This window comes from Bradyrhizobium sp. USDA 4449 (assembly GCF_054056275.1).
The window spans coordinates 1,428,102-1,539,886 of sequence record NZ_JBSRYD010000001.1; the positions used below are offsets into that span (position 1 = coordinate 1,428,102).

Below are 111,785 nucleotides of genomic sequence, written 5' to 3' on the forward strand. Positions count from 1 at the left end.
GCAATGGGTGACGCCGATCTTGCCGGCAACGAAGGCATAGCTCCAGAGCAGGCAAAACAGGCCGATCGCGAGCGGCAGCGTGTTGAAACGGGTGCGGGGCGCGGGAAGCGAAGTGGCGAGGGACATGGCAATCTCCTGAACCCTGGATCTAGGGAGGCGGGTTGCCATTTGGAAATTAAATGATTAACTCCAAATCAGTGGATTTTCGAATGGAGGCTGAGATGCTCGATCTGGAGCTCTTGCGCAGCTTCGTCTCGGTGGTCGAGGCCGGCGGCTTCACCCGCGCCAGCGAGCGCGTTCACCGCACGCAATCGACGGTCAGCCAGCAGATCAAGCGGCTGGAGGAGGATGTCGGCCAGGTTCTGCTGCATCGGGACGGCAAGGATGTGCGCCCGACCGAGGCCGGGGAGCGGCTGCTCTCCTATGCGCGGCGGCTGCTGACGCTGGCCGAAGAGGCCCGCGACGTGCTGCGCGAGCCCGACGGCGGCGCGGTCCGGCTCGGCATTCCCGAGGACTTTGCAGCGTATCGCCTGGCGAAACTGCTGGGCGCCTTCTCGCGCTCGCATCCGAACCTGCGGCTCGATGTGCGCGCCGACCAGAGCAAGAACCTCGCCCGCGATCTCGAACGCGGCGAGCTCGATCTCGCGCTCTACAAGCGCGAGGCCGGTGGCAAGGACGCGATTGCCGTGTGGCCCGAGGAGGTGCACTGGGTCACCAGCAAGAGCCATCCCATCGATGTCAACGCGTCGTCGCTGCCGTTGATCGGATTTCCGCTCGGCTGCCTCTACCGCGCCGGCGCGATCCATGCACTGGAAAGCGCCGGCCGCGCCTGGCACATGTCCTATTCGTCATCGAGCCTCGCCGGCATCCAGGCCGCCGTTGCCGCCGGCATGGGCCTGAGCATTCTGTCGGAGATGTCGATCCAGCCAGATCATCGCGTGCTGACGGCGAAGGATGGATTTGCGCCGATCAACCGCACCGAGGTGGCGCTGATGGCCGCGCCGAATGCGAGCTCGGCGACGCTGCGGCTGGCGGATCGGCTGGCGGAGTTCTGCGAGGACGTGCAGGCGAAGGCGGCGTGAACTCGCGAGATGCGGAGGGTGGGTTAGCCCTGCGATTGCGCAACGCGCAATCGCTCGGCGTAACCCACCTCTTTGGTTTCCGCGGAGATGGACCGTGGTGGGTTACGCTTCGCTAACCCACCCTACGCAGCGTCGCCTCAATAACACCTTGACGCGGCGATCGCGTGGACGCGGCGGTCGCCGAGCAGATGCGCGACAAAGCCGGTCTCCGGAAAGATCCTTGCGAACGCGGCATCGCGGATGCTGAGCAGGCGAAGGCGGCGTGAACTCGCGAGATGCGTAGGGTCGGTTAGCCCTGCGATTGCGCAACGCATCGCTCGGCGTAACCCACCTCTTTGGTTTCCGCGGAGATGGACCGTGGTGGGTTACGCTTCGCTAACCCACCCTACGCAGCGTCGCTTCAATAACACCTTGCCGCGGCGATCGCGTGGACGCGGCGGTCGCCGAGCAGATGCGCGACAAAGCCGGTCTCCGGAAAGATCCTTGCGAACGCGGCATCGCGGATGCTGAGGCCGCCGGCATAGGCGCCGAAGGCGGGCATCACGGCGCGTAGGCCGTCGCTGGCGAAACAACGCCGCTCCATCGAACGGCCGCGCGCGGAGACGCGGGCCTTGGGATGGAGATGCCCGGCGATCTCGCCGGCCGCGCCTGATGGCTCGTGGCGAAAGGTGATCGGTCCAACAGCGACTTCGTCGGCGATGGTGCCGCCGAGATCGCGGGGCAGCATCGGATCGTGATTGCCCGAGATCCAGATCCAGTCGCGACCGCTCTGGAGCGCGGCGACGGCGTCGCGATCGTCCGCGGAAAGCCGCTCATGCGCGGAGCGATCGTGAAAGCTGTCGCCGAGCGCGATGACCGTTTTTGGATTATGGCGGGAGATGACAGCAGCGAGGCGGCTGAGCGTCGCCAGCGTGTCGTAGGGCGGCAGCAGCACGCCGCGCATGGCGAAGCTGGAGCCCTTTTCGAGATGCAGATCGGAGACGACCAGCAGGCCCTGCTCGTCCCAGAACAGCGCGCCGGAGAGATCGGCCGAGAAGGTCACATCGCTGATGGTGACCCTGGAAACGCGCATGTCCTCGTCATCCCCTGAAACCAGCGCGCCCCACGTCACGTCACAACCTGCTTCTATCCCGTCGCCTCTTTGACCAGCTCGTCGGCGGCTTCCGCCAACAGCTCGTCTGCAGCTTCGCCATAAACTGACTCGCGGCCGATTTCCAGCATCACGGGCACCGCGAGCGGGGAGACGTGGTCGAGTTCCCGGTGGGTGATGCGGCCCTGGATACGCATCAGCATGTCGCTCAGCCGGCGCAGGTCGAGCAGGCCGGTGGCGGCGTCGGCACGCGCGGCGCGCAGCAGGACGTGATCGGCCTGATGCTTGCGCAAGACGTCGTAGACGAGGTCGGTCGAGAACAGCACCTGGCGGCGGCTCTTCTCTTCGCCGGTATGGCGTCGCGCGATCAGGCCGGAGATGATCGCGCAATTGCGGAAGGTGCGTTTCATCAACGCGGATTCGGCGAGCCACGCCTCCAAATCGTCACCGAGCATGTCGGGATCGAACAGCGCGTTGAGATCGATGCGGCCATCCCTGATCATGAAGGAGAGATCGCCGAGCGCCCAGATCGCCACGGCGTATTCGTTGGCGACGAAGCCGAGCGGCCGGGCGCGGGCCCGTTCCAGCCGGCGCGTCAGCAGCATGCCCAGGGTCTGGTGCGCGAGGCGGCCTTCGAAGGGGTAGCAGACGATGTAGTGCTTGTTGGCGCGCGGAAAGCTCTCGACGAGCAATTCACGAACCCCAGGCACGCGCGACACATCCTTCTGCAGCGACAGCCAGTCGCGCACCTGTTCCGGCAGAGCCTTCCACGCACGCCCATCGTCAAGGAGGCGGCGGACACGTTCGGCGAGATAGGTCGAGAGCGGGAATTTACCGCCCATATAGGACGGCACTTTCGGATCCTTGTCATTGGCGCGCGAGACATAGACCTGGTCCTCGACCAGGGTTTCGTAGCGCACCACCTCGCCGCTGAAGACGAACGTATCGCCGGGCGAGAGGCCTTCGATGAAGGCCTCCTCGATCTCGCCGAGCAACCGACCACCGCGCGCAATGACGCCGGTCGAGCCGGCACCGCCACCGCGCGAGCGCACCAGCCGCACCTTCAGCATGTCGTCCTCAACGATGGTGCCGACATTCATCCGGTAGCTCTGCCGCACCTTCGGATTGGCGACGCGCCAGCGTCCTTCCTTGTCCTGCTTGATGCGGGCGAAGCGCTCATAGGTCTTCAAGGCGTAGCCGCCGGAGGCGACGAAATCGACGACGTCGTCGAAATCCTGACGCGACAGACCCGCGTAGGGCGCGGCGGTGCGGACCTCGGCATAGAGCTCATCCGAGAGAAACGGCTCGCCGCAAGCGCAGCCGAGCACATGCTGGGCCAGCACGTCGAGCGCACCCAGGCGAAGCGGCGGCGTATCCTGCGCATTCTCGGCGATGGCGTCGATGGCGACGCGGCATTCCAGCACCTCGAAACGGTTCGCCGGCACCAGCACGGCGCGCGAGGCTTCGTCGAGCCGATGGTTGGCGCGGCCGATCCGCTGCATCAGCCGCGACGAGCCCTTGGGCGCGCCGATATTGACGACGAGATCGACGTCGCCCCAATCGACGCCGAGATCGAGCGAGGAGGTGCAGACCACGCCGCGCAATTTGCCTGCCGACATCGCATCCTCGACCTTGCGTCGCTGGGCGACGTCGAGCGAGCCGTGATGCAATGCGATGGCGAGGTTGTCGTCGTTCATGCTCCAGAGATTCTGGAACAGCATCTCGGCCTGGCTGCGAGTGTTGACGAACACAAGCGTCGTCTTGTTCGCCTTGATCAGCTGGTAGATTTCCGGAAGCGCATGCCGCGCGCTATGGCCCGCCCAGGGCAACCGTTCGCGCGTGTCGAGCATCTCGACCTCCGGCGGCGCCGCGCCGCCGGCGACGACGATATCAGCAGCGCGCTCCTTGCCCCCGGGCTGCGGCACCAGAAAGCGCGCGAGCTGATCCGGCTCGGCCACCGTCGCCGACAGACCGATGGCGCGGATCTGCGGCGCCAGCCGCCACAAGCGCGCAAGGCCCAGCGAGAGCAGATCGCCGCGCTTCGACGTCACCAACGCATGCAACTCGTCGAGCACGATGCGCTTGAGCGAGGAGAACAGGAACGGCGCGTCGTCGGACGAGAGCAAAAGCGCAAGCTGCTCCGGCGTCGTCAGCAGAATGTCGGGTGGATAGCGCCGCTGCCGCTGCCGCCGCGACACCGGCGTGTCGCCGGTGCGGGTCTCGACCTTGATCGGCAGCGCCATCTCCGCGATCGGCCGTTCCAGATTGCGCGCGATGTCGACGGCGAGTGCCTTCAGCGGCGAGATATAGAGCGTATGCAAGCCGCCGCTGCGGCGAACATCGCGGCCGGTAGAGACGAGCTTGTTGCTGTTATCTGCCCCCTTGTGGGGGAGGTCGTTGGCCGCAGGCTGCCCGGAGGGGGGTAGCCCCGCGAGCGGTGCTTGTGGCCACCCCCCTCCCCGCCCCTCCCCCACAAGGGGGGAGGGAGAAGACGACAGCTCCACCAGGGTCGGCAAAAATCCCGCCAGCGTCTTGCCGGCGCCGGTCGGCGCGATCAGCAGCGCGCTGGCGTCGTCGCTTGCCTTCTGCAGCAGCGCGAGTTGATGCGCGCGCGGCGCCCAGCCGCGCGCCGCAAACCATTGCTGGAAGCGGTCGGGCAGCAGTGCGGCCGGCTCGGCCGGGATTTTGAGGATGCGGGGCGGCACGGCGTAGAGGTAAGCCGTGGGGATGGGTTCGTCGAGGGGTGGGCCGAGGCTGTGGATGGATGAGCGAGATGGCGCGTCGTTTTACCCTCCCCTGGAGGAGGAGGGTAAGAGACCTCCCTACTCCGACATCGGCTTGTCGGAGATGTCCCAATCCGTGCCGCTGAAGATCGAGATGTAGAGCGTCTTCATCGGCGTGTAGTCGTCGGGCGTGTAGTCGTAGGTGACGCCGTCGAGGAAATAGGGCGAGTGGAAGCCCTTCAGCGTGGAGGCCTGCTTCAGCACGTTGGCGCGGGTGAGATCGTCGCCGCAGCGGCGCAGGATCTCGCCCATGGTCACGGCCTGGCCATAGCCGGCGAAGGCGATTGTGTTGTCGGGATCGATGGTCGGGATGTACGTCTTGCGCAGCGCCTCGAACGCCATCACATCGGGGTCCTTCTCCCATTTCGGCAGGCCGACCTCCTTGTTGTACCTGATCGCGACGATGCCGGCGGCGTTCTCGAGGCCCGCAGCGTTGAGGATCGAGCGGCCGGTCGAGCCGGCCGAGAGCAGCTGCAGCGGCTTCCAGCCGAGCTCGGCGACCTTGCGGATCGACTGCGACGTCGCCTTACCTGTCGTGATGTTGTAGAAAACATCCGCGCCCGATTTCGAGAGATTGATGAGCTGGGAATCGACGGTGGGATCGGTGAGATCGTAGGTCTGCTCCATGATCACCGATGCGGTGCCGCCGGCATCAGCCAGGACCTTCTTGAACGGAGCGAGGAAGTCGCGGCCGAAATCATCGTTCTGGTAGAGGATGCCGATCTTGGCATTCGGCTTCACGGTCACGACGTGCCGCGCCAGGATGCGCGCTTCGGTCGGATAAAGCGGCAGGCCCGCCATCGTCCATTTGAAATCCTTCGGGTTATTCCACTTCGACGCGCCGGTGTTGAGCAGCAGCTGCGGCACGCCCTTGGAATTCAGGTATTTGTGCACGGCGGTCTGCGGCGCGGTGCCGAGCGAGCCGTACAGCGCGAGCACCTCCTCCTGCTCGACCAGGCGCCGCGTCGCCTCGACGCATTTCGGCGCGCTGTAGGCGTCGTCCATCGTGAGGAACTTGATCTTGCGCCCGTTGATGCCGCCCTTCTCGTTCAGCATCTGGAAATAGGCCTCACCAATGCGCCCGAGCACGCCGTAGAGCGAGCCGGGGCCGGAATGCGGCACGGTCTGGCCGATCTTGATCTCGGTGTCGCTGGCGCCGGCATCGTATTTTTTCTCCGCGGCCCAGACGTAAGGCGCGGGCAGAACGGATGCGGCGATTGTGGCGAGCGCGGCGGCGCTGACATCGCGCCGCGATGGATTCTTGGTCATTGTTGTCTCTCTCCCTAATGCGCGCATTGTGCTGGCTACGCAGCGGCTCGCAAGTGGGAAGTCGTCGCTTTGCGACGCAATGACGCCTGGATTGCAGGGGGGTTAGCGCCTGGACTCAAGTTTTCTCGGCGACGACGACGAGACCGCGCACCGGCTCGTTGTTCTCGTTGCGCGGCGAGGCCGGCTCCATCGTCAGCAGCTTGAGCCCTGCCTTCGCGATTGCGCCGCGCACATATTCCGCCGAGTGGGCATAGCGCAGGCCTTCGCCGAGCACGATGCCGTCGCCGTCATGCGTCTCCAGCGTGAAGGCGAGCACACCGCCTGACGCGAGCACGCGCCTCGCCTCGGTGAGAACGGGCGCGAGCTCCGAGAGATAGACGAACGCGTCCGCGGCGACGACGAGGTTCGCGCATCCGTCTGCCCTGGCCCGCAGGCCCTCGATCATGTCGGCGACTTCGAGCTCGGCATAAAGCCCGGTGGCGCGCGCCTCCTTGATCATGCCTGATGACAGGTCGATACCGATGAAATGGTCGACTTGTCGGGCGAAGGCCGCCGCCGCAAGCCCGGTGCCGCAGCCGAGATCGATGGTGCGCTTGAAGAACGCCGGCTTCTTCGCCGCGACGCGGGCAGCCAGCACGGCTTTGAAGATCAGCGCGGGGGCGCGATAGCCGAGATCGTTGATCAGCGCGTGCTCGAAGCGCGGCGCATATTGATCGAACAGCGCCTGGACATAGGCCTTGGGCATCTCCGCCATCTCGGCGTCGCCGAGCCGCATCAGATGCAGGCCGGCGCCGTGCTGATCCTCCGGATCGGACTCGCGCGCTTTCCGGAACGCCGCGATCGCCTTGTCGCGCTCGCCGAGCTGCTGACGGATCTCGCCGAGCGTGAACCAGGCCGAGGTGAAGTTTGGCGCGAGCTCGATCGCCTGCTCGATCAGGTCAGCGGCAGCGGGCAGATCGCCCTTGAGCTGGAGGTCGCGCGCGAACTCGAAACGGCGGTCGGCCATGAGATCGCCGGAGGTCAGGAACAGGCGGAGCGGCATTGGGAACCAGGACGGATGACTCGAAGAATTGGCGGCGCAGCCTATATGATAGAAATGCGCCCGCAAGACATCCTGCTGCCAACTGCTGACGGCCTGTGCTGCAAGCCCGGCGGCTTCCATATCGACCCTGTGCGTCCCGTGGAGCGTGCCGTCATCACCCACGGCCATTCCGACCACGCCCGCGCCGGCCATGGCGCCGTGCTGGCGACGCAGGAAACGCTCGACATGATGCGGCTGCGCTATGGCGAGAACTTTGCCGGATCGACCCAAGTCGTCAGCTATGGCGAGGAGATCAGGCTCGGCGACGTCAAGGTCAAGTTTCATCCGGCGGGGCATGTGCTGGGCTCGGCGCAGATCGCGGTGACCGCCAGGGACACCTGCATCGTCGCCTCCGGCGACTACAAGGACGCGCCCGACCCGACCTGCGTCCCGTTCGAGCTGGTGCAATGCGACGTCTTCATCACCGAGGCGACGTTCGGCCTGCCGGTGTTTCGCCATGGCGATGCCGCGGACCAGGTCAAGAAGCTGCTGGCCTCGGTCGCGCTGTTTCCGGAGCGCGCCCATCTCGTCGGCGCCTATTCGCTCGGCAAGGCGCAACGCGTGATCGCACTGCTGCGACAGGCGGGCTACGACGCGCCGATCTATCTGCATGGCGCGATGGAGACGATCACGCATTACTATCAGGGCCGCGGCATCGACCTCGGCGAACTCAGGCCGGCGATGGGCGTGAAGAAGGCGGCGCTCGCGGGCACCATCACGCTGGCGCCGCCCTCGGCGACTTCAGATGTCTGGACGCGGCGTTTCCCCGATCCCGTCACCGCGTTCGCGTCGGGCTGGATGCGCGTGCGCGCCCGCGCGCGGCAGCGTGGCATCGAGCTGCCGCTGGTCATCTCCGACCATGCCGATTGGGACGGCCTCACCGCGACCATCGCCGCAACCGGCGCCGGCGAGATCTGGGTTACCCACGGCCAGGAGGATGCGCTGGTGCATTGGTGCAAGAGCCGCGGCCTGCGGGCGCGGCCGCTCGATCTCGTCGGCTATGGCGAGGAGGAGGAAGGCGAGCCGCCGCCCACCCAAGAGGCCGAAGCATGAACCGCTTCGCCGAACTTCTCGACCGCCTCGCCTACGAGCCCGGCCGCAACAACAAGCTGCGGCTGCTCACCGGCTATTTCCGCGAGGTCGGCGATCCCGACCGCGGCTACGCGCTGGCCGCCCTCACCGGCGCGCTCAGCTTCAAGCACGCCAAGCCGGCGCTGATCCGCGACCTCATCGCCTCGCGCACGGACGAAGTGCTGTTCGGATTGAGTTACGACTATGTCGGCGATCTCTCGGAGACGGTCGCGCTGATGTGGCCGAAAGCCGCAATGACCGCCCACAACAACCCACCTCCCCCCACCCTCACCGAGGTCGTCACCACCCTCCGCACCCTCGGCAAGACCGAGCTGCCGAAGCAGCTGGAGCGCTGGCTCGATGAGCTCGATGAGACCGGCCGTTGGGCACTCCTCAAACTCGTCACCGGCGCGATGCGCATCGGTATCTCCGCGCGGCTGGCGAAGACCGCGGCCGCCGCGCTCGGCGACAAGGACCCGCATGAGGTGGAGCTGATCTGGCCGGGACTTGCGCCACCCTATCTCGACCTGTTCGCCTGGCTGGAAGGCCGCGGCGAGAAGCCGGTCAATCGCGATCCCGCGCCGTTCCGCCCCGTGATGCTGGCGCATGCGATCGAGGACAGCGATTTCGCGTCGCTCGATCCCGCCGACTACATCGCCGAATGGAAATGGGACGGCATCCGCGTGCAGGCGGTCGCCGGCCGCGACGACCGCGGGCAGATCACCGCGCGGCTTTATTCGCGCACCGGCGAGGACATCACGGGCAGCTTTCCGGACCTGGTCCCGTCGCTGCGCCTGCCCGGCGCGATCGACGGCGAGCTTTTGATCCTGCGCGAAGGCCGCGTGCAGAGTTTCAACGTCCTGCAACAGCGGCTGAACCGCAAGGTCGTGTCGCCGAAGCTGATCAAGGATTTTCCGATCCATTTGCGTGCCTATGATCTGCTCGGCGATATCGAGAACGATCTGCGGGAGCTGCCGTTCGCCGAGCGACGCGAACGGCTCGAGGCGTTCATCGCAAAGCTTGGCGATCCCCGCATCGACCTCTCACCCACCGTTGCCTTCGCAAGCTGGGACGCGCTGGCCGCCGCGCGCGCCGATCCCGCGAGTGCCGGCGCTGGCGAGGATGCCGACGCCGTCGAGGGCGTGATGCTGAAGCGGCGCGATGCGCCCTATCTGCCGGGACGGCCGAAGGGCCAGTGGTGGAAGTGGAAGCGCGATCCGCACATCATCGATGCCGTGCTGATGTATGCGCAGCGCGGCCACGGCAAGCGCTCGTCCTATTATTCGGACTACACGTTTGGCGTCTGGACCGGGACCGATAACGGCGAGGAGCTGGTGCCGGTCGGCAAGGCTTATTTCGGCTTCACCGACGAGGAGCTGCTGCAGATCGACCGCTTCGTCCGCCGCAACACCACTGAAAAGTTCGGCCCCGTCCGCCATGTCGTGCACGAAGCGGACAAGGGGCTGGTGCTGGAGGTTGCGTTCGAGGGATTGCAACGCTCGCCACGGCACAAATCCGGCGTGGCCATGCGCTTTCCGCGCATCAGCCGCCTGCGCTGGGACAAGCCGCCGCGCGAGGCGGATCGGCTGGAAACGCTGGAAAAAATGCTGAAGGAGGAAGCGGCGGAGATCGAGGCGTGAGGCATTCGATCTCGCCGCGACGCCGGTGCGCTCCCTCTCCCGCTTGCGGGAGAGGCCAGGAGCCCGCCGCCCGACCGAACTTCGCTAAATCCAGCTTCCTGTATTGTCCGAATTAAACTCCCGTAACCCGATTGACGCACTCTTCCGGGTTCCCCATGTCCCCCGCCGTGACCTATAATCGGGGCTAGCCCCCCACGAGGAGTTTGAGATGGCCCACGACGTCAGAGATTTGCCGGCCGGCCATGGCGATGGCCTGCACCGCTTTCTCGGCGGCTCGCCGCTGGCGGTCGCGTTTCGCCTGGTGCTGCTCTCGATCCTGGTCGGCGTCGTGCTGGCCGCGATCGGCTTCGATCCCTGGAATATCCTCATCAGCATTCGCCTGCTGTTCCAGCGTCTGTGGGATCTCGGCTTCGATGCCGTGAACTGGCTGTGGCGCTACTTCCTGCTCGGCGCCGTCATCGTGATCCCGATCTGGCTGTTGTCGCGCATCTTCGGCTCGCCGCGCCGCTAGGTTCTTGGCGCGCGGCCGACGCAGACACGTCATGTCGGCCACGGTGGTGCAATCGGGCGGGTGGTCGGGTAGACGCAGCTGATGAACGCACCGCTTCATCCCAAGGTCGGCTCCCGCCAGGTCTTCGCCATCGCAGGTCCTGCGATGATCGCAAACCTCACCACGCCGCTGATCGGCGTGGTCTCGACCACCGCCATCGGCCGGCTCGACGATGCCGCCCTGCTCGGCGGCGTCGCGATGGCGTCGGTGATCTTCGACTGCCTGTTCTGGCTGTTCGGCTTTCTGCGCATGAGCACGCTCGCCTTCACCGCGCAGGCGCTCGGCGCCGGCGAGACGCGCGAAGAGACCGTCATCCTGGTGCGCGGCTTCATCGTCGCCGGCCTGATCGGTGGCGCACTGATTGCGCTGCAGATGCCGCTGGCCGGCGTGCTGTTCGATCTGATGGGCGGCAGCGCAGGTGTGACGCACGCCGCAAAGATCTATTTCATGATCCGGATCTGGTCGTCGCCGTTCGCGTTCGCCAACTACGTCATCCTCGGCTGGCTGGTGGGGCAGGCCCGCGCCAATCCGGCGTTGGCGCTCCAGGTCGTCATCAACCTCATCAACATGGCCGCGACGATTTTGCTGGTGCTGGTCTATGACACCGGCATCGCGGGCGCGGCGATTGCCGCGCTGCTGTCGGAGGGCTTCGGCTTCGGGCTCGGCGTCATCGTCTGCCGGCGCTACGCGCATGGCGGCTTTGCCGTTCCCCGGGAGACGCTGTTCGATCGCGCCAAGCTGATGCGGCTATTGTCCGTCAATTCCGACATCATGATCCGCACTGCGGCGCTGATCGCCGTGTTCCTGTTTTTCACCGCCAAGGGCGCGCGCGCCGGCGACGTGACGCTGGCGGCGAACTCGGTGCTCAACAATTTCCTGCTGGTCAGCGCCTTCTTCCTCGATGGCCTCGCCAACGCGGCCCAGCAGCTCTGCGGCCGCACGTTCGGCGCCCGCGATCCGAGAGGCTTTGCGGATTCGACGCGGCTGGTGCTGCTGTGGGGACTCGGCTTTGCCCTCGTCGTCGCGGTGCTGTTTGCGCTGTTCGGGCCCGAAATCATCAGGTTCATGACCACGAGCGAGGACGTCCGCCACGCCGCGCGCGAGTTCCTGCCGTTCATCGTGCTCGCGCCGATCCCCGGCGTGTTCGCCTTCGGCTTCGACGGCATCTATGTCGGCGCGACCTGGGCCCGCGAGATGCGCAACCTGATGCTGGCCTCGCTCGCGATCTTCTTCGGGATCTGGCTGGCGCTGCAATCTCTCGGCAATGCCGGACTGTGGTGCGCGCTGGTCGGGTTCTACGTCGCGCGTGGAGGACTGCAGGGCGCAAGGTATCCGGCGCTGTACCGGGCGACGTTTCCGAAGCTGCAGCCCCGATGAGCGGCCTCTCTTCTCCCTCGCCCCGCGTGCGCGGGGACGCGAAGAGCCCCTACATCCCCGGCCAGTCTTCCGCGGTGAGGGTGGCCGCATCGGCGCCGACGATTTCGGACAGCGAGTCCCGGCCCGTGCGCAGCAGCGTCGAGGTGAGATCGCGCTTGATCTCGTCGACGAGGCCGAGACCCTTGTAGACCAGCGACGAATAAAGCTGGATCAGGCTCGCGCCGGCGCGGATTTTCGTCAGTGCCGCACCGCCGGAGTCGACGCCACCGACGCCGATCAGAGGGAACGCGCCCTCGACGCGCACATAGGTTTCCGCGACCATGCGCGTCGACAGGCGGAACAGCGGCCGGCCGGACAGGCCGCCCTGCTGCTTCGAGCGCATTGCCTCACGCAGCGTGCTCGGCCGCGCGACGGTCGTGTTCGAAACGATCATGCCGTCGACCCGGCGCGAGCGCGCAACCTGCACGACATCGTCGAGCTGGGCGAGGCTGAGATCGGGGGCAATCTTCAGCAGCACCGGCGTGTCGCCGGCCTTCTGCCTGACACGTTCGCGCGCGTCGATCACGTGCCCCAGCAGATCGTCGAGCAGTGCGCCTTCCTGCAGATTGCGCAGGCCCGGCGTGTTCGGCGAGGAGACGTTGACCGTGAAATAGCTCGCGACCGGCGCGAAGGTCTCGATCAGCTTGACATAGTCGGCGACACGATCAGGCGAATCCTTGTTGGCGCCGACATTGACGCCGACGATGCCGCCGTTCTCGGCGCGCGCGGCAAGCCGGCGCAGCACCACTTCCGCGCCGTCATTGTTGAAGCCCATGCGGTTGATGACGGCCTCGTCGCGCTCCAGGCGAAACAGCCGCGGCCGCGGATTGCCTGCTTGCGGCTTCGGAGTCACCGACCCGATCTCGACAAAGCCGAAGCCGAGCCGCAGCAGGGCATCGGGCACCTCGGCGCTCTTGTCAAAGCCCGCGGCCATGCCGATCGGGTTGGGAAAGTTGAGTCCGAACGCCCGCACTGCGAGCTTGGGATCATCCGGCCGCGGCTTTACCGGCGGCAGGAAGCGCAGCCCCTGGATCGCAAGGCGGTGCGCATCCTCCGGATCGAGCCAGCGCAGCACCGGCAGCGAGAAAGCATCGAAAGCACGGATCACGGGGCAAGCTCCGGGGTGTCGTGGCCGCCATCGGAGCGCATGCTGAGGTTCATCACCGCAAGCACAGCGCCGAGATCGAGCGCGCCGTAGAGATGCGGAAACAGCTCGTCGTTGCGCGAGCGCTCCCAGCGCAGCTCAGCCCCACACGCGTCGCCGTCGACCTCGACCAGGAACAGCGCGCGCTGGCCGAAATAGTGCTTGCGCAGGGTCTCCGGAACCTGGGCAGCCGTCGAGAAATGGATGAATCCGTCGCGGGCGTCGTCCGCGCTGCCGCTGTACACGCCCTGCCGTTCCGCCTCGCGCCAGGCCGAGGCCGGACAGATTTTGTAGATCTTGACCACCGCTTACCGGAGCCCTGTTTTGCTCGCCGAGCCGCTCACCTGAGTCAGCCCATTGAGTCTTCTGGGGTTTTTCGTCTCTTGCGGGTCTTAAAGCCCGGCGCGACCGTAAAGGCGGCCCTCTCCGAACTCAAGAGTGAGGGGCTGCCCCTTGCGCGAAAAACGGAAAACCGGTTCATTTGAGGATAGTTTTCCTGAGTTGCGACGGGCTGGACCTTCCATGGTCAAACAGGCCAAAGCGCAGAGGATGCTGACCCACGACCGGATCTGGGCCGCGCTGGACCGATTGGCCGCGCGCGCCGGACTGTCGCCATCAGGCCTCGCCAAGCGGGCCGGGCTCGACCCCACCACCTTCAACAAATCCAAGCGCGTCACCAGCGATGGCCGCGAGCGCTGGCCCTCGACCGAATCGATCGCGAAGGCCCTGGCGGCTGCGGACTCGTCGATCGAGACCTTTGCCAGGCTGATCGACGACGAGGCCGGCGATGGCCGCGCGGTGCCGCTGCTTGGCCTCGCGCCAGCCAGTTCAAGCGGCGCGTTCGACGAACTGGGCTATCCGTCCGGCAAAGGCTGGAGCGAGATCGCGCTGCCGAGCGCCGAGGACAACCGCGCCTTTGCGCTGGAGATTTCCGGTGATGCCCTGATGCCCGCCTATCCCGATGGCGCTGTCATCCTGGTCTCGCCAACCGCGCCAATCCGCAAAGGCGATCGCGTGGTGGTGAGGACGAAGACGAGCGAGGTGATGGTCGCGATGCTGAAGCGGCGCACGGCGAAGGCGCTGGAACTGCGATCGCTTGATGCGGCGCAGGCCGAACGGACGTTGGCAACGAACGATATCGCGTGGATCGCAAGGATCGTGTGGGCGAGCCAGTGAGACAAACCTACTTCGTCCTGGCGAAGCCAGGACGACAGTAAGGAGGCGCCGCGTTCCGATAACGCCCGCTCACGCACTCCGCGCAAGCGCGCCGTCGATCATGTTGACCGCGTTCTGCACGCCATAGACTGCAACGAACGAGCCGAAGCGCGGGCCTTTCTCCTGGCCGAGCAGCACCTGGTACAGCATGTTGAACCAGTCGAGCGTGACGCCGGGACGGCCGTCCTTGCCCTTCTTGACCTGGTCGAGGAACGGCTCGCGGCGGCCGATCTCGTAGACGACGTTCTGGATGTCTTCGGCCGACGCGTCTGCCGGGAGCTGCGACAGCGCTTCGCGCAGATCCTGCAGCGCGGCGCGCTCGGTTTCCGTGGGAACGCGGAACTGCTTCGTCGGCGCGACGAAGTCGCGGTAATAGTTGATGGCGTAGCCGACCATCGCGTCGAGCTTCGGATGTGTCTGCGGGCTCACGCCGGGACGATAGCGGCCGATGAAGCCCCACAGCGTCTCGGCGTTCTCCGCGTTCGACGACGACACCAGCGTCAGCAGCAGCTGGAACGTGACGGGCATGTCGCCCTGCGGCGGCCGGCCGGCATGGATGTGCCAGACCGGATTGCCGAGCTGCTGCTTGCCATCCTGCCTGGCGAAGCCGTCGATGAACTGCTGGTAGTCGTCGACCTGGCGCGGGATGACGTCGAAGAACAGCCGCTTCGCGGCCTTGGGCTCGCGATACATGAACAGCGACAGCGATTCCGGCGAGGCGTAGCGCAGCCATTCGTCGATGGTGAGGCCGTTGCCCTTCGACTTCGAAATCTTCTGGCCCTTCTCGTCGAGGAAGAGCTCGTAATTGAAGCCCTCGGGCGGCGTGCCGCCGAGCGCCCTGGCGATTGCGCCTGACAGCTTCACGGAGTCGATGAGGTCCTTGCCGGCCATCTCGTAGTCGACGCCGAGCGCGACCCAGCGCATCGCCCAGTCGGCCTTCCACTGACACTTGACGTTGCCGCCGGTCACAGGCGTTTCGACTTCCTCGTTGGTGTCAGGATCGACATAGGTCACCGTGCCGGCCGCGACGTCGCGGCGGATCATCGGCACCTGCAGCACGACACCCGTGGTCTTGCTGATCGGGAGGAACGGCGAATAGGTCGCGCGGCGGTCGGGGCCGAGCGTCGGCAGGATGATCTCCATCACCTTGTCGTAGGCGGCGAGCATCTTCAGCAGGGTCGCGTCGAAACGGCCGGACTTGTAATAGACGGTCGAGCTTGCGAACTCGTAGTCGAAGCCGAAATGATCCAGGAAGGCACGCAGGCGCGCATTGTTGGCGTCGCCAAACGAGGGATGCTCGTTCGAGAACGGGTCGGGGACCGCAGTGAGCGGCCGCCCCAGATATTGCGCCAAGAGATCCCTGTTCGGCACGTTGTCAGGCACCTTGCGGAAGCCGTCCATGTCGTCGGAGAAGGCGAGCAAGCGCGTCTTGATCTTGTCCTCGGTCAGCACGCGGAAGGCATGGCGCACCATCGAGGTGCGCGCGACCTCGCCGAACGTGCCGATATGCGGCAGGCCGGAGGGACCGTAACCGGTCTCGAACAGCACCTCGTCCTTCGGACTCTTCTTCAACCGCGCGACAATGGCCTTCGCCTGCTCGAACGGCCAGGCGTTGGATTGCTCGGCGAGCGCACGCAGATCGCTCGGGGTCATGTTGGGATCGATAACGGACATTCAGAATGGGCCTCCGGGCCGCGGAAAATAGCGATTTCCGGGCAGAATGCAAAATTGCGGGACGACGCAGCCGCCTCCGCCCTCTTTCCGCGGAAACAGTCTGGATTGCATCGTCGCTGCGCTCGTCGCAATGACGATGACGAGGCAGCGAAGGAGAAGCTAAAACGGGCTCACCGAGAAATACTTGAGCCACAGATCGGTGTACCGGCCTTTTTCCCAGACGCGGAACAGGGCCCAGTTCAGGGCCTGGCGCAGCACGTCGTTGCCCTTGCGCACGGCGATGCCGATGCCTTCGCCGAAGAAGCGGCTCTCGACGAAGGGACCGCCGGAGAAGGCGCAGCAATCGCCGGAATCGGTGCCGTTGATCCAGAACGCCAGCGAGATGGCGTCGCCGAAGATGAAATCGACCTCGCCCTTGCGGAGCGCGGCGCGCAGCGCCTCGTCGTTGGGATAGGGGTGCAATTCGGCGTCGGTGAACATCGCTTTCAGATAAGCCTCATGCGCGGAGCCCGCGATGACGCCGACCTTCTTGCCCTCGAGATATTCGGGTCTGATCTCCGGCATCACCGCATCCTTGCGCGAGGCGAAACGCGCCGGCACGCGGTAATAGGGATCGGTGAAGTCGACCCGCGCGCGAAGCTGCGGGCTCACCGCCATCGAGGCAATGATCGCGTCACCGCGGTTCGAGGTGAGCGCATCGACCAGCGTCTCGAAGCGGCGCATCTGCACCGTGCAGGAGACTTTGATCTCCTCGCAGAGGCTGCGTGCGAGATCGACATTGAAGCCGGCCGGATTACCGTCGGCGCCGGTATAGTTGAACGGCGGGTAGTCGGTCTCGGTCAGGAAGCGGATCACGCTGAGCCGCGACAGGTCCGGCCGCTCCGGGCGGCGCCGCGGGTCCCAGAAGCCGGGCACGGCCTGGGGAGCAGCTTGGGGCGCGACTTGCGGCGCGGCCTGAGGTGCGGTGGGGGGCTGCTGGGCGTCGGCCTGCGCGCGGGCGCCTGACAGCCCTGCGAGCAGGCCCGCGGCCAGGGTCAGCCCCGTCAGCAAGCCACGGGCAGATTTGGACGATTTCGCCTGTTGCGATGGAGCCATCGGCCGGGAATGAATGAATTTCATCGGGATCGGAAGGCCTTATAGACCATCCGGCCGGGAACGCGAGCCGAAATGCGGCCAGGGTGAAGGTGCGCTCCCTCCCCCGCTTGCGGCGGAGGGTCGGGGAGAGGGTGTCTCAACAAAGACTCCCCCAGAGGATAGAGCCCCCACCCGCGGCGCTCCGCGCCGACCTCCCCGCAAGCGGGAGAGGTTGCAGCGGAATTCGCGGCGGGTTGAACGACCCTCAGAGATACTTCTTCAGGTCCGCCGCGGCCTCTTCCGGGGTCCGCTTCAAATTGAACGGCGAGACGAAACGGCCGTCGCGGTCCATCAGATAGATCAGCGCAGTGTGGTCCATGGTGTAGTCGCCGTCCTTGGTCGGGACCTTCTTGGCATAGACCCGGTAGGAGGTGATCACCTTGGCGGTCTCGGCCGGATCGCCGGACAGGCCTTCGAGATGCGGATCGAAGCTCGATAGGTAGTCTTTCATGGTCGCCGGCGTGTCGCGCTCGGGATCGACCGAGATGAAGATGGCGTTGACCTTGTCGGCATCCTTGCCCATCGCACGCAGCACTTCCGACATCTCGAACAGCGAGGTCGGGCACACGTCAGGGCAATGGGTGTAGCCGAAGAAGATCAGGGTTGGCTTGCCCTTGAGGTTCTGGTCGGTGACGGTCTTGCCGTTCTGGTCGGTCAGCTGGAACGGCCCGCCGATCGCAGCCGGCTGCGCCACCTTGCTGACCCCGCCCATGGCCCAGAACATCACCAGCAGACCGACGACGAGACTCGAGGCGAAGGCGGTCGCGATCACCAGCGGACGGGCAGGGGAGCTCATGAGCGGAAAACTTCCTGTCGCGGGTCAGAAGCAGGCGGCAAAGCCGGTCCTGATCATTTCGAAGAACACCTGGGAGCCGTAATGGAACCAGAGCGCGAGCGCGCCGATCAGCATCAGCCCGCCGGCACCCGCGCCGGTCCATAGCAGCACGGACGGCGTACGGGCGGCAGTGGGCGAATTGTCCTGTAGCTGGCGTGCCGGATGCAGTGATTGAGCCATGACGACGATCGGGACAACGATCGGGGCGAAGGCCCCGGTTCCCTGCCTCCCAAATAGGCTTTGGCCCGCCGACGGACAAGCGCCGCGGGCGGGCCAAAAATCACATCAAGCTGATAGGCTCAGTGAAGCAGCTGGCCTCGGGCGGACTCCAGCTCTTCCGATTTCGGCGAAGGCCGGGCCGAAACGGGCTTGCTGCTGGAGGCCTGCGCGTCGAGATAGCAGGGCTTGTACATGGCCTGAAGCTGCCTGCCCCTCAGGAACAGCATATGCGGCGTGAGGCCGCCACGCTGCGTGATCCAGCGCTTCACCTGCGAGGGATACATCGCATAGAGCATCTGGGTCGCTTCGGGATTGGTGACGGCGCGGCCGTTGCTGCCGAAATCCCAGGCGGCGTGGAAGCCGAGCGTCGCGTGCGAGGTGACGCAGATGCGGTCGCGCGGGATGGCGCCGAGCACGATGGTGCAGGCCGAGGCGCAGAGACCGTCGATGATGACGGTATCGCCGGATTGCCTGAGGTCCTGGTACTTGTCGACGTAAGTCCCGATCCGGCCGCCGCGGTCATCCGCGATCCGAACGACCGCGTGAGACGCCCCCATGCAGGCGATCAAGCAAACCGCCGCAAGCAACCCCGTCAGAAACTTCATGTCCCCCGCCCCAGTCGTTTTCGAATCTGTGTGTCAGGTGGTGATGCGCGCCCAGCGTCGGTCGAGACCGTGGTTTTGTCTAGGCAGGCCGGCTCGCTCAAAACAAATTCAAATCCAGTGTTGCGTCCGCGCTGCACTCGGCCAGCCGTGATCCCGAAGTGGAACAAGTTAACGCGGTCTTACGCGCCACGCCCTTGATCTCAGTTACGACAGCTGGCTTCAATTCCGGGCAACTACAGGGGGGAACTCATGCCCGGGGATTCGAGCGAGCAGGCTGACGTCATTGTCGTCGGCGCAGGACTATCGGGACTGGTGGCGGCGACCGAGATTGCGGATGCCGGCAAGCGCGTGATCGTGGTCGACCAGGAAGGCGAGCAGTCGCTCGGCGGCCAGGCGTTCTGGTCGTTCGGCGGATTGTTCCTGGTTGATTCGCCGGAGCAGCGCCGGCTCGGCATCAGGGACTCCTTCGAGTTGGCGATGCAGGACTGGCTCGGCACCGCCGGCTTCGACCGCGATGAGGATTTCTGGCCGCGCAAATGGGCCGAGGCCTATGTGGCGTTCGCCGCCGGCGAGAAGCGCGACTGGCTGCGCGCGATGGGGCATCGCATCTTCCCCGTGGTCGGCTGGGCCGAGCGCGGCGGCTACGATGCAATGGGCCACGGCAATTCGGTACCGCGCTTTCACGTCACCTGGGGCACCGGCCCCGGCATCGTCGAGCCCTTCGAGCGCCGCGCGCGCGAGGCCGCGAAGAGCGGGCGCCTCATTTTCAAGTTCCGCCACCGTGTCGATGCGCTCTCGATCACGAACGGTACGGTGGACGGCGTCAGCGGCGCGATCCTCGCCGCCGATCATGTCGAGCGTGGCAAGAGCTCCTCGCGCACTGTCGTCGGCGAGTTTGCGCTGAAGGCGCAGGCCGTGATCGTGGCGTCCGGCGGCATCGGCGGCAACCATGATTTGGTGCGGGCGAACTGGCCGGAGCGGCTCGGCACGCCGCCGAAATTCATGATTTCGGGCGTGCCCGAGCATGTCGACGGGCGCATGATCGGCATCACCGAGCAAACAGGCGCGCGGCTGATCAACCGCGACCGCATGTGGCACTATGTCGAGGGCATCCGGAACTGGTCACCGATCTGGCCGCGCCACGGCATCCGCATTCTGCCCGGCCCGTCCTCGATGTGGTTCGACGCCACGGGCACGCGGCTGCCGGCGCCCTTGTTTCCGGGCTCCGACACGCTCGGCCAGCTCAAATACATCATGTCGTCAGGCTATGATTATTCGTGGTTCATCCTGACCCAGGCCATCATCAAGAAGGAGTTTGCGCTATCGGGCTCGGAGCAAAATCCTGACCTCACGGGAAAAAGCTGGCGCATGACCTTGCGCCGGGCCACCAACAAGGGCGCGCCGGCGCCGGTGGAGGCGTTCAAGCGCCGTGGTGCCGATTTCATCGTGCGCGACAAGCTCGAGGACCTCGTCGCTGCGATGAACCAGCTTGCGGGCAATGATCTGCTCAAGCTCGACCACATCAAGATGCAGATCGAGTCGCGCGACCGCGAGATCGCCAACCCTTACGTCAAGGATGCGCAGGTGATGAACATCCACAACGCCAGGCGCTATATCGGCGACAGACTGATCCGCACGGCGTCACCGCATCGCATTCTCGATCCGGAGAAGGGGCCGCTGATTGCGGTCAAGCTCAACATCCTCACCCGCAAGACGCTGGGCGGCTTCGAGACCGATCTCGACTCGCGCGTGTTCGGCGCCGTGGGGCGAATCATCCCCGGACTCTACGCAGTCGGCGAGGCTGCAGGCTTCGGCGGCGGCGGCGTGCACGGCTACCGCTCGCTGGAGGGCACCTTCCTCGGCGGCTGCCTGTTCTCCGGCCGCAATGCCGGTCGCGCCGCGGCGAAGGCGGTGGGCTGAGCGGAGAGGCGCGCGGCTGCGGGGGCGACGCGAGCAGATTGGTCTGTCCCGCGATCGTGTTGATCAGTTCGACCACGTCGCCGATGCGGGTTGCGGCCTGCGACAGCTTGTTGACCCGATCATTGGTCCGCTGCGCCTGCTGGGCCGCGCGAAATTCGGCCAGCAGCGCCTTGGCGTCTGCCCATTTTGCCTGTTCTCGGGGTTGGTGAATTGTGCCGCCCGCTCGTCGAATGCAGCGGCTGCCTTGTCCATCTCCTTCCACATCTCCATGCGATCGAGCTTGCCTTGCGGATTTCCGCTCAGCAGATAACCGCGCAAGGTCGCGAGCGGGGAATAGAGATTGCCGACGAGCTCGGTGCTCGCCAGCGCGACCGACCTGGTCACGGCGGGCGCCAGCGCGATCCACGAACCTGACTGGCGAACGCGTGGCAACCTGCCATCCGTCCCGCGCGCTGCCGATGCTGATCATGAATGGCACGGAAGGCGGACGCGGGCCGAGCTGTTTTGCCGCCAACGGATCGGTCTGCTCGGGCCGCAGAACAGCGATATCGTCGGCGCCGAGGCGATTTGGGCTTTCTTCAACCGGTTTCCTTGAACCAGCGCATGCGTTGCCGGAAACGCATGCGTGGCCGGGGTGGCTCCGCACGAGGTGCTGCGCTAGACAGGGCCGCCATTCCCACCAGGAGATCCCAATGAGCATTCAGCGTTTTGAAGCCGGCCCGCGCATGAGCCAGGTCGTCGTACACGGCAACACCGTCTATCTCGCCGGCGTCGTCGCCAGCAACGCGGCCGGCGAAAGCGTGACCAAGCAGACCCAGGACATCCTGAAGACCATCGACGGCCATCTCGCCAAGGCCGGCACCGACAAGTCGAAGCTGCTGTCCGCCACGATCTACATCACCGACATGAAGACGTTCCAGGAAATGAACGCCGTGTGGGACAGCTGGGTCTCCCCAGGCAACACTCCGGCCCGCGCCACCGTGGAAGCCAAGCTGGCGGCGCCGCAGTACACCGTCGAGATCATGGTGACCGCGGCGAAGTAATTCCGCGGAGTAAATTCACGCGCGACTGAAGCGCGATGAGAACGTCATCTGGCTTCAACTCGTTTTTTTTGGCGCATGGTCCCGTCGGGAAACCGTTTCACGGACCATGCGCTTGACCTCCGAGGTAATCGATCGGCGCGCGTGAACCTTCGATAGTCGGGTCAGCCGAACGACACGGCGCTATCGAAGGAGAGTCTCATGACCAACCCCGTCACCATCGCCCACCGCTATATCGATCTCTGGAATGAGCGCGGCCAAGGCCGCCGGCGCGAATTGCTCAGCGAGTTCTGGACGGCAGATGCGAGCTACGTCGATCCGCTGATGAAGGGCGACGGGAGAGACGGCATCGACGCGCTGATATCAGGGGTGCAGCAGCGCTTTCCCGACTTCAAGTTCAGCCTGATCGGCGAACCCAATGGTTACGGCGACCATGTCCGCTTCTCATGGGGCCTCGGTCCTGATGGCGCGGACAGTCCGATCAAGGGCACGGATTTCGCCGTGCTGAAGGACGGGCGGATCAGGAGCATCACGGGATTTCTGGATCAGGTGCCGGCGGGCGCATGACCTCCTTATCCTCCCCTTGAGGGGTCCAGGACGAGCGTAGCTCGCCCATGGGTCGGCTCACATGAAGCAAAGCGGAATGTGAGACGGGGTGGGGTGACGCTCTCTCCACCTCGACCAGCGCCCGTTTGGAGAGACCACCCCACTCCGCTCGCGCTGCGCGCGATCCACCCTCCCCTCCGGCGGAGGGTGAGAGGCATCACGCCAGCAGATACGCAGCCTTGGCGTTCACACCGAACGCCTTCTCGCGCACCCGCGTCCCGAGCTTCGCCAGGCACACGTCCAGCGCGCCCTTGATCTCGCCGTAGCTGCCCGCCAGTAGACATACCGGCCAGTCCGAGCCGAAGATCAGGCGATCCTCGCCGAAACAATTGGCGACGTGCTGGACGAATGGAAGCAGCCGCTCGGCGTCCCAATCGGTCCACTTCGCTTCGGTGGCGAGGCCCGAGACCTTGCACCAGACATTGCCGCAGGCCGCCAGCGCCGAGATGCGCTCCGTCCATTCGGCGCTGCCGCCCTCGGCGATCGGCGGTTTCGCAGCGTGGTCGAGCACGAAGCGGGCTTGCGGAAAGGCTTTTGCGGTTGCGATCGCGGCGGGCAATTCGCGGGTGCGGACGAGGAAGTCGTAGGCGAGATCGCGACTGAACAGCGCCGCCAATCCGCGCTGGACCTCGGTGCCCAGCAGCCAGTCAGGATCGGCCTCGTCGTGGACCTGGTGACGAATGCCGACCAGCTTTGCGCCGCCCGGCAGCGCGCGCAGGCGATCGAGCGTGTCGCCGAGCGCGGCATCGGTCAGGTCGGCCCAGCCGACGACGCCGATGACGAAAGGCGTGGCATGCGCGACGCCTAGGAATTCCTCGGTCTCCTCGATCGCAGAGCGGCATTGCACCAAGATGCTCGCATCGATGCCGTTGGCCTTCAGCAGCGGCGCGAGATCGGCGGGGGTGAAAGCGCGGCGGATCGGCGCGAGCTCGGGACCCGCCATCCAGGGGTAGTCGGCGCGCGCGGGATCCCAGAAATGCTGGTGGGCGTCGATCAACATGGCTCACGCTCCGTCCGGCAGCGGCGCCCGCGCGTCCACGAGCTTCCTGGCGCGCAGCTCCTGCCAGAAGGCGTGCGGCACCGCGCGTCCGGACATCGCGATGTTGTCGGCGACCTCGGCAGCGTTGCGCGCCCCCATGACGGCCACCGTCACGGCCGGATGGGCCATGCAGAACTGCAGCGCGGCGGCCTTCAGCTCGGTGCCGTGCTTGCGGCAGAGCTGGTCGAGCTCGAGCGCGCGCGCAACGAGCGCCGCGTCGGCGTCTTCGTAGTTGAACTTCGCACCCGAACGCGGATTGGCCAGGATACCGCTGTTGTAGATGCCGCCGAGCAGGATGCCGATGTTCTTGGCAACGCAAACCGGAAACAGCGCGTCCAGCGCACCCTGGTCGAGCAGCGTGTAGCGCCCCGCGAGCAGGAAGCAGTCGACCGGCACGGCTTCAGCGAAACGCGTCAGCATCTCGCACTGGTTCATGCCGGAACCGATCGCCTTGACCGTGCCGTCGTCGCGCAGACGCACCAGCGCGCGGAAAGCACCGCTCACGGCAGCCTCATACTGATCATCGGGATCATGCACGAGCAGAACATCGACGCGATCGAGCCCGAGGCGGCCGAGGCTCTCCTCCACCGAGCGCATCACGCCATCATAGCTGAAATCGTATTGCGGGCGCAGCGCGGGCGCGCCCTTGTAATGTTCGTCCTCGACGGTCGTGGCGTCGGGCGCGCGCAGCAGGCGGCCGACCTTGGTCGAGATCGCATAGGACTCGCGGTTCTGTTGCCGCAGGAAGGCACCCAGTCGTTGTTCTGCCAGGCCGAAGCCGTAGAGCGGCGCGGTATCGTAGAAGCGGATGCCCGCAGACCAGCCGGCCGCGAGTGTCGCCTCCGCATCCGCATCGCTGACCGCCGAGAACAATCCGCCGAGCGGCGCCGAACCGAGGCCGATCGAAGTGACATCGAGACCGTCAGCAAGCCGGTTACGCTTCATTGCTGTCTTCCTCCCAAAGCAGCACTCCCTCCCCCGCAGGGCAGGAGAGGGAGTGTAGCGCGGGAACGTCGGGGCTGGCAGACGTTCCCGCTCGACGTGCCTACTTCAAGAGTTGAGCGACGTTATCCTTCGTCACGAGATCGAGACCGGTATAGATCACTTCCGGAACCTTCTGCCCCTTCTTGATCGCGAGCAACGTGTCCATCGACTTCTCGCCCATTTCGAACGGGCGCTGGCCGGTGAGCGCGTTGGAGTAGCCGTCGCGCAGCAACTCGAGCTGCATCTTCAGCGTATCGGCAACGACGAGCGTCAGCTTGCCGCTGTCGATGTCCTTCTTGTTCTTGTTGACGAACGCCTTGAAACCCTCAGGGGCGAACATCGGCCAGCCGCCGACCGGGACGATCGCGGCGAGATCCGGGGTCGCGGTCCGTAGATCCGTCATCTGCTGGACCGCAAGCGTGGAATCGTCGTTGCAGAAGGTCGGCGACCCCTGCACCTCGACCCACTTCGAGCCCTTGAGCGCTTCGCGGACGCCGTCGACACGTTCGGCAAGGTTCTTGGCACCCGGGCCGCCGGAGACCATGGCATATTTGCCGCCTTCGGGGCGGAGCTGAAGCAACTGCTTGCCCAGTGCGAGGCCGAAGTCCTTGTTGTTGGTGCCGATATAGGCGATGCGCTTGGAGCCCGGCGCGTCCGCGTCGAACGTGATGACGGGGATGCCGGCCGCGGTCGCGGCCTCAATCGACTTGGTCATGGACGCGACGTCGGCAACCGAGATCGCGAGCCCATCCACCTTCTGGGTGATGAAGTCCTGGATGATCTGCGCCTGGGTCGCCGGCTCGTGCTCGATCGGCCCCTTGTAGATGCACTCGACGTTGCCGAGCTCCTTGGCTCGCTTCATGCATCCGTCACGCGCCACGTCGAAGAACGGATTGTTCATCGCCTTGGGAACGACGGCAAACTTGTAGGTCTGGGCAAATGCCGGGGTCGCCATCATCGCGATGGTCACGCCGGCCAACAACAGCTTCTTCATTGCTTTCCCTCCACACTGTGATGCCTATCCATTTGTGATGCTCCGGCAGGCGGATAGACGATGTTTCGTTGTCCTTCCGGAGTAACCCCCTGAAGCGCCATGAGATCTGGATTGATCATCATTCCGCTTCAGGTCTTTGTTTTGAGCATGATCCTTCCGGAAAACCGCTTCACACTTTTCCGGATCATGCCCTAAGTCATGCGCGAGCGGATGCGGTCGACCAGCACGGCAAGGATGATGATCACACCGACGAGCGTTTGCTGCCAGTAGGAGTTGACCTGCGCGAGCACGAGGCCGTTGCGGATCACCTCCAGCAGCACGCAGCCGACGATGGCGCCCAGCGGACCGCCGAGGCCGCCGGCGAGATTGGCGCCGCCGATCACGGCGGCGGCGATGACGTTGAGCTCGTAGGACGTCGCCATGTTCGCGGGCGCTGATCCCAGCCAGCCCGAGATGATGATGCCTTGCAGGCCGGCGGCAAGCGCGCAGATCACATAGACTTCGATCTTCACGCGCGCGACCGGGATGCCGGTCAACTCCGCCGCCTTCTCGTTGCCGCCGAGCGCGAAGACGTGGCGACCGAAGCTCGTGTGATGCAGCACGACCGCCATCAGCACGGCGAGTATCACCAGATAGATGAATGGCGCGGGCACACCGAGCACGTCGCCCGAGGTCAAGGCGTAGAACGTCTCGGCGTCCGGCCCGCCCGGAAAGCTGCCGCGGCCATTCGAGACCACATAAGCGAGCCCGCGCACGATCGAGAGCATGCCCAGCGTCGTGACGAAGGGCGACAGCCCGAGCACCGCAATGCAGAAGCCGTTGAAAAGGCCGACGATGAACGCGACGAACAGACCTGCGAGCACCGAAATCAACAGGATCAATCCGGGCACATTGGCGACGACCGTCTTTCCATCGGCGGCCAGATGGACGAAGGACGATCCCGGTGCCGACAGCTCGACCATGACCATGGAGGTGATCATGGCGGAAAAACACATCATCGAGCCGACGGAAAGATCAATGCCCCCGGTGATGATGACGAACGTGATTCCGAGCGTGGCGATGGCGATGAAGGAAAAGTTCTTCGCCACGTTCTGCATGTTGCCTTCGGTGAAGAAATAGGGGCTGGCAAAACGCATCACGATCATCAGCACGATGAGCGCCAGCAGGACGTAGCCGGTCTGCGAGGCAAAGATGCCGCGCTGCCACCATCTTGTCTTGCCGACGTTGGAGAACGTGACGGGGGATTCCAGGGGCATGACCATCACGCCGCCTCCTTCGCGCCGGTGATCAGGGCGGTGACTTCTTCGGGGGATGTCTCGTGGATCGGCTTGTCCGCGCGTTTCTCGCCGCGGCGCATGACGACGACGCGGTCGCAGACGGCAAACACGTCGGGCATGCGGTGGGAGATCAGCATGACGGCGACACCCTGCTCCTTCAGACGGTGGATCAGGCCCAGCACCTGCTCGACCTGGCGTACGGAGATGGCGGCCGTCGGTTCGTCCATCATCACGAGCTTGGCGTTGGACAGCCGGGTGCGGGCGATCGCGACCGCCTGGCGCTGGCCGCCGGACATCTGCTTGACCAGGTCATACGGCCGCGTCTCCGAGCGCAGCTCACCGAACAATTCCAGCGCACGTGCCGCCATCGCCTTGTGATCGAGCAAAGCGACGGGGCCGAATTTGCGCTTCAGCTCGCGACCGAGAAACACGTTGGCTGCTGCCGTCAGATTGTCGGCGAGCGCGAGGTCCTGATAGACCACCTCGATGCCCACCCCGCGGGCATCGACCGGGCGGCTGAAATGGACGGCATTGCCGTCGAAGCGAATCTCGCCGTGGGTTGGGCGGAAATTGCCGGCGATGATCTTGACCAGCGTCGACTTGCCGGCGCCGTTATCGCCCATCAGGCCGACCACTTCGCCCGGACGCACGTGCAGATCGACGTCGTGAAGCGCGCGGATGGCGCCGAACTCCTTGCCGATGCCGGTCAGTTCCAGCACCGGCTGGCCGTCTCCTTGATTGGTTGTCATGCTCGGCCTCGCTCAGACGTACCGGTTAACGACGGATTCCAGATATTCCTGCCGGCCCGACCGCGGCTGCGGATCGAAGCCGGAAGCGAGCGCACGATCGGCGAGATCGGCGAGCGAGCGCTTCCCCGCCATGATGGCCTGCCCTTCACTGTTCGTCCATCCGGCATAGCGCTCGGCGAGCGGCCTCGTCAGCGCCTCGGCGTCGAGCATGTCGGCCGCGGCAATCAGCGCCCGCGCGCAGGCATCCATCGAACCGACATGGGCGTGGATGAGATCGTCTGGATCGATCGATTGACGCCTGATCTTGGCGTCGAAATTGAGACCGCCGGTGGAGAAGCCGCCCGCCTTCAGCATGTCGTGAAACACCAGCGCCAGCTCCGGCACGTTCATCGCGAACTGGTCGGTATCCCAGCCAAGCAGGTCGTCGCCTCTGTTGATGTCGAGCGAGCCGAACACGCCGAGCGCCTGGGCCAGCGCCACCTCGTGCTGGAAGGAATGGCCGGCGAGGATGGCATGGTTCTGCTCGATATTGAGCTTGACGTCGTCAAGCAGGTCATAACGCTGCAGGAAGCCGTAGCAGGTGGCGACGTCGAAATCATATTGATGCTTGGTCGGCTCCTTCGGCTTGGGCTCGATCAGGAGCGGCCCCTTGAAGCCGATCTTGTGCTTGTGCTCGACAACGAGGGAGACGAAACGGCCAAGCTGGTCCAGCTCGCGCTTGAGATCGGTGTTGAGCAGAGTTTCGTAGCCTTCGCGGCCGCCCCACAGCACATAGTTCTGCCCGCCGAGCCGGTTCGTCAGCTCGAGCGCGGCGCGGACCTGGCCGGCGGCATAGGTGAAGATATCGGGGTCGGGATTGGTCGCCGCACCCGCCATGTAGCGACGATGCGTGAACAGGTTCGCGGTGCCCCACAGCAGCCGCACCTTCGCTGACGCCATCTTCTTCTCGAAGACATCGCCGATCGCATTGAGGTTGGCGACCGACTCGGCAAGGCTCGCGCCTTCCGGCGCTGCATCGACATCATGGAATGTGAAGAAGGGCACGTCGAGCAGGCGGAACAGTTCGAAGGCGATGTCGGCCTTGGCGCGCGCCATCGCCATGGCGTCGGAACCGTGGTGCCACGGGCGCAGGAACGTCTCGCCGCCGAAGGGATCGCCGCCGGGCCAGCAGAACGAATGCCAGTAGCAGACCGCGAAGCGCAGATGATCCTCGAGCCGCTTGCCGTGGACCATTCGGTCCTTGTCGTACCAGCGGAACGCCAGCGGGCTCTTGGCGTCCTTGCCGCCGTAGGCGACCGGGTCGGCTGCGCCGAAGAATTTTGGTAACGTGTTCACAGGGATAACTCCTTCAGCGCGGGATAGAGCTTGCGCCACTGCTGATAGGCCTCGTCATAGGCCGCAGTGCGCGATGGGTTTGGTGTGAATGTCGCAAGGCGGCGCGGACGCGTGCAGACCCGCGCGGGATTTTCGCCGGTGGCGGCGAGCCGGCCGAGCCTGGCAGCACCGAGCGCGGCGCCGACCTCGCCTTCCTCGACACGGTGGACATCAATACCGAGCACGTCGGCGCAGATCTGCGCCCAGAACGGCGAGCGAGAACCGCCGCCCACGAGATCAACCTCGGTGATCGCCCCTCCCGCAGCACTCAGCGCCGCCAGATTGTCGCGCGCGGCGAAGGCGACGCCTTCAAGCACGGACTGGACGATCTGGTTGCGGCCGGTCGCCCCGCGCAAGCCGACGAAAGCGCCGCTCGCGGCGGCATCGTTGTGCGGCGTGCGCTCGCCATCGAGATAGGGCAGGAATTTGACCGGGCTCGGACCGTCAACGCGCTCGCCCAGCGGCGCCAGCAGCGTCGCGGCCGGGACCTCCATCACATCGGCGAGCCAGGCGAGCGAGGCCGCCGCCGACAGCATCACACCCATCTGGTGCCAGAGGCCGGGCAGCGCATGGCAGAAGGCGTGCACAGCCGCTTCGGGCGCCGGCGCAAAATTGTCGGTGACGCGGAAGATCACGCCGGAGGTGCCAAGCGAGAGGAAGGCATCGCCGGGCGCAATCGCGCCAAGTCCGATCGCGCTCGCCGCATTGTCGCCGGCGCCGCCGGCAACGACCACGTTCTTGGCCATGCCCCAGCGCTGCGCGAATTCGCCAGCAAGCACCGCGCTCACCTCACTGCCTTCGACCAGGCGCGGCATGTGATGCAGGTCGAGCCCGGTGGCGTGAAGCAGCTCCGCCGACCAGTTGCGTCTGCCAACATCGAGCCACAGCGTTCCGGCGGCGTCCGACATGTCCTCGACCATCTCACCGGTGAGGCGATAGCGCACATAGGCTTTCGGCAGCAGCACCTTGGTGACGCGCTTGAAAATATCGGGTTCGTGCCGTGCGACCCAAAGCAGCTTGGGCGCGGTGAAGCCGGGCATCGCCAGATTGCCGGCGATGGCATGCAGCGACGGGCAGCGGCGCTCGAGCTCGACGCATTCGCCATGCGAGCGGCCGTCGTTCCAGAGGATCGCCGAGCGCAGCGGGCGTCCATCCGCACCCAGCAGCGTCGCGCCATGCATCTGGCCTGACAGCCCGATACCGCGCACGCCGGCGACATCACGCGGATGGGTGACAGCGAGATCGTCGATGGCGCCGATCGATGCCTCGACCCAGGCATCCGGATCCTGCTCGGACCACAGCGGCTGCGGATGCGACAGCGCAAGCTCGCGCGCGGCCGTCGCGACAACCGCGCCAACCTCGTTCACGAGCACCGCCTTCACACCGGACGTGCCGATATCCAGTCCGAGATCCAATTCGTCCTCCCTTGCTGGCCCGCTCGGCGATCTCCGTCGCCTGTTCCACGGGCCGTCCTCTTTTCGACTGCCGCTACGGCAGATTGTCCCGCATCAAGATGTCGATGCGGATATTCTCCTGTTCGCTCAAGATCGGCTCCTGACGCGCAAGCGACAGCAGCACGCGCACGGCGGCGCGCGCCTCATGTCCCGGATTCTGCGAGATCGCGACGTCCAGTGTGCCCTGCAGCAACAATTTTCGCGTCATCGCCGTGAGATCGTGGGCGATGAACACGATCTGCTTCTCGCGGCCGGCCTCGGTCAGGGCCTTGGCCACGCCTTGCGTGCCGGCGCCGACATTGTAGAGGCCGACGATATCAGGATGCTTGGCGAGCAGCCGGGATATCAGCTGCTCGGAGCGGTCGTCCTCGTCGCGCCCTTCGAGCAGAGGCAGGATCTCGAGGTGCGAAAATTCCGTCGCCATCACCTGGTTGAAGCCAAAAATGCGCTCGGCATGGTCGCGCAGGCCCTGCGAGCCCGCGATGATGGCGACCTTGCCCGGAGTTGAGCCATGTCCCGGGCCGACAAGGCGGCCGATCAGCGCGCCGGCGGTGCGGCCGGCGGCGATGTTGTCGATGCCGACATAATGGTGACGACGCGAGGACGGCACGTCCGACACCAGTGTCACGACCTTGGCGCCGCTGTCGACGAGATCGTTGATGGCGGCACGCACGCTCGGATGGTCGAGCGCGACGACGGCGATGCCGTCATAGTCGCTGCCGACGAGCTGCTCCAGCGAGGCCGCCAGCACGGAGGGGTCGAACACGTCGGTGATGACCATCTCGACGGCCAGGCGGCGCGCGGAGAGCCAGCCGGACATCTCGCCGAGATAGGCCTGGATCTGCAGCATGAACGGGTTGGCCCCGGTCGGCATCACGAAAGCAAAGCGGCGGGCACGGCCGCGGGCGAGCTCGGCGGCCGCAACATGGGGCTGGAAGGCGTTCCGCTCGATCGTCTCCAGCACGCGCCGGACCGTATCCGGCCGCACGCCGGGCCGTTTGTGCAGGACACGATCAACCGTCGCCAGGCTGACACCGGCCTCGCGGGCGATGTCCTTCAGCGTCAGCGCAGCGGAGGCAGTGTCTTCGGCCATGGCTGAAGGCTAGCAGAGGTGTTTTGAGGTGCGCAACTCATTTTGAGGGACAGGGCCGGAATTTCGATTCCCGGTTGCGCGGGCGTCAGCTACGAGTGGGCCAGATCAAGTGTCAGGTACAGGCTGTTGGGGTCTTCGACATAGGCCGCGAACGGATCGCACGGTACGAAACCGTGGGCCTGGTAGAGCGCGTGCGCCGGCTTGAAATAGTCCCACGAGCCGGTCTCGAGGCTCAACCGCTTGAGGCCACGCCTGCGCGCCTCGGCGATGATGTGGCGGAGCATCAGGCCACCAAAGCCGCGCCGGCGCGTAGTCTGGAGCGTGTGCATCGACTTCACCTCGCCGTGGTCCACCGAAAGCGTCTTCAGCGCGCCGGTCGCAACCAGGGCCTCGCCATCCCAGCCGGTCCAGAACGCGACGTCACTGGCGCGAAGGCCTGCGAGATCGAGCGCATGCGCGCTGCCCGGAGCGGTCTGGGCCCGCGCGGCCGCGACGTGGTGGTCGAGCAGCGCGACGACGCGCGGATCGAAGGTGTCGCCGATGCGAATCAGCATCGTCATGACTCCAAGCTACCTGCGAGTTGCTCCGGCATGGAGATGGCGAGGATATCTTCGGCATCCTGGATGGGTGGCGCCCCGTGCGATCGGTGCATCACATTTTCCCGTAAGAGGTGCCGCGTCTGGTGATGATGACGTAGCGGGCATCCTGTTTGGTTTCGTTCTCAAAAATCACCGCGCGCATCACGTCGAAGTCGAGACAGTCACCGTCGCGCAGGCGCACTGCCTTGGCATCGATATGCACGCAAACCGCGCCCTCCAGCATCAAGAGCTGCTGGGTGAAGGCATTGCGGCCCCAGGGGCTGTAGGGCACCCGCGCACCGGCAGGCAGGTCGACGACGATGATCTCGATGCCGCTCGCCGCATCGACCGGGGAGGCGTGGCGGCGCCGGTAGCCGCTATCCGGATCGCGCCATTGCGGCTGGTCGGCAAGCCGCGTCAACCGCTCCGGCGGCTTCTCAGACAGCGCGACGACGTCGCTGAGCGAGACATCGAGCGCCGAACAGAGCTTGTTGAGCAGCGCCGCGGTGGCGCTGCTCTGCGCCCGCTCGACCCGACCGATCATGGCCCGGCTGACACCGGAGCGGCTCGCGAGCTCGTTCAAGGTCATGCCGGCCTGGGTTCTCAACGTCTTCAAACGGCGACCGATCGCGCGATCGAGTTTCTGCTGGTCCATGGTCTTCCGATCCGAACATTGCCCGGCACATGGACCGCATCCGCCGGACGGGAAGAGCTTAGGCCGGGGAGACGGGGCGTGCCGGGAGCCGGCGGCTAATATATTGGAATTTCGGCGCGGCCGTGAGCGGCTGGCGGCTGGGTCGAATGCAAATGGCAGCGGCGGAAGTCTGGAGCGGGCGAAGGGAATCGAACCCTCGTATGCAGCTTGGGAAGCTGCCGTTCTACCATTGAACTACGCCCGCTTACGCGCGTGTCCTGCGCCCCTCCTGATTAGCCGAGACGGTGTCCGTCGCCAAGCGGTTTGGCGTGCCGGGCGCGACAGTTGTTAACGTCCTGGTCAGAATCCAGGCGCGACGGATTGTGGCGGTGTTATGATCACGCCGGTGTGAGGAACGTGCGATCGGTGGGCGTGCACGTGTTCGGCCTGCTTACGCAATGTTCGACACGGCCATCGGCGCTTTCGGCGCGGCTCGAGGGCGCCCGTCCGATCGAAAGCGAGACGCTATTCGAGGTGCTGCTGCCCGTTGCCCCGCCGCGCTCGCCCTCCTAAATACCTTTGATGGATGCGACCACGCTGCTGACGTCACAGTCGATGACGGTCTCCGAGTTTCGTTGCGACGCGGGACCGGCCGACAAGCCGTTTGCCGAATGCCGCGATGGTCATTCCATCGCTTATGTCCGCTCTGGAAGCTTTGGCTGCCATTGCCGCGCCGGCTTCTTTGAACTGGTGGCGGGGTCACTGCTGGTCGGCGCACCCGGCGACGAATACACCTGCACGCACGAGCATGTTTGTGGCGACGTCTGCCTTTCCTTCTTCTTCAGCGAGGACCTGGTCGATGCCCTCGGCGGACGACGCGAGTGTTGGCAGGTCGGCGCGGCGCCGCCGCTGCCCGAGTTGATGGTGCTGGGCGAACTCGCCCAGACGGCGGCAGATGGCAACAGCGACTTGGGCCTCGACGAGGTCGGCCAGATCCTCGCCGGGCGCTTTGTCGAGATGGTTTCGGGCAAGCCGCGCAAGCGGGTGGCGCCCACGGCGCGCGACCGCCGCCGCGCCGTGGAGGCCGCGCTGTGGATCGACGACAACTCACATGCCGGAATCGACCTTGAGCAGGCCGCGCGCCTCGCAGGTTTGAGCCCGTTCCATTTCCTGCGGCTGTTTTCCAACGTGCTCGGCGTCACCCCGCATCAATATCTGGTGCGCTCGCGGCTGCGACATGCGGCGCGCCTGCTCAGTGACGACGATCTCGCGGTCACCGACATCGCCTATGACGTCGGCTTCGGCGACCTCTCCAACTTCGTCCGCACCTTCCATCGCGCCGCCGGCCTGTCGCCGACCCGGTTCCGGCAGGCCGCAAAGGGCGAGCGCAAGATTCTCCAAGAGCGGTTCGCACTCAATTGACTAGGATCATCTCCATCGCGCGCCACTGAGCGGCGCTTCGCAATGGAGATGACCATGTACGACCATATCGGACTGCGCGTTGCCGACCTCGACGCCGCCACGCGTTTCTACACGGCGGTGCTGGCGCCGCTCGGCTACGTCCTGTGCTCGAGCGGCGACGGTTATGCCGGCTTCGGGCCGAAGGGCGAGCCGGCCCTCTGGCTGCATCTGAACAAGGGCCGCAAGGCCGACGGCATGCATATCGCGTTTCGCGCCAAGGACCACGATTCCGTGAAGGCATTTCATCGCGAGGGGCTGAAAAGCGGCGGCCACGACAATGGTGGCGCGGGACCGCGCAAGGATTATAGCCCGACTTACTACGCGGCGTTCTTGATCGATCCTGATGGCAATAATGTCGAGGCGGTTTGTACGTGAGCTGGCCACGAACTCCGTCATTGCGAGGAGCCCTTGCGACGAAGCAATCCAGACTGTTTCAACGGAGACATTTCTGGACTGCTTCGCTGCGCTCGCAATGACGCAGGGCTTGGCGACCACCTGCCGAAATCAAGGACAGTTTTCCAATGGCCTCCATCCGCAACGACATCTCCCTCCCCGCCCCGGCCCGCGACGTCTGGGACGCGGTGCGCGATTTCGGCGCGCTGCATCAGCGGCTGGTGCCGGGCTTTGTCACGGCTTGCTCGCTCGACGGTGACACGCGCATCGTCACTTTCGCCAACGGCTCGGTCGCGCGCGAGGTGCTGGTCGATTGCGACGATGCGCGACGGCGGCTGGTCTATGCGATCAACAGCGAGCGATTGAAGCATTACAGCGCCTCGGTGCAAGTGATCGCCGAGGGTGACGCGGATTGCCGCCTGGTCTGGATTGTCGACATGCTGCCCAACGAACTTGCGGCTTATGTGCAGGAGCAGACGAAAGCGGCGGTGAGCGCCATGCACAAGGCGTTTCCCACGAACTAGCGCGCCTGCGTGACGTATCTCACAGAGGTCCGCCCGCATCGGCCGTAACCATATTCGCGTGCGTCCTGACGGCCTCGCTCTCCCAGCGGGGCCACGCACGCGAGGAGCATGCCATGAGAGGTGCGGACAAGGTGATCTGTCAGGCAGCCGCCGTGCTGCTGCTGTTTTCGGTCGCGAGCTCGCCGGCCCAGGCGCAGTTCCTCGGCAGCGCTGCCGGCGGCGAGGATATGATGACCCAGATGGCGCCGATGCTGGAGATGATGAAGGCGAAGATGGGCAAGCGCCGCTTTGCCATGATGATGCAGACCATGGGCCCGATGATGAGCCGCATGATGGAGAACGGCGGCGGCGGGTTAGGTGGCCTGATGGGTGGCGGCGGGCTCAGTGTGCCCAATTACGGCGGCTACGCGCCCGCGGGCGGCGGCGACATCATGGGCATGCTCGGTGGCTCCGGCGGCGGCGACATAATGGCGATGATCCCGCAGATCATGCGGCTCGCCAATGTCGCCGGCGGCGGGCATCGCCGCCACAAGCATCGCTAGTCCGCAACCAGCACTGGCTGGACGGCCGGCTTCGTTTCGCGCGGCCCCCAGCGGGTCAGCACCACGCTGGACGATGAGAGCAGGCCGAGCACGACCATCGAGCTCGCGGCGAGCCAGAAGAAGTTCTGCGCCGTCGCCTCGTGTGTCGACAGCCACCAGCCGCAGGTCGCGATGTAGATCAGCCGTGCAGTCTGCGCCAGCACCGGGCCAATGACCTTGGCCGCACCTTGCGACGAGAAGTACATCGTCGAGGCAAGGCCGATGAACGCGTAGAACGGCGCCACGGTCGACAGATATTGATGACTGGTCGCGCGCACCGTGGGGCTGTCGGTGAAGATGTCGACCCAGAGATCGGGGAACAGGGCGACGAGGCAGGCCGGCGCACCGACGGCAACGAAGGCACTCGCGCCCGCGATCCAGGCGATGCGCCGCGCGCGGCCGATACGGCCGGCGCCGACCGCCATGCCGATCATCGGCACGGAGGCGATTCCGAACGAGAATGCGATCGAGGTCAGCAGGAATTCGAGCCGTGCGCCGATGCCGTAACCGGCGAGGATCGCGGTGCCGAACTTCGCCAGCATGTGGGTGAAGATCGAGATCGTCAGCACCGATTGCAGCGGCGAGAAGCAGGCGATGGCGCCGACCTTCAGGATGTCGAAGAACATCGACCACTGGATGCGCAACCCACGCAGCTTCGGCACGACGCGGGCGCGGCCGGAAAACAGATACCAGCCCATCACGCAGATGTTCATGGAGTAGGCGATCAGCGCGCCCGCCGCGACCCCGCGCATGCCGAGTTGCGGGAAGGGCCCGAGCCCGAGGCCCAGCGAGCCGCCGAGCACGATCTGCCAGACCGCGGAGTTGAGGATCAGGAGCGACGGCAGCTTCATGTTGCCGGTGCCGCGCAGCACGCCGGCCATGGTGTTGAGCAGCCACGGCAGCACGGCGCCGCCGAAGAAAACCTGCGTGTAGGCGATCGCGTGCGCCAGCACATTGCCGCGGCCACCGAGCATCGTGAGCACCTGCGGCCCGAAGAGCAGCATGGAGAGCATGAACACGAGGCCGAAACTGATGCCGATCAACAGCGCATGCGCGGCGAGCGTCCCGGCCCGTTCACGATCGCCGGCGCCGAGCGCACGTGCGATGGCGGAGGCGACAGCACCGCCCATTGCACCGCCCGACATGGTCATGGTCAGGATCACGGTCGGAAACACCAGCGCCATCGCAGCCAGTGCCTCCACACCAAGACGTCCGATATAGGAGGTCTCCGCGATCACCACGCAGGTGCCGGCGGACAAAGCGACTACGTTCGGCCAGGCAAGAGAGAGCAGCGTGCGCAGGATCGGCCCGTCGGTCAGCGCACTCCGCGCGGGGCGCGGTGGCCGCGGCAGCGGACGTTCCTGCACATCGACCGGGATCTCGGCGATCTCAGTCATTTCCTCTCCCGGGTACAGGCGCCATTCGCGGCGCGGCAATGCATGGGTGCGCCAATCAATTTGCTCGCGCGAGAGGCGCGATACGTCACTGTTAGCACGCTGGCTGCCGATTCCTCCTGCGTCAGGTGCAGGCGTGCCCTGCGGCAGCGCATTTCAAGTGGTGGAATTAGCTGATCGTCCAGATCAGCGGCGGCCTGTCATCTACGGCCGGGCGCAGGTGGACCCCGATATGCCGGCCGCATCCGGCAGCCAGCCCCTCGAACAGCCCCTCCAGCACCTTGGCGCAAGCGCGATGATGGTCGGCGACGTCGTCCATCAACTTCCAGCTCTGCTGGCGGATTTCGAAGCTGGCTTCGGATTGCCTGGTCTCGGCCGCGTCGTCCTGCGCGGCGAACAGCGCGTTGAGGAAGGATGCGAACTCGCTCGCGCCACCTCTTGTCATCGACAGGGCGGCCGCAACCTCTTCGAAATATTGCATGCCGATCAGCTTGCCGGTGAGGTGCAGGAGATAGCCGGCATCTTCCGGCCCGAACAGCTGCACCATCACCGGTGCCGCCGTACGCACATATTCCATGGCATAGTTGCGATGGGCCTTTTCCAGCCGCGGCTTCGGCCAACTCGCAACCGGCAAAGCCGGCGCGTTCTTCGCATCGAACAACGGCGCTTCGAGATGCCGCGCGAACACCAGGCGCTGGTCGAGCTCGAGTGGATGGTCGTATTGATGATAATAGCCCTCCAACCCGTCCTGCCCGTCGACGCTCTGCTTGGTGCAGACGAAGCCCAGCCTGAGATCGCCGAGCGCGACGCCGTTGTTGGCGTGCCAGCCCCTCAGCATGGCGCGCGAGACCTCGCCCGGCACGCCGCAGATCGCGGTGCCCTTCCAGATCCAACGCGGTGGAGGATAGCGGATCCAGGCCTTGGTGTCGCTCTCATACATGTATTCGACATGCACGCCGCCGATCCAGTTCGAGAGATAGTGATATTGCGCGGCAGCGACTGCCGGCGGCAGATGCTCGATGCCGAGCTTCCTGAGCCCCGGCAGGAAGCGCTCCAGCTGCTGGCGGCGAAATACGCGAAAGACGAATTCGGCGGCATCCGCCGTACCGCGCCGCGTCACCACGGTGAGGATGAGGCCGGTGAAGTAGGCGTGGTAGAGATCGGCGATGGCGCGCCAGCATTTCCATTGCGCTGCTTGCGCGGCGTCTGCGGTGGCGGTCATGTTCACTCCCGATCGTCGTTTTGATCGAGTGTGTCACTGCGACTGGTAGCAGGCAACATGATGCGCGTGCAGGGCGCCCTGCACGGCGGCCCGTCAATTCCGCATCACGAAGCTTGCGAGGCCCTAATTGTGCGCAGCTTTGGCCGCCCGCTCGCGTTCGACGCGCTCGGTGACATCACGTGCCATCGCGACCGATCCCTGGACGGCGCCACCGGCATCACGCACCAACGCAAAAGTCATTTCGATGTAGAGCTTGCGTCCGCTCTTATGCAGCGCGCGGGTCAGCGTCGGCCTGCCCGCAAGCTTCATCGCACCGCCGGCGAGCGCGGCCTCGAAGCCCTTCCAATGCGCGGCGCGCAGATGCTCGGGGATGATCAGATCGAGATTCTGACCCAGTGCCTCGTCGGCCGAGAAGCCGAACAGCGCCGTGGATGCGCGATTCCAGCGCGTGATCGTGCCGGAGCGATCCGAATAGATGAGCGCGTCGGCAACGTCGTCGAGGATGTTCGCGTCGAGTCGATCGATCATTTCGCCACCTCGCAGCCCGGATTTCGCTTCGCGCCATCCGGGCTACAGGATCGGGCTACACCCGGAAATGCTTCGAAAGTTTGAGGCCCTGCGCCTGGTAGTTGGAACCGATGCGCTGGCCGTACATCGCGTCCGGGCGCGCCAGCATCTTCTCGTAGACGAGACGGCCGACGATCTGGCCGTGCTCGAGGATGAACGGCACCTCGCGCGAGCGCACCTCGAGCACGGCGCGTGCGCCTTGCCCGCCGGCGCCGGCATAGCCGAAGCCCGGATCGAAGAATCCGGCATAGTGCACGCGGAATTCGCCGACCAGGGGGTCGAACGGCACCATCTCCGCGGCGTAATCGGGCGGGACCTGCACGGCTTCCTTCGAGGCGAGGATGTAGAACTCGCCGGGATCGAGGATCAGGCTGCCGTCGGGACGGGCCGAGATCGGCTCCCAGAAATCTTCCACTGCATAGCCGGAGCGACGATCGACGTCGACGACGCCGGTGTGGCGCTTGGCACGGTAGCCGACGAAGCCACTGCCGTTCTCGCCGGAGAGATCGACCGAGACGGCAACGCCGCCGGTGAGATCGGCATCGTCGATGTCGACGAGACGCTCGGTGGCGTGCAAGCCATCGAGTTCGTCGGCGTTGAGGATGGCGTCACCGGTGCGGAAGCGCACCTGCGACAGGCGCGAACCCTCACGCACCAGGACCGGAAACGTCTTCGGGCTGATCTCGGCATAGAGCGGGCCGTGATAGCCGGCGCCGATCATGTCGAAACGGCGGGTGCCGTCGGCGATCACGCGGGTGAAGACATCGAGCCGCCCGGTCGAGCTTTTCGGATTGGCGGCCGCAACGATCTCCGGCGGCAGCGCGAGGCTTTCCAGCAGCGGCACGATGTAGACGCAGTTGGTCTCGAGCACCGCGCCGTCAGCGAGGCTGAATTCATGCAGCTTCAGCTGGTCGATGCGCTCCGCGACGGTGGCGCCGGGGCCGGGCAGGAAGCTCGCACGCACGCGGTAGGCGATGTCGCCGAGACGCAGATCGAGGCTCGCCGGCTGGATCTGGCTTTCGACGAAATCATATGCGGGCAGGATGAGGCCCGCTTCCGCCATCGCCGCGATCATGCGGTCGGGCAGGATACCATTGGCGTCGGCGGCAACCGTGAACGTCAACCGTGGGTCCTCATCGGGGGTCAAATGCATCCGGACATGCGGGAAATGCCAGCCTTTTACGGCTATCCGATGGACGCCTTGACGAAAAGGGCATTGCGGAATATGAGCATCACTTATCCCGTGGTGATTTGAGCCGGCCGGCTTGCAGCCACGTTAAATAAGTCGCTAAACAGGCCGGGGACCTCTGTGATCCCGGCCCGTGGAGATATCCAGGCCGGTTTTTTTGTGACCGTTTTCGCTCAACGGTCATATCGGAGGGTCCTATGTCGAAGTCGCCTGCCAACTACCGCCCCGAAACCCGCCTGGTCCATTCCGGCACGCTGCGCTCGCAATATGGCGAGACGTCGGAGGCGCTGTTCCTGACCCAGGGCTATGTCTACAGCAGCGCCGAGGAGTGCGAGGCGCGGTTCAAGGGCGAGGACCCCGGCTTCATCTATTCGCGCTATTCCAATCCGACGATTGCGATGTTCGAGCGCCGCATGATCGAGCTCGAAGGCGCCGAAGCCGCGCGCTCGGCGGCAACAGGCATGGCAGCGGTGACGACGGCAATCCTGGCGCCGCTCAAGGCCGGCGATCACGTCGTGGCCTCCCGCGCACTGTTCGGCTCATGCCTCTACGTCATTCAGGATTTATTGCCGCGCTACGGCATCGAGACCACGCTGGTCGACGGCGCCAATCTCGACGAATGGCAGCGCGCGCTCAAGCCCAATACCAAGACGTTCTTCCTGGAGAGCCCGACCAACCCGACACTCGACGTGCTCGACATTCCCTCGATAGCCGAGATCGCGCATAGTGGCGGCGCGCGGCTCGTGGTCGACAACGTGTTCGCGACGCCGATCTGGCAGAGCCCGCTCGCGCTCGGCGCCGACGTCGTCGTCTACTCCGCGACCAAGCACATCGACGGCCAGGGTCGCTGTCTCGGCGGCATCATCCTGGCCTCGGAAGCCTTCATCGCCGAGCACATCCACAATTTCATGCGCCAGACCGGCCCGTCGATCTCGCCGTTCAATGCCTGGGTCCTGCTCAAGGGCCTCGAGACGTTAGGCGTGCGCGTGCGTGCGCAGACCGACACCGCGGCGCGCATCGCCGACGTGCTGGCGAGCCATCCGAAGATCGCGCGGCTGGTCTATCCCGGCCGCGAGGATCATCCGCAGGCGGCGCTGGTGAAGAAGCAGATGCGCGGCGGCTCGACGCTGGTCGGCTTCGAGGTGAAGGGCGGCAAGGCGGCTGCGTTCCGCGTGCTCAACGAGCTGAAGCTCGCAAAGATCTCGAACAATCTCGGCGACGCCAAGAGCCTCGTCACGCATCCGGCGACGACAACGCATCAGCGGCTGAAGCCGGAGGTGCGCGCCGAGCTCGGCATCGGCGAGGGATTCATTCGCTTCTCGGCCGGGCTCGAGCACGCGGATGACCTGGTCGAGGATTTGACGGCGGCGCTGGAGAAGGCGTGAGGGCCGAATGGCGAATGGTGAGTGGCGAATGGATCAATCCCTGTTCGCTACTCGCCATTCCCTACTCGCCTCTACATCGGCCGATACGTCCGCACGTCCGCGGGCACGTTCACCCCTAACTTGATCTGGCCGACCGAGCGGATGATGTCATCGCCCAGCAACTGCGCGAAGCAGGCGTAGCCCCAATCGTTCATATGCAGGCCGTCGGCGATGACGAAGCTCTCGACCGGAAGCGCCTGCTTCTCGTGCCACTCGCGCATCACCTCGAAGCGCGGGAAGATGCCGACGTGACGGAGCTGAGCGACCTTGCCGAGCAGCTTCACCATCTTGCTTGCGCTCTCGGGACGCTCGGTGACGCGCGGTGAATATTGCGGGTCGACCAGCACGACGTCGGCATCGCCGGCGGCCTGGATGCGGGCGACGCCGTCCTCGACCATTTTCGCAGTGTCGCCGGGATCGAGATTGCGCAGCACGGCGTTGGTGCCGACCTGCCAGATCACGAGGTCCGGATGCACATCGATGACTTGCGTCTGGAGGCGCTTCATCATCTCGGGCGCATCCTCGCCGCCCACACCGGCATTGATGACGGTGATGTCGGCAGTCGGATATTGCCGGTGGAGCTGCCCGGCGAGGCGGTTCGGATAATTGTAGTCGGGCGAGCTCGCGCCGTAGCCGGCCGTCGACGACGAGCCGAACGCGACGATCACGACGGGCTTGCCGGCAATGAGCTTGTTGGCGACATGCGGCAGCGAGCCCATGGGATTGGCGCCGCCCTTCGGCGACAAACAGGGCACACGACTAAAGATGTCGCCGGCGGATTTGGCGACCTGCTTCACCTTGTCGATGGCGCGCGACGTGAGCCCGCGCTGCTCGCCTGCGGGCTGGCTGGCCGCAGCGACCGTGGTCTGAGACGGCGATGCGGATGCGGGATTAGCGGCCTGCTGCGGCGCGGACGTCGCCTCGGCCGCTTGCGCGTGAGCAGGCGCCTGCAGCACGGGCGTCAGCATCAGCAGCGCCACCGCCGCGGGCGCGGTCAGCCATGTCGAAAGGGCAAAAGGGCGGAGAGAACTCATTAACGCTAGACCTCAATTTTGCTGCTGGGCCGGCGCCAGATGGGCAGCGTCGATCACAAATTGCGCCAATGCCCGGCCCAGGCAATCATGGACCTGTTTCGCCAGTTCAGGGCCGCGGGAAGGGCTGAACAGGTCGAACTGACCCTGGTCATTCCACTGCCGCATGATCGCGAAACGGTCGAACAGCGGGACATCATGCTCCTGCGCCACCACCCGCATATTGTCGAGATAGGGCGGCGCCGAGATCATGGTTTCGGTACGCGGGCTATATTGCAAATTCATCAAGACGACGTCAGCACCAGCATTTTGCAACGCAGCGACCCCTTCGGTCACGGCGCCACGAAATTCGTCGGGATCGATGGATCGGATAGCATCCACCGTTCCGGTCTGCCAGATGACCAAAGTAGGAGCTTTGGCTTCCATGAGCTTAACGAAGGTACCCGCGGCCTCCTCCGCTGTCTTCTTGCTCTGTATTTCTACGGAGACGTGCACGGTCTCTGCAGGCGCCAGCTTCTCCTTCAAAATGGCCTGCATCCGCGCCGGATAGGAACTGTCCTCCTGGGCCGGAATGGTGGTGGAGCGGCTGCCGATGACGAGGATCTCGAGCGGCTTGCCTGTTTTCACGGTGTCCGCGACCTTGTGGAGCTGACTGTCGGTGGCAAGGAGATAAGGCGGCAGTTCGCAGGCGGCAGGCGCGGCAGGCACAGCATCGCCCGCGCGCGCCGAAGGCGCGGCGAGGCCGCCGCATAGCAGGATCAGGCTTAGGAAAACCCTCGCCTTCATCAGCCCCCTCCCGCCAGATCGGCATTGCCGGCGGCGTTTTTGGTTTTCGCACCGCTCTTGTCAGCCACGCGCTTGTACCACGAAATGACCCAGGCCACCGCCCACATGATCAGGATTCCGGAGAGACTAATCAGCGCATGCATGGCTGGCCCCCCGGCGACCTCGGCCAAGATAAAGTGACCGGCGAAGGCCAGGAAGACGCCGAGGCAGAATATCTCCAGCGAATGCTGGCCGCACAGGATCAGCGGCCGCAACCACGGCGATCTAAGGCCCGGCCACTCCCGCGGCAGGAAGCGTACGGTGAGCGCGGCCAGCGCCAAAAAATGCGTGAAGCGCAATACGTCGAGGTCGGTCTTGTCGATCGGATACATCCACTGCTCGAGGCGCTTCGGCATGAAGTGCGAGAGCTGCGGCACGTACCAGGTCAGCGTCACGTAGAACGCCGCCACGATGTAGGCGATCGAGATCCACATCGTCACGGGTGATGCCAGAATGCGCGACATGCGTCGTGCACCTCCGAGCGCGCACCATGCTCCGAACACGAACAGCAATTGCCAGGCGAGCGGATTGAAGGCCCAGAAGCCGTTCGGATAGGCGGAGAAGAACAGGTCGAATTCCCAGGTCACCGCGTAGAGCACGGCCGAGAGCGCGAGCGTGACGTCGGGCCGCCGCTTCATCGACCACAGGATCAGTGGTAGCGCCAGCATCAAGACGATGTAGAGCGGCAGCACGTCCATGTTGACGGGACGGAAGCGCAGCAGCAGCGCCTGCACGATGGTGATGTCGGGCTGCTTGAGGAAATCCATGATGCCCATCTCTTCGGTATAGAGCGGGTTCTCGAAGCTGGTCGCGACGTAGGAGATTTCGGCGAGGAAGATCGTGAACAGGAATACGTGAGCAACATAGATCTGCCAGACACGCCGCAGAATGCGCGCGGTGGCGACGACGAAACCGTTCTCCAGCATCGCGCGGCCGTAGACGAAGGCGGCGGTGTAGCCGGAGATGAAGATGAAGATCTCGGTCGCGTCGCTGAAGCCGTAGTTGCGGATCGTGAACCAGGTCAGCAGATTCGGCGGAAGATGGTCGATGAAGATGAGCCACAGCGCGAGACCCCGGAACAGGTCAAGCCTGAGCTCGCGCTCGCCGATGGCAGGCAGCGTGATGGCTGGCGCAGTAACGCGCGGCTTGGCCTCCACAGGTTTGGCTCCTGCAGTTCCCGCGATCGTCGATCCCGTCACTTGATCGGCAATGGTCATCGGGGCCAAAAACCCCTTCCGCAAATCGCGACGTATGGGAGTGTACCGGTCCTGTCGCCGCCTCGCAAAGCGGCTGGATCACATCAGGGCCTAATTCCTCGTGAATTCTGGCGGGACGATGTCGCCGGGACCGCCTGCGGCGTTTGGTTCCCGGCGGGGTTTTCGTTATGATGGCAGCCATGTACCGCGCCGTGACCCGCCAGATCGAAGTAACCGTCGAGCCCAATTTCGTGCCGGGGGAGTCCTCGGCCGAGCGCTCCCGCTATTTCTGGTCCTACACCATCGTCATCACGAACACCGGCAATGAGACGGTGCAACTGCGCACGCGGCACTGGATCATCACTGACGCCACCGGGCGCCAGCAGGAGGTCCGGGGCGAGGGAGTGATCGGTGAGCAGCCGACGCTAGCCCCCGGCGAGCGCTTCGAATACACCTCCGGCGTCCCGCTCACGACCGCCTCCGGCTTCATGACCGGCCGCTACCAGATGGTCAGCGCAAGCGGCGAACGTTTCGAGATCGACGTGCCGACGTTCTCGCTGGACAGCCCTGACAACAAGCGGGTGTTGAATTAGCCTCCGGGCGCAGGCTCCGTCGGGTGGATTGGCCGAAGGCGCAATCCACGCTGTCCATTTCCACAGAAACAAAAGAGCTGGATTACGCTTCGCTGATCCACCTACGGGGCCGACACCTACGCGTCTTCCACGCCCGCTTCATCAGGCGTGAACTCGTACACCGACGAGCAGAACTCGCAGGTCACGACGACCTTGTCGTCCTTGACCATGGCGGAGCGGTCGTCCGCGGAAAAGCTCTTCAGCATCGACGCAACCGCGTCGCGCGAGCAGGAGCATTGCGCTTTCAGGACCATTGGCTTGAACACGCGCACGCCGCGCTCGTGGAAAAGGCGGTAGAGCAGCCGCTCGCCCGACAGATCGGGGTCGATCAGCTCGACGTCCTCGACCGTCTCGATCAGCGAGCGGGCTTCGACCCAGGCATCGTCTTCGGCAACGCTATGCACCTCAAGGCCCTCGGGCGCATCGCCAGGATGCAAATCCGCCTGCCGCGCGCGCTCCGGTGCCTTCGGCAGGAATTGCATCAGCAATCCGCCGGCGCGCCAGCGATGCTTGCCGCCGTCGCTCGAGCGCCACTCCTCGCCGACCGCGAGACGCACGCGCGTCGGGATCTGCTCGGAGCGCAGGAAATATTCGTGTGCGGCATCTTCCAGGCTGCCGCCGTCGAGCGCGACCAGACCCTGGTAGCGGCTCATGTCGGGCCCCTGGTCAATAGTCATGGCGAGGTGGCCGCGGCCCAGCAGCGTCCCGGAATCCTTGGCATTGCCGAGGCGCTCGGCATCGAAGCGCGCATAGGCGCGCAGACGATCGGGCGCCTGATAGTCGACCACGAGGAAAGACACCGGGCCGTCGGTTTGGGCCTGAAGGATGAAGCGGCCTTCGAATTTGAGCGCCGAGCCGAGCAGGGTCGTCAGCACGATGGCCTCGCCGAGCAGCTTGCCTACGGGTGCCGGATAATCGTGCTTGGTCAGGATCTCGTCGAGCGCGGGACCAAGCCGCACCAGGCGGCCGCGCACATCGAGCGCGTCGACCTCGTAGGGCAGCACGGCGTCATCGATCGGAACCGCTGATGGCGCGCGAACCGGGCCTTCGGGCCCGGTTTTCATGTCAGGAGATTGGGAAACCATGGCGCTCTATCTGGGGTCGGTCTATGCGAAATGAAAGAGGCACGCCCGCATTCCGGCGCCCCTCGGAACGACGGCCTGCGTAGCCCGGAGTGACCACCGGGCCCATGAGAAGGATCACTTCACCGCGTCAAAGCACCAGGCCAAAATGCCCTTCTGCGCATGCAGGCGGTTTTCGGCCTCGTCGAACACAACCGATTGCGGGCCGTCGATCACCTCGTCGGTGACCTCCTCGCCGCGATGGGCCGGCAGGCAGTGCATGAACAGCGCGTCGGGCTTGGCCAGCGACATCAGCTTGGAATTGACCTGGTAGGGCTTGAGCACGTTGTGGCGGTGCTCGCCTTCCTTGTCGCCCATCGACACCCAGGTGTCGGTGACGACACAATCGGCGCCCTTGACCGCGGCCTCGGGATCGGTGCCGAGCACGATCGGCGCACCCGTGGTCTTGATGAAGTCGCGCATCGCCTTTTTCGGCGCGAGCTCGGGCGGCGTCGCGACATTGAGCTGGAACTTGAAGCGCTCGGCGGCGTGGGCCCAGGACGCCAGCACATTGTTGTCGTCGCCGGTCCAGGCCACTGTACGACCTTCGATCGGGCCGCGATGCTCCTCATAGGTCATGAGGTCGGCCATCACCTGGCACGGGTGCGAGCGCCGCGTCAGGCCGTTGATGACGGGCACGGTCGCGTTCGCCGCGAGTTCCAGCAGGGCCTCGTGATTGAGGATGCGGATCATGATGGCGTCGACATAGCGCGACAGCACGCGCGCGGTGTCGGCAATGGTCTCGCCGCGGCCGAGTTGCATCTCGGCACCGGTCAGCATGATGGGTTCGCCGCCGAGCTGGCGCATGGCGACATCGAATGAGACGCGGGTGCGGGTCGAGGGGCGCTCGAAGATCATCGCCAGCGTCTTGCCTTCGAGCGGCTTGACCGGCTGGTGCGCCTTCTGCTTCGCCTTCATGGCGGAAGAAGCCGCGAGCATGCTCTTGAGCTCGGACAGCGGCAGCTCGTTGATATCGAGGAAGTGCTTGGGACTCTTGCTCATCAGCTTGCCGCTCGCTTGTTACCCGACAGCGCCGTGCAGGCGCGTTCGAGCCTGGCGACGCTGTCCTCGATCTCGGCTTCGGTGACGATCAGCGGCGGCAGGAAGCGTACGACATTGTCGCCGGCGCCGACGGTGAGCAGTTTTTCGTTGCGCAAGGCCGCAACCAGATCGCCTGAGGGCACCACGGCCTTGATGCCGATCAAGAGCCCCTCGCCGCGGACTTCGCTGAGGATATCGGGGTGACGGTCGATCACGGAAGCGAGTTTCTGCTTCAGGAGCAGCGACATCTTCTGCACGTGGTCGAAGAAGCCGGGCTTGAGCATGACGTCGAGCACGGCGTTTGCAGCTGCGATCGCCAGCGGATTGCCGCCGAAGGTCGAGCCGTGCGAGCCGGGTCCCATGCCGGAGGCTGCATCCCCCGTTGCCAGCACCGCGCCGATCGGGAAGCCACCGCCGAGCGCCTTGGCGAGCGACATCACGTCAGGCGTGACGCCGGTGCGCCGATGGGCAAACAGGTCGCCGGTGCGGCCCATGCCGGTCTGCACTTCGTCGAAGGCGAGCAGCAAGCCCTTCTCGTCGCAGAGCTGACGCAGCGCGTTGAGGAAAGACGGTGTCGCAGAGCGCACGCCGCCCTCACCCTGGATCGGCTCGATCAGGATGCCGGCGGTGTGTGGCCCGATCGCCTTCTTCACGGCCTCGATGTCGCCATGCGGCACCTGGTCGAAACCGTCCATCGGCGGCCCGAAGCCTTCGAGATATTTTGCCGATCCGGTCGCGGCCAGCGTCGCCAGCGTGCGGCCATGGAAAGCGCCTTCGAAGGTGACGATGCGATAGCGCTCGGGATGGCCCTTGGAGAAGTGATGATGGCGGACCAGCTTGATCACGCCCTCCAGCGCCTCGGCGCCGGAATTACAGAAGAACACGAAGTCGGCAAAACTCTCGTTGCACAGACGCGCGGCGAGCTTCTCGCCATCCGGGCTCTGGAACAGGTTCGACATGTGCCAGAGCTTGGTGGCCTGCTCCTGCAGCGCCTTGACCAGCGCGGGATGGGCATGTCCGAGCGCATTCACGGCGACGCCCGAGGTGAAATCGAGATACCGATCGCCATTGGTTGCGATCAACCAAACGCCTTCACCGCGCTCAAAACCGAGATCGGCCCTGGCGAAAACGGGGAGCAAATGCGGCGCTGCGCTGTTAGTCATGACGGCCACTTGAATGTTGCGGACGGTGTGGGCGTGCATTGCGCAACGCACCATTGACCAGCCTGAAAACGAAACGTGCCGCCTTTTAAGGGCGGCACGCGTCACCATTTTAGGCCTGGTGAAACGGGTGTCAATGCCGCCCGAACGCCTCGCGACATGCTGAATCCGTAGTCTTGCGGTGGCGATTTTGCGGGATATTCGCCACGGAACATGTGGAAGCGAGTCGCCGGACTCTTGCGCGTGAGTCACGCCATATTGTAGCGTTCGGCTTGTCAGATACGACATCTCGTGCAGCGGTTCTGATCCCAAAAGTCCTCTTGTACCGGCGTAAACGTTCGGGCGTCTGATTGCGCCCGGCGAGCCTTAAGGGATTCTGGCGGCACGGGTTTTTCGAAGCTTACGCATTCGTCGTGCGGCCCCGCAGATGGCGGCGCGCGGTGAAGGAAAGGGTGCCATGACCGTTTTGACCTGGTCCGACGATCGCGTCGAACAGCTGAAAAAGCTCTGGGAGGCCGGACTTTCGGCCAGCCAGATTGCCGCTGAGCTTGGGAATGTCACCCGCAACGCCGTGATCGGCAAGGTGCACAGGCTCGGCCTGTCCGGCCGCGCCAAGAGCCCGTCTTCGGCAGCTCCCCGGCCGCGCAAGGCGCGTCCCGCGCAGCACATGATGCGCGTGAGCCGCCCGATCTCGCGGGGCAACACCGCACTCGCCCAGGCCTTCGAGGTCGAGGTCGAGGCTGAACCTGTGACCTTCGACAACGTGGTGCCGATGAGCCAGCGGCTGTCGCTGCTCGAATTGAACGAGGCCACCTGCCACTGGCCGGTCGGCGATCCCTCGAGCGCGGACTTCTTCTTCTGCGGCGGCAAGGCGCTCTCCGGCCTGCCCTATTGCGCCCAGCACTCGCGGGTCGCGTATCAGCCGGCGGCCGATCGTCGCCGCGCGCCGGCGAAGCCGGGTCCGCGCTGAGCATGGCTCCAGACGACAGCGTCCCGGTACCTGCCGCGGCGATCGAGACATAAAAAAGCGCGCCCCAGGGCGCGCTTTTTATTTTGCTTGCTTGTCACCGTGCTCAGGCCTGCTCGGCCTTCGCGAAGCGGTCGTCGAGCGCGTAGCCGGCGCCACGGACGGTGCGGATCGGGTCCTGCTCGCGGCCGAGATTGAGGAGCTTGCGCAGGCGGCCGATATGCACGTCGACGGTCCGCTCGTCGATATAGATGTCGCGGCCCCAGACGCTGTCGAGCAGCTGCTCGCGCGAGAACACGCGGCCGGGATGCTCCAGGAAGAACTCCAGCAGGCGATATTCGGTCGGGCCGAGGTCGATCGGCCGGCCCGAGCGCGCCACGCGACGCTTTTCGCGGTCGAGCTCGATGTCGCCGAAAGCCAGCACGGTTGCGAGCCGCTCGGGGCTTGCACGCCGCAGCAGTCCTTTCACCCGCGCCAACAGCTCAGGCACGGAGAACGGCTTGACGATGTAATCGTCGGCGCCGGTGGCGAGGCCGCGCACCCGCTCGCTCTCCTCGCCGCGCGCGGTGAGCATGATGATCGGCAGCTGCTTGGTGTCGGACCGCGTCCGCAACCGGCGGCACAGCTCGATACCGGACAGGCCCGGCAGCATCCAGTCGAGCACGATCAGATCGGGAATGTGCTCCTTGAGACGGGTGTCGGCGTCGTCGCCGCGCATCACCGTCTCGACGTCATAACCGTCGCCTTCGAGATTGTAGCGAAGCAGCTCGGTAAGAGCTTCTTCGTCTTCAACCACCATAATGCGTGCGCCCATGGGGTCGTCGCTCCTTGAGGATTCAGGTGTTGGGGACGGTGGTTGCGAAGGTCGTCATGTCGCCCTTCGGTCGCTTGTCGGTGATGGCCTGGCCTTCGATCATGTAGAACACGGTCTCGGCAATGTTGGTGGCGTGGTCGCCGATCCGCTCGATGTTCTTGGCGCAGAACATCAGATGGATGCAGAACGAGATGTTGCGCGGATCCTCCATCATGTAGGTGAGGAGCTCGCGGAACAGCGAGGTGCAGATGGCGTCGACCTCCTCGTCGCCCTTCCACACCACCATCGCCGCCGGCAGATCATGCGCGGCATAGGCATCCAGCACCGACTTGACCTGTTGCTGCACGAGGTCGGTCATGTGCTCGAGGCCACGGAACAGCTTGAGCGGATGGAAATCCGTCTCAAGCGCCGCGACGCGTTTGCCCATGTTCTTGGCGAGGTCGCCGATCCGCTCGAGATCGGTCGCGACGCGCATGGCGCCGACGATCTCGCGCAGATCGATCGCCATCGGCTGGCGGCGGGCGATGGTGAGCACGGCGTGCTCCTCGATCCGCCTTTGAAGCGCGTCGATCTCGGCGTCGGTGATGACCACGCGCTGGCCGAGCGCGACGTCGCGACGGATCAGCGCGTCGACGGAATCGACGATCATCCGCTCGGCGAGGCCGCCCATTTCTGCGACCGACCGGGTGAGCTCCTGGAGGTCGGTATCGAAAGCCTTTGCGGTATGTTCAGAACCCATGTCCTGTCTCCTCAGCCGAACCGGCCGGTAATGTAATCCTGCGTGCGCCGGTCGGTCGGCGACGTGAAGATCTTGCTGGTGTCGTCGAACTCGATCAACTCGCCGAGATACATGAAGGCGGTCTTGTCGGAGACGCGCGCCGCCTGCTGCATGTTGTGGGTGACGATCGCGATCGTGTAATTCTCGGACAGTTCCTGGATCAGCTCCTCGACCTTGGCGGTCGAGATCGGGTCGAGCGCCGAGCAGGGCTCGTCGAACAGGATCACCTCGGGCCGCACGGCGACGGTGCGCGCGATGCAGAGACGCTGCTGCTGGCCGCCGGAGAGCGAGAGGCCGGATGCATTGAGCTTGTCCTTGACCTCGTTCCACAGCGCGCCGCCGCGCAGCGCCTTCTCGACGCGGTCGTCCATCTCGGACTTCGGGATCTTCTCGTAGAGACGGATGCCGAAGGCGATGTTCTCGTAGATCGTCATCGGAAACGGCGTCGGCTTCTGGAACACCATGCCGACGCGCGCGCGCAACAGATTGAGGTCCAGCCCGGGATCGAGGATGTTGGTCTGGTCGAGCATCAGCTGGCCGGTGACGCGCTGGCCGGGATAGAGGTCGTACATCCGGTTGAAGATGCGCAGCAGGGTCGACTTGCCGCAGCCCGACGGGCCGATGAAGGCCGTGACGCGGTTGGTGCCGAGCGCCAGATTGATGTTCTTCAGCGCGTGGTGCTCGCCGTAATAGAAGTTGAGATTGCGCACCGTCACCTTCGCCGGAGCTTCGGGCAGCGGCTGCTGGGCATGCGGGAGCCCGCCGGAGGCGCTCATCGATACGGAAAGGTCACTCATTTTGCGGTCCTCTCGGCGCCAAGAATGCGCGCGCCAATGTTCAGGGCAAGCACGGTCAACGTAATCAGCAGCGCACCGCTCCAGGCGAGTTGCTTCCAATAGGCATAGGGGCTCTGGACGAAGTTGTTGATCGTCACGGGCAGGTTCGCCATCGTCTTGTTCAGGCCGAGGCTGAAGAACTGGTTCGACAGCGCGGTGAAGAGCAATGGCGCGGTCTCGCCGGCGACACGGGCGGTCGCGAGCAGCACGCCGGTAATGAGACCCGAGCGGGCCGCGCGATAGGCGATCCGCTTGATCACCAGCGAGCGCGGCAGGCCGAGCGCCGAGGCCGCTTCGCGCAGCGCGTTCGGCACCAGCAGCAGCATGTCCTCGGTCGTACGCAGCACCACCGGGATCACGATGACGGCCAAAGCGAGCGAGCCTGCGATCGCCGAGAAGCCGCGCATCGGCACCACCACGGCGCCATAGATGAACAGGCCGATGATGATCGAGGGCGCCGACAGCAGGATGTCGTTGATGAAGCGGATCACCGAGGTCAGCTTGTCGTTGCGACCGTACTCGGCGAGATAGGTGCCGGCGAACAGGCCGAGCGGCGCGCCGATGCCGACGCCGATCACGGTCATGATCAGCGAACCCACGATGGCGTTGCGCAGGCCGCCTTCGGTCGAGCCCGGCGGCGGCGTGTCGGCGACGAACAGTTCGAGGTTGAGGCCCGCCAACCCGTTGTAAAGCAGCGTCATCAGGATCAGCGCGAGCCAGGTCACGCCGAAGGCGGCGGCGGCGATGCAGAGCGTGCGGACGATGATGTCCTTGCGGCGGCGGCGTGCATAAATCCGGTTCATGTTACTTCCCCGCCTTCCTTTCCAGACGCAGCAGCATCAGCCGGGCGCCCGCGAGCACGAAGAACGTCAGCACGAACAGCAGCAGGCCGAGCAGGATCAGGCCGGACTGGTGCAGCCCGTCGCTCTCGGCGAATTCGGAGGCGATCGCCGCCGAGATCGTCGTGCCCGGCGCGAAGATCGACGACGAGATGCGGAACGAGTTGCCGATGATGAAGGTGACCGCCATGGTCTCGCCGAGCGCGCGGCCCAGCGCCAGCATGACGCCGCCGATGATGCCGACGCGGGTATAGGGAATTACCACGCTGCGCACCACTTCCCAGGTGGTGCAGCCGACGCCATAGGCAGCTTCCTTCAGCACCGGAGGCACCGTCTTGAACACGTCCACCGAGATCGATGTGATGAATGGCAGCACCATGATCGCGAGGATCAGCGCGGCGTTGAACAGGCTGAGATAGGACGGCGGACCTGCGAAGATCGCGCCGAGCACGGGGACGCCATCGAAGATCTTGATCATGAAGGGCTGGAAGGTGTTGGCCAGGAACGGGCCCAGCACGAAGAAGCCCCACATGCCGTAGATGATCGAGGGAATGCCGGCGAGCAGCTCGATCGCCATGCCGATCGGCCGGCGCAGCCATTGCGGGCAGAGCTCGGTCAGGAAGATCGCAATGCCGAGACCGACCGGAATGGCGATCAGCATCGCTATGAAGGAGGTGACGAGCGTGCCGTACATCGGTCCGAGCGCGCCGAGCACGGGCGGATCCGCCGAGGGCGCCCAGCGCTGCGTCCACAGGAACGCGAAGCCGTACTCCTTCATCGCCGGGACGGCGCCGATGATCAGCGAAACGATGATGCCGCCGAGAATGAGAAGCACCGAAATCGCGCTGAGCCGCGTAATCCAGTAGAAGGTGACATCGCCGAGCTTGAACGCGCTCAAAGCCTTGGCGCGATCGTATGGTCCGGCGTCGTCGATTACATCGCTCTGAACGGCCATTTCTGCCACGCCGATCCCCTGTGCCAAGTCATATACGCTTTTGATGGTCTCGTGCCCCGGACTCGGCACGAGGCCTATCCGGGGCAGAAAAGTCGTCACGTCGGCAATGCGGCCGCAGGAGGCCGCACTGCCTCCGAGAGCAAAGAGCTTAGCTCTTGATGTCGGCTGACCAGGTCTTCTCGATCAGCTTCACGACGTTCTCGGGCATCGGGATGTAGTCGAGTTCCTCCGCAGACTTCGCACCCTTTTCAAAGGCGAACTGGAAGAACTTCAGCGCTTCCTGCGACGCGGCCTTGTCGGTCGCTTCCTTGTGCATCAGCACGAAGGTCGTCGCGACGATCGGCCAGGACTTGTCGCCAGGCTGGTCGGTGAGGATCAGGTAGTACCCCGGAGCGCTGGTCCAGTCGGCGTTGGACGCGGCAGCCTGGAACGACTCGTTGGTCGGGTCGACGGTCTTGCCGGCCTTGTTGACCATCTTGGTGTAGGTCAGCTTGTTCTGCTTGGCATAGGCGTATTCGACATAACCGATCGAGTTCCTGGTCTGGGCAATGTTTCCGGCAACGCCCTCGTTGCCCTTGGCGCCGACGCCAACGGGCCACTCGACGGCGGTGCCTTCACCGACCTTGCTCTTCCAGTCGGCGCTGGCCTTGGAGAGGTAGTTGGTGAAGTTGAAGGTGGTACCCGAACCATCCGCGCGGTGAACGACCGAGATCGCTTCCGACGGCAGCTTGGCACCCGGGTTCAGCTTCTTGATCGCAGCGTCGTCCCACTTGGTGATCTTGCCGACGAAGATGTCGGCGAGGGTGGCGCCGTCGAGCACGAGATCGCCGGCCTTCACGCCTTCAACGTTCACGACCGGAACGATACCGCCCATGACCATCGGCCACTGAGCGAAGCCGTCCTTCTGGAGCTGATCCGCCTTCAAGGGAGCGTCGGTCGCGCCGAAGGTCACGGTCTTGGCCTGGATCTGCTTGATGCCGGCGCCAGAACCGATCGACTGGTAGTTCACGCCATTGCCCGTGTCCTTCTTGTAGGCATCAGCCCATTTGGAGAGGACGGGGAAAATGAAGGTCGAGCCGGCACCGGTGATGTCGGCGGCGAAGGCCGTCGTCGTCGTTGCGGCGACCAAGCCGGCAGCGACGATCGTTTTGATGAATTTCATGCTGGTCTCCATACAGGGGAGCGAAGCGCCCATCAGCGCCCGATCGCGCTCCCCGCGCCGCCCCTTTAGGAGCGGTCGGCTGAGCTTTTACGAAGCTTTCATGACAGTCGGATGACACCATCAAGCAATTGAAATCGCTCGATTTTCTTGTCTAGACGAAAGTCTTGGCCTGGGGAAAACAGGCGGTGAAAGTGGCGCCCTGTTTGGGCACACTTTCGATCAAGAGACGGCCGCGGTGACGATTTAGAATGTGTTTCACCAGGGATAGTCCCAGTCCTGTTCCGCCCTGCAAGCGGCTGTCGCCGACATCGACCCGATAGAACCGCTCGGTCAGGCGCGGCAGGTGCTCGGGCGCGATGCCGGGGCCGAAGTCGCGGACCGTGACCCGGATTTCCTGCGTTCCATCGGTGCCCGAGGGAGCGGTCAGCGACACGATGACGCGCCCGCCGGAGGCGCCGTATTTGAGCGCGTTCTCGATCAGATTCTCGAACAGGCGGAGCAGCTCCTCCCGGTCGCCGGCGATCATGACCGGGGTCTCAGGCAGATGGGTCTCGACCTCGACCTGACGTTCCCGCGCCAGCGGCTCGAGCCCATCGGCGACCTGGAAGATGATCGGCAGCAGATCGACCAGGGTGTCGGGCCGCACATGGGCCGACAGCTCCACCCGCGACAGCGACAAGAGATCGTCGATGAGGCGCGCCATGCGGGTCGCCTGATTGTGCATGATACCGAGGAAGCGCTCGCGCGCCTTGGGATCGTCCTTGGCCTGGCCCTGCAGCGTATCGATGAAGCCGGACAGCGCCGCGAGCGGCGTGCGCAATTCGTGGCTGGCATTGGCGACGAAGTCGGCCCGCATCTCCTCGACCCGGCGCAACGGCGTCTGGTCGTGGAACGTCATCAGCATGCACTTGTCGGCGCCGCCGAAATTTGTCGGCACCGGCACCGGGGTGATGATCAGCTCCATCCAGCGATCGACGGGCACGTGGTCGAGATAGGTCGCGCGCCGCGGCTCGGTGGTCGCAATGGATTCGCGCAGCGCGGTGATGATCTCCGGCGAGCGCAGCGCGAACTGGGCCAGCTCGTTCTTGCGCAGCGCCGGCGCGAGCTGGGCGGCGGCGGCATTGAGGTGGATGACGCGGCCGGCGCGGTCGAGCAGCACGGCAGGATCAGGCATGCCCGCGACGACGGCGGCCACGGCCGCGCTTTCGACCGGATTGACCCGCCTGACGTCGTCGCGCGAGGTTGCGGCATCATGCAGCCGCCAGGGGATCAGCGCGGCAGCCGCGATGCACAGGAACACCGCCACGGCCCGGATCGCCGACAATTCGCCGAGCGAGACCACCACCGACAACGCCAGCGCCGCGGCAATCAGGATGACGGTCGAATGCCGCAACCGGTCGGACCAAGGCTGCGCGGGGGGAGACGAGGGAGCGTCGATCGCCATCGGGGCGGGCTTCTCCTTGTTGCGCCGGTCAGGCGCCGCTGCCGTCGCGACGCTCTCTCACATAGGCGGCTTTGGGTGCCGGACCGGGGTCGAGCTTGAGCGCCGCCTGCTGCAAGCGCTTGGACCGCGCACCGATGATAACTTCGCGAAACGTCAGCAAGATTACAGAGATGACGAAGGGCGACAGATAATAGAGCACCCGGAACAGCAGCATGCCGCCCAGCAGCTCCTCGCGGTCCATCTGCCAGAGACCTACCAGCATGGCGGCGTCGAACACCCCGAGTCCGCCGGGCGAATGGCTGGCAAAGCCGAGCAGCGTCGCCGAGACGAAGATGACCGCGACCACGACGAAGCCGAGGTTGGGCTCGTCGGGGACCAGCACGTACATCGCGAGCGCGCAGAAGCCGAGATCGATGATGCCGATCGCGATCTGGAGCAGGGTCAGCGGGCCGCCCGGCAACACCACGGTCCAGGGGCCGCGCCCGACCACCCGGGGCTGCGTCCAGACCCAGACCACATAACCAACCAGCGCCACGATGATCATCATCGCGATCATCCTGTTGAGCCAGGGCGGCAGCTGGTCGATCGCGGCGGCGGCCTCCGGATGATAGGAGATGCCGAGGCCGAGCACGGCGGCATTGCCGAGCCAGAAGGTGAGGCCGGCCAGGAAGCAGATTTTTGCGACGTCGATCGCGTTCAACCCGCTCGCAGAATAGATGCGGTAGCGCACCGCGCCACCGGTGAAGACGCTGGCGCCGACATTGTGGCCGATCGAATAGCTGGTGAAGGCCGCGAGCGCGTTGATGCGATAAGGCACATGGGAATGGCCGATCGCGCGGACCGCGAACAGATCGTAGAAGGTCAGCGTGAAATACCCCGCGGCAACGAACAAGGCCGCCATCGCAATCTGGCGCGGCTCGGTGCTCTTGATCGCCTCGATCACCTCGTTTTTGTCGATGCCGCGGAGCATGTGGTAGAGCACATAGCAAGCGATCCCGATGACCGCGACGCTGGTCACAACTCCAAGCTTGTGCAGGATTTGCTTGTGGCGCAGAAACGTCATCGCTCTGCGTATGGCTTCCAGCATCTAGACCTCGAACAACGCTTCAGCGGCCGGCGAACAGGCGGACGACGCACAGGCATTCAACGAGCCCTCACCGCCGGCCTCGCGCATGCCCCCCGCCCCTCCACTAGCGCGTTTCGGGGCCGAGTGGAATTCGCCAATGTGAACAAAATCACGTGCCTTCAATATTTTAGGCAGGGTGTGGGCTCCTGATGCACGGTTTGGCGCTTTCGGCGCCAAGCTCGAGGCGAATCTCCATGGCGATCCTGCGCAGAGGCCATGAAGTTTTGATGATTTCGACCGGACAATGTTCCGCGGCGGCTTAAGTCGAAATCAATCTATGGATCGCATCGGCCCGTTGAAAGAGGCGACTGCAGGACGCACGACTGCGTCGCTCATGACGCCTCGTCCGAGATCATCGGGTTGCACTGCGGCATCCCAGAAGGCACTCGGCCACCCGCCAGGATGGCCGCGATGAGCACGTTGCTCGGAGGTAGCGCTCTCTTCAGGCGGCAAGCAGTGAGCGAATCGCTTCGATGCCTGCGATCCAGCCCGCGACGGAGCGACCGATCGCCACGGCATGATCCTCCTGAAGGAAGTGCAGGCCGGGGCCGAGATGCACGTGCGCGCAATGCCTCAGCGAGGCCGCGAACCGCTCCGCAAAATCGGGCGAGACAAGCGCGCCGGGCGCACCTGAGAACAGCAACTTCGGGTAGGACGATGTGGCCAGCGCGGCATGCGCCGATTGAAGCGTCGCATAGACATCGGCGGGCTGGTTCGCGATCGGCAGTTCGCGTGGAAGCGCAAGAACCGGGCGGCGGCTCTCCGGCGTCGGGAACGGCGCGCGATAGGGCGCCATCTCCTCGTCGCTGAGCTTGCGCACGATGCCGCCCGGCAGCACGCGCTCAATGAACGCGTTGGCCTCGAGGATCATCGCCTCACCCTCGCCCGGCGTCCTGAATTTGCGGAAGGTCTCACGCGCAGCCTCGGCCTGGTGAAAGTCCTGCCAGGTCGGCATCGGACGGATGAACTCCATGAAAGCCAATCCGCGCACGATCTCCGGCCGGCGCGCGGCAAGATGGAATGCGAGCGCCGTCCCCCAATCCTGCGCGACCAGATAGGCCGATTTGATGCCGCGTTCGTCGATGAAGGCATCGAGATAGCGTGCAAGATCGAAGAAGCGATAGGCAATATCCGGTTTGTCGGATTGGCCGAAGCCGATGTTGTCGGGCGCGATGCAATGCGCGACCGATGACACCAGCGGCAAGATGTTGCGCCAGATATGCGAGGAGGTGGGATTGCCGTGCAGGAAGAGCGCAACGGGCGCGTCCTCCGCGCCTGTCTCGCGATAGGCCATGCTGCTTCCGAGGACGGACGCTTTGCGGATCTCGATCTGCTTGGTCATGTCAGCTCCTTGAACACGGTTTGGAATGCGATGGTCTTGAAACGCTCGAGCGCTTTGGGATTGCGATCGACTTTCATGCGCAGGATCGCGCCCTGCCACGACGCGAGCAGGAAGTCGGCAAGCTCCTCCGGCTCGAAATCGGATGCGATCTCGCCGCTGGCCTGAGCATCGCGGATGCAGGCGGCGAACGGCGAGCGCCATTCCGCAAAGATGGCCCCAAGGCGCGCGCGCAGCAGTTCGCTGCTGCCAGATGCCTCCAGGCTGAGATCGCCGATCAGGCAACCGCGAGCGTAGCCATCAGCCCCCAGCCGGCCGGTGATGATGTCGAGATAGCGCCTGAGCCGCGCGCGCGACGTCAGCGAGGCGTCGTCGAGGGCCTCGGCAACCAGTCCCCTGGTCACGTCGAAATAGCGGTCGAGCACCTCGGAGGCGAACGCCTCCTTCGAGCGGAAATGGTTGGTGAAGGACCCCTGGGGCGCGCCCGCAGCCATGGTGACGTCGCGCACGCTGGTGCCGTGGTAGCCGGTCCGGAACATGACCTTGAGGCCGGCGTCGAGGATGGCGTCTTTGAGTGAGGGCTTCGGCATGAGCGCCACAATACGTACGTACGTATTGCTGTCAAGCGCCAGCTTGTTTCCTCGGCGATCTCCCCGCCGATCAATCGGTTACCGAGCCTTTGAAGGTCAGATCAGCCTGCCGGCTGGCTCCGGGAGACCACCCAATAGCGCAGGCATGCGCCGATGGTACAGCCGACGAGGTAGCAGGTGAACATGATGAGGCCGAGGTCGAGCCAGTAGCCGAAGCGGCCCGGGACCACATGCGCCAACGAGGCCGCGAGCAGGCCTGCAACCAGCACCGCGAGCCAGCGCGCCGTGACCTTCGGGGTGCCGTTGCCGCGCTGGACCACCGAGATCCAGCCCATGCAGAACCCCAGCAGAACCGAGCCGATCAGCCAGCCCATATGGAACGAGACGAGATAGGGCATCGTCACCTCACCAGAAATTCGATGCGGCGGTTTTGCGCCTTGCCATCGTCGGTGTCGTTGCCGGCGACAGGCTGCGTGCTGCCGTAGCCGACAGCAGTGAAGCGCTCAGCCGGCAAGCCCGCCTTGACGAGATAAGCGATCACCGCCTGCGCGCGCTTCTCGGACAGCGCCTGGTTGAACGAATCCTCGCCGTCGGAATCAGTGTGGCCGGCAACCTCGATATCGGTGGTCGGGCAACGCAGCGCCGTCTCGATCAGATGATCGAGAATGCCGGCGGAGTCGGGATCGATGTCGGCGCGCTTGGGCTCGAAGCGGATCTTGCCCTTCGCCAGGAGCTCCGAGAACAGTTGCTGGCAGACGGTACCGTCGACCGGACCCGCCGGCGGCTTCACCGTGATTTCGGGCTTGTATTGCCAGTTTTTTGGAAAGTCCTTGCCGAGGCCGGCGCGGATGTCGTTGGCCGCACCCTCGTAAAGCGCATCCCCCGACAGCTTCACCTCGCGATCGGACACCACGAGCGTACCGGTCGACAGCCGCGACAGCGCGCCGAGCGCTGCGATCACGGCGGTGTTGAACGAACCGGGCGCACCGACGCTGGCCTTGAGATTATCGACGACCTTCTCAGTGAAGAATTTTCGCGACGCGCTGGTCGCGATCGCGGCGTGCACGACGTTGTCAGGCACGTAGCCGGTCAGCGTCAGGGTGGCCGCGACCGGATCCTTGTAGGCCTGGAAAATATAAGGCGGTGCCTTGATCTCATTGGCGGCGATCGAGAATCCCTCGGGTAGGTTCTTCAGCGCCGCGCCGATCGCCTCGCGGCCGCCGAGGTCGCGCGCCATGCCCGACAGACTGACCTTGGTATCCGATATCGTGATCTTGCCGTCTTTGAGCTTGCCGATCTGGTCGAGCAGCAGCATCGCGGCCGCCTCGAAACGGGGCGGTGCGCCACGGGCGAGACCCATCTGATCGGCGATCTCGGTCCCGTTGGCCTCTTTTCGCGCGGCCTCCGTGAGGCGCGCTTTTATCGCCGGCAGCGGAGCGGAGCCCGACAGCGTCACGCGCACCACGTCACGCTCGGCGTTCCAGACGAAGGGTTTGGCTTCGGGAGCAAGCCGGGTCTGGTCATCGACCAGCCGCACGCCGGGAACCAGCTCGACGGCCGTGACGGCATCGCGGCGTCCCTCCTCGGAGAAGGCATCGGCAATCAGGCTGATGTCACGGCCGTCGACCGCGATCCGGGTCTTGTCCAGGACGGTGTCCTTGAGCGCAGCCGAACTGCGGGCCGAGAGGTCGGCCTCGACAGGCAAAGTGTTGTTCCAGGCCGCAATTCCCCACATGACGGCCAGGGGAATCAGCCCCGGCCACCACTTGCTGGCCCACCCGAAAAGCATCTGCATTCGACGATCCGAACTCTGGAACCGGAGACAAAACAAACCCTTGGCAGGCTGTCAAACCGGAAATGGGGCCCTTTGCGAGGCCGCGCGTGGACAATTGGAATAACTTTTTCTTCAAGGGTCATTCCTTAAAATTGAAGGCGGAATGCCAGGGGCGACCCACCGGTCATGAAACAACTTCGAAACAACGTCATTCGCGCCGGGCTGGGAGCACTCTATTTCAGCGGGGCGCACCATCTGCTGCGCCCGCTGCTGTCGGGCGTCGGCGCCATTTTCATGCTGCACCATGTGCGGCCGGCCCGGGGCAGTGCCTTCCAGCCGAACCGGCATCTCGAGGTCACCCCCGACTTCCTGCGTGCGACGCTGTGCCATTTGCGCTCGTGCGAGATCGACATTGTCAGCATGGACGAACTGCACGAGCGGCTGGCGCAGGGCCGCTTCGAGCGCCGCTTCGCCGCCTTCACCCTCGACGACGGCTATCGCGACAACCGGGACCATGCGTTGCCGGTGCTGCGCGAATTCGACGCGCCCGCGACCATCTATGTCGCGAGCGACTTTGCCGAGGGCACGGGTCGATTGTGGTGGACCGCGCTGGAGGCCGTCATCGCCAGGGCCGAGCAGGTCGAGGTGCGGATCGGCCGTTCGGCGCTTCGGCTCGATGCGAGCACAACGGCCGCGAAACAGGCGGCATTCGACCGTCTGCATGATTGGCTGCGCGCGCTGCCGGGCGAGCCCGATCTGAAGCGCGAGATCGAAGCTCTCTGCGCCGCCCATGGGGTCGATATGGCCGCGCTGTGTCGCAGCCTTTGCCTGTCCTGGGACGAGGTGAAACAGCTCGCCACCGATCCGCTGGTCACGATCGGCGCACACACCGTCAGCCATTGCAACCTCGCCAAGCAGAGCGAGGAGATCGCCGCGCAGGAGATGGCGGTGAGCCGGGCGCGGATCGAGAACGCGCTGGAGCGCGAGGTGGTGCATCTCGCCTACCCCTATGGCGACCACGATGCCGCAGGAACGCGCGAATTTGCGCTCGCCGCATCCGCCGGCTTCAAGACCGCAGTGACGACGCGGCCCGGCATGTTGTTCGCCGAAAACGCCGGCCAGATGACCGCGCTGCCGCGCGTCTCGCTCAACGGAAATTACCAGGATGCGCGCATTCTGCCGGTGCTGACCTCGGGCGCCGCGACCGCGATGTGGAACGGTTTTCGCCGGATCTCGGCGGCTTGATCCAGCCGCCCCTTCCTTGACTCCCCTCCCCGCCGCGCTCAAAACGAGCGCCAACTCAAGGGAGGCAACATGTCCAACGATCTATTCTCGCTCAAAGGCCGCATCGCACTCGTGACCGGCGGCTCGCGTGGCATCGGCAAGATGATCGCGGCCGGATTTCTCGGCGCCGGCGCCGCAAAGGTCTACATCACCGCACGGAAGGCAGGCCCCTGCGAAGCCACCGCGAAAGAGCTCTCGGCGCAATATGACGGCGAATGCATCGCGTTGCCGATCGACATCTCGACCGTCGAAGGCTGCGACAGGCTCGCTTCCGAAATCATCAGGCTGGAGCCGAAGCTCGACATCCTCGTCAACAATGCGGGCGCGGCCTGGGGCGCGGAGTTCGACGAATTCCCGGAAAGCGGCTGGGACAAGGTGATGGACCTCAACGTCAAGTCGCTGTTCTTCCTGACCAAGGCGCTGGCCAAGCCGCTGCGCGCCGCGGCCTCGCACGCGCGCCCTGCCAAGGTCATCAACATCGCCTCCGTCGACGGCATCTTCGTCAATCCCGGCGAGACCTATTCCTACGCCGCGAGCAAGGCCGCGGTGATTCATCTGACACGGCGCATGGCGACGAAGCTGATCAAGGACAACATCAACGTCACCGCGATCGCGCCGGGCGCGTTCAAGTCCGACATGAACCGCGCCGCACGCGACCACGCAGACGACGTCGCCAAGCGCATTCCCGCGCGCCGCATCGGCACCGACGAGGACATGGCCGGCGTTGCGATCTATCTGGCCTCGCGCGCAGGGGATTACGTGGTGGGCAACACCATCGCGGTCGATGGCGGCGTGGTGTACGCGAATGCGGGGCTGGAGATCGCGGGGTAACGCTGCGCGCGGATGGCGAGTAGCGAACGGCGAGTAGCTGTTCTACTCGCCACTAAAGCGGGATGGCTTTAGTCTGAATCGATTTGGGATTCCCAAATCAGTTTGTTTCTGATTCACCATGCTGGCTGGATAGGAGGCCAGCATGGATGGGCAAGCCTTACTCTCTGGATCTCCGTAAACGTGTCGTAGCCGCGATCGAGGGCGGGATGTCGCGCAATCGAGCCGCCAAGCAGTTTGGGGTGGCGATCAGCACGGCCATCGGCTGGATGCAGCGGGTCGAGAAGACCGGCAGCGTTGAGCCTAGCCAGATCGGCGGCTACAAGCCGAAGGCAATTTCGGGCAAGCACGCGGTCTGGCTGTCACAACGGATCAAGGATGGCGATTTCACCATACGCGGTCTCGTTGCCGAGCTTGCCGGACGTGGCCTGAAGGTCGACTACCACTCGGTGTGGGACTTCGTACATGCCGAGAAGCTCAGCTTCAAAAAAAAGCGTGGCGGCTGGCGAGCGCGATCGACCTGAGGTCGCGCGGCGGCGAGCCCAGTGGACAAAGTATCAAGATCGCGTCGAAGCTGAGCGGCTGGTCTTCATCGACGAGACCTGGACCAGGACCGATATGGCACCCTTGCGGGGATGGGCGCCGCGCGGGCACAGACTACACACCAAGGTTCCCCACGGCCGCTGGAAGACCATGACCTTCCTGGCGGCCCTGCGCCACGACCGGATCGAGGCGCCATGGTTCATCGAGGGGCCGATCGACGGCGTGAGCTTTCGCATCTATGTCGAGAAGGTTCTTCTGCCCGTCCTTCGACCCGGCGATATCGTCATCCTGGATAACCTCGGCAGCCACAGGAGCAAGGCAGTTCGCCAGCTCATCCGTTCGGTCGGTGCCAAGCTGTTTTTCCTGCCAAGATACTCGCCCGACCTGAACCCGATCGAACAGGTCTTTGCCAAGCTCAAGCATCTGCTCCGCAAAGCCGCCGCGCGAACCGTCGACGCAGTCTGCGCCGCAATCGGCCACGCCCTCGACGCCTTCACCTCCGAGGAATGTGCCAACTACCTCAAAAACTCAGGCTATCGAACTTAATGCCATCACGCTTTAGCCATTCACCATTCGCCAACCACCTTACGACTCGATCTTCACGTACTCGAAATCGCCCGGCTTGTTGTCGATGCCGACCTTCGGCGGCGAGATCCAGGACGCGAACTTGCCGCTTTCGGTGACGGGCTGCATCAAGGAGGTGATGAAGTCGCCGTCGGCAGTCGAGGGCAGCCAATCGTCTCTGCGCTTGCCCCAGGTGACATCGTCGATCAGGATGCCGTCGGGCGTCGCATGCACGTCCTTGAACTCGCCGATGTGGCGGTGGAAGGCGACGTTGGGCAATTTGAGCTGGAAGTCGTAGCCGGCAGTCGAGATCACCTTGTTCCAGCGCAGCATGCCCTTGACGCAATCCTGGCTGTAATCGTCGCGCAGGCGCATGTTGAGCGCGGTCAGCGCCGGCTCGTCGACCAGCTTGATCTCACCGTTGACCAACTTCAGCACCGGATAGGTCGAATTCTTGAGCTGGTGATCGTCGTCGATCTGGGTCTCGTGATAACGGCCCTTGATGCCGGTGTTGAAGGCATTGGCCGCGTTGGTCGAGACTTCCGAGCCGAACAGATCCAGCGACAGCGTGTAGTGCAGGTTCAACTTCTTCTGGATGGTCGGAAGATCGATCACCCCCAACGCGCGGACCTTGGCGATGTCGGTGGGATCAGTGATGCCCGCCTCCCGCATCGCATCGCAGGTGCGCTGCACGACGCGGGTGATGCCGGTCTCGCCGACGAACATGTGATGGGCTTCCTCGGTCAGCATGAAGCGGCAGGTGCGCGACAGCGGATCGAAGCCCGACTGCGCCAGCGAATGCAGTTGCATCTTGCCGTCGCGGTCGGTGAAGTAGGTGAACATGAAGAAGGACAGCCAGTCCGGCGTCGCCTCGTTGAAGGCGCCGAGCATGCGCGGCGCGTCGGCATCGCCGGAGCGGCGGCGCAGCAAATCGTCGGCTTCCTCGCGGCCGTCGCGGCCGAAATATTTCTGGAGCAGATACACCATCGCCCAGAGATGACGGCCTTCCTCGACATTGACCTGGAACAAATTGCGCATGTCGTAGAGCGAGGGTGCGGTCTTGCCGAGATGGCGCTGCTGCTCGACGGAAGCAGGCTCGGTGTCGCCCTGGATCACGATCAGGCGGCGCAGCATGGCGCGATATTCGCCCGGAACTTCCTGCCAGGCGGGCTCGCCATAATGCTCGCCGAACGGCACGACGCGGTTCTCTTCCTGCGGCGCAAGCAGGATGCCCCAGCGATATTCGGGCATGCGCACATAATCGAACTTGGCCCAGCCGCGCGGATCGACCGAGTAAGCGGTACGCAGATAAACCAGCGACTCCTGGAAGCCTTCGGGGCCCATGTCGCTCCACCAATCCATGTAGCCGGGATGCCAGCCCTCGAGCGCCTTCAGCACCTGGCGGTCTTCGGCGAGATTCACGTTGTTCGGAATCTTGGTCGAGTAGTCGACGTTCATGATGTTCATGTGGACCTCCCGTGTGGAGACTGGCTCGTTTCAAGGGGCGAATGGCGACCAGCGAATGGCGGGTGAAGATTCCTGTTCGCCGTTCGCCACTCCCTTCGCTAGACTCGCGTCATATCGAATTTCGGCTTCTGGCCGCTGCCGTAGCGGCGCAGCGCGCCCTCCTCGCCGACCGCGTTCGGGCGCTGGAAGATCCAGTTCTGCCAGGCGGTGAGGCGCGCGAAGATTTTTGATTCCATCGTCTCGGGGCCGACGAAGCGCAGACTCGCTTCCATGCCGGTGAGGCTGTCGGGCGAGAAGCTGGCGCGTTCCTCCAGGAATACGCGCACCTCGTCGTCCCAGTCGATGTCGTCGAGCGCGAAGGTGACGAGGCCAAGTTCTTCCGCCTGCTCGGCGTCGAGAGCGGTGCCGAGGGTGGCTTCCGCGCGCTCCACGTCCGCCGGATCGGCCTGGAAGCGCGACTCCAGCCGCGTCAGGCCGTGGCTCATCGGATAGGGACCGAAATTCATTACCGACAATTCGATCGAGGGCGGCGGCTGGTTGTCGCCCTGGCGCGTGCCGATCAGCATGTAGGAGCGGTCGGCGGCGAAGACGAGTTCAGCGAGCGTGCCGGCGAAGCAGGAGCCCGGCTCGACCAGCGTCACCAGCGTGCGCGAGGTGACGTCGATGCGCTTGAGCACGCGCTTCCAATAATGCCTGATTTCGTTGACCAGCCAGTGCGCCTTGTTGGCTTCGAGGAAGGCGTCGGATGCCAGCACATGGGCGCGGTCGCCATGGCTTTTGAACACGAGCATCGCGATCTCGAGCTCGTTGATGCGCAGATGCAGGATGGCGTCGTCGAGCTCGCGCGCCACCTGCAACGGCCAGAACGACGCGCCCTGCGCCATCATGCCGTCGATGTCGGCGGGCGGCGCCGTCTCCGGCGCCTTGATCGAGATGGTGGCGACGCGCGCAATGCGGTCTATGTCGACGGTGACAAAGCCATAGCGGATGCTGGTCTCGTCGATGACGCGCTTCAGCGGAGAGAGCGTGATACCCTTGCCGCTGCCGGCACGCTTCGACTTGCCCGCGAACTCCCTGGCACGCTCGACGACCTTGGCCTCGAGCTTGGAGTTCGGTGCGATCTCGTCGACGAGGCGCCACTGCACCGCGCGCTTGCCCTTCACGCCCTCTTCGATGGTGCAAAAGAAGTCGGCGTGGTCGCGGCGCACCTTGCGCTTGTCGACGACCCGCGTGAGACCGCCAGTGCCAGGGAGCACCGCGAGCAGTGGCACTTCGGGCAGCGCAACGGCAGACGCGCCATCGTCAGCGAGGATGATGTGGTCAGTTGCCAGCGCGAGCTCGTAGCCGCCGCCGGCGGCCGAGCCGTTCACGACCGTGATGAAGCGCTGGCCGGAATTGTCCGACGAATCTTCCATGCCGTTGCGCGTCTCGTTGGTGAACTTGCAGAAATTCACCTTGTGGGCATGGGTCGAGCCGGCGAGCATGCGGATGTTGGCGCCGGCGCAGAACACGCGGTTCTTGGCCGAGCGCATCACCACGACCTTCACCTCGGGATGCTCGAAGCGGAGCCGCTGGACCACGTCCGCAAGCTCGATGTCGACGCCGAGATCGTAGGAATTGAGCTTGAGCAGATAGCCCTCGAACAGGCCGCCATTCTCGTCGACGTCCATCGTGAGCGTCGCGACCTCACCCTCGACCGCCAGCTTCCAGTGCTTGTAGCGGGACGGATCGGTCTGGAAATCGATGAATGTTGCGCCGCCTGCGAGGCGCCGATCTTCCCCGGCCATGGGCTACCCTTGAGCTCGTCTTGGTTTGTCTTGGATGCACAATAGTGCATCTTTCGAGAGGTGTCTAGATCAAATCCAGGCCTGACATGCACTTTGCTTCATCTTGGTGCCAGCGGCGTCGCGAGTCGCCTGGGACGCGTCACGCAGCTTGGAGCCCCCGGTCGTCCCGCAAAGCGGCTTTTGCAAATTGCCCGATGGCGTCAAGCGTTGGCGCCGGCGCTTCGCGGTGGGGAGAATGCCCGACGCCTGGAATGATCGTCACATCGACCGGGCAATAACATTCCTGCTGCGCGATCTCGACTTGGCGCAGCGTCCCATACTGGTCGTCCTTGCCTTGAACGACCAGGATGGGAACGCGGATGTAGGCGAGATATTCCGAGATGTCCCAGTCGCGGAATGCCGGATCGAGCCAGGCGCCGTTCCAGCCATAGAAGGCGTTGTCGACGTCCTGGTGCCAGCGCGCGAGTTTTGCCTTGAGGTCGGAGGTCTCATACGTGGTCTTGATCGCAGCGATGGACGCGACGGAGATATCCTCGACAATGAAATGCGGCGCGATCAGCGCGACGCCTTGCAGGCGATGATCCTGATGGGACCCAGCATAGATCGCAGCGATTGAGCCGCCGTCGGAATGGCCGAGCAACAGCCCGCGCTTGAAGGGAACGGCCTCGAGCACCTTCGGCAGCACGTCCAGCGCCTCACGCTGCATGTAGTCGAGCGGCCGCGGCAATGTCGCCGGACTGGACCGGCCGTAACCCGCGCGTGAATAGGCGAAGATGCCGGCGCCGGTGGCCTCTCGCAGCTTCTCGGGGAAATCACCCCACAGGCCGACCGAGCCGAGGCCTTCATGCAGCATGACGATGGTGGGCGCGTCGGCGGCTTGCGGCGCGAGCCAGATGTATTCGAGTCTGGCGGCGCCGATGCTCAGGAAGCCGGAGGGGGGGAGGTTGGTCATGTCCTTGCTCTTCTCTTTCCGTCGTCATGCCCGGGCTTGACCCGGGCATCCAGGCCTTTCGTCGCAGGCGGCTGCACGTCGATGGAAGGGTCAAGCCCGGCCAGCAACTCATGGCTGGTTCGCCCCTTCTCGCAACTTGAACCGCTGGATCTTCCCCGTCGCCGTTTTGGGCAGATCGTCGACGACCTCGATCCAGCGCGGATATTTCCATGGACCGATCGTCTGTTTGACGTGCTCTTTCAGCGCTTCGTACAGATTGTCGGTGTCGCTGCCGGCGCGCAGCACGACGAACGCCTTTGGCTTCAACAGGCCTTCCGGATCGGCTTCGGCGACAACGGCGGCTTCCAGCACCGCGGGATGCGTGATCAGCGCGCTCTCGACCTCGAACGGCGAAACCCAGATACCGGATACCTTGAACATGTCGTCGGCACGGCCGCAGAAGGTGTAACGGCCATCGGCGCCGCGCACATATTTGTCGCCGGTGCGGGTCCAGTGGCCCTGAAAGGTGTTCCTGCTTTTGGCGCGCTGATTCCAATAGCCCTCGCCGGCCGAGGGTGCCTCGACCAGGAGTTCGCCGACCTCGCCATCCGGCACATCGTCGCCGGCGTCACTGACGAGGCGGACCTTGTAGCCGGGGACGGCGCGGCCGGAGGTGCCGTATTTGATGTCGCCGGGCGCGTTCGACAGGAAGATGTGCAGCAGCTCGGTCGAGCCGATGCCGTCGAGGATGTCGACGCCGAACCGTGACTTCCAATTGTTGCCGACCGATTCCGGCAGCGCCTCGCCGGCGGAGGCGCAGATACGCAGGCGCGTCCCTGCCCGCGCGGACTTTGCGGCCTGGTCGTTCAGCATCGCCGCGAACAGTGTCGGCGCGCCGAAGAAGAGGGTCGGATTGTACTTGTTCAAGAGCTCGAACATCAGCTCCGGAGTTGGCCTCGCCGAATTCAGCACCGTGCTGGCACCGACCGACATCGGGAAAGTCAGCGAGTTGCCGAGGCCGTAGGCGAAGAACAGTTTTGCCGCCGAGAGACAGACGTCGTCCTCGCGGACGTTGAGCACGTGCTTGCCGTAGGTATCCGCGGTCGCCTGCAGGCTGGCGTGCAGATGCCGGACGCCCTTGGGCATGCCGGTCGAGCCCGACGAATACAGCCAGAACGCCGGCTCTTCGGGATGGGTCGGCGCCGTCGTGAATGTGTCGCTCTCGCGCGCGAGCTCTGGGGCGAGCAGCTGGTGGCCATGCGCGTCCTTGCCGGAGACGACGACATGCTCGAGATCGGGCAGCCGTCCGATCACCTCCTTCAGCACCGGCAACACTGCTTCGGACACGAACAGCACGCGCGCGCGGCAGTCGGCGAGGATGTAGGCGTATTGAGCCGCGGTGAGCAGCGTGTTCAGCGGCACCGGCACGATGCCGGCGCGGATCGCGCCCAGGAAAACGATCGGGAAATCGATCGTATCCAGCATGATCATCGCGACGCGCTCCTCGCGGCGGACGCCGAGCCGGCGGAGCATGTTCGCCGCACGCCGCGTCTCGCGCTGGAGTTCGCCATAGGTGAGCCGCGAGACGGTGTCGTCGAAGGCGAGCTTGCCTCCCCGGCCTTCCTCAACGTTACGGTCGAGCAGCCAGGTCACCGCGTTGTAGGATCCCTCGCTCACGGTCGTCTCCCCAGAATTAGAATTATAATTCATAGAAAGACACCGGGACAGCTTGCTGTCAATGGCAGTTGGCACTATGTTTCATTAAGATGCGCCGCAGGACCCCTGTAAAGAAGGCTCATGACCGATAGTCCCGACGCCGAATCCCGCTTTCTCGAACAACTCGGCCAGCGCGTGCGCACCATGCGCGCATTGCGCGGCATGTCGCGCAAAGTGCTCGCCAAGGTATCAGGAATTTCGGAGCGCTACATCGCGCAGCTCGAAAGCGGCAAGGGCAATGTCTCGATCGTGCTGCTGCGCCGCGTCTCCGACGCGATGGGCGCACATCTTGAGGACCTGCTGCCGTCAGCCGACCCGACACCGGACTGGCAGATGTTTCGCGATCTCTTGCGCAAGGCGACACCAGCGCAGATCGCGCAGGCAAAGGATCTGCTCGCCGGCGGCAACGCATCCGCGCCACGGCGCGCGCCGTTCTGCGGCATCGCGCTGATCGGGCTGCGCGGCGCCGGCAAATCCACTCTCGGAAGAATGCTGGCGAAGAAGGTCGGCTGGAGCTTTGTCGAACTCAACAAGGAGGTCGAGCAACAGAACGGCCTCTCGGTCGCCGAGATCATCGCACTATATGGCCAGGAAGGCTTTCGCCGCAGGGAGCAGGCAGCGCTGCAGCAGCTGCTCGCGCGCAACGAGCTGATGGTGCTGGCAACCGGCGGCGGCATCGTCTCGGAGCCGCTGACCTTCGACCGGATCCTGACCTCGTTCTACACGATCTGGCTGAAGGCCGATCCCGAGGAGCACATGGCCCGCGTGCGCCGCCAGGGCGACCTGCGCCCGATGGCCGACGACCGCTCCGCCATGGCGGAGCTGCGCAACATCTTGCTCAGCCGCGAGCCGCTCTACGCGCGCGCGACGGCGGTGGTGGATACGGCGGGGCTGTCGGTCGACGCGGCGGCCGCAAGGCTGATCGACGCCGTGCGGCCGGTGTTGCAGAACGAAGCGCGCAGCTTCGGCCTGCGGAGCGTGGCGCTGTAGAGATGACCGACAGCGACGTCAGCACCACGATGTTCGAGCGGATCGGCGGAAGTGCCACGATCGACCTTCTGGTCGACCGCTTCTACGGCCGTATGGACACGCTGCCGGAAGCGAAGATTATCCGGGCCATGCATGCGGATGATCTCGGCCCGATCAGGGATGTGCTGAAACGCTATCTCACGGAATGGACCGGCGGCCCCAAGCTCTATTCCCCCGAGAAGGGCCATCCGCGGCTGCGGCAGCGGCACATCGGCTTTGCCATCGGCGATGCCGAGCGCGACGCCTGGATGCTGTGCATGCGCGGCGCGATGGAGGAGACGGTGAGGGATGGCGCCGCGCGCCAGGAGCTCGATCGCGCGATATCGGGCTTGGCCGACTGGATGCGCAACCGGTAGCGCGCCCGCGGCCGATTTTGAAAAGCCGCGTTTTGGAATGGCGATCCCGGCATGACTCGAACATGCGACCTACGGTTTAGGAAACCGCCGCTCTATCCGGCTGAGCTACGGGACCGCGGAACCCGCCAAGGAGACGGGTTGCCTGGAGCTGTACATATCAAAGCGAGGGCCGAATCGGAAGCCCTCGCCGCCCTCCATTTTATTTTGCGGCAGATTGGCTCACCGCGGCCAAGAGGCGGTCAAGAGCCGGTCTTTGAATTCACCTTTCAAGCTCACGTATACGCTGGACCATTGCCGACTCCTGAACTCGCAGCGACCTCAAGTGCGCGATTCCTCACCACTCGATGCAATCTCACCGTAGGAAATATCAGAAAGCCTTGATCGAAACAGAGAACGCGAAATCACTTCGAAAGGTACGATAGCCGATTGGGTTTTAGATCGATCCGGCGATCGCTTTGACTTGAGCGCCGCCTCGCTCAGGATTTCCCATAAGCCCCCTGGTAGCGCCCGTCGCGGATCGCCTTCAGGGTCTCCTCCTCGCGCCTGATCTGGACACGCACCGCCTCCAGCAGCATCGCGGCGCCGGCGGCGGGAAACGACACCACGCCATCTTCATCACCGACCACGATGTCACCCGGCGAGATCACGCTGCCACCGACCGTCACAGGCACGTTGATCGCGCCTGGGCCGTTCTTGTAGGGCCCGCGATGGATCACCGCGCGGGCGAAGCAGGGAAAGTCGTCGCCGGCGAAGGCCGCCACGTCGCGGATGGCGCCGTCGATGGCATAGCCTTCGGCTTTGCGCCATTGCGCGATGTTCTTCATGATCTCGCCGACCAGGGCCCGGGTCTCGTCGCCGCCGCCATCGACCACGATGACGTCGCCGGGACCGACCAGCTCGAGTGCGCGATGGATGGCAAGATTGTCGCCGGGACGGGTCCTGACCGTGAAGGCCGCGCCGACCAGCTTGCCGCTGCGATGATAGGGCTTCAGCCCGACCGCGCCAGGCAGCCGGCTGAGATTGTCCGAAATGATCGAGGTTGGTGCATTCCTGAAGCCTTCGATGATATCGGCGGGAGGCTTGGGCACGCTGTTCGCTGCGATGGTGATCGTCATGAGGTTCGGTCCTTCCGAGGCTCTTATTCGGCGTGCGCCCGGGCCTGCGCGGGCATGATGCGGAAGGCGCGGCCTTCCTTCATCCACGCCGCGCGCTCGTCGCGCAACAGCGTGCGGCGAACCTTTCCGGAATCGTCACGCGGCGGCGCGCTAACGAACTCAAAACTCTCCGGATGCTTGTAGCGGCTGAGCCGGTCTTTCAAAAAATCCGCCATGCTGTCTGCGATCACCTGACCGTCCGCGCCGGGGTCCGGCTCGACGATGGCATGCACGCGCTGGCCGAGCTCAGGATCAGGCAGGCCCACCACCACGCAGGAGCGCACGCCGGGGCACGCGGAGACGGCAGCCTCGACCTCGGCCGGATAGATGTTGGCACCGCCGCGCAGCACCATGTCGGCGAGGCGGTCGCCCAGATAGAGATAGCCTTCGGCGTCGAGCCGGCCGATATCGCCGAGCGATTCCCAGCCGTCGGCGCGGCGCTTCGGCTCGGCGCCGAGATAGTGATAGGTGGCGTCCTTGCCGTCGTTGTTGAGGAAATAGATCTCGCCCGTCTCACCGGGCGCGACGTCATTGCCGTCCTCGCCGATGATGCGAAGCCTCGCCGTCTCCGCGATCTTGCCGACGGAGCCCTTATGCGTCAGCCATTCGGTACCTGATATGATGCAGGCGCCCTGGCGCTCGGTGCCGCCATAGAGCTCCCAGACCCTGTCCCGCCCAAGCCAGGCGATCCAGTTTTCCTTCAGCCAGGGCGGCATCGGCGCTGCCATGTGGAACACGGTCTGAAGGCTCGACACGTCATAGCCATTGCGAACCTTATCAGGCAGCGCCCAGATCCGGTGCATCATGGTCGGCACGAAATTGACCCATTGCACGCGCTCGCGCTCGATCTGGCGCAGCGTCTCCTCGGCATCGAACCTGACGAGGCCGGTCAGCTTGCCGCCGGCGAACAGCGCAAAATGCGACACGATGAACGGCGCATTATGATAAAGGGGGCCTGGATTGAGCAGCGAGACTGCAGCGGGAATATTGAGCGGCGGCGCAGCGAGGGTATCAGTCACCGCAGGCTGATGGTCGAGGATCACCTTGGGACGCCCGGTCGAGCCGCCGGAGGTCATGGCCTTCCAGTAGCGCGCGACCGGGGGATCGAGCGGCTCATCGGAAAAACCGTCCGGCACAAAATCCGCAGGCAAGCGGTTCGGCGCATTCCAGTCGGCCTCGCCGCCGACCACGAGCGCGGGCTTCAAAATCTCGAGCACGGCCGCGGCTTCGCCGCGCGGCAGCCGCCACGACAGCGAGGTCGGCGTCGCACCGCATTTCCATACCGCGAACGTGGTCTCGAAAAACGCATTGCTGTTGGGCAATCCGATCGCGACGAAATCGCCGGGCTTGACGCCCTTCGCCGCAAACGCGCGCGCCCGCCTGTTGGCACCGCGTTCGAGCTGGTCCCATGTCAGTCTGTCCCGACCGTGCTGGACGGCGATGGCGCCCTCGGGTTTGCGTTGCGCGTACCAGCGCGGCACATCGGACAGGGGCAGCAGCATCAGGCGTTTCCATTTCGTTTTCTTGGCGGGGCCTCAGGATGGGCGCGTCGCGCAGCGAAGTGTAACAGCCGGAGCCGACCCTTCAAGCTTCTGCATTCAGCGCTCCTTCGTCAATGCCGCCGCGCTCGGCGCGGTATGCGCCGACACATCGTAGCCGTCGGCATCGCGCAGGCGTCCGTGCAGCACGATGATGGCGCGCGAGATCGCCGGCAGCGTATCGACCAGCCGCTGGAGAGGTGGAGCGGCAACATGCCGCCCACCGACAGCCCCGCACCGGCGAGGACGTTCACCGGCTTGCGGTTCGGTGCATTCTCGTCCGCGGCCAGTGCGCGGCCGCAAACCTGCGCCAATGCGATGGCGGAGAAACAGGTCGACGCTCTCATGATGAGAATTTCTCTTCGCATTCAAACCGGTAAATGCGCCCTGCGGCTGCGGCTCCCGAGCCACGTCAAGCAAAAAATGTCAGCAACCCAGCCATGAATTTCCCGAGTTCCATGGGTGACAAGCCGACGAGAAAGGGGCAAAAATCGGCGACGACTCAGTTGGGGTTGAGTTTCTCAGGCTCTCGCAGAATGTTGTCCGTGTTTGCATCGCGTCGTGCGGCGCCACTTCTCGTTGCCGCAGCAGGAATTTTTCTGCTGACCACGCCGCATGCCCACGCCGAATGGTGGAAGCGCGCCCCTATCGACTTCGAGGAATGCGCCGACGCCGCCGAAAAATCCGCGACCAAGGCCGAAAAGACGGCAGCCCTTGCGGACTGCAATGCCAAATTCGCCGGCCGGCGCAAGGCTGGCGGCGGCTACACTTATTACGACTTCCTCCAGGACCGCACCTTCGACATCGCAGGTCCCAACCCGACGCCGGAGGAGCAGAAGAAGATCGACGAATCCTACACCGCCTATCTTGCCGATCAGCGCCGCAGCAATGAAGCCGCCGAGGCCCTGGCGCGGCAACAGCGCGAGCGGCAGGAGCAGCAGGAGCAGAAGCGCGAGCGGCAGGCGCAGCAGCTCCAGCAGGTCGCGCTGCGAACCGAGGTCGAGCGCGTGCCCGTGCCGGTGGAGCGCCCGAAGGTGCTGGGTGCGCGGCCGAAGAATGCCCCTTGCATCAAGGGCGCGTTCTCCTGCGAATGGCCGCGGCTGTCGGAAAGCCTCAGCGACCTGAAGAAGCTGTTCAGCCCGGCGCCGAGCAAGCCGGCCAAGAAGGGGTAAGCTGTCTCCACATCCGTCGTTGCGGCTTCGCTGCGCCCGCAATGACGAGTGGATGGAGATTCGCGCCCGACCCTCAGCGCGTCTGCTTCTTCTTCGAACGCTTCGGTGGGGTTACCGCCGGCGCAACCGGTTCTGTCGTTGCCTGTGAATTGCTCAGCGCCTTCCGGCTCTCCTGCAAGCGCGCGTCGTAGCCCGGCGAGTTCACGACGGTCGGCGGCCGGGCCTCCGCCAGGCGGGAGGCGCCGCAGAGCGCGGCCAGCCCGAGCCCGATCACTAGAGAACGTTTCATCGGCTCCTCCACTCAAACCACACCACGGATCTGTTGAGGCGAAAGGCCGGGCGGGCCCTTAGCCGCCGTCTCCGCCTCCTTGACCAGCACAGCAATGCGACGCATCAGCGGCACATCGACATTGTTCTGCTCGGCAAGCGCAATGACCGCGCCCTGCAGATAGTCGATTTCGGTCTTGCGGCCCTGCTTCAGATCCTGCCACATCGAGGAGCGCGCCTCCGGATCGATCTTCATGGTCCGCCGCAGAATCGCTTTGAAGATCATGTCGGGCAGTCTGAGCATCGCCGGCGTCCAGTTCATCGGGATGGGCGTCGACGACACCGGCGTGATGCCGGCGGCCCTCAGCGCAGCCAGGCCTTCCGCCATCTGGTCGGCGAACAGTTTTCGCCAGTCGCGGTTCGCCAATTGGGCGGCAAGCGGCATGTCGGACAGTGCGCTGAGTGCGTTGTTCAGATTGATGATGAGCTTGCCCCATTGCACGCCGGCGATGTCGCGGCTCGCGCGCAGGTCAAGACCCGGCACCGACAGCGCGGCAGCAATGTTGTCCGCGTCTTCACCCACCTGGATGTCTCCGGAGCTGGAACGATGGAAGCGCCCCTCGCCCATTGCGACCACATTGAACGGCACCATGCCGGCGAGCACGCGCCGGCCGCCGAGACGCTCCCTCAGCACGGCGACATTTCCGACGCCGTTCTGCAACGACACGATGACGGCATCCTGCGGCGCATGCTGCGCGATCTGATCGGCGACATCGGCCGTGTCGGCGCTCTTCACCGTCACCAGCACGATGCCGGCGCCGCAGAGGATCGACGGATCCTCCGACAGCGCGAGCTGGCCGGGGCCGAGCTTCCTCTCGGAGCCGTCGAAATCCGTCAGCCGCAAACCGAACCGCTCGATCTCGCTCTTCACCCGCGACCGCACCAGCAGCGCGACGCGGCGGCCGGAGGCGGCCAGCTGGCCGCCGACGAAACAGCCGATGGCGCCCGCGCCGGCCACCACGATCGATCGATCCGTCACCACCTGACCTGCTCCACAATGATGCGCTTTCGATAGCAGAGGCTTAGACCGGAGGCGAGGCCGGCTGCCCATCGCGGCCAAAGTGCATCTGCCTTGTAACCGTCATGAGACACCCATATGTTTTTGCATGGGGGCCTATCACCGGCGAGAGCTCGCCGACGAGAACGCCAAAGGAGAACATCATGGGTCTACTCGACGTCCTCAACGGCATGCAGAACGGACCCCGCGGCCCGAGCACCCCAAGCCCGCAAGGCTCTTCCGGCGGCATGTCGCCGATGACCATGGCGATCCTCGGCCTGCTCGCATGGAAGGCATTCAAGCATCTGACGGCAGGCCAGCCGGGCGGCGCGCCGCAGTCGGCGCCGGCGCCTGTGCCGCCGCCCGTGAATGCGGGCCCAGGCGGTGGTGTTGGCGGTGGCGGCATCGGTGATGTCCTCAAAGGCGGCCTCGGCGGCCTGCTCGCGGGCGGGGCGGCCGGCTCCGTGCTGAGCGGAGGCCTCGGCGATCTCCTCAACCAGCTCAAGCAGGGCGGCCACGGCGAGACCGCGAACAGCTGGGTTGGCAAGGGCGAGAACAAGCCCATCAGCCCCGGCGATCTCGCCAATGCGCTCGGCGCCGATCAGATCCAGAGTCTGTCCGCGCAGAGCGGCCTGTCGCGCGACGAGCTGCTATCGGGTCTCAGCCAATACCTGCCGCAGGTGGTCGATCATTTGACGCCGGATGGACGGCTACCGACCGAGAACGAGATCTCGGGCAGACTCTGATTTTCGTCAAAACGAGGGGAGCACTGAGATGAGCATGGGCGGCCTGTTGTGGATCATCGTGGTCGGCTTCGTCGCCGGCCTGATCGCGCGTTTCCTGGCGCCGGGGCCGAACAACCCCAGCGGCTTCATCCTCACCACCATCCTCGGAATCGTCGGTGCGTTCCTGGCGACCTTCGTCGGTCAGGCCATCGGCCATTACGGTCCTGATCAGGGCGCGGGATTCATCATGGCCACGATCGGCGCGGTGGTGGTGCTGTTCATCTGGCACCGGCTGGTCGCGAGCGGCGTGATCAAGGGGTAGCCCGAAGGCCGTGAGATAGAGGCACGTTGCCGCCTCAGGCTCCGTCATTGCGAGGAGCCCGCGACAAAATTGCGAAGCAATTTTGCGCTGATGCGACGAAGCAATCCAGACTGTCTCTAGGGACAGATTTCTGGATTGCTGGGCTTCGCTCGCAATGACGGGTTCACGTAATCAGATGCATCCCCGCATCCATGCGCACGACCTCGCCGGTCATGTTGCTGGAGGCCGGCATCGCCAGGAAGCAGACGAGCTGTGCGATGTCCTCGGCTGAAGAGGCAACCTTCAGCGGCACCTTCGCCACCACACTGTCGCGCACCTGCTTGGCGCCGGCCTCGCCGCGGCCCTTCGTGAACCAGGGCGTGTCGATATAACCGGGACACACGGTGTTGACGCGGACCAGCGGCGCGAGTGCGCGTGACAGCGACAGTGTCATGGTGTTGAGCGCGCCCTTGCTCGCGGCATAGGCGATCGACGATCCGACGCCGCTGATGCCGGCGACCGAAGAGACGTTCACCACCGCCGACGGTCGCCCGGACGCCTTCGACGCCGCCTCGAGCAGGTTGCGCGCCGCGCGCACCATCTGGAACGGGCCGATGGTGTTGACGCCGTAGAGACGCTGGAAATCTTCCGCCGACAATCCGTCGAGATCGGCATGAGCAACGTGCTTGGTGGTGCCGGCATTGTTGACGAGGATGTCGAGCTTGCCCCAGCCGCTGGCGGCCGCAACGATTCTACGGCAATCGTCATCCTTCGAGACGTCGCCCTGCGCGACCAGAACTTCGGCGGCGCCGGCCTTGCGGCAGAGCTCTGCCGTGGCTTCGGCTTCGGTCTTGCTCGACGAATAGTTGATGACGAGCCGCGCCCCGCTTGCGGCAAGAATTTGCGCAGTCGCAGCACCGAGGCCGGATGCGGAGCCCGTCACGATTGCGCACAAACTGTCCTTGGCCATCCGGATGTCCTTCCCCGTGATTGAATGTGGTGCCCTGTTTAGCGAGTTTGCCGCGCGCTGCAAATCGCAGCAAACTCCGCTAAGCGGAATTAGCCCAGACCGCTCACACCTCCATGCCGGTGCCGCAGATGGGCCTGCGATCAACGCTTGTCAGAGCCATGGCTTTTTCGGATCATCGGGCGCAAGAAGAACCTGCGCGTCGGCCCGATTGGGCAGGACGCGCCAATGGCAAAAACGGGGAACGCTGTGGCGGAGAGTGACAATATCGTCGTCGAGACCGCGGAGAAGATCTTCGCCGATCTTGCCGATCCGCAAACCATCAACAACGACAAGACGAATTCGTGGCAGGCGCCGCTCTGGCAGGCCCTGAGCGAAGCCGGCTTGCCGCTCTCCTGGGTGCCCGACGAGCTCGGCGGCTCCGGCGCAAGCTTGGCGGACGGTTTTGCCTTGCTGAACGCCGCCGGCCGTTTCGCCGTCGCGATTCCCTTGGCTGAGACCATGCTGGCGGGCTGGCTGCTGGCGCAAGCGAAGATGACCTCGCCCGAAGGCGAGATGACCGTGCTGCCGGCCTCGCCCAAGGATCGCATCACTGTTGATGCCGACGGCGCGCTCTCCGGCCGTTGCCGCGGCGTCCCCTTTGCCAAAGCGGCCAGGCATTTTGCAGTCCTCGCGCATGGGCCGGATGGCGTCTCGATCGCGCTGGTCGATGCAAGCAAGGGGCGGATCGCATCCGGGCTCAACGTCGGCTACGATCACAGCGACACCGTCACGCTCGACAAGGTCCAGCCCGTCGCCATCAAGGCGGCGCCCGATGGCGTTGACCAGACAACGCTGATGCTGATGGGCGGCGTCGCACGCAGCCTCCAGATTGCCGGCGCCCTGGAATCGATGCTCGACATCTCGGTGCGCTATTCCAACGAGCGCGTCGCCTTCGAGAAGAAGATCTCGAAATTCCAGGCCGTGCAGCACAATCTCGCACGCCTGGCGGGCGAGTCTGCCGCAGCACTTGCGGCCGCGACATCGGCGGCCGACGCCATCGCCAACGCGAAGACGTTCGACGACGAAGTTTATCTCGAAGCCGCCTCGGCAAAGATCCGCTGCGCGGAAGCAGCCGAAAAAGGCGGTGCCATCGCACACCAGGTTCATGGCGCGATCGGCTTCACCATCGAGCATATCCTGCACCGCTACTCGCTGCGGGCGCTGGCGTGGCGCGACGATTTTGGCTCGGAGAGCTACTGGGCGGTCGAGCTCGGCAGGCTGGTCGCCTCCAGAGGCGCCGATGAATTGTGGCCGCTCGTGGCTTCACGCTGACAGGGAGACGAAACACATGACCGCTGCCCTTCGTTTCGACCCGATCCGCCTGCCCGAGAACTGCGAACGACTACGCAAGGAAGTGCGTGCGTTCCTCGCCGAAGAGATCGCCGCCGGCACCTTCGATCCGCACAAGCCCAACCGCGAAGACACCGACGCCCCGGAATTTTCCCGTAAGGTGGGCGCCAAGGGCTGGCTCGGCATGACCTGGCCGAAGAAATATGGCGGCCAGGAGCGCTCTTTCCTCGAGCGTTACGTGGTGACGGAAGAGATGCGCGTCGCCAACGCGCCGACGCGGCGGTTCTTCGTCGCCGACCGCCAGAGCGGTCCGGTGCTGCTGAAATACGCGCCCGAACACATCAAGATGGATATCCTGCCGCGCATCTGCCGCGGCGAAATCTGCTTTGCCATCGGCATGAGCGAACCGAACTCCGGCTCCGACCTGTTCGCCGCGAAGACGCGCGCGACCAAGACCGACGGCGGTTATCTCATCAACGGCACCAAGATCTGGACCTCCTCGGCGCATATCGCCGACTACATGATCGCGATCTTCCGGACCTCGCCGCCGACCAAGGAAAACCGCCGTCACGGCCTGACGCAATTTCTGGTCAAGATGAAGCAGCCGGGCATCAAGGTAAACCCGATCGGCCAGATCACCGGCCAGTACGAGTTCAACGAGGTGGTCTTCACCGACTTCTTCGTGCCCGACGATCACGTGCTCGGCGAGGTCGATGGTGCCTGGAAGCAGGCGACGTCGGAGCTCGCCTATGAACGTTCCGGCCCCGAGCGCTTCCTCGAAACCTATTACGTGCTGACCGAGCTGGTCCGTGCGGTCGGTCCTGATCCGGACACGCGCAGCGCCGAAGGCATCGGCCGTCTCGTGGCGCAGCTCCACACCATGCGGCGCATGTCGGTCTCGGTGGCCGGCATGCTGCAGGCCGGCAAGGAGCCGGTGGTGGAAGCCTCCATCGTCAAGGACATCGGCACGGTCTGGGAGCAGCAGCTTCCGCACCGCGTGCGCGATCTCGCCGCCTTCGTCGAGGAGACCGCGACCAACCGCGAGACGCTGGAACGGCAGCTCGACTTCGCCATCAAGACCGCGCCGAAACTCACCATCCAGGGCGGCACCACCGAGGTGTTGCGCGGCATCATCGCCCGCGGACTTGGGCTCCGCTAAACCTTCGAGGACATCATGACCACCTACAAGGATATCGGCGTCGAGAAAGTTGGGCACGTCGGCACCATCGAGATCCGCAGACCGCCGCTCAACTTCTTCGACATCTCGCTGATCAACCAGATCGCCGACGCGCTCGACGAGTTCGACCGTGACATCGAGATCCGCGCCTCGGTGTTGTCCGCGCAAGGCAAGGCGTTCTGCGCCGGCGCCAATTTCGGCGATCCCGCGCGGCAGGCGCAGGAAGCGCAAGAAGCCGAGAGGAAAGCAAAGGGCGACCCGGCCGACAATCTCGGCCCGATCAACCATCTCTACATCCAGGCCGTGCGCATCTTCCGCGCCAAGAAACCGATCGTTGCAGCGGTGCAAGGAGCGGCCATCGGCGGCGGCCTGGGCCTCGCAGTGTCGGCGGATTTCCGCGTCACCTGCCCCGAAGCCCGCTTCTCCGCGAACTTCACAAAGCTCGGCTTCCATCCCGGCTTCGGCCTGACGACGACGCTGCCCGAGCTGATCGGCAAGAACAACGCCGAGCTGATGTTCTACACCAGCCGCCGCGTCACCGGCGAAGAGGCGTATAAATGGGGCCTCGCCAACGCGCTGGTGCCGCAGGACCAGGTGAAATCGGCCGCGATGAAGCTCGCCGGCGAGATCGCCGAATGCTCCCCGCTCGGCCTGCTTTCCACCCGCGCCACGATGCGCGCGGGCCTTGCCGATCGCGTCATGGCCGCGACCAACCACGAGCTCGCAGAACAGACGAGATTGCGTGCGACGGAAGACTTCAAGGAAGGTGTGCGGGCGACGGAAGAACGCCGCGTCGCGAATTTCAAGGGAAGGTAGCGCCCTCTCCTTCTCTAAACGGCCCTCTACCCCGTCATCCTGAGGAGCGAGTTGCACGGTGCTTAGCACCGTGCAAGGAGCCTCGGAGCATGAACGGCCCGGCTGGTGGCCGTCGCCCTTCGAGGCTCGCCGAAGAGGCGAGCACCTCCAGCGACAATGGCTTCGCCATTGCGCGGGCGTGACGGATCACTACGAGGAATTAACCGACGCGAAACGTCACTCCGCCGAGCAGGAATTCATTGCCCGCAACTGCGAGCCCCTTCTCGCGCGCAGCATGCAACACACTCGCTGCATCGGCTACCCGAAACTCCAGCGCGCTCATGATCTCGCTCGCACCCTTCACGAAACGGAAGGTTGCGTTGGGCAGCTTCAGTTCGGCATCGCCGTTCGCGGTAATCCCGATGATCTTGCCCCAGTGCCCCGCCAGCCCCTGCGGATCCGGGCTCTGCATCTCGACCGCTGTCAGCGCCTGCGTCACATCCTTGCGGATGAAGCTTTGCCAGTCCGGTCCGGCCGGCGGATATGCGCCCAGAATATCGTCGCTGCCTTCGGTGTGGTTGAACTCGATGAAGGCAGCGCGGCAGTCGCGCGGGTGGAGCTGGACGCCGTGATAGGGCGCGTGGTGGATCACGTTGGCGGTGCGCACGCCCATGGCGTTCGCATGGCGGCCGCGCTCGTCCGGATCGTTGCAGCAGAAGATCGCCATATAGCCGCCACGACCGCCGGTCTTCTCGATGAAGCGGCCCGCCGTGGTGCCATCCTTGAACGGCGCGACGACTTCCAGCATGATCGTGTCGACCGGGAGCAGTGCGTTCTCCAGGCCATATTTGGCGACATTGCCGTCGCGGTAGCAGACGGAAAGGCCCATGATCCCGGCGATGTCGGAGACGACGGGCGCGAGCTGCGGCGCGACCAGGCAGATCTGTCGCAGCCGCATATAGGGGGCCATCGTCATGCGCCCCTGAAGGCCGGCTTGCGCTTCTCGACGAAGGCTTTGGCGGCTTCCTTGTGATCCTCGGTATCGCTGCAGCGGGTGTGATGGATCGCTTCGCCGTCGAAGCAGTCTTCCAGCGGCAAATGCTCGGCATTGTTGATGTTGCGCTTGATGAAGCCAAGCGCGATCGAGGGCCCTTGCGCCAGCGACATTGCGAGCTCGTGCGCGGCGGCGTCGATCGCGGCGTCGGGGACGACCCTGGTCACCATGCCGATCGCATGTGCTTCCCTCGCGGTCAGCACGGGAGACGTCAGATAGAGCTCGCGCGCCCGCGCGCTGCCGAGCAGCTGGGTCAGGAAATAGGTGCCGCCGTAATCGCCGGAGAAGCCGACCTTGGCGAAAGCCGTCGTGATCTTGCAGGATTCCGAGGCGACGCGCAGATCGCACGACAACGCCATCGACAGGCCGGCACCGGCTGCGGCGCCGTCGAGCTGCGCGACCACGGGCTTCGGCATCTGATGCAGGATGCGCGACACCTCCATGCCACGGCGCAAGTTTGCAAGCTTCTGCTCGAACGGCAGCGGCGCGCGGCCGGCCGCCATCGACTTGACGTCGCCGCCGACGCAGAAAGAACCGCCGGCTCCCTTGAACAGCACGGCCCGCACGTCCGGATCGTCAGCCGCACGTCGCGCCGCCTCGACCAGGCCTGCGACCATCTCAGGGTTCAGCGCGTTCTTTCGCTCGGGCCGGTTCATGGTGATGGTGAGCAGCCCGCCTTCGAGCTTTTGCAGGACCATGTCGTTCATGGGAGGTCTCCCTGGTTGTTTCGTTTTGCTCTGTCTATCGCCACACTCATCATTGCGAGGAGCCCTTGCACGAAGCAATCCAGGCTGTCTGCTTGGAAACATCTCTGGATTGCCTCACTTCGCCGGCAATGACGACGCCTACTTCTTTACCAGCGGGCAGCGCGACTGCTCGAGCGACTGGAACGCCTCGCCGCCGGGCACGGTGGCGAGCAGCTTGTAATCATCCCAGCGCCTCCGGGACTCCGACGGCTTCTTGACCTCGAACAGGTACATGTCGTGGATCATGCGGCCGTCTTCGCGGATCTTGCCGTTGTGTGCGAAGAAATCGTTGATCGGCGTTTCCTTCATCACCTTCATCACCGCGGCAGCATCGGTCGTGCCGGCCGCCTTCACCGCCTTCAGATAGTGCGTGACGGAGGAATAGACGCCGGCCTGTGCCGATGTCGGCGGCCGCTTGACGCGCTCCTGAAAGAGCTTCGAGAAAGCGCGCGTCTCGTCGTTCATGTCCCAGTAGAAGGCTTCGGCCAGCAGCAGGCCCTGCGCCGTCTCCAGTCCGATCGAGTCGATGTCGGTGACGAAGGCCAGCAGCGGCGAGACCTTCTGGCCGCCCTTGGTGATGCCGAACTCGGCCGCCTGCTTGATGGCGTTGACGGTGTCGCCGCCGGCATTTGCCAGTCCGATCACCTTGGCCTTTGAGGCCTGCGCCTGAAGCAGGAACGACGAAAAATCGGACGTGTTAAGTGGATGACGCACGCTGCCGAGCACCTTGCCGCCGGTCTTGATGACGACGGCGCTGGTGTCCTTTTCCAAATCCTGGCCGAAGGCATAGTCGGCGGTGAGGAAGAACCAGGTGTCGAGACCCGACTTCACGGCCGCAAGGCCGGTCACATTGGCCTGACCGTAGGTGTCGAACACGTAGTGGATGGTATAGGGGCCGCAGGCCTCGTTGCTGAGACGGATCGATCCGGGTCCGTTGAAGATGATGATCTTGCCCCGTGCTTTCGCGATTTCGCCGGCGGCAAGCGCGGTCGCGGAAGCGGCGACGTCATAGATCATCTCGACACCCTGGTTGTCGAGCATATCGCGGGCGATGTTGGCGGCGAGATCAGCCTTGTTCTGATGATCGGCGGCCAGCACCTCGATCTTGCGTCCGAGCACCTCACCACCGAAATCTTCCACCGCCATCTTGGCCGCGGTCTCGCTGCCGGGGCCCGTGATGTCGGCATAGAGGCTCGACATGTCGAGGATGCCGCCGATCTTCAAGGGAGGCTTCTCCTGGGCCTGCGCGGCGGCGCTTGCACCCAAGGCAATCGCGGCGGCAAAAATGCCCGACAAACTATGTTTCATGGAAAACATTCTCCCTTGGTCGCCTGGCTCTGAACGGCGGCTTGATTATTGCTATTCCCTCGATCATGCCGGATGCGCAAGACAGCGGCAAGCAGAAGCGCAATGCGCATCGGCGGATGCTCTAGTGTTTTCCGCAAAGCGGAATGGTCGGAAGACGCAAGATGTTTCCGCATCGTCATTTGCGAGCGCAGCGAAGCATCCAGAGTCCCTCCGCGGGAAAAACTGGACCCTTCACTGCGTTCGCAATGACGGAGTGTGAGGAAGCGTCTTCGCGAACCGCTGCACTTGGGGTAAAGCCAGAGGGGAATGCAACCTCCCCGGGTCATATGACGCAAGGGCTTCAGCTCATCGTCGCGCTTTTTCTCGTCGGTGACAGCGCCGCGTACGCGGCGCCGTGCCAATTCGAAGCACAGGGCGAAGGCCGTGTCGCGGCGATCGTCGACGCGCGCAGTGTACGTCTCGACGATGGCCGTGAAGTCCGTCTCGCCGGCATCGAGGCGACAGCAACGACGAGGCAAGCCCTGACGTCGCTGCTCGTCGGCCGCGACGTCGTCCTGCGCGGCACTGACGACACGCCCGACCGCTACGGCCGCCAGGGCGCGCTGGTGTTCATCGGCGAGAGCGACACCTCCGTGCAGACCATGCTGCTCACCAACGGCGATGCCCTCGTCTCCGCTGAGATCGCCGACAAGGATTGCGCAACCGCCCTGATGTCGGCCGAGGCCGAGGCGCGGCGTCAAAAAAAGGGCAATTGGGCTGACCCATCGGCCATAAAAAACGCGGAAAGTCCGGACGATATTTTGGCCGGGATCGGGCGCTTCAGGGTGGTCGAGGGCAAAGTCCTGTCGGTCCGGCAAGCTGGGGCAATGACCTACCTCAACTTCGGACAGAACTGGACACGCGGCTTCGCGGTGACTATCTCAAAGCGGACGCTGCCGACGCTTGAAAGTGCCGGAACAACTGTCAAGTCATTGGAAAATAGACGCATTCGTGTCCGGGGCTGGGTTGAGGGGACGACGGGGCCGCGTATCGATGTGCTCCGGGCGGGACAGGTCGAGTTGCTGGGCGCAAACGAGCCGACAGGGGTAAGGCCTTAAAATCAGGCCAGGCACGGGTTAATCGACGTGAATGGGGTGCTAGAACGGCACGGACTGAGTGATGGCCGCCGCCTGCGGGCTGCGCCGGCCGCGCTTTGCCTCGTGCTAGGCACGGCCCTCGCCGGCTGCGGCGATATGGGCCGATTCCAAACTGCGGCGGCCCCGCCGACCGTCGCGCTGCCCAAGCCGAAGCCGGCGGTCGCGCAAACCCCCGCCACCGAAAAGGAGCACGAGCGCATTCTGGCGAGCTACGGCGGCGCCTATGACGATCCCAGGCTCGAATCGCTCGTTAGCAAGACCGTCGACCGGCTCGTCGCCGCCTCCGATCGCCCGGACCAGGGCTACAAGGTCACCATCCTCAATTCCGGCGCGGTGAACGCCTTCGCGCTGCCGAACGGCCAGCTCTATGTCACGCGCGGCCTGCTTGCGCTTGCGAGCGATACGTCTGAGTTGTCCTCGGTGCTCAGCCACGAAATGGCGCATGTGCTGTCCAAGCACGCCGCGATGCGCGAGGACCAGGCGCGCCAGGCTGCCATCGTCACCCGTGTCGTCACCGACATGAGCAACGATCCCGATCTCACGGCGCTCGCACTCGCCAAGACCAAGCTGACCATGGCGAGCTTTTCGCGCAACCAGGAGTTCGAGGCCGATGGCATCGGCGTCGGCATCTCTGCCAAGGCACATTTCGACCCCTATGGTGCCGCCCGCTTCCTCTCTGCGATGGAGCGCAATGCCGAGCTGAAGGCCGGCAAGAGCTCGCTCGATCCGCGCGCGCAGGATTTCACCTCGTCGCATCCGGCCACGCCCGAGCGGGTGCAAAACGCGCAGGCGATCGCACGGCAATACGTCGCCCCGGAAGGCGGCGAGCGCGACCGCGAGAGCTATCTTTCCGCAATCGACAACCTCGTCTATGGCGAGGACCCCAGCGAAGGCTTCGTCCGCGGCCGCAGATTCCTGCATCCAAAGCTCGGCTTCACGTTCCAGGCGCCTGACAACTTCACGCTCGACAATACCGCGCAGGCGGTGATCGGCGTGCGCGAGGGCGGCTCGCAGGCGATGCGCTTCGACGTCGTGCGCGTGCCGGCCGAGCAGTCCCTCGGCGATTACCTCAATTCCGGCTGGATGGAGGGCGTCGAGAAGGCGTCCACCGAGGACATCACGATCAACGGCTTTCCAGCCGCATCTGCCTCTGCCAAGGGCGATCAGTGGCAGTTCAAGGTCTATGCGCTGCGCTTCGGCAGCGACGTCTACCGCTTCATCTTCGCGACACGGCAGAAGTCGACCGAGAGCGAGCGCAATGCGCGTGAGACCGTCAATTCCTTCCGCCGGCTGACGCTCGAGGAGATCCAGGCGGCGCGCCCGCTGCGCATCAAGGTCATCACCGTGCAGCCCGGCGACACCGTCGAATCGCTATCCCACCGCATGGCCGGTGTCGATCATCCGGCCGAGCGCTTTCGCGTGCTGAATGGCCTCGATCGCAATGCACAGGTGAAGGTGCGCGACCGCGTCAAGATCGTGACTGATTGAGGTCGCGGTCGCTACCGCGCCTTTTCTTTCAAAAATGCGATGATGTCGGCGCGATCCTGCGCGTCGGGCACGTCGAAGAACATCTTGGTCTCAGGCACCATGGCCTGCGGTCCGCTCAGCCATCTGTCGAGATTTTCCTCGGTCCAGACGATGCCCGAGTTCTTCAGCTCAGGCGAGTAGTCGTAACCGGCGACGCTGCCCGCCTTGCGGCCGACAACACCCTTGTGCATCGGGCCGACGCCGTTCTCGTCGATCGAGTGACAATCTGCGCAGCCCTTGTAGAGCGTCTGGCCGCGCGCAACGTTGCCGGTCGCGCCCGCAGGTGCAGCTGCGCCCAGAAGCACGACAGCGACAAAGACGAGAGCCAGGCCTGAAGTGCTACGCTGAGCGACGGAATTCGGCCAGAGGTTCATGTGATCTCCTGTTTGCGGTTCCGCGAAACAGGATCGGCCGGGCCGAAATTTATTCCCGTCAGTTCGACGATCGACCCGCGTCCATATCGCCGGCCTCGCGCTGGCCGCTGAGCCAGAGGGCAAGCAGGGTCCAGAACGCGCCCGAGAGCAGATAGGCACCCGAGGCGATGACGCCGAGATTGGTGGCAAGCAGCAGCGCGACCAGCGGGGCAAAGCCGGCGCCGAACAGCCAGGCCATATCGGAGGTCAGCGCCGAAGCCGTATAGCGATAGGCCTGCTTGAAGTTCGAGGCGATCGCGCCCGAGGACTGGCCGAAGGAGAGGCCGAGCAGGATGAAGCCGATCACCATGTAGATGGTCTCGCCGAACGCGCCGGCATCGAGCAGCTGCGGGGCGAAACCGCTGTAGATCGCGATCGCGATCGCCGATCCCATCAGCAGCGATTTGCGGCCTACGCGGTCGGCGATGACGCCGGAGAGCACGATCGCGACGACGCCGAACACGGCGGCGACGATCTCGATGATCAGGAAGCGCACCGGGCTTTCGCGGGTGAACAGGAACACCCAGGACAGCGGGAACACCGTCACCATGTGGAACAGCGCGAAACTTGCCAACGGCGCGAACGCGCCCAGCATGATATTGTGGCCTTCGCGGGCAACCGTGTCCGAGATGCGCGAAGGCTGCAATTCGCGGGTCTCGAACAGCGAGGCATATTCCTCTGTGGTCACCATGCGCAGGCGCGCGAACAGTGCCACGACGTTGATGGCGAAGGCGACGAAGAACGGGTAGCGCCAGCCCCAATCGAAGAAGTCGTCGGCCGAGAGATTTCCGGCGAAATAGGCAAACAGCGCGCTCGCCACGATCAGCCCGAGCGGCGCGCCGAGCTGCGGCACCATCGCGTACCAGCCGCGCCTGGAGGCCGGTGCGTTCAGCGCCAGTAGCGAAGCCATGCCGTCCCAGGCGCCGCCCCAGGCGAGACCCTGCGCGATACGCGCCAGCGCCAGCAGCCAGATCGCGGCAACGCCGATCTCGGAATAGCCGGGCAGGAACGCCAGCGCCACGGTGGCGGTGCCGAGCAGGAACAGCGCCGAGACCAGCTTGGCCGTCTTGCCGTATTCGCGGTCGACCGTCATGAAAATGACGGTCCCGAGCGGCCGGGCGATGAAGGCCAGCGCGAAAATCATGAAGGAATAGAGCGTGCCGGTCAGTTCGCTGGTGAACGGGAACACCAGGCGGGGGAACACGATCACCGAAGCGATCGCGTAGACGAAGAAGTCGAAGAATTCCGAGGTGCGGCCGATGATGACGCCGATGGCGATCTCGCCGGGACTCGCCAGGTCGTGGCCGTGCTCGCCCGAGTGGAGGTCTGCCATTGCGGGGGTCTGTGCCGTCGCCATGCGTGCGCCCTTAACGTCCTGAAATCCAATGCCGACCGCCCCGGCGGGACGCCAGGCAATCCAGCCTTGTTTGACCCAATATGCCGCACTGCAACATTGGACAAATTGTCCAATGTCCGGATTGCTGCGCCGCAGCTACCCCTTGGCCCCGCAAAGGAAACTCATTCTCATAAGGCTCGGCCCGTGTCCCGTCTCAAGATCCTGGCGCTGCTACCCCTGGCGGTTGCGCTCAGCGGCTGCAACTATGTCGTGCTGGCGCCAGCCGGCGATATCGCGGCGCAGCAGCGCGACCTCGTCATCATCTCCACCATCCTGATGCTCCTGATCGTCGTTCCCGTGATGGCGCTGACGGTGCTGTTTGCCTGGCGCTACCGCCAGTCCAATAGCTCTGCCCGTTACGAGCCGGATTGGGACCATTCGACCAAGCTCGAGCTGGTGATCTGGTCGGCCCCGCTGCTGATCATCGTATGCCTGGGCGCGCTGACCTGGATGGGCACGCATCTGCTCGACCCCTATCGCACCCTCGGCCGCGTCCGTGCCGATCGCGCGATCGACCAGTCCAGGGCGCCGCTCGAGGTCGACGTCGTCGCGCTCGACTGGAAGTGGCTCTTTATCTATCCGGACTACGGCATAGCCACCGTCAACGATCTGGCCGCGCCCGTCGATCGTCCGATCAACTTCCGCATCACCGCGTCTTCGGTGATGAACTCGTTCTACATCCCCGCGCTCGCCGGCCAGATCTACGCAATGCCGGGCATGGAGACGAAGCTGCATGCGGTGGTGAACCACGCCGGCACCTATAAGGGTTTCTCGGCGAACTACAGCGGTGCCGGCTTCTCCGGCATGCACTTCAACTTCCAGGGACTGGACGACAACGGCTTTGACGCCTGGGTCGCGCAGGCCAAATCCGCCGGCGGCTCGCTCGGCCGCACCGAATATCTCCAGCTCGAAAAGCCGAGCGAGAACGAGCCGGTTCGTCGCTACGGCAGCGTCGATACCGACCTCTACCGCCTGATCCTCAACATGTGCGTCGAGACCGGCAAGATGTGCCAGAGCGAGATGATGGCGATCGACGCCAAGGGCGGTCTCGGCCACGAGGGCCTGAACAACACCCTGCCGCTGTCCTACGACAAGTACGCCCGCCGCGGTACCGCGTTCGGTCCCGAGCCGAGCTTCGTTGCCGGCACCTGCACGCCGGATGCACCGCAGGGCGCAGCGACCGCCGCGTCGATCAAAGCTCCCCTCGATACCGCGCCGCTCGTCGGCGCCGGGCTGAAGCGGCCGACCTTCGCGCCGCTGAAGTCCTCGTCCCTCTTCCTCGGACAGCGTCCCAAGTCCGATTCCTGAAGTCAGACTCCTAAAGAGATCCAGCATGTCTCCTGATCTTCTCAAGCTCATCTTCGGCCGTCTCGGCATCGATTCGCTGCCGCTGCACGAGCCGATCCTGGTCGGCACCTTCGTGATGGTCGCGCTCGGCGGCACCGCGTTGCTCGCCGGCCTCACCTATTTCCGCCTGTGGGGCTATCTGTGGCGCGAGTGGTTCACCACTGTCGACCACAAGCGCATCGGCATCATGTACATGATCCTCGGTATCGTGATGCTGCTGCGCGGCTTCGCGGACGCGCTGATGATGCGCGCGCAACAGGCGCTCGCGTTCAACGGCTCCGAAGGGTTCCTCCCCGCTCATCACTACGACCAGGTCTTCACTGCCCACGGCGTGATCATGATCTTCTTCGTGGCGATGCCGCTGGTGACCGGCCTGATGAACTATGTCGTGCCGCTGCAGATCGGCGCGCGCGACGTGTCGTTCCCGTTCCTGAACAATTTCAGCTTCTGGATGACGGTCGGCGGCGCCGTACTGGTGATGCTCTCGCTGTTCATTGGCGAGTTCGCCCGCACCGGGTGGCTGGCTTATCCGCCGCTGTCCAATATCGGCTACAGTCCTGACGTCGGCGTCGACTATTACATCTGGGCGCTGCAGGTTGCCGGCGTTGGAACGACGTTATCGGGCATCAACCTGATCTGCACCATCGTCAAGCTGCGCTGCCCCGGCATGACCATGATGCGGATGCCGGTGTTCACCTGGACCTCGCTCTGCACCAACATCCTGATCGTCGCCTCCTTCCCCGTGCTGACCGTCGTGCTCGCGCTGCTCTCGCTCGATCGCTATGTGGGCACCAACTTCTTCACGAACGATTTCGGCGGCAGCCCGATGATGTACGTGAACCTGATCTGGATCTGGGGCCATCCTGAAGTCTACATCCTGGTGCTCCCCGCCTTCGGCATCTTCTCGGAAGTCACCTCGACCTTCTCCGGCAAGCGACTGTTCGGCTACACCTCGATGGTCTACGCCACTGTCGTCATCACCATTCTGTCGTATCTGGTCTGGCTGCACCACTTCTTCACGATGGGTTCGGGCGCCAGCGTCAACTCGTTCTTCGGCATCACCACGATGATCATCTCGATCCCGACGGGCGCGAAGATGTTCAACTGGCTGTTCACGATGTATCGCGGCCGTATCCGCTACGAGCTGCCGATGCTGTGGACCATCGCCTTCATGCTGACCTTCGTGCTCGGCGGCATGACCGGCGTGCTGCTCGCGGTGCCGCCGGCCGATTTCGTGCTGCACAACAGCCTGTTCCTGATCGCGCACTTCCACAACGTGATCATCGGCGGCGTGGTGTTCGGCGCATTCGCCGGCATCAACTACTGGTTCCCGAAGGCATTCGGCTTCAGGCTCGATCCGTTCTGGGGCAAGCTGTCGTTCTGGTTCTGGGTCACCGGCTTCTACATGGCCTTCATGCCGCTCTACGTGCTCGGCCTGATGGGAGTGACCCGGCGGCTCCGCGTGTTCGACGATCCTTCGCTCCAGATCTGGTTCGTCGTCGCCGCGATCGGCGCCGGCCTCGTCTTCCTCGGCATTCTCAGCATGCTGATGCAGTTCGCGGTTTCCTTTCTCAAGCGCGAGCAGCTCAAGGACGTTACTGGCGATCCCTGGGATGCACGCACGCTGGAATGGGCAACCTCCTCGCCGCCGCCGGACTACAACTTCGCCTTCACCCCTGTCGTTCACGACAATGACGCGTGGTGGGATATGAAGAAGCGCGGCTACCAGCGTCCGCTGATCGGATTCAAGTCGATCCATATGCCCAGCAGCACCGGCACCGGCATCATTCTCGCCGGGTTCGCGACCGCAATGGGATTCGGCCTGATCTGGTACATCTGGTGGCTGGCGGCTGCGAGCTTCATCGCGATGCTCGCCGTCGGGATCGGCCACACGTTCAACTATCATCGCGACTTCGACATTCCGGCGGACGACGTCATCCGGACCGAGGACGCGCGCACAAAACTGCTCGCCGGAGCCAAGTAAATGACCATTGCTGTCAATCCCTCGCAAACCGGCGAGCCGGTCTTCTACGTCGCCGACGAACATCCGCATCCGGAAGGCTACAGCACCTCGCTCGGCTTCTGGATCTATCTGATGAGCGACTGTCTCATCTTCGCGATGCTGTTCGCCGCCTTCGGCGTGCTCGGCGCCAACTACGCCGCCGGGCCCGCGCCGAAGGATCTGTTCGACCTCGATCTGGTGGCGGTGAACACCTCGATGCTGCTGCTGTCGTCGATCACCTATGGTTTTGCCATGCTGACGATGCAGCAGAACAAGATCGGCCAGACCCAGATGTGGCTATTGATCACGGGTCTGTTCGGCGCCGCCTTCATCGGCATCGAGCTGACGGAGTTCGCCCACATGATCCATGAGGGCGCCACGCCGCAGCGCAGCGCCTTCCTGTCCGCTTTCTTCACCCTGGTCGGCACCCACGGCCTGCACGTCTCCTGCGGCCTGATCTGGCTGGTGACCCTGATGGTGCAGGTCTGGCGCTTCGGCCTGATCGAGGCCAACCGCCGCCGCCTGATGTGCCTGTCGATGTTCTGGCACTTCCTCGACGTGGTCTGGATCGGCGTCTTCACCTTCGTCTATCTCCTGGGAGTTCTGCGATGAGCACCGATACCCACGCAGCTGGCGCGCACGACCATCACCACGACGCCGGCCACGCCCACAGCACGTTCTCGGGCTACATGCTCGGCTTCGTGCTCTCGGTGGTGCTCACCGCGATCCCGTTCTGGCTGGTCATGAGCGGCGCGCTGCCGAGCAAGCAGATCACCGCGCTGGTCATCATGGCCTTCGCGGTCGTTCAGATCGTCGTGCACATGATCTACTTCCTGCACATGAGCCCGAAATCCGAGAACGGCTGGAGCATGATGGCCTTGATCTTCACAATCGTCATGGTGGTGATCGCGCTGTCAGGTTCGCTGTGGGTGATGAACCACCTCAACAGCAACATGATGCCGATCCACGAGATGACGGGAATGAAATGAGCGACCTCGTGACCCCCGGGGATAACGATCCGCGCAACCCCGCAGGGGCTGCGCGTCCATCCCCGTGGCTCTCGATTTTCTCGCTTGCGGCCGTCGCTGTTCTGATCGGGCTCGGCGTCTGGCAGGTCGAGCGTCGCGCCTGGAAGCTGGCACTGATCGACCGGGTCGAGCAGCGCGTTCACGCACCGGCGCAGCCCATCCCGCCGAGGGCGTCATGGCCGGCTATCACTGCTGCAAGCGACGAATACCGGCATGTCAGCGTCTCCGGCCGCTTCCTCCACGACCGGGAGACGCTGGTGCAGGCCGTCACCGAAGTCGGCCCCGGCTATTGGGTGCTGACGCCGCTTCAGCGCGCCGACGGTACCTCTATTCTGATCAACCGCGGCTTCGTGCCATCAGAGCGGCGCGACCCATCGACACGACCGGACGGCAATCCGGACGGCGACGTCGAGATTACCGGCCTGTTGCGCATCACCGAGCCGAAGGGCGGTTTCCTCAGGGACAATTTGCCCCAGCACAACCGCTGGTATTCGCGGGATGTCGCCGCGATCGTGGCCGCACGCGACCTTCAGAACGCCGCGCCCTTCTTCGTCGACGCCGATGCCGGATCTCACTCCGGCGGCGGTCCGATCGGCGGATTGACCGTGGTCCGCTTTCCCAATAACCACCTGATCTACGCGCTGACGTGGTTTGCCCTGGCTTTCATGCTTGCCGGCAGACTGATCGTCACATTCCGCGGCGGGCTGTTCCGCCGCAAGAAAGCCTCGAACGGCTTCGTCCACGAACCGGCCGGCGGCTCCGATGCCTCCGCCCGCAGGACGGGATCAGATGCTGGAACGATCGTCGAACCGACCTGACGACGGGACTACCTACGGCGAGCAGGCCGTCACGCTGCAATCGCAGGCGGACGCGCGCAGCGAGCTGATCGGCGCGGCCCCCACCGACGACGAGACCAACCGCAAGAACATGGCGCTGCTGATCCAGCTGCGCTGGACCGCAGTGGTCGGCCAGATCGTGACCATCGGCGCCGTGCATGTCTGGCTCGGCATTCCGCTACCTCTGACCCGCATGGGCGCGGTGATCGGCGCACTGGTGCTGCTCAACGTCTCGAGCCTGGTCTGGGTGCGCCATCGCGCCGCCATCACCAACAACGAGCTGCTGGTCGCGCTGATGCTGGATGTCGCAGCGCTGACCGCGCAGCTTTACCTGAGTGGCGGCGCCACCAATCCGTTCACCTCGCTGTTCCTGCTCCAGGTCACCCTCGGCGCGGTGCTGCTCGATGCCCGATCGACCTGGTCGCTGGTGGCGTTGACCTGCGCGAGCTTCGTGTGGCTGACGATCGCCTATCGGCCCCTCGACCTGCCGCCGAACCCGCTGAGCGAGACCTACACCCTCACCGTTACCGGCATGCTGCTGGGCTTCGTTCTCAACGCCGTGCTGCTGGTCGTGTTCGTCACCCGCATCAACCGGAACCTTCGCGAACGTGACGCGCATCTGGCTGCGCTGCGCCAGCATGCTGCCGAGCAGGACCACATCGTCCGCATGGGCCTGCTTGCCTCCGGCGCGGCGCACGAACTCGGCACGCCGCTCGCCTCGCTCTCCGTCATCCTCAGCGACTGGCGCCGCATGCCCGATCTTGCCGCCGATCAGGAACTTGCCGAAGACCTCACGGAGATGGAAACATCGCTGCAGCGCTGCAAGACCATCGTGACGGGCATTCTGGTGTCGGCGGGCGAGGCTCGCGGTGAAGGATCGTCGCCGACGACGGTGGATGCCTTCGTCACCGCGCTGGTCGAGGAATGGCGCGATGCGCGTTCGGCGCGGACGCTTTATTTCGTCAACACCTTTGGCGAGGACGTCGCGATCGTCTCCGACATCGCGCTGAAGCAGGTGATCTTCAACGTCCTCGATAACGCCTATGAAGTCTCTCGCGAATGGGTGGAACTGCTCGCCGAGCGCGAGGGTGACAATCTGGTGCTCTCGATCAGCGACCGCGGCCCGGGCTTCGCACCGGAAATGCTGACGCAGCTCGGAAAGCCCTATCAGTCGAGCAAAGGCCGCGCCGGCGGCGGGCTCGGCCTGTTCCTGGTTGTGAACGTCGTGCGCAAGCTCGGGGGCAGCGTCACCGCCGAGAACCACAGGAAGCGCGGCGCCACCGTCCGTCTGACGTTGCCGCTCGCCACACTTGCGATCGGAGGCAACTTTGACTCCTGACCGTTCGCTTATCGTCGTCGAGGACGATGAAGGCTTTGCGCGCACCCTGAAACGTTCGTTCGAGCGGCGCGGCTACGAGGTCGTGCTCGCCGCCTCGATCGAGGACGTCCGGAAAGTCCTGGAGGACCGATCCTTCGGCTACGCCGTGGTCGACCTCAAGCTCGGCGGCGCTTCGGGGCTTGCCTGTGTCGAGCTGCTGCACACCCACGACGAGGAGATGCTGATCGTGGTGCTGACAGGCTTCGCCAGCATCTCGACCGCCGTCGAGGCCATCAAGCTGGGCGCCTGCCACTATCTCGCAAAACCTTCCAATACCGACGACATCGAAGCCGCCTTCAGCAAGGCCGAAGGCAATGCCGAGGTCGCGCTGGACGTGCGGCCGACCTCGATCAAGACGCTCGAATGGGAGCGTATCCACCAGACGCTGATCGAGACGGATTTCAACATCTCGGAAGCGGCCAGGCGGCTCGGCATGCACCGGCGTACGCTGGCGAGGAAGCTCGAGAAGCGACCTGTGAAGTAGGGAATGCTTGCGAGGCTCGAAATGCCCCGCGTGGCTACTGACCTCGCAGCCAGCCGCCGTTAAGCTGCCGGGTGGCCGCGGCTCATCGCTGTGCGTCAAGAGCCCCAGCGAGGAGACTCCCAGTGACAACGCTCATCGATCGGTTCTACCGGCCTGCCGCGCTTTTGCCCACCCGCAGCCAACGCGACACCGAAACCGTTCAATTTGCAAAGGCGGCACTCGAGGCCGGCAAAAAAGAGGGCCTGCAACTGGCCGTACGGGCGCGCTATATCGCCCTGGCCGTCATCGCTTGCCTCCTGCTGGCCATCAACCCGGCATGGGAGCAGCTCTATTACGTGGCGTTGCTCGGCCTGTTCGCACTGATTGGCTGGGCCCAGGTCAGGGTTGGGCGGGTCGGCGTGTCGCGGGCAGAGCTGGCACTTTTGTTCTGCGACCTGGCGCTGCTCACAGTCGTCATCGTCGTCCCGAACCCATTCGGCACGACGCACTGGCCGGTGGCCATGCAATACCATTTTGGCAACTTCATCTACTTCTTCGTGCTGCTCTCGGGCGCCACGCTGGCGTATTCCTGGCGAACCGTGATTGCGGTCGGAACTTGGACCTCGGCCCTATGGGTGATCGGTATTGTCTGGGTGTGGTGGCAACCCGATCGCGATCCCGCACTGACCGCCCGCATTGCGGAGGCGGTAGGCAGCGATCACCGGCTGTTCGCGCTGATCTCGCCTGCTGCGATCGGATTCGGTATCCGTATCCAGGAAATCGTCGTCTTCATGATCGTGGCCGTGACGCTGGCGATCGCGGTCAGCCGCAGCAATGATTTGCTGATCCGGCACGCCGCAGTGGAACGGGAACGCGGCAATCTGGCGCGTTACTTCTCGCCCAATGTCGTCACGGAATTGTCGAAGCACGACGAGCCGTTGAAGCAAGTGCGTACGCAAGACGTCGCGGTGCTGTTCGTCGACATCGTCGGCTTCACGGCCTTTGCCGATGTGCGCGCCCCGGAGGACGTGGTGCGGACATTGCGCGAATTCCATGGATTGATGGAGCAGGAGGTTTTCCGGCACGAGGGCACGTTGGACAAATATCTGGGCGACGGATTGATGGCGACATTCGGCACCCCCTTCGCAGGCGCGCGTGACGCCGGCAATGCCCTGTGCTGCGCCCAAGCGATGATCGCGGCGGCGGACGGGTGGAACGCGCGGCGAACGGCGTGCGGTGAACCGCCGATGCGCGTCAGTTTCGGCCTGCACTACGGACCGGTGGTGCTTGGTGACATCGGGCACACCTGTCTGGAATTTGCCGTGATCGGCGCGACCGTCAATGCAGCAAGCCGTCTCGAAGCGCTGACGCGCACGCTCGACTGCGCGCTGGTGGCAAGCAATGATCTCGTCAGTCGCGCCCGGCTTGAGCTCGGCAGCACAGCCGAAACGTTTGCACCGCTGATCGCCATGGATCCCCAGGCGATCCGCGGGCTGGAGCGGCCGATCGCGATCTGGGCCCAGGCACGCGCGATGTCATAGTCGACACGCGAGCGCCGCTGGATCAGGCATCCAGACAAAAAGCCCGGCCAACCGGCCGGGCTTTCGATGTCTTGCGATCGATGCGAGGCGCTTACGCGGCTTCGTCGGCAACCGTGGTGTCATCGCCGTCGGTATCGTCGGTATCCGCCTCGCCTTCACCCTCGGCGGCTTCCGCCTTGGCGTTGCGGCGCGGGCTCTTGGCGAGTTGGGCCTCGATCTCCTTGACCGCTTCGGTTTCGGTCGAGTGCTGCACCACCGCGATCTCGCGCGACAGGCGATCGAGCGCCGCTTCATAGAGCTGACGTTCGCTGTAGGACTGCTCGGGTTGCGACTCGGAGCGGTAGAGGTCGCGCACGACTTCCGCGATCGCGACGATATCGCCCGAATTGATCTTCGCTTCGTATTCCTGGGCGCGGCGCGACCACATGGTGCGCTTGACGCGGGCGCGACCCTTCAGCGTCTCCAGCGCCTTCTTGACCAGCGCGGGCTCGGACAGCTTGCGCATGCCGACGTTGGCGACCTTGGCCGTCGGAACGCGCAGCGTCATCTTGTCCTTGATGAAGTTGATGACGAACAGCTCGAGCTTCGCGCCGGCGATCTCCTGCTCCTCGATGGCCAGGATCTGGCCGACGCCGTGAGCGGGATAGACCACGAATTCATGCGCCTTGAAGCCCTGACGCTGGGTCACGACCTTCTTTTCCTCGACCTTCGGCGCGGGTGCAGCGGCCTTCACGGCCGGCTTGGTAGCAGCAACGGGGGCCTTGGCAGGGGCGGCAGCAACAGGAGCCTTCGGAGCAGCGGGCTTGGCAGCGGGAGCCTTGGTGACGGGAGCCTTGGCAAGAACAGGCTTGGCAGCAGGCTTGGCAACGGTCGCTTTCGCGGCCGGTTTGGCAGTCTTGTTAGGCATTGCGCTTCTTTTGTTCTTCGAGGACTTTGCAGCCGGCGGCGCCTTGGCGGCGGTCCGACCCTTGGATGCGCTACGGCTGGCCGCGGCGACTTTTTTGGCCTCCTTATGGGAAGCCCTCGCTGAAGTACTCTTTTTACGCGTTTTCTGTGACACAGCCTGCGCGCGGAAACTGCCACGCCCCTGTTCGACATTTGGTTTCACGGGAACCCAACGGGGCCTACTGGGCTGACGGGGGTTCAGCTTAATGTGCCCAATATAGCACATTTCCCGCAAAAATCAATGATTTAGGGGTCTTCAGGGCCGGTTTTCGGCGTTGACGACGGTATTAGGGTTAAGTTTGCGCCGGAATTTAGTCACCGGAGCCGGGGTTCGGAGAAAAATACTTGTCGAACTTGCCTTCCTGACCGTCGAATTCCTTCGCGTCTTCGGGTGATTCTTTCTTCTGGGTGATGTTCGGCCAGCTCTTGGCGTACTCGGCATTGACCTGGAGCCACTTTTCCAGGCCCGGTTCCGTGTCCGGCTTGATGGCGTCGGCGGGGCATTCCGGCTCGCACACGCCGCAATCGATGCACTCGTCAGGATGGATGACGAGCATGTTGTCACCCTCGTAGAAACAGTCGACCGGGCAGACCTCGACGCAGTCGGTGTACTTGCACTTGATGCAGTTTTCAGTGACGACGTAAGTCATCCAACGCTCCGAAAAGCTCTTTTAAAAGTCGCGGCTTGCCTAGCGCGGATGGCCCCGCGCTGCAAGGTCGGGAAGGCGCGATCATGACGGCTTTATGTGCTTGATCGACCAAGAAATGAATAACATGCGCAATTAATTGCGCTTTGCGTCGCCGAGCTCCTCGTAGAGCACACGCGCCGAGGCGGCATCGCCGCGGCGCTCGTTGAAATTCATCACCTTCAACACGCGCACGGTCCTGTCGAGCGCGACCGTGATGACGTCGCCGACCTTGATCGCATGGCCCGGCGATTTCTCGCGCGTGCCGTTGATGCGGACGTGTCCTGTTACGACAAGCTCAACCGCGGAGGTTCGCGCCTTCACCACCCGCGCGTGCCACAGCCATTTGTCGAGGCGCTGCCGCTCGGTCGTGGGACTACTCCTTGCGACCGGAGAGCTGCTCCTTCAACGCGGCGAGTTTTGCAAACGGCGAGTTCGGATCGGCGGGACGATCACGCTCGCGCGGATTTGCGCTCGAGGCGTACGGACGCAACGACGGACCGCCCTGACGGTCGCGACCCTTGTCGCGGTCGCGGCCCCTGTTGTCGCGGCCCTTGTCACGATCACCGCCGAACTTCTTGTTGTCGCGGTTGCGATCGCGATCCTTGTTGTCGCGGTCCTTGCCCTGGAAGCTGCGATTCCGATCGTCGCGCCCTTCCTGGCGCGGTGCGCCCTCGGCGCCACCCTCGCGCGGCTTGCGGAAATCCCGGCCGCCATCGCGACGATGGCCACCGTGACGATGGCGCTCACCCGGCCTCGCGCCTTCGGCAGCTTCGCCGGGCGCAGCCGAGGCGCCTTCAGCACCGGCCTGAGGACGGTGGTTGTTGTGGCGCTGATGGCGATGGCGCTCGTGGCGCGGCTTGCGATCCTCGTGACGGCCGCCGGGACGCCAGACCTCGACGAGCTCGGGCTCGGCGGGCGTGGCTGCGGCTTCGACAGGCGCAGCGGCATCGGGAGATGCAGCGGCTTCCGTCGCCGCGGCCTCGGCCGGAGCGGCGTCGGCGGCGGCCTCGGCGGGCGCAGCAGCCTCTTCCGCGGGCGGCGGGATGCCGGGGGCATCTTCGGGCGTGACGGGACCTTCGGGAATTGCTTCGACCGGCTCTTCGTGCGCGGGCTCGTCGTGCTGCTCCATGCCGGGCGCGTCTTCGACGGTGACGGCTTCGGTCGCAGCGTCAACAGCCGCCGCAGTCTCCTCAGTCGCAGGCGCCCCAGCGGAAGCTTCGGCGGCCGGCGTCTCCGCAGCGGCAGGCGCGGCCGGCTTCGGCGGCAACGGCGCACGCTTCTCCATGCGATAGCCGAGCGCGCGCAGCACCGAGGCGAAATCCTCGCCCGCGGAGCCGGTGAGCGAGGTCATCGCCTGCGTCACCACGAAACCGCGGCCGTCGAATGCACCGGCGGGTTTTTCGCCCGGCGAATTATCCCGCCAAGCCAGCGCCGGGCGGATCAGGTCAGCGAGACGTTCCAGGATGTCGACGCGGACCGCGCGCTCGCCCGCCTGCTTGTAGCCGAGCACGCGATAGGCATCGCGCGGCAGGCTCTTGTCGACCGGAAACGAGGTACGACCCGACGAGGCCAGATGCTGCGCGCCAGACAGAGCCGAGAGATCGACATTGTCCTGCTTCAGCGCCCACAGCAGGGCTGCGAGCGCACGCGCGGCGGGCTTCAGGATGCCGGGGAAGTAGATGTGATAGGCGCCGAAGCGCACGCCGTATTTGCGCAACACCGCGCGCGAGGGCTGATCGAGATCCTTCAGCTCGTTGGCGATCTTCGGACGCTCGAGCACGCCGAGCGCCTCGACGAGCTGATAAGCGATGCCGCGGGCGATACCGGTGACGTCCTCCGCCTTCGACAGCTCGAACATCGGCCCGAGCAGCTTCTCGATGTGGGTCTTGAGCCACAGGTCGAGCCTCGCCTGCACCTTCTCGCGGGGGCCACCCGTCAGGCGCTCGTCGGAGATGATGCGGATGCGCGGATGCAGCGCCTCCTCTGCGGCGGTCAGCCGCGCCACGGCATCGCCGGTCCAGCGAATGGTGCCATCGGAGGTCAGCACGAACTGGTCGTCCGGCGCGTTGCCCAGTTTTTCGGCGCGCGTATTGATCTCGCCGGCGAGCACCGCTTGCGCGGCAGCCTGCAAGGCTTTCGCATCGGAGCCGGCTTCCGCCGCATCCGGTGCAAAGGTGAAGCCATCGAGGCGGCCGATGACATGGCCTTCGACGATGACTTCGCCGGTCTTGCCGATTTCCGTATTCAAGCTCGTGTTCTCCCGCAGGCGGCGCATCAATACACTGGTCCGGCGATCAACGAAACGCTCAGTCAAGCGTTCATGGAGCGCATCCGATAATTTATTTTCGACCTCCCGCGTGGTCCCCTGCCAGCGATCGGGGTCTTTCAGCCAGTCCGGCCGGTTGGCGACGAAGGTCCAGGTGCGGATTTGCGCGATCCGGGCCGACAGGGTGTCGATATCGCCGTCGATGCGGTCGGCCTGGTCGACCTGTGCGGCGAACCAGGAATCGGGGATGCAGCCCTTCTGCATCAGGAAGCCGTAGAGCGTCGTCACCAGCTCGGCATGGGCGGCCGGCGACAGCTTCCGGTAGTCCGGGACCTGACAGGCCTCCCACAGCCGCTCCACGGCGGCCTTGCCATGCGCGATATCGCGCACTTCGACGTCGCGGGCGGCATGGTCGAGCACGCGCATGTCTTCGGCGATCGGGGCGCGCGTCAGCGTCTCGTGGCCGGGGGCGAGGTTGAGCGAGACCTGGAGCGCGGCGAGGGAGGAGAAATCGAGCTTCGAGTTGCGCCATTGCAGCATCTTCACGGGGTCGAAGATGTGGTTCTGAAGCGCGTTCACCAGCTCAGGCTCGAACGGGCCGCAGCGGCCTGTCGTCCCGAACGTGCCGTTGCGCGTGGCGCGCCCGGCACGGCCGGCGATCTGCGCGAACTCGGCCGGCGTGAGGCGGCGGAACTGATAGCCGTCGAACTTGCGGTCGGAGGCGAAGGCGACGTGGTCGACGTCGAGATTGAGGCCCATGCCGACGGCGTCGGTGGCGACGAGATAATCGACGTCGCCGTTCTGGAACATCTCCACCTGCGCATTGCGCGTGCGTGGGCTGAGCGAGCCCAGCACCACGGCGGCGCCGCCATGCTGTCGCTTGATCAGCTCCGCGATGGCGTAGACCTCGTCGGCGGAGAAGGCGACGATCGCAGTCCGGCGCGGCTGGCGCGTGATCTTGCGATCGCCTGCGAATTCCAGCTGGGACAGCCGCGGCCGGGTGATCATGGAGACGCCGGGCAAGAGCCGCTCGATGATCGGCCGCATGGTCGCAGCGCCGAGCAGCAGCGTCTCGTCGCGGCCGCGGCGGTTGAGGATGCGGTCGGTGAAGACGTGGCCGCGTTCGAGATCGGAGGCGATCTGGATCTCGTCGACGGCGAGGAAGGACACATCGAGGTCGCGCGGCATCGCCTCGACGGTCGACACCCAATAGCGCGGACTTCTCGGCTTGATCTTCTCCTCGCCCGTGACCAGCGCCACGGCCTCCGGGCCGACGCGGGCGACGATCTTGTTGTAGACCTCGCGCGCGAGCAGGCGCAGCGGCAGGCCGATCATCCCCGAGGAATGCGCGAGCATCCGTTCGATGGCGAGATGGGTCTTGCCGGTGTTGGTCGGCCCGAGCACGGCGGTGACGCCGGCGCCCGGCACGCGATCGGACAGCGCGCGGTCGGAGGCGAAGGAGGAGGACGAGAGGGGCATATCTGGCTGATCAGGTAATAGCTGATGGGGCGAATGTCAGTGCTGTCTCGGACGGGTGGGCAACTGTCTCACTTTGCGACGCTTTTCCCGTTCGCTGTAAGCTTCGGAACGACTCTAGAACGAATCGCGGCCGAATCGCTGACTCCCCCGGGAGTCCCGATACGTTCACGCAACATGTCGCGGGACTCTTGTTTCCATCGCACTAGATGGAGTTTTGCGCAGTCGCACAAGCGGCGTTTCGATGACGGATTTCCTTAAATTGGGGATGGCGCGGAGTCGAATCAGAATCGGGGAGGAGTCAATTGGATTCCCGGGAATGGTGGGCTCGAAGGCATGTCGCCGAAACAACCCCATGCACAGTAGGTAAGTCATTGATATTACTGAGGCGGGTGTCTCCCGCCGCATCCGTCGTCCTGAGGTGCGAGCGCCGCGCCGGGAGCCCCGAAGGATGGACGGCCCGGACGGCGCGGCCGGGTTGCGCGCGGAAAACAGTCGGGCTGTCGCCCTTCGAGGGCCGCTGAAGAAGCGGCCACCTCAAGGTGACGGTCGAGGCGTATGTGAGCGGCCAATACCTACTGCGTCTTCGCGACCCGCGGCGGCTGGGCCGTGGTGACGAAGCTGGTCGCCTCCAGCATCGCCGGCCCGAGCGGCGTCGGCACTTTCAGCCAGAACGGGACCAAAACCCGTGTTCCCGCCACCGGCGCCAAGGCGATCTCGATGTTACGCTGGGCGGCGAGGTATTTGATCACGGGGCGGTCGGGGATGTAGCCGGCGATGGGCACGAAATACAGCGCGCAGACCACCACGGGGCCGTGATAGCCCTTCTCGGCCTTCACGGTCTCCATGCGCTTGAAATCGAGCTTGAGCTCGTAGCGCATGCGGCCGTCAAAGACGGGCGCCGAGCCGTGGCAGGCCTCCGGCGACACGGGATCGCCGTTTCCGGGCACGCGCACCAGCGAGGCCGTCATCGGATCGAACACGCCGCGCCGATGCGCCTCGGTGACGACGATGCGATCAGGATCGACAGGCGGCTCCGGAATGATGCCGAACTCCTTCACATTGCCCTTGTCGAGGGTGATGTGGATCTCCTCGGTCTTCTTCGAGGTGGTGGTGGAGGCCTGGTAGGCGGTCGCGACCAGCGCGCCGTTGACGATGCGGCCCTGCGCAGCGCCGGTGCCGGACCCGCCCGCGAACGACTTCAGGATGCCGGTGGTGCCGCCGGAGGCCGCAGCCGAGAACACATCGTCCTGGATATCGATGTTCCAGGCGCCGCGGCCGACCGGAATGCCTGCCAGCGAGGCCTCATATTGCGCCTCGAGCTTGCCTTGCGCCGCTGCGGGCGCGGCCCCCCACGCCAGCACCAGGCCGCCAAGAGCGGCCAGAGCCAGCCGGCCGGCCGCGCGCAGCCGGGGCGGAATGAGCGGGGTGGTGTGCACGAGACGATCCAATCGGGAAGCGAGTTGTTGTTACTTAAGCCTGTTGCGGCGCCAAGCAATGCATCCAGAAGCCACAGGCCGGGAACTCACCGGACTCTTTCGGAGGAGATTGCGCCCTTTATGTGATGGTAAGGCGTTTCAAACATTGCCGTTTTGGTGATTGGAGGGGGTGCGTCAGGCGGGCGCACCTCGCCCACCCATTCCGCTGTCATACCCCGCGAAAGCGGGGTGTCCAGTACGCCGCGGCGGATCTGGTGAAAGCGAGCTCTCAAACGCCGGCCTCTGGGATACTGGATCGCCCGCCTGCGCGGGCGATGACACCTGTCATGCGGCCTGAGATCCCGGGTTCGCACGCCGGCGCGCCCCCGGGATGACGGGCCAAAAACGGCCCGTCACCTTGACGTCCCGCCCCTTCCCCCCTATACGTCCGCCCGCTCCCTGCAAGGACAAAAGAATTAGCCCCCGTGGCGCCCCTGATGGCGGCCGCAATCGTTGGGGGATCGAACGAAGGATTTCTAGCATGTCTCGCCGCTGCGAACTGACGGCCAAGGGCCCCCTCGTCGGCCACAAGGTCAGCCACTCCAACATCAAGACCAAGCGCCGCTTCCTGCCGAACCTGGTCAACGTGACCTTCATCTCGGAAGCGCTGGGCCGCAACGTGCGCCTGCGCGTTTCCACCAACGCGGTGAAGAGCGTCGACCACAATGGTGGCCTCGATGCCTACCTGCTCAAGGCCAACACCGCGGCCCTCTCGCCGCGCGCCGTCGAGCTGAAGCGCGCCATCGAGAAGAAGGTCGGCGACGCGCCGGCCAAGAAGGCCAGCTAAGAGATCTAGGTTTGGGCGGGGGCTAGGTTGCGTCGCGTGGCGTAGGCTTAGCCGAGTAGAGTTGAGTGGCGGCCGGATCGAAAGATCCGGCCGTTTTTGTTGTGCGACAATATCGCAAGCGCAAGTTAGAGTTGTCTTGGGTCGTGATTCTGGGGTCAGCATTTTTCAATGCTTTTGGTGGAAGCTCACATGCTGCCTCGCAGCAAATTTCTTTGCCTCCCGTCCGTTGATCGGCAATCTTTCGTCGCCCCGCAACACGCCCCAGTCCGCAGCATATGACGACCTTCACAGTCGATACCCACCTCTTTAGAGAGCTCGGCGAATTACTCGTCGGGAGAGACTCGACCGCACTCATTGAACTGATCAAAAACTCGTACGACGCGGACGCGAGCGAGGTCGTGGTCTACGGCGAGGCGCTGACACAACCCAGTCGCGGGCTGATCCGCATCCGCGACAATGGGATTGGAATGTCTAGAGATGAGTTCGAAAGAGGATTTCTCCGAATAGCTTCCCGCAGCAAGGAGACATCAAGCCGCCGGTCCGCCGTATACAAGCGCCGATATACCGGCGCGAAGGGCATTGGTCGCCTTGCCGCGCACAAATTGGCTCGCCACCTACGGATCGAATCTGTGCGTTGGGATCAGAGCAATGTCTTGGCGTCCGGCGAGCTTCGCGCAAACTTGAGGGGAATTGAGGCCACCATCGATTGGGATTCGATCGAAGCCAAGGACACGCTCGACCAGCTCGAGTCTACAAACGCCATCGTGATAACTCCAACAAACGTCGGCTCAACGGCTCGCGCGGGAACGACTATCACCCTATCGAGACTCCGAAGGAAATGGACCTCCGCGGAGCACGGACGGTTTCTGGAGGAGATTCAGGCGTACGCTCCTCCTGCGCCGCTTATTGGCGGAATTCCTCGCTCGGTCTTACGCGAGGAATTACTGTTCAAAGAACCCGTTGTCCGCGACATCACTGATAAGAAGGGCAACAAGTTCACAGTCGTGCTCGACGGCGAGCTAGCCGCACCAGACGACTATTGGACAGCTATCTTGGAAGCATCGAACTGGATCATTGAGATTGATGCAAGCAAAGCAACAGGAAAAGTCCGATACGCGATCGCTCCAACGGAAAAGACCCTGGAAGATTTACCAGACATCGCGACTAGACGATTTGAAATTTCCCATCCCTCCCCGAGTGAAGGCCCCTTCTTCCATGCGCGCATATGGAAGCGAACTGGCGCTCGCTTCGGAGAGCTAAAAAGGGTGTCAGATCGATCAAGCGGCGTACGAGTCTACATGGAGGGATTTCGGATACTGCCATATGGAGAGCCAGGAAATGATTGGCTTAATCTCGACCGCGACGCAAACGAGCGCGATCGAAACTTCTTCAAAAGAGAGTCTAATCAAGAGCTCCTCAAGCAATTTCCATCGACTGAAGCTGATAGTGAAGTTGGACTAGGTATTGTTCCAAACAAGCACTACGCAGGAGGCGTGTTTCTGACAGAGACGCGCGCACCGTCACTCCAGATGTTGGTGAATCGTGAGGGCTTTGTACCGGACGCAGATTACGACACTCTGGTCGCGCTCGTCCGACGAGGCTTAGATCTCCAGACACGGGTGCAGGCCGCGGCGACTTCCGGCAAAAGAGCCGAGCGCAGAGAAACACGCGCTACGGCGAGAGAGACTTCATCCTATTCCGCTGGAATTGTACCAGTTGCCGCCAGCGTGCAGGCGGCCATGAGGGATGCGAGAACCCTCACCCAAACAGCAAAGCGCCTTGTTGCGAATGGCAAGATAGAGGCGGCCAACAAGCAAGTTGAGCTAGCCCTACGGCGTGTAGAAGCTATCACTGAGACGCCGGACGACCTTATCCAAGAGAATGCGATGATTCGCGTTCTCGCGTCGGTGGGAACACAGCTCGCCTCCTTTGTGCACGAGATCAATGGCCTCTTGTCGATCGCGTCGTCGGTCGACAAATCGCTCTCTGCTGTACGCGACACCCCCGGATTATCAGCCCGCCACAAGCAGGACCTCGGTAAACTGCAAAAAAGCGTGGGAGACCTGCGCCGCAGCCTTGAACGCCAAGCCTCGTTCCTCATCGACATCGTTGCTCCCGATGCTCGACGCAGACGATCTCGGCAATACCTAGCCAAGCGATTTGATGCTGCCGCCAAGCTCATTTCATTTGCTAGCGAAAGGGATCAGATCAAGCTGATTAATAACATCCCCACCGACCTGCAATCCCCACCGATGTTTCCGGCTGAGGTCGTCGCAATCTTCTCCAACCTCCTCACGAATGCGGTCAAGGCCGCGGGCAGCAAAGGTAGAATCAAGGCAACCGGCAAGCACGAAAAAGACGGGTCATCGACTGTTCGCGTGGAAAACTCTGGCGTGCGTGTGAGCCTACGAACGTCTGAGCGCTGGTTTAGGCCTTTTGAATCGTCGACGACTGCCGTCGATCCGGTACTCGGGCAAGGCATGGGGTTGGGGTTGCCGATTACCCGAAACATGCTCGAAGAGTATGGCGCAACAATCCGATTTGTTGAGCCAAGCGGCGGGTTCTCTACGGCGATCGAGATCCGTTTCCCCTCGGGAAGACCATGAAAAGCAAAACGAAGCCAAAAACCAAGAAATCTCGATCAAAAGCAAAGCGACCATGCGTGCTTGTTGTCGATGATGTTGAACACGAAGGCTCTGCGGCCGTGAGCCTGCTGGAACCTAGATTGCGAGCATTCTATCGATCGCCCGGAGATGTCGCCGATAAAGACATCGAAGCAGCGAATGTTATCCTCGTCGACTTCAAGCTTGATCAATGGCAAGCTTTAGATGATGCAACAACACCCTCGCTTCGACCCAGGCACGGCATAGCTTTAGCCGCAAACCTGCGCTCCAATCTCAATGAGAATAAGAGCAGGTCTCCAACAGCATTCGCATTGCGCTCGGGCAAGTTACATGAGCTCAGCGGAAGGTTGTCGCCTCGCAATCGAGAATACGCACTCGCGAAGATGCTCGATTTCGAGTGGGTGTTCGACAAGTCTGACACCGAGCGGCTTCAGCAAGAGGTCTTTGCGTTAGCGCGAGCCGTTCAATCACTTCCCCATCCATGGCCTTCCTATCAAAAAAGCGAAGCCGCTCTTCTTAAGCTCCTTAACACTCGTCGACGGATGGAATGGACGGCGAACGCAATAGACGAAGTCAGAACGTCCAATCCACCACAAGATGTCGCCGCGGAGACCTCCGGTGGGATGGCGATTCTTCGATGGCTTCTGCATGAGGTTCTGCCGTTCCCCACATTTCTACTTGACGAGCGATATCTCGCCGCCCGGATGCGCGTTCCAGCAGGGGCACTTCGTAACCTGTTGAATTCACCTCGACCATCAAAGATCCGTAAGGCGCTATCGCAGTTCAAATACACTGGCGTCCTAGACGATTTCCTTGGTCCGCGATGGTGGCGCGCGGGGATAGACAATTGGCTTTGGCACGAGACGCGCGGCGACCCACTGAATCCCAGCACATTGCGTTCACTTGCGAGACGAATGCTGCCCCCAGCATTAAGGAGCTTCAGTTAGACAACCCTGTTGTGTCCGTTGACGACCAATTTCAGCCTTCGGATGAATTTATCGAACTTAAGACAGCGGTTCAGATCAAGCCAGACGACTGGCCCGACATCGCGGAGCCGGCGTGGGTATCACTAGAAGCCGCAAGAGATAATGCCGACTTAGCCGCGCGAGTGATCGCGCTAGACCGTGCAAGAATTTAGATAACCAGGAAATAACGTGAGCGGGCTGCGATTCGACTTTCAAAAGCTGATTTTGGAACTAGAAGCATTTTCAAGGCTAGCTGAACCGTTTTTACTCTCGCAATCGCGCCCTGTCCTTGGGAGCTTAAAGGGGTTCCTCGAGCAATACCGAGCGGAGCCAACCGATCAAAAGAGGGCGTGGCAGGTTACCCCCGCGGCACCACTGCTGACGAACAGCGGCCGTGGATATGAGAAAGGCAACAAGGGAGGAAAGCACAGCATATTTGGTGAGATCACATTCATTTGGGAAATCCAACGCATTCCTGGGCGAAGCAAACGTCAACCCGCCGAATACTTCGAACTCAACGGTATAGCCTCGACTAAAGTCAGGCTGCTCTGCGAGTCCGCCGACGGCGCTGAGCCAAAAGAAATAGCAATGTGGCGGATGGAAATTGGAGACACCAAATCGCCGGGCTGTCATTTCCATATTCAAATTCTAGGTCAGTCTACAGGCTTCCCGTTTCCTAGTTCTTTGTCGGTCCCACGACTTCCCAACCTTATGGTGACACCGTTGGCCGCCGCAGAATTCGCCCTAGCGGAATTGTTTCAAGATGACTGGGCAAGGCATGTCGCACGAAATGGCCCGCACCTACAGAGATGGTCCAATATTCAAAGGGAGAGATGGAACAAATTGCTGAACTGGAAGCTGGACCTCGTAAACAAGAGCACAAATCCTTGGACTGCAATTAAGGCGGCGAAACCAGAGGCATCCCTCTTCTCATGACGCTTATCGAAAAGCCTGTCAGCGCACAAAGCTCGTTGGCATTGACCGAAGAGGCTCGCGTTCCGACTTCATGTCTAGTCTACACGCCACCGAAGCTTGCCAGCGCGATGGTCAAAGCTTTGCGGATAAAAGATACTGACAAGATTCTAGAGCCGTGCGTCGGAGAGGGAGCCCTGCTGCGCGCACTTTCAGATGCGGGTTTCAAGAGAGACCAGATCAGTGGCATGGATCTCTCGCCACTTAAGGGGACGTACGATCATTTTGCCAACGTTCAGCGAAGCGTTGACTTCTTGCGATGGTCCCGTGCAACCGACCAGCGTTTTGACAAGATCATCGCTAATCCCCCTTACGTCGCAATTGAGCGTCTGCAACCCGCAGAACGAACTGCTGCTTGCAGCGTCGCGCCGTTTGACGGCGTTGGCGTAAAGGCCGCGGGAAACCTCTGGCTCGCATTCCTTGTGGCATCAATCGGGTTGCTCCGACCTAGCGGTGGGTTGTGCTTCCTATTGCCTGCGGCTTGGGACTTCGCAAACTATTCGGAGGATTTAAGATCGAAGATTGGAAACTGGTTTGATCGCGTCGACGTCCACAGATCGCAAGAACCCCTGTTCCGCGCTTCAGGAATACAGGATGGTTCCGTGGTAGTAGTCGCGACTCATCTAAGAGATTCCCCGTCCGACCTCAAGCAGCCAACGCGCTTCGAATATCAAGACGCGTCTCAGCTCGTGAAGGGGTTGGCCTCTGTATCTTCGTCGGCACGCCGCATTCGCCCCCCTGTGAGTGCTCCGGCCGTTCTGTCATCGGTCGACACAGCGAGGCTCGACTCCGCTGCATCGATCACCATCGGTGGGGTCACTGGCGATTCTTCTTATTTTGTCTTGAACGAGAGTCAGCGGATAGCCCATGGCCTGCCTACCTCTGCCATGAGACCCGTGCTTTCCCGAGCGCGGCACTTAGTATCATCCTCGATTGATCGGGATATCTGGGACAAGCTCAAGTCGGCCGGAGAGCGAATTTGGCTGTTCGACCCCCCACCGTCCATTGTGCCTCACAAGGCCGTTCAAAAATACATCAGGTGGGGACGGAATGGTGGTTGCCGCACGACCAACCACAAGATTGCGGGAAGAACGCCTTGGTACAGGACGAAAATCCCGTCAGCTCCAGACGGATTCTTGAGTGGGATGACATCGGTTGGACCTGTAATTTGCCTTCGAGGCATGGATCGTCTTACTGCGACAAATACACTCTACGTGATTACCTTCGATCGCGGCCTGACGACTGCCGACCGAGCCGCGGTGTCACTTGCGTTGCTCAAATCCAGCGTCGGAGATCAACTTCGTCGAATCGGCCGAACTTATGCCGATGGCCTTATCAAATTTGAGCCAGGCGATTTACGTCAGGTCCGGATACCTCGAGTGGCGCACACAGCAGGCGCCGAAAAAACCTACCGGCGAGCATTGAACGAACTACTGGCGGGTCATGAGACTGCCGCACGCAAGTTGGCCGATGAGTGGTTCTC

The 111,785-nt window shown here is 64.1% G+C and carries 106 protein-coding genes, 2 tRNA genes, 2 pseudogenes and 1 riboswitch (2 of these 111 cut by a window edge); of the genes and pseudogenes, 43 read left to right on the forward strand and 67 right to left on the reverse strand.

Going from position 1 to position 111,785, the window contains the following annotated elements; all coding sequences use genetic code 11:
- Positions 1–126, reverse strand: the 5' portion of a protein-coding gene (locus ACVIIW_RS06790) for a DMT family transporter (protein ID WP_456700041.1). The gene continues 783 nt to the left of window position 1, outside the view; 126 of the gene's 909 nt are visible here — the first part of the coding sequence; the start codon lies at positions 124–126; its stop codon lies off the left edge, out of view.
- Positions 127–221: 95 nt separating this feature from the next.
- Here ACVIIW_RS06790 and ACVIIW_RS06795 point away from each other — a divergent pair, with 95 nt between their 5' ends.
- Entirely contained in the window at positions 222–1,082 is an 861-nt protein-coding gene (locus ACVIIW_RS06795) for a LysR family transcriptional regulator (protein WP_456705095.1), read from the forward strand.
- 137 nt (positions 1,083–1,219) lie between these two features.
- Here the strand turns inward: ACVIIW_RS06795 and ACVIIW_RS06800 are convergent.
- The 5 genes and pseudogenes from ACVIIW_RS06800 to ACVIIW_RS06820 form a co-directional block, all read right to left on the reverse strand.
- Positions 1,220–1,330 (reverse strand): annotated as a pseudogene (locus ACVIIW_RS06800) (ligase-associated DNA damage response endonuclease PdeM); the annotation flags it as partial.
- A 152-nt stretch (positions 1,331–1,482) separates the two neighbouring features.
- Positions 1,483–2,154, reverse strand: a complete 672-nt coding sequence (pdeM, locus tag ACVIIW_RS06805) for a ligase-associated DNA damage response endonuclease PdeM (protein WP_456700042.1) — start codon at positions 2,152–2,154, stop codon at positions 1,483–1,485.
- Positions 2,155–2,207: 53 nt separating this feature from the next.
- The gene (locus ACVIIW_RS06810; protein ID WP_456700043.1) at positions 2,208–4,877 is read right to left on the reverse strand and encodes a ligase-associated DNA damage response DEXH box helicase; all 2,670 of its coding nucleotides are present in this window, start codon (positions 4,875–4,877) and stop codon (positions 2,208–2,210) included.
- 117 nt (positions 4,878–4,994) lie between these two features.
- Positions 4,995–6,224, reverse strand: coding sequence for an ABC transporter substrate-binding protein (locus tag ACVIIW_RS06815; protein WP_456700044.1), 1,230 nt, complete (start codon positions 6,222–6,224; stop codon positions 4,995–4,997).
- Between the two features lie 115 nt (positions 6,225–6,339).
- A complete protein-coding gene (locus ACVIIW_RS06820) occupies positions 6,340–7,266 on the reverse strand; it encodes a methyltransferase domain-containing protein (protein ID WP_456700045.1) in 927 nt (308 codons plus the stop codon).
- Between the two features lie 54 nt (positions 7,267–7,320).
- On the opposite strand from ACVIIW_RS06820, the gene ACVIIW_RS06825 reads away from it, so the two are divergent.
- The 4 genes from ACVIIW_RS06825 to ACVIIW_RS06840 all read left to right on the forward strand — a co-directional run bounded on the left by ACVIIW_RS06825 (position 7,321) and on the right by ACVIIW_RS06840 (position 11,943).
- Positions 7,321–8,358 (forward strand): ligase-associated DNA damage response exonuclease, encoded by a 1,038-nt coding sequence (locus ACVIIW_RS06825; protein ID WP_456705096.1) that lies wholly within the window; start codon positions 7,321–7,323, stop codon positions 8,356–8,358.
- The gene (locus tag ACVIIW_RS06830) at positions 8,355–10,016 is read left to right on the forward strand and encodes an ATP-dependent DNA ligase (RefSeq protein WP_456700046.1); all 1,662 of its coding nucleotides are present in this window, start codon (positions 8,355–8,357) and stop codon (positions 10,014–10,016) included. The genes ACVIIW_RS06825 and ACVIIW_RS06830 overlap by 4 nt, the downstream gene beginning before the upstream one ends.
- Positions 10,017–10,224: 208 nt before the next feature.
- Positions 10,225–10,527: a DUF6460 domain-containing protein gene (locus ACVIIW_RS06835; RefSeq protein ID WP_456700047.1), complete on the forward strand. Its 303-nt coding sequence runs from the start codon at positions 10,225–10,227 to the stop codon at positions 10,525–10,527.
- A gap of 81 nt (positions 10,528–10,608) precedes the next feature.
- Positions 10,609–11,943, forward strand: coding sequence for an MATE family efflux transporter (locus ACVIIW_RS06840; protein WP_456700048.1), 1,335 nt, complete (start codon positions 10,609–10,611; stop codon positions 11,941–11,943).
- Positions 11,944–11,992: 49 nt separating this feature from the next.
- On the opposite strand, the gene ACVIIW_RS06845 is transcribed toward ACVIIW_RS06840, so the two are convergent.
- Positions 11,993–13,090, reverse strand: a complete 1,098-nt coding sequence (locus ACVIIW_RS06845) for a quinone-dependent dihydroorotate dehydrogenase (RefSeq protein ID WP_456700049.1) — start codon at positions 13,088–13,090, stop codon at positions 11,993–11,995.
- The gene (locus ACVIIW_RS06850) at positions 13,087–13,431 is read right to left on the reverse strand and encodes a DUF952 domain-containing protein (protein WP_456700050.1); all 345 of its coding nucleotides are present in this window, start codon (positions 13,429–13,431) and stop codon (positions 13,087–13,089) included. Before ACVIIW_RS06850 ends, ACVIIW_RS06845 begins: the two co-directional genes overlap by 4 nt.
- A 217-nt stretch (positions 13,432–13,648) precedes the next feature.
- On the opposite strand from ACVIIW_RS06850, the gene ACVIIW_RS06855 reads away from it, so the two are divergent.
- Complete coding sequence (locus ACVIIW_RS06855) at positions 13,649–14,302, forward strand: S24 family peptidase (RefSeq protein WP_456700051.1); 654 nt, start codon at positions 13,649–13,651, stop codon at positions 14,300–14,302.
- Positions 14,303–14,371: 69 nt separating this feature from the next.
- Here ACVIIW_RS06855 and ACVIIW_RS06860 read toward each other — a convergent pair whose 3' ends face one another.
- From ACVIIW_RS06860 to ACVIIW_RS06880, 5 genes are all read right to left on the reverse strand, one after another.
- Positions 14,372–16,015 (reverse strand): lysine--tRNA ligase, encoded by a 1,644-nt coding sequence (locus tag ACVIIW_RS06860; protein WP_456700052.1) that lies wholly within the window; start codon positions 16,013–16,015, stop codon positions 14,372–14,374.
- A 159-nt stretch (positions 16,016–16,174) separates the two neighbouring features.
- Entirely contained in the window at positions 16,175–17,110 is a 936-nt protein-coding gene (locus ACVIIW_RS06865; protein ID WP_456705097.1) for a transporter substrate-binding domain-containing protein, read from the reverse strand.
- A 244-nt stretch (positions 17,111–17,354) separates the two neighbouring features.
- Positions 17,355–17,945 carry an SCO family protein gene (locus ACVIIW_RS06870; protein ID WP_456700053.1) on the reverse strand — a complete coding sequence of 197 codons (591 nt, stop codon included), beginning with the start codon at positions 17,943–17,945 and terminating at the stop codon, positions 17,355–17,357.
- A gap of 24 nt (positions 17,946–17,969) precedes the next feature.
- On the reverse strand, positions 17,970–18,164 hold the full coding sequence (locus ACVIIW_RS06875; protein WP_456700054.1) for a hypothetical protein: 195 nt from the start codon (positions 18,162–18,164) through the stop codon (positions 17,970–17,972).
- Positions 18,165–18,283: 119 nt separating this feature from the next.
- A complete protein-coding gene (locus ACVIIW_RS06880) occupies positions 18,284–18,808 on the reverse strand; it encodes a hypothetical protein (protein ID WP_456700055.1) in 525 nt (174 codons plus the stop codon).
- A gap of 249 nt (positions 18,809–19,057) precedes the next feature.
- On the opposite strand from ACVIIW_RS06880, the gene ACVIIW_RS06885 reads away from it, so the two are divergent.
- The gene (locus ACVIIW_RS06885) at positions 19,058–20,728 is read left to right on the forward strand and encodes an FAD-binding dehydrogenase (protein ID WP_456700056.1); all 1,671 of its coding nucleotides are present in this window, start codon (positions 19,058–19,060) and stop codon (positions 20,726–20,728) included.
- Positions 20,729–20,791: 63 nt separating this feature from the next.
- Here the strand turns inward: ACVIIW_RS06885 and ACVIIW_RS06890 are convergent, their stop codons facing one another.
- Entirely contained in the window at positions 20,792–21,160 is a 369-nt protein-coding gene (locus ACVIIW_RS06890) for a hypothetical protein (protein WP_456705359.1), read from the reverse strand.
- Between the two features lie 260 nt (positions 21,161–21,420).
- Here ACVIIW_RS06890 and ACVIIW_RS06895 point away from each other — a divergent pair, with 260 nt between their 5' ends.
- Positions 21,421–21,771 carry a RidA family protein gene (locus ACVIIW_RS06895; protein ID WP_456700057.1) on the forward strand — a complete coding sequence of 117 codons (351 nt, stop codon included), beginning with the start codon at positions 21,421–21,423 and terminating at the stop codon, positions 21,769–21,771.
- 198 nt (positions 21,772–21,969) lie between these two features.
- A complete protein-coding gene (locus ACVIIW_RS06900; protein WP_456700058.1) occupies positions 21,970–22,335 on the forward strand; it encodes a nuclear transport factor 2 family protein in 366 nt (121 codons plus the stop codon).
- A gap of 196 nt (positions 22,336–22,531) precedes the next feature.
- Here ACVIIW_RS06900 and ACVIIW_RS06905 read toward each other — a convergent pair whose 3' ends face one another.
- The 11 genes from ACVIIW_RS06905 to ACVIIW_RS06955 form a co-directional block, all read right to left on the reverse strand.
- Positions 22,532–23,374, reverse strand: a complete 843-nt coding sequence (locus tag ACVIIW_RS06905; RefSeq protein WP_456700059.1) for an amidohydrolase family protein — start codon at positions 23,372–23,374, stop codon at positions 22,532–22,534.
- Positions 23,375–23,377: 3 nt separating this feature from the next.
- Complete coding sequence (locus ACVIIW_RS06910) at positions 23,378–24,358, reverse strand: aldo/keto reductase (protein ID WP_456700060.1); 981 nt, start codon at positions 24,356–24,358, stop codon at positions 23,378–23,380.
- Positions 24,359–24,458: 100 nt separating this feature from the next.
- The gene (locus ACVIIW_RS06915; protein WP_092239524.1) at positions 24,459–25,391 is read right to left on the reverse strand and encodes a sugar-binding protein; all 933 of its coding nucleotides are present in this window, start codon (positions 25,389–25,391) and stop codon (positions 24,459–24,461) included.
- 191 nt (positions 25,392–25,582) lie between these two features.
- Positions 25,583–26,653, reverse strand: coding sequence for an ABC transporter permease (locus ACVIIW_RS06920; RefSeq protein ID WP_456700061.1), 1,071 nt, complete (start codon positions 26,651–26,653; stop codon positions 25,583–25,585).
- Positions 26,653–27,417 carry an ATP-binding cassette domain-containing protein gene (locus ACVIIW_RS06925; RefSeq protein WP_456700062.1) on the reverse strand — a complete coding sequence of 255 codons (765 nt, stop codon included), beginning with the start codon at positions 27,415–27,417 and terminating at the stop codon, positions 26,653–26,655. Before ACVIIW_RS06925 ends, ACVIIW_RS06920 begins: the two co-directional genes overlap by 1 nt.
- Positions 27,418–27,429: 12 nt before the next feature.
- A complete protein-coding gene (gene xylA / locus ACVIIW_RS06930) occupies positions 27,430–28,752 on the reverse strand; it encodes a xylose isomerase (RefSeq protein ID WP_456700063.1) in 1,323 nt (440 codons plus the stop codon).
- Complete coding sequence (gene xylB, locus ACVIIW_RS06935; protein WP_456700064.1) at positions 28,749–30,206, reverse strand: xylulokinase; 1,458 nt, start codon at positions 30,204–30,206, stop codon at positions 28,749–28,751. The genes xylA and xylB overlap by 4 nt, the downstream gene beginning before the upstream one ends.
- Before the next feature lie 73 nt (positions 30,207–30,279).
- On the reverse strand, positions 30,280–31,338 hold the full coding sequence (locus tag ACVIIW_RS06940; protein WP_456700065.1) for a LacI family DNA-binding transcriptional regulator: 1,059 nt from the start codon (positions 31,336–31,338) through the stop codon (positions 30,280–30,282).
- A gap of 89 nt (positions 31,339–31,427) precedes the next feature.
- Positions 31,428–31,892 carry a GNAT family N-acetyltransferase gene (locus ACVIIW_RS06945; RefSeq protein WP_456700066.1) on the reverse strand — a complete coding sequence of 155 codons (465 nt, stop codon included), beginning with the start codon at positions 31,890–31,892 and terminating at the stop codon, positions 31,428–31,430.
- A gap of 97 nt (positions 31,893–31,989) precedes the next feature.
- Complete coding sequence (locus tag ACVIIW_RS06950; protein WP_456700067.1) at positions 31,990–32,571, reverse strand: helix-turn-helix domain-containing protein; 582 nt, start codon at positions 32,569–32,571, stop codon at positions 31,990–31,992.
- 170 nt (positions 32,572–32,741) lie between these two features.
- Positions 32,742–32,815 (reverse strand) — tRNA-Gly (locus tag ACVIIW_RS06955).
- Between the two features lie 317 nt (positions 32,816–33,132).
- Here ACVIIW_RS06955 and ACVIIW_RS06960 point away from each other — a divergent pair.
- From ACVIIW_RS06960 to ACVIIW_RS06975, 4 genes are all read left to right on the forward strand, one after another.
- The gene (locus tag ACVIIW_RS06960) at positions 33,133–33,972 is read left to right on the forward strand and encodes a helix-turn-helix transcriptional regulator (protein WP_456700068.1); all 840 of its coding nucleotides are present in this window, start codon (positions 33,133–33,135) and stop codon (positions 33,970–33,972) included.
- Between the two features lie 54 nt (positions 33,973–34,026).
- A complete protein-coding gene (locus tag ACVIIW_RS06965) occupies positions 34,027–34,386 on the forward strand; it encodes a VOC family protein (protein WP_456700069.1) in 360 nt (119 codons plus the stop codon).
- A gap of 146 nt (positions 34,387–34,532) precedes the next feature.
- Positions 34,533–34,928 carry an SRPBCC family protein gene (locus ACVIIW_RS06970; protein ID WP_456700070.1) on the forward strand — a complete coding sequence of 132 codons (396 nt, stop codon included), beginning with the start codon at positions 34,533–34,535 and terminating at the stop codon, positions 34,926–34,928.
- Positions 34,929–35,041: 113 nt separating this feature from the next.
- A complete protein-coding gene (locus ACVIIW_RS06975) occupies positions 35,042–35,470 on the forward strand; it encodes a hypothetical protein (protein WP_456700071.1) in 429 nt (142 codons plus the stop codon).
- On the opposite strand, the gene ACVIIW_RS06980 is transcribed toward ACVIIW_RS06975, so the two are convergent.
- The 4 genes from ACVIIW_RS06980 to ACVIIW_RS06995 all read right to left on the reverse strand — a co-directional run bounded on the left by ACVIIW_RS06980 (position 35,467) and on the right by ACVIIW_RS06995 (position 39,845).
- Positions 35,467–36,906 (reverse strand): MATE family efflux transporter, encoded by a 1,440-nt coding sequence (locus ACVIIW_RS06980; protein WP_456700072.1) that lies wholly within the window; start codon positions 36,904–36,906, stop codon positions 35,467–35,469. The genes ACVIIW_RS06975 and ACVIIW_RS06980 overlap by 4 nt on opposite strands.
- 166 nt (positions 36,907–37,072) lie before the next feature.
- Positions 37,073–38,125: a hypothetical protein gene (locus ACVIIW_RS06985; protein WP_456700073.1), complete on the reverse strand. Its 1,053-nt coding sequence runs from the start codon at positions 38,123–38,125 to the stop codon at positions 37,073–37,075.
- Positions 38,126–38,248: 123 nt separating this feature from the next.
- A complete protein-coding gene (locus ACVIIW_RS06990; protein WP_456700074.1) occupies positions 38,249–38,653 on the reverse strand; it encodes a PAS domain S-box protein in 405 nt (134 codons plus the stop codon).
- A 55-nt stretch (positions 38,654–38,708) separates the two neighbouring features.
- Positions 38,709–39,845: a 2'-deoxycytidine 5'-triphosphate deaminase gene (locus ACVIIW_RS06995; RefSeq protein ID WP_456700075.1), complete on the reverse strand. Its 1,137-nt coding sequence runs from the start codon at positions 39,843–39,845 to the stop codon at positions 38,709–38,711.
- 80 nt (positions 39,846–39,925) lie between these two features.
- Positions 39,926–40,005, forward strand: a riboswitch (SAM riboswitch).
- 73 nt (positions 40,006–40,078) lie between these two features.
- Here ACVIIW_RS06995 and ACVIIW_RS07000 point away from each other — a divergent pair.
- Positions 40,079–41,266 (forward strand): O-succinylhomoserine sulfhydrylase, encoded by a 1,188-nt coding sequence (locus ACVIIW_RS07000; protein ID WP_456700076.1) that lies wholly within the window; start codon positions 40,079–40,081, stop codon positions 41,264–41,266.
- A 71-nt stretch (positions 41,267–41,337) separates the two neighbouring features.
- Here ACVIIW_RS07000 and ACVIIW_RS07005 read toward each other — a convergent pair whose 3' ends face one another.
- Genes ACVIIW_RS07005 through ACVIIW_RS07015 form a run of 3 tightly spaced genes read right to left on the reverse strand, consistent with a single transcriptional unit; the run spans position 41,338 to position 44,378 of the window.
- On the reverse strand, positions 41,338–42,339 hold the full coding sequence (locus tag ACVIIW_RS07005) for an SGNH/GDSL hydrolase family protein (RefSeq protein WP_456700077.1): 1,002 nt from the start codon (positions 42,337–42,339) through the stop codon (positions 41,338–41,340).
- Between the two features lie 12 nt (positions 42,340–42,351).
- A complete protein-coding gene (locus ACVIIW_RS07010; protein WP_456700078.1) occupies positions 42,352–43,122 on the reverse strand; it encodes an SGNH/GDSL hydrolase family protein in 771 nt (256 codons plus the stop codon).
- Positions 43,122–44,378, reverse strand: a complete 1,257-nt coding sequence (locus ACVIIW_RS07015; RefSeq protein ID WP_456700079.1) for an OpgC domain-containing protein — start codon at positions 44,376–44,378, stop codon at positions 43,122–43,124. Before ACVIIW_RS07015 ends, ACVIIW_RS07010 begins: the two co-directional genes overlap by 1 nt.
- A gap of 179 nt (positions 44,379–44,557) precedes the next feature.
- Here ACVIIW_RS07015 and apaG point away from each other — a divergent pair, with 179 nt between their 5' ends.
- On the forward strand, positions 44,558–44,950 hold the full coding sequence (gene apaG, locus ACVIIW_RS07020) for a Co2+/Mg2+ efflux protein ApaG (RefSeq protein WP_456700080.1): 393 nt from the start codon (positions 44,558–44,560) through the stop codon (positions 44,948–44,950).
- Between the two features lie 116 nt (positions 44,951–45,066).
- Here apaG and ACVIIW_RS07025 read toward each other — a convergent pair whose 3' ends face one another.
- The 3 genes from ACVIIW_RS07025 to ACVIIW_RS07035 all read right to left on the reverse strand — a co-directional run bounded on the left by ACVIIW_RS07025 (position 45,067) and on the right by ACVIIW_RS07035 (position 48,314).
- A complete protein-coding gene (locus ACVIIW_RS07025; RefSeq protein WP_456700081.1) occupies positions 45,067–46,074 on the reverse strand; it encodes an Hsp33 family molecular chaperone in 1,008 nt (335 codons plus the stop codon).
- 114 nt (positions 46,075–46,188) lie between these two features.
- Positions 46,189–47,112 (reverse strand): ornithine carbamoyltransferase, encoded by a 924-nt coding sequence (argF, locus tag ACVIIW_RS07030; RefSeq protein ID WP_456700082.1) that lies wholly within the window; start codon positions 47,110–47,112, stop codon positions 46,189–46,191.
- Entirely contained in the window at positions 47,112–48,314 is a 1,203-nt protein-coding gene (locus tag ACVIIW_RS07035) for an acetylornithine transaminase (protein ID WP_456700083.1), read from the reverse strand. Before ACVIIW_RS07035 ends, argF begins: the two co-directional genes overlap by 1 nt.
- Positions 48,315–48,768: 454 nt before the next feature.
- Between ACVIIW_RS07035 and ACVIIW_RS07040 the strand changes: the two genes are divergently transcribed.
- Complete coding sequence (locus ACVIIW_RS07040; protein WP_456700084.1) at positions 48,769–49,281, forward strand: GcrA family cell cycle regulator; 513 nt, start codon at positions 48,769–48,771, stop codon at positions 49,279–49,281.
- Positions 49,282–49,384: 103 nt separating this feature from the next.
- Here the strand turns inward: ACVIIW_RS07040 and phoB are convergent, their stop codons facing one another.
- From phoB to ACVIIW_RS07100, 12 genes are all read right to left on the reverse strand, one after another.
- A complete protein-coding gene (gene phoB / locus ACVIIW_RS07045) occupies positions 49,385–50,092 on the reverse strand; it encodes a phosphate regulon transcriptional regulator PhoB (RefSeq protein WP_254134943.1) in 708 nt (235 codons plus the stop codon).
- A gap of 22 nt (positions 50,093–50,114) precedes the next feature.
- On the reverse strand, positions 50,115–50,831 hold the full coding sequence (gene phoU, locus ACVIIW_RS07050; protein ID WP_456700085.1) for a phosphate signaling complex protein PhoU: 717 nt from the start codon (positions 50,829–50,831) through the stop codon (positions 50,115–50,117).
- A gap of 11 nt (positions 50,832–50,842) precedes the next feature.
- Positions 50,843–51,667, reverse strand: coding sequence for a phosphate ABC transporter ATP-binding protein PstB (gene pstB, locus ACVIIW_RS07055; RefSeq protein WP_456700086.1), 825 nt, complete (start codon positions 51,665–51,667; stop codon positions 50,843–50,845).
- Complete coding sequence (gene pstA / locus ACVIIW_RS07060) at positions 51,664–52,509, reverse strand: phosphate ABC transporter permease PstA (protein WP_456700087.1); 846 nt, start codon at positions 52,507–52,509, stop codon at positions 51,664–51,666. The genes pstB and pstA overlap by 4 nt, the downstream gene beginning before the upstream one ends.
- A 1-nt stretch (position 52,510) precedes the next feature.
- Positions 52,511–53,500, reverse strand: coding sequence for a phosphate ABC transporter permease subunit PstC (pstC, locus tag ACVIIW_RS07065; protein WP_456705098.1), 990 nt, complete (start codon positions 53,498–53,500; stop codon positions 52,511–52,513).
- A gap of 148 nt (positions 53,501–53,648) precedes the next feature.
- Positions 53,649–54,662: a phosphate ABC transporter substrate-binding protein PstS gene (pstS, locus tag ACVIIW_RS07070; protein ID WP_456700088.1), complete on the reverse strand. Its 1,014-nt coding sequence runs from the start codon at positions 54,660–54,662 to the stop codon at positions 53,649–53,651.
- Positions 54,663–54,813: 151 nt separating this feature from the next.
- Positions 54,814–56,106 (reverse strand): ATP-binding protein, encoded by a 1,293-nt coding sequence (locus ACVIIW_RS07075; protein WP_456700089.1) that lies wholly within the window; start codon positions 56,104–56,106, stop codon positions 54,814–54,816.
- A gap of 28 nt (positions 56,107–56,134) precedes the next feature.
- Complete coding sequence (locus ACVIIW_RS07080; RefSeq protein ID WP_456700090.1) at positions 56,135–57,193, reverse strand: UPF0104 family protein; 1,059 nt, start codon at positions 57,191–57,193, stop codon at positions 56,135–56,137.
- Between the two features lie 481 nt (positions 57,194–57,674).
- On the reverse strand, positions 57,675–58,574 hold the full coding sequence (locus ACVIIW_RS07085) for a haloalkane dehalogenase (RefSeq protein WP_456700091.1): 900 nt from the start codon (positions 58,572–58,574) through the stop codon (positions 57,675–57,677).
- A complete protein-coding gene (locus ACVIIW_RS07090; protein ID WP_456700092.1) occupies positions 58,571–59,161 on the reverse strand; it encodes a TetR family transcriptional regulator C-terminal domain-containing protein in 591 nt (196 codons plus the stop codon). Before ACVIIW_RS07090 ends, ACVIIW_RS07085 begins: the two co-directional genes overlap by 4 nt.
- A gap of 101 nt (positions 59,162–59,262) precedes the next feature.
- Positions 59,263–59,559, reverse strand: coding sequence for a hypothetical protein (locus tag ACVIIW_RS07095; protein WP_456700093.1), 297 nt, complete (start codon positions 59,557–59,559; stop codon positions 59,263–59,265).
- Between the two features lie 2 nt (positions 59,560–59,561).
- A complete protein-coding gene (locus ACVIIW_RS07100) occupies positions 59,562–60,956 on the reverse strand; it encodes an OmpA family protein (RefSeq protein WP_456700094.1) in 1,395 nt (464 codons plus the stop codon).
- Between the two features lie 165 nt (positions 60,957–61,121).
- Here ACVIIW_RS07100 and ACVIIW_RS07105 point away from each other — a divergent pair, with 165 nt between their 5' ends.
- The 3 genes from ACVIIW_RS07105 to ACVIIW_RS07115 all read left to right on the forward strand — a co-directional run bounded on the left by ACVIIW_RS07105 (position 61,122) and on the right by ACVIIW_RS07115 (position 64,136).
- Positions 61,122–62,180, forward strand: a complete 1,059-nt coding sequence (locus ACVIIW_RS07105) for a polysaccharide deacetylase family protein (protein ID WP_456700095.1) — start codon at positions 61,122–61,124, stop codon at positions 62,178–62,180.
- Positions 62,181–62,249: 69 nt separating this feature from the next.
- Entirely contained in the window at positions 62,250–63,050 is an 801-nt protein-coding gene (locus ACVIIW_RS07110; RefSeq protein WP_456700096.1) for an SDR family oxidoreductase, read from the forward strand.
- Between the two features lie 146 nt (positions 63,051–63,196).
- Positions 63,197–64,136, forward strand: a protein-coding gene (locus ACVIIW_RS07115; protein WP_456700097.1) for an IS630 family transposase whose coding sequence is annotated in 2 segments (ribosomal slippage) — positions 63,197–63,532 and positions 63,534–64,136 — 939 coding nt in all. Because the reading frame shifts where the segments join, the coding sequence is not laid out codon by codon here.
- A 39-nt stretch (positions 64,137–64,175) separates the two neighbouring features.
- Here ACVIIW_RS07115 and boxB read toward each other — a convergent pair.
- From boxB to ACVIIW_RS07135, 4 genes are all read right to left on the reverse strand, one after another.
- Positions 64,176–65,612, reverse strand: coding sequence for a benzoyl-CoA 2,3-epoxidase subunit BoxB (boxB, locus tag ACVIIW_RS07120; protein ID WP_456705099.1), 1,437 nt, complete (start codon positions 65,610–65,612; stop codon positions 64,176–64,178).
- 107 nt (positions 65,613–65,719) lie between these two features.
- Positions 65,720–67,408 carry a 2,3-epoxybenzoyl-CoA dihydrolase gene (gene boxC / locus ACVIIW_RS07125; RefSeq protein WP_456700098.1) on the reverse strand — a complete coding sequence of 563 codons (1,689 nt, stop codon included), beginning with the start codon at positions 67,406–67,408 and terminating at the stop codon, positions 65,720–65,722.
- 139 nt (positions 67,409–67,547) lie between these two features.
- The gene (locus ACVIIW_RS07130; RefSeq protein ID WP_456700099.1) at positions 67,548–68,360 is read right to left on the reverse strand and encodes an alpha/beta fold hydrolase; all 813 of its coding nucleotides are present in this window, start codon (positions 68,358–68,360) and stop codon (positions 67,548–67,550) included.
- Positions 68,361–68,468: 108 nt separating this feature from the next.
- On the reverse strand, positions 68,469–70,016 hold the full coding sequence (locus tag ACVIIW_RS07135; RefSeq protein ID WP_456700100.1) for a benzoate-CoA ligase family protein: 1,548 nt from the start codon (positions 70,014–70,016) through the stop codon (positions 68,469–68,471).
- Positions 70,017–70,136: 120 nt separating this feature from the next.
- Between ACVIIW_RS07135 and ACVIIW_RS07140 the strand changes: the two genes are divergently transcribed.
- Complete coding sequence (locus ACVIIW_RS07140; protein ID WP_456700101.1) at positions 70,137–71,045, forward strand: helix-turn-helix transcriptional regulator; 909 nt, start codon at positions 70,137–70,139, stop codon at positions 71,043–71,045.
- A 2-nt stretch (positions 71,046–71,047) separates the two neighbouring features.
- Entirely contained in the window at positions 71,048–71,440 is a 393-nt protein-coding gene (locus ACVIIW_RS07145) for a group II truncated hemoglobin (protein ID WP_456700102.1), read from the forward strand.
- A 38-nt stretch (positions 71,441–71,478) separates the two neighbouring features.
- On the opposite strand, the gene ACVIIW_RS07150 is transcribed toward ACVIIW_RS07145, so the two are convergent.
- From ACVIIW_RS07150 to ACVIIW_RS07160, 3 genes are all read right to left on the reverse strand, one after another.
- Positions 71,479–71,555: transfer RNA gene (locus ACVIIW_RS07150), tRNA-Arg, on the reverse strand.
- 361 nt (positions 71,556–71,916) lie between these two features.
- The gene (locus ACVIIW_RS07155; protein ID WP_456700103.1) at positions 71,917–72,555 is read right to left on the reverse strand and encodes an RraA family protein; all 639 of its coding nucleotides are present in this window, start codon (positions 72,553–72,555) and stop codon (positions 71,917–71,919) included.
- A 23-nt stretch (positions 72,556–72,578) separates the two neighbouring features.
- Entirely contained in the window at positions 72,579–74,096 is a 1,518-nt protein-coding gene (locus tag ACVIIW_RS07160) for an AMP-binding protein (protein ID WP_456700104.1), read from the reverse strand.
- 135 nt (positions 74,097–74,231) lie between these two features.
- Between ACVIIW_RS07160 and ACVIIW_RS07165 the strand changes: the two genes are divergently transcribed.
- Complete coding sequence (locus ACVIIW_RS07165) at positions 74,232–74,576, forward strand: hypothetical protein (protein ID WP_456700105.1); 345 nt, start codon at positions 74,232–74,234, stop codon at positions 74,574–74,576.
- A 92-nt stretch (positions 74,577–74,668) separates the two neighbouring features.
- Complete coding sequence (locus tag ACVIIW_RS07170; RefSeq protein WP_456700106.1) at positions 74,669–75,304, forward strand: hypothetical protein; 636 nt, start codon at positions 74,669–74,671, stop codon at positions 75,302–75,304.
- Between the two features lie 73 nt (positions 75,305–75,377).
- Here ACVIIW_RS07170 and ACVIIW_RS07175 read toward each other — a convergent pair whose 3' ends face one another.
- Both ACVIIW_RS07175 and ACVIIW_RS07180 read right to left on the reverse strand, forming a co-directional pair.
- Positions 75,378–75,593 carry a hypothetical protein gene (locus ACVIIW_RS07175; protein ID WP_456700107.1) on the reverse strand — a complete coding sequence of 72 codons (216 nt, stop codon included), beginning with the start codon at positions 75,591–75,593 and terminating at the stop codon, positions 75,378–75,380.
- 12 nt (positions 75,594–75,605) lie between these two features.
- Positions 75,606–76,613: a 2-dehydropantoate 2-reductase gene (locus tag ACVIIW_RS07180; protein WP_456700108.1), complete on the reverse strand. Its 1,008-nt coding sequence runs from the start codon at positions 76,611–76,613 to the stop codon at positions 75,606–75,608.
- Positions 76,614–76,792: 179 nt separating this feature from the next.
- Between ACVIIW_RS07180 and ACVIIW_RS07185 the strand changes: the two genes are divergently transcribed.
- Positions 76,793–77,374 carry a YidB family protein gene (locus tag ACVIIW_RS07185; protein WP_456700109.1) on the forward strand — a complete coding sequence of 194 codons (582 nt, stop codon included), beginning with the start codon at positions 76,793–76,795 and terminating at the stop codon, positions 77,372–77,374.
- A 28-nt stretch (positions 77,375–77,402) separates the two neighbouring features.
- Complete coding sequence (locus tag ACVIIW_RS07190) at positions 77,403–77,675, forward strand: GlsB/YeaQ/YmgE family stress response membrane protein (RefSeq protein ID WP_200470495.1); 273 nt, start codon at positions 77,403–77,405, stop codon at positions 77,673–77,675.
- 163 nt (positions 77,676–77,838) lie between these two features.
- Here the strand turns inward: ACVIIW_RS07190 and ACVIIW_RS07195 are convergent, their stop codons facing one another.
- The gene (locus tag ACVIIW_RS07195; RefSeq protein WP_456700110.1) at positions 77,839–78,624 is read right to left on the reverse strand and encodes an SDR family NAD(P)-dependent oxidoreductase; all 786 of its coding nucleotides are present in this window, start codon (positions 78,622–78,624) and stop codon (positions 77,839–77,841) included.
- A gap of 246 nt (positions 78,625–78,870) precedes the next feature.
- On the opposite strand from ACVIIW_RS07195, the gene ACVIIW_RS07200 reads away from it, so the two are divergent.
- The 3 genes from ACVIIW_RS07200 to ACVIIW_RS07210 are packed head-to-tail and all read left to right on the forward strand — an operon-like array spanning position 78,871 to position 81,946.
- Entirely contained in the window at positions 78,871–79,935 is a 1,065-nt protein-coding gene (locus tag ACVIIW_RS07200; RefSeq protein ID WP_456705100.1) for an acyl-CoA dehydrogenase family protein, read from the forward strand.
- Positions 79,936–79,951: 16 nt separating this feature from the next.
- A complete protein-coding gene (locus ACVIIW_RS07205; RefSeq protein WP_456700111.1) occupies positions 79,952–81,112 on the forward strand; it encodes an acyl-CoA dehydrogenase family protein in 1,161 nt (386 codons plus the stop codon).
- A 15-nt stretch (positions 81,113–81,127) separates the two neighbouring features.
- Positions 81,128–81,946 (forward strand): enoyl-CoA hydratase/isomerase family protein, encoded by an 819-nt coding sequence (locus ACVIIW_RS07210; RefSeq protein WP_456700112.1) that lies wholly within the window; start codon positions 81,128–81,130, stop codon positions 81,944–81,946.
- A gap of 199 nt (positions 81,947–82,145) precedes the next feature.
- Here ACVIIW_RS07210 and ACVIIW_RS07215 read toward each other — a convergent pair whose 3' ends face one another.
- The 3 genes from ACVIIW_RS07215 to ACVIIW_RS07225 form a co-directional block, all read right to left on the reverse strand.
- Positions 82,146–82,895, reverse strand: a complete 750-nt coding sequence (locus ACVIIW_RS07215) for a hypothetical protein (protein WP_456705101.1) — start codon at positions 82,893–82,895, stop codon at positions 82,146–82,148.
- 2 nt (positions 82,896–82,897) lie between these two features.
- Positions 82,898–83,686, reverse strand: coding sequence for an enoyl-CoA hydratase (locus ACVIIW_RS07220; protein ID WP_456700113.1), 789 nt, complete (start codon positions 83,684–83,686; stop codon positions 82,898–82,900).
- A gap of 138 nt (positions 83,687–83,824) precedes the next feature.
- Entirely contained in the window at positions 83,825–85,033 is a 1,209-nt protein-coding gene (locus tag ACVIIW_RS07225) for an ABC transporter substrate-binding protein (RefSeq protein WP_456700114.1), read from the reverse strand.
- Between the two features lie 245 nt (positions 85,034–85,278).
- Here ACVIIW_RS07225 and ACVIIW_RS07230 point away from each other — a divergent pair, with 245 nt between their 5' ends.
- Entirely contained in the window at positions 85,279–86,130 is an 852-nt protein-coding gene (locus ACVIIW_RS07230; protein ID WP_456705102.1) for a thermonuclease family protein, read from the forward strand.
- A 36-nt stretch (positions 86,131–86,166) separates the two neighbouring features.
- Positions 86,167–87,657: a M48 family metalloprotease gene (locus ACVIIW_RS07235; protein ID WP_456705103.1), complete on the forward strand. Its 1,491-nt coding sequence runs from the start codon at positions 86,167–86,169 to the stop codon at positions 87,655–87,657.
- 11 nt (positions 87,658–87,668) lie between these two features.
- Here ACVIIW_RS07235 and ACVIIW_RS07240 read toward each other — a convergent pair whose 3' ends face one another.
- Both ACVIIW_RS07240 and ACVIIW_RS07245 read right to left on the reverse strand, forming a co-directional pair.
- Positions 87,669–88,070, reverse strand: a complete 402-nt coding sequence (locus ACVIIW_RS07240) for a c-type cytochrome (RefSeq protein ID WP_456700115.1) — start codon at positions 88,068–88,070, stop codon at positions 87,669–87,671.
- A gap of 58 nt (positions 88,071–88,128) precedes the next feature.
- Positions 88,129–89,466, reverse strand: coding sequence for an MFS transporter (locus ACVIIW_RS07245; RefSeq protein WP_456700116.1), 1,338 nt, complete (start codon positions 89,464–89,466; stop codon positions 88,129–88,131).
- A 183-nt stretch (positions 89,467–89,649) separates the two neighbouring features.
- Here ACVIIW_RS07245 and cyoA point away from each other — a divergent pair, with 183 nt between their 5' ends.
- The 8 genes from cyoA (at position 89,650) to ACVIIW_RS07285 (ending at position 98,100) form a co-directional block, all read left to right on the forward strand.
- The gene (cyoA, locus tag ACVIIW_RS07250) at positions 89,650–90,813 is read left to right on the forward strand and encodes a ubiquinol oxidase subunit II (protein WP_456700117.1); all 1,164 of its coding nucleotides are present in this window, start codon (positions 89,650–89,652) and stop codon (positions 90,811–90,813) included.
- 25 nt (positions 90,814–90,838) lie between these two features.
- The gene (gene cyoB / locus ACVIIW_RS07255; protein ID WP_456700118.1) at positions 90,839–92,836 is read left to right on the forward strand and encodes a cytochrome o ubiquinol oxidase subunit I; all 1,998 of its coding nucleotides are present in this window, start codon (positions 90,839–90,841) and stop codon (positions 92,834–92,836) included.
- Entirely contained in the window at positions 92,837–93,466 is a 630-nt protein-coding gene (gene cyoC / locus ACVIIW_RS07260) for a cytochrome o ubiquinol oxidase subunit III (protein WP_456700119.1), read from the forward strand.
- Entirely contained in the window at positions 93,463–93,843 is a 381-nt protein-coding gene (gene cyoD, locus ACVIIW_RS07265; RefSeq protein WP_456700120.1) for a cytochrome o ubiquinol oxidase subunit IV, read from the forward strand. The genes cyoC and cyoD overlap by 4 nt, the downstream gene beginning before the upstream one ends.
- A complete protein-coding gene (locus tag ACVIIW_RS07270; RefSeq protein ID WP_456700121.1) occupies positions 93,840–94,700 on the forward strand; it encodes an SURF1 family protein in 861 nt (286 codons plus the stop codon). Before cyoD ends, ACVIIW_RS07270 begins: the two co-directional genes overlap by 4 nt.
- Positions 94,672–96,057 carry an ATP-binding protein gene (locus ACVIIW_RS07275; RefSeq protein ID WP_456700122.1) on the forward strand — a complete coding sequence of 462 codons (1,386 nt, stop codon included), beginning with the start codon at positions 94,672–94,674 and terminating at the stop codon, positions 96,055–96,057. The genes ACVIIW_RS07270 and ACVIIW_RS07275 overlap by 29 nt, the downstream gene beginning before the upstream one ends.
- The gene (locus ACVIIW_RS07280; protein WP_456700123.1) at positions 96,047–96,580 is read left to right on the forward strand and encodes a response regulator transcription factor; all 534 of its coding nucleotides are present in this window, start codon (positions 96,047–96,049) and stop codon (positions 96,578–96,580) included. The genes ACVIIW_RS07275 and ACVIIW_RS07280 overlap by 11 nt, the downstream gene beginning before the upstream one ends.
- 122 nt (positions 96,581–96,702) lie before the next feature.
- Entirely contained in the window at positions 96,703–98,100 is a 1,398-nt protein-coding gene (locus tag ACVIIW_RS07285) for an adenylate/guanylate cyclase domain-containing protein (RefSeq protein WP_456700124.1), read from the forward strand.
- Between the two features lie 91 nt (positions 98,101–98,191).
- On the opposite strand, the gene ACVIIW_RS07290 is transcribed toward ACVIIW_RS07285, so the two are convergent.
- From ACVIIW_RS07290 to ACVIIW_RS07310, 5 genes and pseudogenes are all read right to left on the reverse strand, one after another.
- Positions 98,192–99,007 carry a CarD family transcriptional regulator gene (locus tag ACVIIW_RS07290; protein WP_456700125.1) on the reverse strand — a complete coding sequence of 272 codons (816 nt, stop codon included), beginning with the start codon at positions 99,005–99,007 and terminating at the stop codon, positions 98,192–98,194.
- 349 nt (positions 99,008–99,356) lie between these two features.
- Positions 99,357–99,695, reverse strand: a complete 339-nt coding sequence (fdxA, locus tag ACVIIW_RS07295) for a ferredoxin FdxA (protein WP_092233404.1) — start codon at positions 99,693–99,695, stop codon at positions 99,357–99,359.
- A 132-nt stretch (positions 99,696–99,827) separates the two neighbouring features.
- Positions 99,828–100,097 (reverse strand): annotated as a pseudogene (locus ACVIIW_RS07300) (RNA-binding S4 domain-containing protein); the annotation flags it as partial.
- Positions 100,098–100,107: 10 nt separating this feature from the next.
- Positions 100,108–103,479: a helicase-related protein gene (locus ACVIIW_RS07305; protein ID WP_456700126.1), complete on the reverse strand. Its 3,372-nt coding sequence runs from the start codon at positions 103,477–103,479 to the stop codon at positions 100,108–100,110.
- A 572-nt stretch (positions 103,480–104,051) separates the two neighbouring features.
- The gene (locus ACVIIW_RS07310; RefSeq protein ID WP_456705104.1) at positions 104,052–104,861 is read right to left on the reverse strand and encodes a DUF3108 domain-containing protein; all 810 of its coding nucleotides are present in this window, start codon (positions 104,859–104,861) and stop codon (positions 104,052–104,054) included.
- Positions 104,862–105,435: 574 nt separating this feature from the next.
- On the opposite strand from ACVIIW_RS07310, the gene rpmB reads away from it, so the two are divergent.
- From rpmB to ACVIIW_RS07335, 5 genes are all read left to right on the forward strand, one after another.
- Positions 105,436–105,741, forward strand: a complete 306-nt coding sequence (gene rpmB, locus ACVIIW_RS07315) for a 50S ribosomal protein L28 (RefSeq protein ID WP_456700127.1) — start codon at positions 105,436–105,438, stop codon at positions 105,739–105,741.
- Between the two features lie 275 nt (positions 105,742–106,016).
- Positions 106,017–108,347, forward strand: a complete 2,331-nt coding sequence (locus tag ACVIIW_RS07320; protein WP_456700128.1) for a sensor histidine kinase — start codon at positions 106,017–106,019, stop codon at positions 108,345–108,347.
- Complete coding sequence (locus tag ACVIIW_RS07325; RefSeq protein WP_456700129.1) at positions 108,344–109,312, forward strand: hypothetical protein; 969 nt, start codon at positions 108,344–108,346, stop codon at positions 109,310–109,312. Before ACVIIW_RS07320 ends, ACVIIW_RS07325 begins: the two co-directional genes overlap by 4 nt.
- 207 nt (positions 109,313–109,519) lie before the next feature.
- Positions 109,520–110,266 (forward strand): hypothetical protein, encoded by a 747-nt coding sequence (locus ACVIIW_RS07330; protein WP_456700130.1) that lies wholly within the window; start codon positions 109,520–109,522, stop codon positions 110,264–110,266.
- A gap of 224 nt (positions 110,267–110,490) precedes the next feature.
- Positions 110,491–111,785 carry the 5' portion of an Eco57I restriction-modification methylase domain-containing protein gene (locus ACVIIW_RS07335; protein WP_456705105.1) on the forward strand. It continues 13 nt past the right edge of the window, so the window shows 1,295 of its 1,308 coding nt (coding positions 1–1,295); its start codon is at positions 110,491–110,493; its stop codon lies off the right edge, out of view.

Bases quoted from the DNA above. Each gene is read 5' to 3' on its own strand.
- cyoD (WP_456700120.1), top strand. From the start codon at position 93,463: ATGAGCACCGATACCCACGCAGCTGGCGCGCACGACCATCACCACGAC.
- apaG (WP_456700080.1), top strand. From the start codon at position 44,558: ATGTACCGCGCCGTGACCCGCCAGATCGAAGTAACCGTCGAGCCCAAT.
- ACVIIW_RS07195 (WP_456700110.1), bottom strand. From the start codon at position 78,624: ATGGCCAAGGACAGTTTGTGCGCAATCGTGACGGGCTCCGCATCCGGC.
- ACVIIW_RS06990 (WP_456700074.1), bottom strand. From the start codon at position 38,653: ATGATCGATCGACTCGACGCGAACATCCTCGACGACGTTGCCGACGCG.
- ACVIIW_RS07305 (WP_456700126.1), bottom strand. From the start codon at position 103,479: ATGCCCCTCTCGTCCTCCTCCTTCGCCTCCGACCGCGCGCTGTCCGAT.
- ACVIIW_RS07225 (WP_456700114.1), bottom strand. From the start codon at position 85,033: ATGAAACATAGTTTGTCGGGCATTTTTGCCGCCGCGATTGCCTTGGGT.
- ACVIIW_RS06950 (WP_456700067.1), bottom strand. From the start codon at position 32,571: ATGGACCAGCAGAAACTCGATCGCGCGATCGGTCGCCGTTTGAAGACG.
- ACVIIW_RS06885 (WP_456700056.1), top strand. From the start codon at position 19,058: ATGCCCGGGGATTCGAGCGAGCAGGCTGACGTCATTGTCGTCGGCGCA.
- ACVIIW_RS07010 (WP_456700078.1), bottom strand. From the start codon at position 43,122: ATGAAGGCGAGGGTTTTCCTAAGCCTGATCCTGCTATGCGGCGGCCTC.
- ACVIIW_RS06820 (WP_456700045.1), bottom strand. From the start codon at position 7,266: ATGCCGCTCCGCCTGTTCCTGACCTCCGGCGATCTCATGGCCGACCGC.
- pdeM (WP_456700042.1), bottom strand. From the start codon at position 2,154: ATGCGCGTTTCCAGGGTCACCATCAGCGATGTGACCTTCTCGGCCGAT.
- ACVIIW_RS07320 (WP_456700128.1), top strand. From the start codon at position 106,017: ATGACGACCTTCACAGTCGATACCCACCTCTTTAGAGAGCTCGGCGAA.
- ACVIIW_RS07080 (WP_456700090.1), bottom strand. From the start codon at position 57,193: ATGCTGGAAGCCATACGCAGAGCGATGACGTTTCTGCGCCACAAGCAA.
- ACVIIW_RS06980 (WP_456700072.1), bottom strand. From the start codon at position 36,906: ATGACTGAGATCGCCGAGATCCCGGTCGATGTGCAGGAACGTCCGCTG.
- ACVIIW_RS06985 (WP_456700073.1), bottom strand. From the start codon at position 38,125: ATGACCGCCACCGCAGACGCCGCGCAAGCAGCGCAATGGAAATGCTGG.
- ACVIIW_RS07160 (WP_456700104.1), bottom strand. From the start codon at position 74,096: ATGCTGCTGCCCCTGTCCGATGTGCCGCGCTGGTACGCGCAACGCAAA.
- ACVIIW_RS07075 (WP_456700089.1), bottom strand. From the start codon at position 56,106: ATGGCGATCGACGCTCCCTCGTCTCCCCCCGCGCAGCCTTGGTCCGAC.
- ACVIIW_RS07190 (WP_200470495.1), top strand. From the start codon at position 77,403: ATGAGCATGGGCGGCCTGTTGTGGATCATCGTGGTCGGCTTCGTCGCC.
- boxC (WP_456700098.1), bottom strand. From the start codon at position 67,408: ATGGCCGGGGAAGATCGGCGCCTCGCAGGCGGCGCAACATTCATCGAT.
- ACVIIW_RS06975 (WP_456700071.1), top strand. From the start codon at position 35,042: ATGAGAGGTGCGGACAAGGTGATCTGTCAGGCAGCCGCCGTGCTGCTG.
- ACVIIW_RS07245 (WP_456700116.1), bottom strand. From the start codon at position 89,466: ATGGCGACGGCACAGACCCCCGCAATGGCAGACCTCCACTCGGGCGAG.
- ACVIIW_RS07105 (WP_456700095.1), top strand. From the start codon at position 61,122: ATGAAACAACTTCGAAACAACGTCATTCGCGCCGGGCTGGGAGCACTC.
- pstB (WP_456700086.1), bottom strand. From the start codon at position 51,667: ATGAGTGACCTTTCCGTATCGATGAGCGCCTCCGGCGGGCTCCCGCAT.
- pstC (WP_456705098.1), bottom strand. From the start codon at position 53,500: ATGGCCGTTCAGAGCGATGTAATCGACGACGCCGGACCATACGATCGC.
- ACVIIW_RS06875 (WP_456700054.1), bottom strand. From the start codon at position 18,164: ATGGCTCAATCACTGCATCCGGCACGCCAGCTACAGGACAATTCGCCC.
- ACVIIW_RS07090 (WP_456700092.1), bottom strand. From the start codon at position 59,161: ATGCCGAAGCCCTCACTCAAAGACGCCATCCTCGACGCCGGCCTCAAG.
- ACVIIW_RS07215 (WP_456705101.1), bottom strand. From the start codon at position 82,895: ATGGCCCCCTATATGCGGCTGCGACAGATCTGCCTGGTCGCGCCGCAG.
- ACVIIW_RS07015 (WP_456700079.1), bottom strand. From the start codon at position 44,378: ATGACCATTGCCGATCAAGTGACGGGATCGACGATCGCGGGAACTGCA.
- ACVIIW_RS06910 (WP_456700060.1), bottom strand. From the start codon at position 24,358: ATGAAGCGTAACCGGCTTGCTGACGGTCTCGATGTCACTTCGATCGGC.
- ACVIIW_RS07025 (WP_456700081.1), bottom strand. From the start codon at position 46,074: ATGGTTTCCCAATCTCCTGACATGAAAACCGGGCCCGAAGGCCCGGTT.
- ACVIIW_RS07165 (WP_456700105.1), top strand. From the start codon at position 74,232: ATGCGCCGACACATCGTAGCCGTCGGCATCGCGCAGGCGTCCGTGCAG.
- ACVIIW_RS07040 (WP_456700084.1), top strand. From the start codon at position 48,769: ATGACCGTTTTGACCTGGTCCGACGATCGCGTCGAACAGCTGAAAAAG.
- ACVIIW_RS06960 (WP_456700068.1), top strand. From the start codon at position 33,133: ATGGATGCGACCACGCTGCTGACGTCACAGTCGATGACGGTCTCCGAG.
- ACVIIW_RS07290 (WP_456700125.1), bottom strand. From the start codon at position 99,007: ATGCCTAACAAGACTGCCAAACCGGCCGCGAAAGCGACCGTTGCCAAG.
- ACVIIW_RS07140 (WP_456700101.1), top strand. From the start codon at position 70,137: ATGACCGATAGTCCCGACGCCGAATCCCGCTTTCTCGAACAACTCGGC.
- ACVIIW_RS07185 (WP_456700109.1), top strand. From the start codon at position 76,793: ATGGGTCTACTCGACGTCCTCAACGGCATGCAGAACGGACCCCGCGGC.
- ACVIIW_RS06915 (WP_092239524.1), bottom strand. From the start codon at position 25,391: ATGAAGAAGCTGTTGTTGGCCGGCGTGACCATCGCGATGATGGCGACC.
- ACVIIW_RS07035 (WP_456700083.1), bottom strand. From the start codon at position 48,314: ATGACTAACAGCGCAGCGCCGCATTTGCTCCCCGTTTTCGCCAGGGCC.
- ACVIIW_RS07270 (WP_456700121.1), top strand. From the start codon at position 93,840: ATGAGCGACCTCGTGACCCCCGGGGATAACGATCCGCGCAACCCCGCA.
- ACVIIW_RS06925 (WP_456700062.1), bottom strand. From the start codon at position 27,417: ATGACAACCAATCAAGGAGACGGCCAGCCGGTGCTGGAACTGACCGGC.
- pstA (WP_456700087.1), bottom strand. From the start codon at position 52,509: ATGAACCGGATTTATGCACGCCGCCGCCGCAAGGACATCATCGTCCGC.
- ACVIIW_RS06965 (WP_456700069.1), top strand. From the start codon at position 34,027: ATGTACGACCATATCGGACTGCGCGTTGCCGACCTCGACGCCGCCACG.
- ACVIIW_RS07230 (WP_456705102.1), top strand. From the start codon at position 85,279: ATGACGGAGTGTGAGGAAGCGTCTTCGCGAACCGCTGCACTTGGGGTA.
- ACVIIW_RS07240 (WP_456700115.1), bottom strand. From the start codon at position 88,070: ATGAACCTCTGGCCGAATTCCGTCGCTCAGCGTAGCACTTCAGGCCTG.
- ACVIIW_RS06815 (WP_456700044.1), bottom strand. From the start codon at position 6,224: ATGACCAAGAATCCATCGCGGCGCGATGTCAGCGCCGCCGCGCTCGCC.
- ACVIIW_RS07210 (WP_456700112.1), top strand. From the start codon at position 81,128: ATGACCACCTACAAGGATATCGGCGTCGAGAAAGTTGGGCACGTCGGC.
- ACVIIW_RS07100 (WP_456700094.1), bottom strand. From the start codon at position 60,956: ATGCAGATGCTTTTCGGGTGGGCCAGCAAGTGGTGGCCGGGGCTGATT.
- ACVIIW_RS06865 (WP_456705097.1), bottom strand. From the start codon at position 17,110: ATGGCTCCATCGCAACAGGCGAAATCGTCCAAATCTGCCCGTGGCTTG.
- phoB (WP_254134943.1), bottom strand. From the start codon at position 50,092: ATGGGCGCACGCATTATGGTGGTTGAAGACGAAGAAGCTCTTACCGAG.
- ACVIIW_RS06795 (WP_456705095.1), top strand. From the start codon at position 222: ATGCTCGATCTGGAGCTCTTGCGCAGCTTCGTCTCGGTGGTCGAGGCC.
- pstS (WP_456700088.1), bottom strand. From the start codon at position 54,662: ATGAAATTCATCAAAACGATCGTCGCTGCCGGCTTGGTCGCCGCAACG.
- ACVIIW_RS06840 (WP_456700048.1), top strand. From the start codon at position 10,609: ATGAACGCACCGCTTCATCCCAAGGTCGGCTCCCGCCAGGTCTTCGCC.
- ACVIIW_RS07085 (WP_456700091.1), bottom strand. From the start codon at position 58,574: ATGACCAAGCAGATCGAGATCCGCAAAGCGTCCGTCCTCGGAAGCAGC.
- ACVIIW_RS06995 (WP_456700075.1), bottom strand. From the start codon at position 39,845: ATGCATTTGACCCCCGATGAGGACCCACGGTTGACGTTCACGGTTGCC.
- ACVIIW_RS06905 (WP_456700059.1), bottom strand. From the start codon at position 23,374: ATGTTGATCGACGCCCACCAGCATTTCTGGGATCCCGCGCGCGCCGAC.
- ACVIIW_RS07170 (WP_456700106.1), top strand. From the start codon at position 74,669: ATGTTGTCCGTGTTTGCATCGCGTCGTGCGGCGCCACTTCTCGTTGCC.
- ACVIIW_RS06860 (WP_456700052.1), bottom strand. From the start codon at position 16,015: ATGTCCGTTATCGATCCCAACATGACCCCGAGCGATCTGCGTGCGCTC.
- ACVIIW_RS06895 (WP_456700057.1), top strand. From the start codon at position 21,421: ATGAGCATTCAGCGTTTTGAAGCCGGCCCGCGCATGAGCCAGGTCGTC.
- ACVIIW_RS06830 (WP_456700046.1), top strand. From the start codon at position 8,355: ATGAACCGCTTCGCCGAACTTCTCGACCGCCTCGCCTACGAGCCCGGC.
- ACVIIW_RS07005 (WP_456700077.1), bottom strand. From the start codon at position 42,339: ATGAGTTCTCTCCGCCCTTTTGCCCTTTCGACATGGCTGACCGCGCCC.
- ACVIIW_RS06825 (WP_456705096.1), top strand. From the start codon at position 7,321: ATGCGCCCGCAAGACATCCTGCTGCCAACTGCTGACGGCCTGTGCTGC.
- rpmB (WP_456700127.1), top strand. From the start codon at position 105,436: ATGTCTCGCCGCTGCGAACTGACGGCCAAGGGCCCCCTCGTCGGCCAC.
- ACVIIW_RS06870 (WP_456700053.1), bottom strand. From the start codon at position 17,945: ATGAGCTCCCCTGCCCGTCCGCTGGTGATCGCGACCGCCTTCGCCTCG.
- ACVIIW_RS07205 (WP_456700111.1), top strand. From the start codon at position 79,952: ATGACCGCTGCCCTTCGTTTCGACCCGATCCGCCTGCCCGAGAACTGC.
- phoU (WP_456700085.1), bottom strand. From the start codon at position 50,831: ATGGGTTCTGAACATACCGCAAAGGCTTTCGATACCGACCTCCAGGAG.
- cyoB (WP_456700118.1), top strand. From the start codon at position 90,839: ATGTCTCCTGATCTTCTCAAGCTCATCTTCGGCCGTCTCGGCATCGAT.
- ACVIIW_RS07325 (WP_456700129.1), top strand. From the start codon at position 108,344: ATGAAAAGCAAAACGAAGCCAAAAACCAAGAAATCTCGATCAAAAGCA.
- ACVIIW_RS07095 (WP_456700093.1), bottom strand. From the start codon at position 59,559: ATGCCCTATCTCGTCTCGTTCCATATGGGCTGGCTGATCGGCTCGGTT.
- ACVIIW_RS07000 (WP_456700076.1), top strand. From the start codon at position 40,079: ATGTCGAAGTCGCCTGCCAACTACCGCCCCGAAACCCGCCTGGTCCAT.
- ACVIIW_RS06855 (WP_456700051.1), top strand. From the start codon at position 13,649: ATGGTCAAACAGGCCAAAGCGCAGAGGATGCTGACCCACGACCGGATC.
- ACVIIW_RS07275 (WP_456700122.1), top strand. From the start codon at position 94,672: ATGCTGGAACGATCGTCGAACCGACCTGACGACGGGACTACCTACGGC.
- ACVIIW_RS06940 (WP_456700065.1), bottom strand. From the start codon at position 31,338: ATGGCCGAAGACACTGCCTCCGCTGCGCTGACGCTGAAGGACATCGCC.
- cyoC (WP_456700119.1), top strand. From the start codon at position 92,837: ATGACCATTGCTGTCAATCCCTCGCAAACCGGCGAGCCGGTCTTCTAC.
- boxB (WP_456705099.1), bottom strand. From the start codon at position 65,612: ATGAACGTCGACTACTCGACCAAGATTCCGAACAACGTGAATCTCGCC.
- ACVIIW_RS06880 (WP_456700055.1), bottom strand. From the start codon at position 18,808: ATGAAGTTTCTGACGGGGTTGCTTGCGGCGGTTTGCTTGATCGCCTGC.
- ACVIIW_RS06945 (WP_456700066.1), bottom strand. From the start codon at position 31,892: ATGCTGATTCGCATCGGCGACACCTTCGATCCGCGCGTCGTCGCGCTG.
- ACVIIW_RS06835 (WP_456700047.1), top strand. From the start codon at position 10,225: ATGGCCCACGACGTCAGAGATTTGCCGGCCGGCCATGGCGATGGCCTG.
- fdxA (WP_092233404.1), bottom strand. From the start codon at position 99,695: ATGACTTACGTCGTCACTGAAAACTGCATCAAGTGCAAGTACACCGAC.
- ACVIIW_RS07130 (WP_456700099.1), bottom strand. From the start codon at position 68,360: ATGACCAACCTCCCCCCCTCCGGCTTCCTGAGCATCGGCGCCGCCAGA.
- ACVIIW_RS07220 (WP_456700113.1), bottom strand. From the start codon at position 83,686: ATGAACGACATGGTCCTGCAAAAGCTCGAAGGCGGGCTGCTCACCATC.
- ACVIIW_RS07110 (WP_456700096.1), top strand. From the start codon at position 62,250: ATGTCCAACGATCTATTCTCGCTCAAAGGCCGCATCGCACTCGTGACC.
- argF (WP_456700082.1), bottom strand. From the start codon at position 47,112: ATGAGCAAGAGTCCCAAGCACTTCCTCGATATCAACGAGCTGCCGCTG.
- ACVIIW_RS07155 (WP_456700103.1), bottom strand. From the start codon at position 72,555: ATGACGATCACCATCGCAGCGAACAGCGTGCCCAAGCCTCCCGCCGAT.
- ACVIIW_RS07145 (WP_456700102.1), top strand. From the start codon at position 71,048: ATGACCGACAGCGACGTCAGCACCACGATGTTCGAGCGGATCGGCGGA.
- ACVIIW_RS06920 (WP_456700061.1), bottom strand. From the start codon at position 26,653: ATGGTCATGCCCCTGGAATCCCCCGTCACGTTCTCCAACGTCGGCAAG.
- ACVIIW_RS06900 (WP_456700058.1), top strand. From the start codon at position 21,970: ATGACCAACCCCGTCACCATCGCCCACCGCTATATCGATCTCTGGAAT.
- ACVIIW_RS06970 (WP_456700070.1), top strand. From the start codon at position 34,533: ATGGCCTCCATCCGCAACGACATCTCCCTCCCCGCCCCGGCCCGCGAC.
- ACVIIW_RS07175 (WP_456700107.1), bottom strand. From the start codon at position 75,593: ATGAAACGTTCTCTAGTGATCGGGCTCGGGCTGGCCGCGCTCTGCGGC.